The organism is Sphingobacterium sp. HSC-15S19 (assembly GCF_050433745.1).
Lineage (GTDB): Bacteria > Bacteroidota > Bacteroidia > Sphingobacteriales > Sphingobacteriaceae > Sphingobacterium > Sphingobacterium siyangense.
Genome location: NZ_JBNPWQ010000002.1, coordinates 230685 through 346027, shown reverse-complemented (window position 1 = coordinate 346027; position 115343 = coordinate 230685). Strand labels below are relative to the sequence as shown.

The 115343-nt window shown below is 39.2% G+C and carries 119 protein-coding genes (1 of these 119 only partly in view); 42 read left to right on the top strand and 77 right to left on the bottom strand.

Annotated features, from left to right (window positions below):
* Positions 1 to 478: 478 nt before the first annotated feature.
* On the bottom strand, positions 479 to 1651 hold the full coding sequence (locus L1283_RS03440; RefSeq protein ID WP_088160138.1) for an acyl-CoA dehydrogenase family protein: 1173 nt from the start codon (positions 1649 to 1651) through the stop codon (positions 479 to 481).
* A gap of 125 nt (positions 1652 to 1776) precedes the next feature.
* On the opposite strand from L1283_RS03440, the gene amaB reads away from it, so the two are divergent.
* Together amaB and lat are read left to right on the top strand one after the other, a co-directional pair.
* Entirely contained in the window at positions 1777 to 3306 is a 1530-nt protein-coding gene (gene amaB, locus L1283_RS03435) for an L-piperidine-6-carboxylate dehydrogenase (protein WP_075990941.1), read from the top strand.
* A gap of 19 nt (positions 3307 to 3325) precedes the next feature.
* Positions 3326 to 4615: an L-lysine 6-transaminase gene (gene lat / locus L1283_RS03430; RefSeq protein WP_088160136.1), complete on the top strand. Its 1290-nt coding sequence runs from the start codon at positions 3326 to 3328 to the stop codon at positions 4613 to 4615.
* 60 nt (positions 4616 to 4675) lie between these two features.
* On the opposite strand, the gene L1283_RS03425 is transcribed toward lat, so the two are convergent.
* From L1283_RS03425 to L1283_RS03415, 3 genes are all read right to left on the bottom strand, one after another.
* Complete coding sequence (locus L1283_RS03425) at positions 4676 to 5443, bottom strand: suppressor of fused domain protein (protein ID WP_198386028.1); 768 nt, start codon at positions 5441 to 5443, stop codon at positions 4676 to 4678.
* Positions 5444 to 5521: 78 nt separating this feature from the next.
* The gene (locus L1283_RS03420) at positions 5522 to 5926 is read right to left on the bottom strand and encodes an energy transducer TonB (protein ID WP_159731349.1); all 405 of its coding nucleotides are present in this window, start codon (positions 5924 to 5926) and stop codon (positions 5522 to 5524) included.
* 115 nt (positions 5927 to 6041) lie between these two features.
* Positions 6042 to 7025 carry a hypothetical protein gene (locus L1283_RS03415; protein ID WP_088160133.1) on the bottom strand — a complete coding sequence of 328 codons (984 nt, stop codon included), beginning with the start codon at positions 7023 to 7025 and terminating at the stop codon, positions 6042 to 6044.
* A 222-nt stretch (positions 7026 to 7247) separates the two neighbouring features.
* Between L1283_RS03415 and L1283_RS03410 the strand changes: the two genes are divergently transcribed.
* The 4 genes from L1283_RS03410 to L1283_RS03395 are packed head-to-tail and all read left to right on the top strand — an operon-like array spanning position 7248 to position 9424.
* Positions 7248 to 7754, top strand: coding sequence for a GbsR/MarR family transcriptional regulator (locus tag L1283_RS03410; protein WP_075990935.1), 507 nt, complete (start codon positions 7248 to 7250; stop codon positions 7752 to 7754).
* 4 nt (positions 7755 to 7758) lie between these two features.
* The gene (locus L1283_RS03405) at positions 7759 to 8121 is read left to right on the top strand and encodes a hypothetical protein (protein WP_088160132.1); all 363 of its coding nucleotides are present in this window, start codon (positions 7759 to 7761) and stop codon (positions 8119 to 8121) included.
* Between the two features lie 4 nt (positions 8122 to 8125).
* Positions 8126 to 8506 carry a hypothetical protein gene (locus L1283_RS03400; protein ID WP_075990933.1) on the top strand — a complete coding sequence of 127 codons (381 nt, stop codon included), beginning with the start codon at positions 8126 to 8128 and terminating at the stop codon, positions 8504 to 8506.
* Positions 8507 to 8533: 27 nt separating this feature from the next.
* Positions 8534 to 9424, top strand: a complete 891-nt coding sequence (locus L1283_RS03395; RefSeq protein WP_286851129.1) for a TIGR01777 family oxidoreductase — start codon at positions 8534 to 8536, stop codon at positions 9422 to 9424.
* A gap of 32 nt (positions 9425 to 9456) precedes the next feature.
* On the opposite strand, the gene L1283_RS03390 is transcribed toward L1283_RS03395, so the two are convergent.
* Both L1283_RS03390 and L1283_RS03385 read right to left on the bottom strand, forming a co-directional pair.
* On the bottom strand, positions 9457 to 11568 hold the full coding sequence (locus L1283_RS03390; RefSeq protein WP_088160130.1) for a type IA DNA topoisomerase: 2112 nt from the start codon (positions 11566 to 11568) through the stop codon (positions 9457 to 9459).
* 110 nt (positions 11569 to 11678) lie between these two features.
* Positions 11679 to 13037 (bottom strand): deoxyguanosinetriphosphate triphosphohydrolase, encoded by a 1359-nt coding sequence (locus L1283_RS03385; protein WP_075990930.1) that lies wholly within the window; start codon positions 13035 to 13037, stop codon positions 11679 to 11681.
* Positions 13038 to 13287: 250 nt separating this feature from the next.
* Between L1283_RS03385 and L1283_RS03380 the strand changes: the two genes are divergently transcribed.
* Complete coding sequence (locus tag L1283_RS03380; RefSeq protein WP_429625748.1) at positions 13288 to 14346, top strand: aldose epimerase family protein; 1059 nt, start codon at positions 13288 to 13290, stop codon at positions 14344 to 14346.
* A gap of 83 nt (positions 14347 to 14429) precedes the next feature.
* Here the strand turns inward: L1283_RS03380 and argH are convergent, their stop codons facing one another.
* Entirely contained in the window at positions 14430 to 15761 is a 1332-nt protein-coding gene (argH, locus tag L1283_RS03375) for an argininosuccinate lyase (RefSeq protein WP_312352309.1), read from the bottom strand.
* Between the two features lie 673 nt (positions 15762 to 16434).
* On the opposite strand from argH, the gene rbfA reads away from it, so the two are divergent.
* From rbfA to L1283_RS03355, 4 genes are read left to right on the top strand one after another with little or no spacing between them, the layout of a single operon-like run.
* Entirely contained in the window at positions 16435 to 16806 is a 372-nt protein-coding gene (rbfA, locus tag L1283_RS03370) for a 30S ribosome-binding factor RbfA (RefSeq protein ID WP_429625747.1), read from the top strand.
* A 29-nt stretch (positions 16807 to 16835) separates the two neighbouring features.
* Positions 16836 to 17483 (top strand): leucyl/phenylalanyl-tRNA--protein transferase, encoded by a 648-nt coding sequence (gene aat, locus L1283_RS03365; RefSeq protein WP_075990926.1) that lies wholly within the window; start codon positions 16836 to 16838, stop codon positions 17481 to 17483.
* A complete protein-coding gene (locus L1283_RS03360; RefSeq protein ID WP_429625746.1) occupies positions 17476 to 18564 on the top strand; it encodes an aminotransferase class V-fold PLP-dependent enzyme in 1089 nt (362 codons plus the stop codon). Before aat ends, L1283_RS03360 begins: the two co-directional genes overlap by 8 nt.
* 2 nt (positions 18565 to 18566) lie before the next feature.
* Positions 18567 to 19217 (top strand): hypothetical protein, encoded by a 651-nt coding sequence (locus L1283_RS03355; RefSeq protein ID WP_159731357.1) that lies wholly within the window; start codon positions 18567 to 18569, stop codon positions 19215 to 19217.
* A 136-nt stretch (positions 19218 to 19353) separates the two neighbouring features.
* Here L1283_RS03355 and L1283_RS03350 read toward each other — a convergent pair whose 3' ends face one another.
* Complete coding sequence (locus L1283_RS03350) at positions 19354 to 19752, bottom strand: hypothetical protein (RefSeq protein WP_201666518.1); 399 nt, start codon at positions 19750 to 19752, stop codon at positions 19354 to 19356.
* A 220-nt stretch (positions 19753 to 19972) separates the two neighbouring features.
* Here L1283_RS03350 and L1283_RS03345 point away from each other — a divergent pair, with 220 nt between their 5' ends.
* The 6 genes from L1283_RS03345 to hemL all read left to right on the top strand — a co-directional run bounded on the left by L1283_RS03345 (position 19973) and on the right by hemL (position 27212).
* A complete protein-coding gene (locus L1283_RS03345) occupies positions 19973 to 20812 on the top strand; it encodes a hypothetical protein (RefSeq protein WP_286850401.1) in 840 nt (279 codons plus the stop codon).
* 219 nt (positions 20813 to 21031) lie between these two features.
* On the top strand, positions 21032 to 22273 hold the full coding sequence (hemA, locus tag L1283_RS03340; RefSeq protein ID WP_286850399.1) for a glutamyl-tRNA reductase: 1242 nt from the start codon (positions 21032 to 21034) through the stop codon (positions 22271 to 22273).
* A gap of 360 nt (positions 22274 to 22633) precedes the next feature.
* Positions 22634 to 24220, top strand: coding sequence for a hydroxymethylbilane synthase (hemC, locus tag L1283_RS03335; RefSeq protein WP_312352307.1), 1587 nt, complete (start codon positions 22634 to 22636; stop codon positions 24218 to 24220).
* A 90-nt stretch (positions 24221 to 24310) separates the two neighbouring features.
* Entirely contained in the window at positions 24311 to 25279 is a 969-nt protein-coding gene (gene hemB / locus L1283_RS03330; protein WP_070561999.1) for a porphobilinogen synthase, read from the top strand.
* A gap of 142 nt (positions 25280 to 25421) precedes the next feature.
* On the top strand, positions 25422 to 25814 hold the full coding sequence (locus L1283_RS03325) for a hypothetical protein (protein WP_182981025.1): 393 nt from the start codon (positions 25422 to 25424) through the stop codon (positions 25812 to 25814).
* An 87-nt stretch (positions 25815 to 25901) separates the two neighbouring features.
* Positions 25902 to 27212, top strand: coding sequence for a glutamate-1-semialdehyde 2,1-aminomutase (gene hemL / locus L1283_RS03320; protein ID WP_286850389.1), 1311 nt, complete (start codon positions 25902 to 25904; stop codon positions 27210 to 27212).
* A gap of 94 nt (positions 27213 to 27306) precedes the next feature.
* Here the strand turns inward: hemL and L1283_RS03315 are convergent, their stop codons facing one another.
* From L1283_RS03315 to L1283_RS03300, 4 genes are read right to left on the bottom strand one after another with little or no spacing between them, the layout of a single operon-like run.
* On the bottom strand, positions 27307 to 27852 hold the full coding sequence (locus L1283_RS03315) for a DUF4252 domain-containing protein (protein WP_075990917.1): 546 nt from the start codon (positions 27850 to 27852) through the stop codon (positions 27307 to 27309).
* A gap of 6 nt (positions 27853 to 27858) precedes the next feature.
* On the bottom strand, positions 27859 to 28380 hold the full coding sequence (locus L1283_RS03310; protein ID WP_075990916.1) for a DUF4252 domain-containing protein: 522 nt from the start codon (positions 28378 to 28380) through the stop codon (positions 27859 to 27861).
* Between the two features lie 6 nt (positions 28381 to 28386).
* Positions 28387 to 29076, bottom strand: a complete 690-nt coding sequence (locus L1283_RS03305) for a hypothetical protein (RefSeq protein ID WP_075990915.1) — start codon at positions 29074 to 29076, stop codon at positions 28387 to 28389.
* A 41-nt stretch (positions 29077 to 29117) separates the two neighbouring features.
* The gene (locus L1283_RS03300) at positions 29118 to 29633 is read right to left on the bottom strand and encodes an RNA polymerase sigma factor (RefSeq protein ID WP_286850387.1); all 516 of its coding nucleotides are present in this window, start codon (positions 29631 to 29633) and stop codon (positions 29118 to 29120) included.
* Between the two features lie 273 nt (positions 29634 to 29906).
* On the opposite strand from L1283_RS03300, the gene L1283_RS03295 reads away from it, so the two are divergent.
* Entirely contained in the window at positions 29907 to 30743 is an 837-nt protein-coding gene (locus tag L1283_RS03295) for a hypothetical protein (RefSeq protein ID WP_075990913.1), read from the top strand.
* A 105-nt stretch (positions 30744 to 30848) separates the two neighbouring features.
* On the opposite strand, the gene L1283_RS03290 is transcribed toward L1283_RS03295, so the two are convergent.
* Positions 30849 to 32141 carry a DUF3472 domain-containing protein gene (locus L1283_RS03290; protein ID WP_075990912.1) on the bottom strand — a complete coding sequence of 431 codons (1293 nt, stop codon included), beginning with the start codon at positions 32139 to 32141 and terminating at the stop codon, positions 30849 to 30851.
* Between the two features lie 429 nt (positions 32142 to 32570).
* On the opposite strand from L1283_RS03290, the gene L1283_RS03285 reads away from it, so the two are divergent.
* The 4 genes from L1283_RS03285 to L1283_RS03270 all read left to right on the top strand — a co-directional run bounded on the left by L1283_RS03285 (position 32571) and on the right by L1283_RS03270 (position 35971).
* Positions 32571 to 33725 (top strand): sensor histidine kinase, encoded by a 1155-nt coding sequence (locus tag L1283_RS03285; RefSeq protein WP_075990911.1) that lies wholly within the window; start codon positions 32571 to 32573, stop codon positions 33723 to 33725.
* Positions 33726 to 33786: 61 nt separating this feature from the next.
* Positions 33787 to 34476, top strand: coding sequence for a LytR/AlgR family response regulator transcription factor (locus tag L1283_RS03280; RefSeq protein ID WP_075990910.1), 690 nt, complete (start codon positions 33787 to 33789; stop codon positions 34474 to 34476).
* 75 nt (positions 34477 to 34551) lie between these two features.
* Complete coding sequence (locus L1283_RS03275; protein ID WP_075990909.1) at positions 34552 to 35274, top strand: intradiol ring-cleavage dioxygenase; 723 nt, start codon at positions 34552 to 34554, stop codon at positions 35272 to 35274.
* Between the two features lie 10 nt (positions 35275 to 35284).
* Positions 35285 to 35971, top strand: coding sequence for a hypothetical protein (locus tag L1283_RS03270; RefSeq protein ID WP_157625882.1), 687 nt, complete (start codon positions 35285 to 35287; stop codon positions 35969 to 35971).
* A gap of 186 nt (positions 35972 to 36157) precedes the next feature.
* Here the strand turns inward: L1283_RS03270 and argC are convergent, their stop codons facing one another.
* The 3 genes from argC to L1283_RS03255 all read right to left on the bottom strand — a co-directional run bounded on the left by argC (position 36158) and on the right by L1283_RS03255 (position 39336).
* A complete protein-coding gene (gene argC, locus L1283_RS03265; RefSeq protein WP_145327158.1) occupies positions 36158 to 37171 on the bottom strand; it encodes an N-acetyl-gamma-glutamyl-phosphate reductase in 1014 nt (337 codons plus the stop codon).
* A gap of 102 nt (positions 37172 to 37273) precedes the next feature.
* Positions 37274 to 38458, bottom strand: coding sequence for an argininosuccinate synthase (gene argG, locus L1283_RS03260; RefSeq protein ID WP_182981023.1), 1185 nt, complete (start codon positions 38456 to 38458; stop codon positions 37274 to 37276).
* Positions 38459 to 38619: 161 nt separating this feature from the next.
* Entirely contained in the window at positions 38620 to 39336 is a 717-nt protein-coding gene (locus L1283_RS03255) for a GNAT family N-acetyltransferase (RefSeq protein WP_070561978.1), read from the bottom strand.
* 575 nt (positions 39337 to 39911) lie between these two features.
* Between L1283_RS03255 and L1283_RS03250 the strand changes: the two genes are divergently transcribed.
* Positions 39912 to 40175: a hypothetical protein gene (locus tag L1283_RS03250; RefSeq protein ID WP_075990905.1), complete on the top strand. Its 264-nt coding sequence runs from the start codon at positions 39912 to 39914 to the stop codon at positions 40173 to 40175.
* Positions 40176 to 40200: 25 nt separating this feature from the next.
* Here the strand turns inward: L1283_RS03250 and L1283_RS03245 are convergent, their stop codons facing one another.
* The gene (locus L1283_RS03245; protein WP_333886379.1) at positions 40201 to 42306 is read right to left on the bottom strand and encodes a S9 family peptidase; all 2106 of its coding nucleotides are present in this window, start codon (positions 42304 to 42306) and stop codon (positions 40201 to 40203) included.
* A 324-nt stretch (positions 42307 to 42630) separates the two neighbouring features.
* Between L1283_RS03245 and L1283_RS03240 the strand changes: the two genes are divergently transcribed.
* The 6 genes from L1283_RS03240 (at position 42631) to L1283_RS03215 (ending at position 48624) form a co-directional block, all read left to right on the top strand.
* Positions 42631 to 44256: a S8 family serine peptidase gene (locus L1283_RS03240; RefSeq protein WP_429625745.1), complete on the top strand. Its 1626-nt coding sequence runs from the start codon at positions 42631 to 42633 to the stop codon at positions 44254 to 44256.
* Between the two features lie 80 nt (positions 44257 to 44336).
* Positions 44337 to 44528, top strand: coding sequence for a hypothetical protein (locus L1283_RS03235; protein ID WP_153848161.1), 192 nt, complete (start codon positions 44337 to 44339; stop codon positions 44526 to 44528).
* Positions 44529 to 44693: 165 nt separating this feature from the next.
* Positions 44694 to 45371, top strand: a complete 678-nt coding sequence (gene nth, locus L1283_RS03230) for an endonuclease III (RefSeq protein WP_075994622.1) — start codon at positions 44694 to 44696, stop codon at positions 45369 to 45371.
* A 67-nt stretch (positions 45372 to 45438) separates the two neighbouring features.
* Positions 45439 to 46464, top strand: coding sequence for a recombinase RecA (recA, locus tag L1283_RS03225; protein WP_046674918.1), 1026 nt, complete (start codon positions 45439 to 45441; stop codon positions 46462 to 46464).
* A gap of 191 nt (positions 46465 to 46655) precedes the next feature.
* Positions 46656 to 47423: an endonuclease/exonuclease/phosphatase family protein gene (locus L1283_RS03220; RefSeq protein WP_429625744.1), complete on the top strand. Its 768-nt coding sequence runs from the start codon at positions 46656 to 46658 to the stop codon at positions 47421 to 47423.
* A gap of 19 nt (positions 47424 to 47442) precedes the next feature.
* Complete coding sequence (locus tag L1283_RS03215; RefSeq protein WP_083663473.1) at positions 47443 to 48624, top strand: metallophosphoesterase family protein; 1182 nt, start codon at positions 47443 to 47445, stop codon at positions 48622 to 48624.
* 63 nt (positions 48625 to 48687) lie between these two features.
* Here L1283_RS03215 and pruA read toward each other — a convergent pair whose 3' ends face one another.
* The 6 genes from pruA to L1283_RS03185 form a co-directional block, all read right to left on the bottom strand.
* Positions 48688 to 50325 (bottom strand): L-glutamate gamma-semialdehyde dehydrogenase, encoded by a 1638-nt coding sequence (pruA, locus tag L1283_RS03210; RefSeq protein ID WP_075990900.1) that lies wholly within the window; start codon positions 50323 to 50325, stop codon positions 48688 to 48690.
* 168 nt (positions 50326 to 50493) lie between these two features.
* Positions 50494 to 51153: a peptide-methionine (S)-S-oxide reductase MsrA gene (msrA, locus tag L1283_RS03205; protein ID WP_182981020.1), complete on the bottom strand. Its 660-nt coding sequence runs from the start codon at positions 51151 to 51153 to the stop codon at positions 50494 to 50496.
* A gap of 153 nt (positions 51154 to 51306) precedes the next feature.
* Entirely contained in the window at positions 51307 to 51915 is a 609-nt protein-coding gene (locus L1283_RS03200; protein WP_120333147.1) for a superoxide dismutase, read from the bottom strand.
* Positions 51916 to 52016: 101 nt separating this feature from the next.
* A complete protein-coding gene (locus L1283_RS03195; protein WP_088160107.1) occupies positions 52017 to 52484 on the bottom strand; it encodes a nucleoside deaminase in 468 nt (155 codons plus the stop codon).
* Between the two features lie 9 nt (positions 52485 to 52493).
* Positions 52494 to 52835: a tRNA-binding protein gene (locus L1283_RS03190; RefSeq protein ID WP_182981019.1), complete on the bottom strand. Its 342-nt coding sequence runs from the start codon at positions 52833 to 52835 to the stop codon at positions 52494 to 52496.
* On the bottom strand, positions 52832 to 53041 hold the full coding sequence (locus L1283_RS03185; RefSeq protein WP_070561956.1) for a hypothetical protein: 210 nt from the start codon (positions 53039 to 53041) through the stop codon (positions 52832 to 52834). The genes L1283_RS03190 and L1283_RS03185 overlap by 4 nt, the downstream gene beginning before the upstream one ends.
* A gap of 87 nt (positions 53042 to 53128) precedes the next feature.
* Here L1283_RS03185 and L1283_RS03180 point away from each other — a divergent pair, with 87 nt between their 5' ends.
* The 5 genes from L1283_RS03180 to L1283_RS03160 all read left to right on the top strand — a co-directional run bounded on the left by L1283_RS03180 (position 53129) and on the right by L1283_RS03160 (position 61363).
* Positions 53129 to 53725, top strand: coding sequence for a porin family protein (locus L1283_RS03180; RefSeq protein WP_286848198.1), 597 nt, complete (start codon positions 53129 to 53131; stop codon positions 53723 to 53725).
* Positions 53726 to 53896: 171 nt separating this feature from the next.
* The gene (locus L1283_RS03175; RefSeq protein ID WP_046674909.1) at positions 53897 to 54667 is read left to right on the top strand and encodes a succinate dehydrogenase cytochrome b subunit; all 771 of its coding nucleotides are present in this window, start codon (positions 53897 to 53899) and stop codon (positions 54665 to 54667) included.
* A gap of 57 nt (positions 54668 to 54724) precedes the next feature.
* On the top strand, positions 54725 to 56659 hold the full coding sequence (locus L1283_RS03170; RefSeq protein ID WP_286848197.1) for a fumarate reductase/succinate dehydrogenase flavoprotein subunit: 1935 nt from the start codon (positions 54725 to 54727) through the stop codon (positions 56657 to 56659).
* Positions 56660 to 56673: 14 nt separating this feature from the next.
* Entirely contained in the window at positions 56674 to 57447 is a 774-nt protein-coding gene (locus L1283_RS03165) for a succinate dehydrogenase/fumarate reductase iron-sulfur subunit (RefSeq protein ID WP_182330307.1), read from the top strand.
* Between the two features lie 169 nt (positions 57448 to 57616).
* Positions 57617 to 61363 (top strand): ATP-binding protein, encoded by a 3747-nt coding sequence (locus L1283_RS03160; RefSeq protein WP_429625743.1) that lies wholly within the window; start codon positions 57617 to 57619, stop codon positions 61361 to 61363.
* A 310-nt stretch (positions 61364 to 61673) separates the two neighbouring features.
* Here the strand turns inward: L1283_RS03160 and L1283_RS03155 are convergent, their stop codons facing one another.
* The 3 genes from L1283_RS03155 to L1283_RS03145 all read right to left on the bottom strand — a co-directional run bounded on the left by L1283_RS03155 (position 61674) and on the right by L1283_RS03145 (position 64654).
* Positions 61674 to 62600 (bottom strand): hypothetical protein, encoded by a 927-nt coding sequence (locus L1283_RS03155; RefSeq protein ID WP_088160102.1) that lies wholly within the window; start codon positions 62598 to 62600, stop codon positions 61674 to 61676.
* 99 nt (positions 62601 to 62699) lie between these two features.
* A complete protein-coding gene (gmd, locus tag L1283_RS03150) occupies positions 62700 to 63851 on the bottom strand; it encodes a GDP-mannose 4,6-dehydratase (protein ID WP_046674906.1) in 1152 nt (383 codons plus the stop codon).
* A gap of 248 nt (positions 63852 to 64099) precedes the next feature.
* A complete protein-coding gene (locus L1283_RS03145) occupies positions 64100 to 64654 on the bottom strand; it encodes a lipocalin family protein (RefSeq protein ID WP_075994619.1) in 555 nt (184 codons plus the stop codon).
* A gap of 54 nt (positions 64655 to 64708) precedes the next feature.
* On the opposite strand from L1283_RS03145, the gene L1283_RS03140 reads away from it, so the two are divergent.
* The 3 genes from L1283_RS03140 to L1283_RS03130 all read left to right on the top strand — a co-directional run bounded on the left by L1283_RS03140 (position 64709) and on the right by L1283_RS03130 (position 66753).
* Positions 64709 to 65041 (top strand): hypothetical protein, encoded by a 333-nt coding sequence (locus L1283_RS03140; RefSeq protein WP_046674904.1) that lies wholly within the window; start codon positions 64709 to 64711, stop codon positions 65039 to 65041.
* 87 nt (positions 65042 to 65128) lie between these two features.
* The gene (locus L1283_RS03135) at positions 65129 to 66043 is read left to right on the top strand and encodes a lysylphosphatidylglycerol synthase transmembrane domain-containing protein (protein WP_075990891.1); all 915 of its coding nucleotides are present in this window, start codon (positions 65129 to 65131) and stop codon (positions 66041 to 66043) included.
* Between the two features lie 2 nt (positions 66044 to 66045).
* Complete coding sequence (locus L1283_RS03130; RefSeq protein ID WP_075990890.1) at positions 66046 to 66753, top strand: SDR family NAD(P)-dependent oxidoreductase; 708 nt, start codon at positions 66046 to 66048, stop codon at positions 66751 to 66753.
* Between the two features lie 159 nt (positions 66754 to 66912).
* Here L1283_RS03130 and L1283_RS03125 read toward each other — a convergent pair whose 3' ends face one another.
* Genes L1283_RS03125 through L1283_RS03110 form a run of 4 tightly spaced genes read right to left on the bottom strand, consistent with a single transcriptional unit; the run spans position 66913 to position 69709 of the window.
* On the bottom strand, positions 66913 to 68286 hold the full coding sequence (locus L1283_RS03125; RefSeq protein ID WP_429625742.1) for an alpha/beta hydrolase family protein: 1374 nt from the start codon (positions 68284 to 68286) through the stop codon (positions 66913 to 66915).
* Positions 68287 to 68298: 12 nt separating this feature from the next.
* Positions 68299 to 68883 carry a hypothetical protein gene (locus tag L1283_RS03120; protein WP_088160100.1) on the bottom strand — a complete coding sequence of 195 codons (585 nt, stop codon included), beginning with the start codon at positions 68881 to 68883 and terminating at the stop codon, positions 68299 to 68301.
* Positions 68873 to 69364 carry a hypothetical protein gene (locus tag L1283_RS03115; protein ID WP_429625741.1) on the bottom strand — a complete coding sequence of 164 codons (492 nt, stop codon included), beginning with the start codon at positions 69362 to 69364 and terminating at the stop codon, positions 68873 to 68875. Before L1283_RS03115 ends, L1283_RS03120 begins: the two co-directional genes overlap by 11 nt.
* A gap of 45 nt (positions 69365 to 69409) precedes the next feature.
* Positions 69410 to 69709, bottom strand: a complete 300-nt coding sequence (locus tag L1283_RS03110; RefSeq protein ID WP_088160098.1) for a DUF2089 family protein — start codon at positions 69707 to 69709, stop codon at positions 69410 to 69412.
* Between the two features lie 123 nt (positions 69710 to 69832).
* Between L1283_RS03110 and L1283_RS03105 the strand changes: the two genes are divergently transcribed.
* On the top strand, positions 69833 to 70567 hold the full coding sequence (locus L1283_RS03105; protein ID WP_075990885.1) for a lysophospholipid acyltransferase family protein: 735 nt from the start codon (positions 69833 to 69835) through the stop codon (positions 70565 to 70567).
* 7 nt (positions 70568 to 70574) lie between these two features.
* Here the strand turns inward: L1283_RS03105 and L1283_RS03100 are convergent, their stop codons facing one another.
* Complete coding sequence (locus tag L1283_RS03100) at positions 70575 to 71705, bottom strand: glycosyltransferase (protein WP_429625740.1); 1131 nt, start codon at positions 71703 to 71705, stop codon at positions 70575 to 70577.
* The gene (locus tag L1283_RS03095) at positions 71689 to 72663 is read right to left on the bottom strand and encodes a lysylphosphatidylglycerol synthase domain-containing protein (RefSeq protein WP_075994618.1); all 975 of its coding nucleotides are present in this window, start codon (positions 72661 to 72663) and stop codon (positions 71689 to 71691) included. Before L1283_RS03095 ends, L1283_RS03100 begins: the two co-directional genes overlap by 17 nt.
* Before the next feature lie 100 nt (positions 72664 to 72763).
* Here L1283_RS03095 and ruvC point away from each other — a divergent pair, with 100 nt between their 5' ends.
* Positions 72764 to 73330 (top strand): crossover junction endodeoxyribonuclease RuvC, encoded by a 567-nt coding sequence (gene ruvC, locus L1283_RS03090; RefSeq protein WP_088160095.1) that lies wholly within the window; start codon positions 72764 to 72766, stop codon positions 73328 to 73330.
* Here ruvC and L1283_RS03085 read toward each other — a convergent pair whose 3' ends face one another.
* A complete protein-coding gene (locus tag L1283_RS03085; RefSeq protein ID WP_046674895.1) occupies positions 73331 to 74377 on the bottom strand; it encodes a hypothetical protein in 1047 nt (348 codons plus the stop codon).
* A 387-nt stretch (positions 74378 to 74764) separates the two neighbouring features.
* On the opposite strand from L1283_RS03085, the gene L1283_RS03080 reads away from it, so the two are divergent.
* Positions 74765 to 75238: an Lrp/AsnC ligand binding domain-containing protein gene (locus L1283_RS03080; protein WP_046674894.1), complete on the top strand. Its 474-nt coding sequence runs from the start codon at positions 74765 to 74767 to the stop codon at positions 75236 to 75238.
* 35 nt (positions 75239 to 75273) lie between these two features.
* Here the strand turns inward: L1283_RS03080 and L1283_RS03075 are convergent, their stop codons facing one another.
* The 34 genes from L1283_RS03075 to rplC all read right to left on the bottom strand — a co-directional run bounded on the left by L1283_RS03075 (position 75274) and on the right by rplC (position 95440).
* Positions 75274 to 76338, bottom strand: coding sequence for a M20 family metallo-hydrolase (locus L1283_RS03075; RefSeq protein ID WP_088160094.1), 1065 nt, complete (start codon positions 76336 to 76338; stop codon positions 75274 to 75276).
* On the bottom strand, positions 76328 to 77134 hold the full coding sequence (gene proC, locus L1283_RS03070; protein WP_075990881.1) for a pyrroline-5-carboxylate reductase: 807 nt from the start codon (positions 77132 to 77134) through the stop codon (positions 76328 to 76330). The genes L1283_RS03075 and proC overlap by 11 nt, the downstream gene beginning before the upstream one ends.
* A 27-nt stretch (positions 77135 to 77161) precedes the next feature.
* Entirely contained in the window at positions 77162 to 77959 is a 798-nt protein-coding gene (gene argB / locus L1283_RS03065; protein ID WP_075990880.1) for an acetylglutamate kinase, read from the bottom strand.
* A gap of 51 nt (positions 77960 to 78010) precedes the next feature.
* Positions 78011 to 78973 carry an acetylornithine carbamoyltransferase gene (locus L1283_RS03060; RefSeq protein WP_075990879.1) on the bottom strand — a complete coding sequence of 321 codons (963 nt, stop codon included), beginning with the start codon at positions 78971 to 78973 and terminating at the stop codon, positions 78011 to 78013.
* Positions 78974 to 79117: 144 nt separating this feature from the next.
* Positions 79118 to 80263 carry an aspartate aminotransferase family protein gene (locus L1283_RS03055; protein WP_088160093.1) on the bottom strand — a complete coding sequence of 382 codons (1146 nt, stop codon included), beginning with the start codon at positions 80261 to 80263 and terminating at the stop codon, positions 79118 to 79120.
* 157 nt (positions 80264 to 80420) lie between these two features.
* Positions 80421 to 80924, bottom strand: coding sequence for a 50S ribosomal protein L17 (gene rplQ, locus L1283_RS03050; protein WP_088160092.1), 504 nt, complete (start codon positions 80922 to 80924; stop codon positions 80421 to 80423).
* A gap of 108 nt (positions 80925 to 81032) precedes the next feature.
* Positions 81033 to 82025 (bottom strand): DNA-directed RNA polymerase subunit alpha, encoded by a 993-nt coding sequence (locus tag L1283_RS03045; protein ID WP_046674887.1) that lies wholly within the window; start codon positions 82023 to 82025, stop codon positions 81033 to 81035.
* A 96-nt stretch (positions 82026 to 82121) separates the two neighbouring features.
* Positions 82122 to 82730 carry a 30S ribosomal protein S4 gene (gene rpsD, locus L1283_RS03040; RefSeq protein ID WP_046674886.1) on the bottom strand — a complete coding sequence of 203 codons (609 nt, stop codon included), beginning with the start codon at positions 82728 to 82730 and terminating at the stop codon, positions 82122 to 82124.
* Positions 82731 to 82790: 60 nt separating this feature from the next.
* Positions 82791 to 83180, bottom strand: a complete 390-nt coding sequence (rpsK, locus tag L1283_RS03035) for a 30S ribosomal protein S11 (RefSeq protein ID WP_046674885.1) — start codon at positions 83178 to 83180, stop codon at positions 82791 to 82793.
* 10 nt (positions 83181 to 83190) lie between these two features.
* Positions 83191 to 83568 carry a 30S ribosomal protein S13 gene (gene rpsM, locus L1283_RS03030; protein WP_046674884.1) on the bottom strand — a complete coding sequence of 126 codons (378 nt, stop codon included), beginning with the start codon at positions 83566 to 83568 and terminating at the stop codon, positions 83191 to 83193.
* A gap of 30 nt (positions 83569 to 83598) precedes the next feature.
* The gene (gene ykgO / locus L1283_RS03025; RefSeq protein ID WP_013665024.1) at positions 83599 to 83715 is read right to left on the bottom strand and encodes a type B 50S ribosomal protein L36; all 117 of its coding nucleotides are present in this window, start codon (positions 83713 to 83715) and stop codon (positions 83599 to 83601) included.
* 45 nt (positions 83716 to 83760) lie between these two features.
* Positions 83761 to 83979: a translation initiation factor IF-1 gene (gene infA, locus L1283_RS03020; protein ID WP_002997456.1), complete on the bottom strand. Its 219-nt coding sequence runs from the start codon at positions 83977 to 83979 to the stop codon at positions 83761 to 83763.
* A gap of 74 nt (positions 83980 to 84053) precedes the next feature.
* On the bottom strand, positions 84054 to 84836 hold the full coding sequence (map, locus tag L1283_RS03015) for a type I methionyl aminopeptidase (RefSeq protein WP_046674883.1): 783 nt from the start codon (positions 84834 to 84836) through the stop codon (positions 84054 to 84056).
* A 9-nt stretch (positions 84837 to 84845) separates the two neighbouring features.
* Positions 84846 to 86183: a preprotein translocase subunit SecY gene (gene secY, locus L1283_RS03010; protein WP_429625739.1), complete on the bottom strand. Its 1338-nt coding sequence runs from the start codon at positions 86181 to 86183 to the stop codon at positions 84846 to 84848.
* A 3-nt stretch (positions 86184 to 86186) separates the two neighbouring features.
* A complete protein-coding gene (gene rplO / locus L1283_RS03005; protein WP_070570400.1) occupies positions 86187 to 86633 on the bottom strand; it encodes a 50S ribosomal protein L15 in 447 nt (148 codons plus the stop codon).
* Positions 86634 to 86752: 119 nt separating this feature from the next.
* Complete coding sequence (rpmD, locus tag L1283_RS03000) at positions 86753 to 86932, bottom strand: 50S ribosomal protein L30 (RefSeq protein ID WP_046674880.1); 180 nt, start codon at positions 86930 to 86932, stop codon at positions 86753 to 86755.
* A 5-nt stretch (positions 86933 to 86937) separates the two neighbouring features.
* Positions 86938 to 87456 carry a 30S ribosomal protein S5 gene (gene rpsE / locus L1283_RS02995; protein ID WP_075990876.1) on the bottom strand — a complete coding sequence of 173 codons (519 nt, stop codon included), beginning with the start codon at positions 87454 to 87456 and terminating at the stop codon, positions 86938 to 86940.
* Between the two features lie 12 nt (positions 87457 to 87468).
* Positions 87469 to 87822 carry a 50S ribosomal protein L18 gene (gene rplR, locus L1283_RS02990; RefSeq protein ID WP_088160091.1) on the bottom strand — a complete coding sequence of 118 codons (354 nt, stop codon included), beginning with the start codon at positions 87820 to 87822 and terminating at the stop codon, positions 87469 to 87471.
* 5 nt (positions 87823 to 87827) lie between these two features.
* On the bottom strand, positions 87828 to 88382 hold the full coding sequence (gene rplF, locus L1283_RS02985; RefSeq protein ID WP_088160090.1) for a 50S ribosomal protein L6: 555 nt from the start codon (positions 88380 to 88382) through the stop codon (positions 87828 to 87830).
* Positions 88383 to 88403: 21 nt separating this feature from the next.
* The gene (rpsH, locus tag L1283_RS02980) at positions 88404 to 88802 is read right to left on the bottom strand and encodes a 30S ribosomal protein S8 (RefSeq protein WP_046674876.1); all 399 of its coding nucleotides are present in this window, start codon (positions 88800 to 88802) and stop codon (positions 88404 to 88406) included.
* Between the two features lie 139 nt (positions 88803 to 88941).
* Positions 88942 to 89211, bottom strand: a complete 270-nt coding sequence (rpsN, locus tag L1283_RS02975) for a 30S ribosomal protein S14 (protein WP_028071569.1) — start codon at positions 89209 to 89211, stop codon at positions 88942 to 88944.
* Positions 89204 to 89773 carry a 50S ribosomal protein L5 gene (gene rplE, locus L1283_RS02970; RefSeq protein WP_046674875.1) on the bottom strand — a complete coding sequence of 190 codons (570 nt, stop codon included), beginning with the start codon at positions 89771 to 89773 and terminating at the stop codon, positions 89204 to 89206. The genes rpsN and rplE overlap by 8 nt, the downstream gene beginning before the upstream one ends.
* Positions 89773 to 90117, bottom strand: a complete 345-nt coding sequence (gene rplX, locus L1283_RS02965) for a 50S ribosomal protein L24 (protein WP_070570406.1) — start codon at positions 90115 to 90117, stop codon at positions 89773 to 89775. Before rplX ends, rplE begins: the two co-directional genes overlap by 1 nt.
* 2 nt (positions 90118 to 90119) lie before the next feature.
* Positions 90120 to 90488 carry a 50S ribosomal protein L14 gene (rplN, locus tag L1283_RS02960; protein WP_046674873.1) on the bottom strand — a complete coding sequence of 123 codons (369 nt, stop codon included), beginning with the start codon at positions 90486 to 90488 and terminating at the stop codon, positions 90120 to 90122.
* Between the two features lies 1 nt (position 90489).
* Positions 90490 to 90744 carry a 30S ribosomal protein S17 gene (gene rpsQ / locus L1283_RS02955; protein ID WP_046674872.1) on the bottom strand — a complete coding sequence of 85 codons (255 nt, stop codon included), beginning with the start codon at positions 90742 to 90744 and terminating at the stop codon, positions 90490 to 90492.
* A 14-nt stretch (positions 90745 to 90758) separates the two neighbouring features.
* On the bottom strand, positions 90759 to 90977 hold the full coding sequence (rpmC, locus tag L1283_RS02950) for a 50S ribosomal protein L29 (protein WP_046674871.1): 219 nt from the start codon (positions 90975 to 90977) through the stop codon (positions 90759 to 90761).
* 92 nt (positions 90978 to 91069) lie between these two features.
* Positions 91070 to 91492: a 50S ribosomal protein L16 gene (gene rplP, locus L1283_RS02945; protein ID WP_046674870.1), complete on the bottom strand. Its 423-nt coding sequence runs from the start codon at positions 91490 to 91492 to the stop codon at positions 91070 to 91072.
* A gap of 59 nt (positions 91493 to 91551) precedes the next feature.
* A complete protein-coding gene (gene rpsC, locus L1283_RS02940; RefSeq protein WP_075990875.1) occupies positions 91552 to 92343 on the bottom strand; it encodes a 30S ribosomal protein S3 in 792 nt (263 codons plus the stop codon).
* Positions 92344 to 92354: 11 nt separating this feature from the next.
* The gene (gene rplV, locus L1283_RS02935) at positions 92355 to 92789 is read right to left on the bottom strand and encodes a 50S ribosomal protein L22 (RefSeq protein WP_070570408.1); all 435 of its coding nucleotides are present in this window, start codon (positions 92787 to 92789) and stop codon (positions 92355 to 92357) included.
* A 6-nt stretch (positions 92790 to 92795) separates the two neighbouring features.
* A complete protein-coding gene (rpsS, locus tag L1283_RS02930) occupies positions 92796 to 93062 on the bottom strand; it encodes a 30S ribosomal protein S19 (RefSeq protein ID WP_002997495.1) in 267 nt (88 codons plus the stop codon).
* The gene (rplB, locus tag L1283_RS02925; protein ID WP_046674867.1) at positions 93062 to 93889 is read right to left on the bottom strand and encodes a 50S ribosomal protein L2; all 828 of its coding nucleotides are present in this window, start codon (positions 93887 to 93889) and stop codon (positions 93062 to 93064) included. The genes rpsS and rplB overlap by 1 nt, the downstream gene beginning before the upstream one ends.
* A gap of 6 nt (positions 93890 to 93895) precedes the next feature.
* Positions 93896 to 94186, bottom strand: a complete 291-nt coding sequence (rplW, locus tag L1283_RS02920) for a 50S ribosomal protein L23 (protein WP_075990874.1) — start codon at positions 94184 to 94186, stop codon at positions 93896 to 93898.
* Between the two features lies 1 nt (position 94187).
* On the bottom strand, positions 94188 to 94817 hold the full coding sequence (rplD, locus tag L1283_RS02915; protein ID WP_075990873.1) for a 50S ribosomal protein L4: 630 nt from the start codon (positions 94815 to 94817) through the stop codon (positions 94188 to 94190).
* Positions 94818 to 94822: 5 nt separating this feature from the next.
* Complete coding sequence (gene rplC, locus L1283_RS02910) at positions 94823 to 95440, bottom strand: 50S ribosomal protein L3 (protein WP_046674864.1); 618 nt, start codon at positions 95438 to 95440, stop codon at positions 94823 to 94825.
* A 339-nt stretch (positions 95441 to 95779) separates the two neighbouring features.
* Between rplC and L1283_RS02905 the strand changes: the two genes are divergently transcribed.
* Positions 95780 to 96250, top strand: a complete 471-nt coding sequence (locus L1283_RS02905) for a DinB family protein (RefSeq protein ID WP_088160089.1) — start codon at positions 95780 to 95782, stop codon at positions 96248 to 96250.
* A gap of 338 nt (positions 96251 to 96588) precedes the next feature.
* On the opposite strand, the gene L1283_RS02900 is transcribed toward L1283_RS02905, so the two are convergent.
* The 8 genes from L1283_RS02900 to L1283_RS02865 form a co-directional block, all read right to left on the bottom strand.
* A complete protein-coding gene (locus tag L1283_RS02900; RefSeq protein ID WP_075990871.1) occupies positions 96589 to 97542 on the bottom strand; it encodes a helix-turn-helix transcriptional regulator in 954 nt (317 codons plus the stop codon).
* 142 nt (positions 97543 to 97684) lie between these two features.
* Positions 97685 to 98038: a DUF7674 family protein gene (locus L1283_RS02895; protein WP_088160088.1), complete on the bottom strand. Its 354-nt coding sequence runs from the start codon at positions 98036 to 98038 to the stop codon at positions 97685 to 97687.
* Between the two features lie 158 nt (positions 98039 to 98196).
* Positions 98197 to 98832, bottom strand: coding sequence for a hypothetical protein (locus L1283_RS02890; RefSeq protein ID WP_088160087.1), 636 nt, complete (start codon positions 98830 to 98832; stop codon positions 98197 to 98199).
* Positions 98833 to 99356: 524 nt separating this feature from the next.
* Entirely contained in the window at positions 99357 to 101384 is a 2028-nt protein-coding gene (locus L1283_RS02885) for a DUF7594 domain-containing protein (RefSeq protein ID WP_088160086.1), read from the bottom strand.
* Between the two features lie 396 nt (positions 101385 to 101780).
* Positions 101781 to 103055: a glycoside hydrolase family 88 protein gene (locus L1283_RS02880; RefSeq protein WP_088160085.1), complete on the bottom strand. Its 1275-nt coding sequence runs from the start codon at positions 103053 to 103055 to the stop codon at positions 101781 to 101783.
* Positions 103056 to 103097: 42 nt separating this feature from the next.
* Entirely contained in the window at positions 103098 to 104366 is a 1269-nt protein-coding gene (locus L1283_RS02875) for a DUF2264 domain-containing protein (RefSeq protein WP_088163432.1), read from the bottom strand.
* 167 nt (positions 104367 to 104533) lie between these two features.
* A complete protein-coding gene (locus L1283_RS02870) occupies positions 104534 to 106294 on the bottom strand; it encodes a RagB/SusD family nutrient uptake outer membrane protein (protein ID WP_088160084.1) in 1761 nt (586 codons plus the stop codon).
* 13 nt (positions 106295 to 106307) lie between these two features.
* Positions 106308 to 109589, bottom strand: a complete 3282-nt coding sequence (locus L1283_RS02865; RefSeq protein WP_429625738.1) for a SusC/RagA family TonB-linked outer membrane protein — start codon at positions 109587 to 109589, stop codon at positions 106308 to 106310.
* Positions 109590 to 109725: 136 nt separating this feature from the next.
* Between L1283_RS02865 and L1283_RS02860 the strand changes: the two genes are divergently transcribed.
* Entirely contained in the window at positions 109726 to 113601 is a 3876-nt protein-coding gene (locus L1283_RS02860; RefSeq protein WP_429625737.1) for an ATP-binding protein, read from the top strand.
* A 194-nt stretch (positions 113602 to 113795) separates the two neighbouring features.
* Here the strand turns inward: L1283_RS02860 and L1283_RS02855 are convergent, their stop codons facing one another.
* Positions 113796 to 115043 carry a glycoside hydrolase family 88 protein gene (locus tag L1283_RS02855; RefSeq protein WP_145327171.1) on the bottom strand — a complete coding sequence of 416 codons (1248 nt, stop codon included), beginning with the start codon at positions 115041 to 115043 and terminating at the stop codon, positions 113796 to 113798.
* A gap of 165 nt (positions 115044 to 115208) precedes the next feature.
* Positions 115209 to 115343: the 3' end of a glycosyl hydrolase family 95 catalytic domain-containing protein gene (locus tag L1283_RS02850; protein WP_145327172.1), read on the bottom strand. It continues 2007 nt past the right edge of the window; the window shows 135 of its 2142 coding nt (coding positions 2008-2142); its start codon lies off the right edge, out of view; the stop codon is at positions 115209 to 115211.

Sequence of the window (115343 nt, the reverse complement as noted above, 5' to 3'; positions counted from 1 at the left end):
ACCTAACTTAATGCTAAGCTAAGTATAAACAAAAGCTAAACTAAAGAATAAGAAGTTCAGAATTATTTTTATCGAGAGGGTAACTAGGGGTCTGCTCGGAGGTAGGCCTCCGGCTGCCGCGCAGGATCTGGGGGAACCTCCTGTTCCGCTCTCCACAGGCTTCGTGCCATGTTCGGGGAAGATTTGCACTGACTCCGTGTTTTGTCCGTGTTGAGTCCGTGTTCCGTCCGACCCCGACATGGAGACAGAACCCGCTCACGATAGACACACCTTGCTCACAGGGCGAACCTAAGACCTATCTAAACCCTGTCCAGGCTCTTTCAGAGTCAAACATGAGTCGCACCGCAGCCGAAAACAAGTCGAACTGGATCCGACCCCCTGCCCTAGAAATAACAAAGAATAACCAAAAAACAACAAACACTCGGACTAGCATAGGATACATAAGCCTAAAAGCTCCGTTCCGCAACAAAAGTTTACATTACGAAAAAGCGTTCAGCCCCGTAATATCTTGTCCCGTGATTAATAAATGAATATCATGTGTCCCTTCATAGGTAACTACAGACTCTAGGTTCATCATATGCCGCATAATAGGAAAATCACCCACTATCCCCATTCCGCCAAGGATCTGCCTGGATTCACGCGCAATCTGCAGCGCCATATTCACATTGTTCCGCTTTGCCATGGAGATTTGCTGTGGAGTAGCACGTCCCTCATTTTTGAGCTGCCCTAAACGCCACGACAACAACTGCGCCTTGGTAATTTCCGTCAGAAATTCCGCTAGCTTCTTTTGCTGCAATTGAAAACCAGCAATTGGTTTATCAAACTGATGTCGCTCCAAAGCGTATTGAACCGCAGTTTCATAACAGTCTATTGCTGCTCCGATCACTCCCCATGAAATTCCATAGCGGGCCGAATTCAAACAGGAAAGCGGTCCACGCATTGAATTTACAGCAGGAAGCACATTTTCCGCAGGGATATAAACATCATGAAAAACCAATTCCCCTGTTTTGGAAGCGCGCAAAGACCATTTATGCAGGGTCTCTGGCGTTTCAAAACCAGCCATTCCACGTTCAACAATTACTCCCCGCACCTTTCCGGCCTCATCTCGTGCCCAAACGACAGCAATATCGCAGACAGGCGAATTTGTAATCCACATTTTGGCTCCATTCAATAAAAAACCATCTCCTTTTGCCGTCAATTTCGTTTCCATTCCCCCCGGATCAGATCCATGATTAGGCTCAGTAAGCCCAAAAGAACCGACCAACTCGCCCGATGCTAACCGCGGCAAATATTTACGACGCTGCTCCTCGCTACCATAGGTATAAATCGGAAACATCACCAAAGAGGATTGCACCGATGCCGCCGAACGAATTGCCGAATCACCGGCTTCCAATTCCTGCATAATCAAGCCATAGGAAATCTGATCCAATCCCGCCCCGCCATATTCAGCAGGAATATAAGGCCCTAAAGCTCCAATTGCTCCCAATTTAGGCATCAATCCCGCAATAGCACGGTGCTCCTGCGCCGCGTCTTCAATGAAAGGCTTAATCTCTGTGTTCACAAAATCACGGACAGACTGCCGTATCAGTTTATGTTCTTCGGACAATAAATCGTCCACCTGGTAATAATCGATATTAATTTGTTTGATCATGATATAGTCTACATTAGCTTATCTAAGATAACGATTATTTTCCACTGAACAATATTCAGCACAAACTTGTCATTAAAAAATTTATTTCATATATTTAAACTAATCCACGAATAAAATAAACCATTATGATAAAAGCAGCGCTTAAAACACTTGGAATATCTTCTCAGAATTTAGGATCATCAACTGGACAACAATGGTTTTCCGAGGGTAAAGAATTCGAATCCTTTTCACCTGTCGATGGAAAGCTCATCGCAAAAATAAAAGGCAGCAATCGTCAGGACTACGAAGCGGTCATTAAGCAAGCCGGAGATGCTTTTTTACAATGGCGCCTACTACCTGCCCCAAAAAGAGGAGATATCGTTCGCCAATTGGGTGACAAGCTCCGTGAACTTAAACCCATTCTCGGAAAATTAGTTTCCTATGAAATGGGTAAATCTTACCAAGAAGGCATGGGGGAAGTGCAAGAGATGATCGATATCTGCGACTTCGCGTTAGGCCTATCTCGCCAACTGTATGGTAACACCATCCATTCGGAACGCCCCGGGCACCGCATGTACGACCAATATCATCCTTTGGGCGTTGTAGGTATTATTACAGCATTTAACTTTCCGGTGGCGGTATGGGCATGGAACACCGCCCTCGCACTGGTCTGCGGCAACACTGTCGTCTGGAAACCCAGCGAAAAAACACCGCTATGTGCCATAGCTTGCCAAAAATTACTTGCAGAAATCCTACACAGCAACGGGCTGCCCGAGGGAATATCCAACCTCGTCATGGGCGACAGAGAAGTTGGCGAGTGGCTTTCGGCAGACAACCGCATCGCTTTGATTTCTGCAACAGGATCCACGCGCATGGGAAAAGAAGTCGCCGTCGCCGTAGCACAACGCCTCGGTAAAACACTTTTGGAACTCGGTGGAAACAATGCAATCATCGTTACTCCAGACGCAGACTTAAAAATGACCATCATCGGTGCTGTATTTGGTGCCGTAGGTACAGCCGGACAACGCTGTACAAGCACCCGAAGACTTATTATCCATGAGCACATTTATGACAATGTCAAAAAACAACTGACCAAAGCTTATGGTCAGTTAAAAATTGGTGACCCTTTGGACACGAAAAATCATGTAGGACCATTGATTGACAAAGCCGCCGTAAAATCATACTTAAACGCACTGGACAAAATTAAAACACAGGGGGGAAAAATGCTGATCAAGGGAAAGGTACTTGAAGGCAAGGGCTATGAAAGTGGCTGTTATGTACAGCCTGTTATTGCCGAAGTCGAAAATCATTATGAAATCGTACAGCATGAGACCTTTGCCCCTATTCTTTACTTAATCAAATACAAGGGAGATATCAGTGCGGCCATAGACCTACAAAACAGCGTCGCACAGGGATTGTCTTCTGCCGTCATGACGAACAACCTAAGGGAAGCCGAGCTATTTCTGAGTGCTGCTGGCTCTGATTGCGGTATCGCCAACGTCAATATCGGCACATCAGGAGCCGAAATCGGAGGTGCTTTTGGAGGCGAAAAGGAGACTGGCGGAGGTCGGGAATCTGGGTCAGATGCCTGGAAAGCCTATATGCGCCGTCAGACAAATACCATCAATTATACGACTGACCTACCTTTGGCACAAGGTATCAAATTTGATTTATAAACCATTTACACACAAAATTATGAGCAACGTACATGAAAGATTAAGCAAACATATATTGGCCGATGGATTTCCTTTGGTTATGGATATGGAAAAATCCCATGGTTCTTATGTCGTGGATGAAAATGGGGATGAATACCTCGATATGTTCAGTATGTTTGCTTCTATGGCCGTGGGTTACAATCATCCACATTTGGTCGAACAACGTGACTTCTTAGGCAAAATGGCCGTCAATAAGCCAGCCATGTCTGATATTTACCCAAAAGAGTTTGCTGATTTTGTCGACACTTTTGACCGCGTAGCCATACCGAAAGAACTCTCCTATGCCTTTTTCATATCAGGCGGAACACTCGCCGTGGAAAATGCTTTAAAAGCTGCCTTTGACTGGAAAACAAGGCTTAATTTTGCACAGGGAATACAAAAGGAAGCCAGCCAGGTCATTCACTTTAAACAGGCTTTTCATGGCAGATCCGGTTATACCCTGTCCTTAACAAATACACAAGACCCCAGAAAATACCTTTATTTTCCAAAGTTCAACTGGCCACGCATTACCAATCCGAAGTTGAGCTACCCCTTAACAAGCGAACATATTGAGCAGACCATTACTTTGGAGGAAAAGGCTGTCTCAGAAATACGCCAAGCCCTTGCCGCCAACCCCAACGATATCGCCTGTATCATTATTGAACCGATACAGGGCGAAGGTGGCGACAACCATTTTCGAAAGGAATTTTTCGTACAGCTTCGTCAAATCTGTGATGAAAATCAGATCCTATTGATTTTTGACGAAGTACAGACCGGATTGGGCATTACGGGGAAAATGTGGGCTTACCAACATTACAACGTAATTCCCGATATCATTGCCTTCGGCAAAAAAGCACAGGTATGTGGTATACTGGCGAGTAAGGAAAAATTTGATCAGGTGGAACATCATGTCTTTAAAGAGTCCAGTCGTATCAATTCAACATTTGGTGGTGATTTTATGGATATGCTCCGCTTTAAATTAATTCTTGAAGTCATAGAACAAGAAAATCTCGTTCAAAATGCAGCAGAAAAAGGGCACTATCTACAAGATAAGCTCCAGGAACTGCTAGTGAAAAAACCGCAGCTGTCCAATTTACGAGGAGAGGGTTTATTCGTTGCATTGGATTTCACATCGGAAGCTGCACGCAATGAATTTATCAAAAATGCCTATGCAAATAAACTGATTATGTTAGGCTGTGGAGAGAAAAGTATACGTTTTAGACCGCACCTTAATGTGAGTTATGAGGATATCAATAAAACGATAGCAATTATAGAAAAGAGTATTTCCTAAAAAATAAGCAATGCTAAAAAGCTTCAATGTAGCCTATAGTATTGCTTATTTTTTTATAAACTATCTATCTCTACATACATTGGGACGGTCAATATCGACCAGTTCTGAAATTCCATACTCATCAAACAGGTCTAAGAGTGCATCTGTACCCTCTTCAAGTTTGTAATCCATCTCTTCTTTATATACAGGGATCATTGCATAAAAATTGATCAGATTACCATCTTTGGTCTTTAACTCCAAAAATTCCTCATCAAAACTTAGCATAGGTGGAAGCAGCAACATACAACCGAAACCTGTATTTGCAATATCCTCGGCTTCCATCCCATTGGGAATGGTATGCCCATATCCCAACCAGGTTTTGTACTCATGTGGAAACCGCGCTAATCTTTTCAAAAAGTAGACCGGCCAATAATTGTTGTCATCCTGAAATTCCTCTTCTCCGATCTTCCAATCTGCGGGCAACACGACCATCAGCTCCGCCCGTTCATAAGACTCTTTGTTTTCCACTTCATCTGGAACATGCATAGCCAAATCACTCATGCCTGAAGTAACCAATATATGGAATGGATAGTTTGCACTTGGTTTAATCCAATGCACATCGATATGAACAAGTTCGGAGATAATTTCATGGAACACCATATCGGGTTCGGCAATATATTTGGTCAAATGCTCCTCGATTTCATCCAGATAAACACATTGTACCTCCGGAAATAGGTTTTTTGGATCCTTATCATCAGATTGATCTTCATAACGGTAGACCGTAGACCCTCCAGCAGTAATTTCTGTATCTTTTTTTTCGGACGGAGATTCTTCCTCTTCGCCGCTCATAATTTTTTTGACTTTATCCCAAAATGACATATTATCTTATAAATGGTGAAAATTTTAGCGATTATTTTCTATTCAAATTTATTCAATTACAGCTACTACAGGCTGTCTAAATCTTGTTTTAACTGGTTTTCCTTTGACCTGTCCCGGCATCCATTGTGGCGATCTGCGCATAGCAGACAACACAGCCTTTGCAAACTCGGGACTCACTTTATCGGGATTCTCGATTTCAATATTACAGATCGCTCCATCTTCACAAACAATAAATTTCAGAATTGCCGTCTGCCGAGATCCATATTTTGCATAGGCCACACTGTCCATTGCCCTGATTGTTCCCGACAAATCCAGGTTATTTTGCAAAAATCTGGACCAGGCCACCACCCCGCCCTTGAAATAGGGAAAATCATCAACGTTCTGTGCAATACTGTCTGCAGGAATATCCCGTTTAGCAATCACTTGTGCACTTGCAGAAGTACACAATACCATAAAAAGTAGAATTGAAAAAAAAGTCTTAAATCCAGTTAAATACATAATCTATCCTATCCATAATCGTACCATTTAACGCTTGTATAAGATAATTTATTGCTTTAAATCCTCCGGACTAATTGAGCGGCATAGCAACCTCTGCATTAAACGCCCCTGTTTCATCAACAAGAAAACTGATCGGATGCTCCGGATTTTTAATAATCTCGAATAAAGTCAATCCCCAAGGTTTCCAAAAATTTTCCAAAACTTGGCCATAAGTCTTATTTTGCCAATGATCAAAGATAGGTTTCATCGACATATCCGCTAATGGCATAGGTTCAACATAGACTTTTTGCGGGGTGTTTAGATAGGTATAATCTGGCAGACGATTAAATAAGTAGGCTGAATAAAAATAGCGTGCACACAATTCTTCAAACTGGATCGGGTGTAATGTTTTGCCCGCAATGACTTTGAGAATATCTTCGTGATAAATATTGTTTGTCGCATTATCTTGAAGACAGGCAACTACAGCAAAGTCCTTCATACGGATCGAGAAGATCAATGTATTGATTTCATCACGATACATAAATGTATCCGGTGCATTCTCAACAGGTACAACAACCAATGAAAATGGGAATGTATTTTCAAACTCCATCGGTACAACCAGAGACTGTAACATCGCATGTAGATTCGTAAAACGCTGTGCAAGCGCCTGAGAAAAGTTCATATCTTCACCAGAAGCTTTTTGCTGCTGAATTCCCGCAAGAATTTCATTAAAAACCACCCCATAGATGATTTTTGTCATCCATTGAAACAATAGTAATGGATCCAGCTGTTTGACGGCTTCATAGCCTTGTTCAAACGACTGTTCTACCGCACGCTCCATTTGCTCAATAGCTTCGGCTGCAGCCATGGAACACGGTAGTTTCAACGATTTGTAAGTAACCAGATTCTCATCCAGCATTTTAAAAGGTTTATCTTCCAATTGAAAAGATTTCATCATCCATACAGGAAACACCTGAATGGATTCTTCTTCCGACTGAAGCTTATTCCCTGTTAAAAAACAAATATCTGAATCAAACTGAAATTGTTTGAATGGATTATACAAAGTTGTCGCCATAATGCTGGCAAAGTTAAAACAAATCGAAAAGTCCGCAAGAAAAGCAAATTCTTATTACGATATGGTGACTTGCATTCTTAAACTTATTTTATTTTCAGAAATTATTGAAAATTCAAAAACTTTAAATACCTTTGATATAGGCAATCACAAAAAGGATGGGAAAGCCGATCGGTTCAATAGTCCGATAAAAATAAATTGAGGTATTGGCAAAATAAAAGCACGATGGAATTACAAGAAGCAAAACAACAGTTCATAGACACCTGGGGCGCATTAGGTTCTGAATGGGGGATCAACAAATCTGTTGCTCAGGTTCATGCCCTACTCCTTTCTGCAAGCAATCCCATGTCTACAGATGAGATTATGGAAAAGTTAGTGATCTCCCGCGGGAATGCCAATATGAGTATCCGGCAATTGATCGATTATGGTATTGTCTACAAAAAACATATTGCTGGTGATCGAAAGGAATATTTCGTCGCAGAGAAAGAGGTCTTAAAATGGGCGATGAAAATTGCAGTGATGCGTAAGCAGAAAGAGCTTGACCCCGTAATGGATATTCTAAAGGATATAAGCCAGAATACCGAAAAGGACCAGACTGCAGAAGGTAAGGAGTTCCATAAAACGGTAAAGGACATCCAAAATCTGACGGATCAACTCGAAACTATTGCCAACAAGATTTTCAATACAAGCGGTGGAGATTTATTAATCAAATTGATCAAACTAATGATGTAGCGTCATGAACTTCAATATCCTAGCGTACGCAATCTACGGCCTGCTCACCTGTTATATTATTCTTTGGGTCGGTCGGTTATTCCATAAAAATGGCCGGATTTTCATCCTATCGCTTTTCCGCCAGGAGGTCAACTTGGCCGATACGACAAATAATCTATTGCTGCTTGGATATTACCTACTCAACATCGGCTATGCAATCCTGCAGTTTAGTTATTGGCGACAAATTGAATCATTTGATGAAATGATCTGCAGCATTGCCTTTAAAACAGGACGATTACTTTTTGTCCTTGTTGGGTTACATTACTTCAATATGCTCAGTATTTACTTCTTCGCAAAAAAAAAGAATTCATTAACCATTAAACATTAATATCATGGGAAATTTAACAGTTATCGGGTACTTTATCTACTTACCCATTGCAATAGGATTAACCTATTATGTTGCCTACGTGCTTTTTAAAAATAGCATTGTTTACATGAATGATATCTTTGCCGGTAGGCCGGAGGTAGCCCATGCGACGAATAATTTATTTCGCATTGGATTCTACCTCATGAATTTGGGATTTGCACTCTACATACTTGAAATCAGCCTGTACAAGCCGAGCATTCAGGAACTTATTGAGCGCCTGAGTTATAAAATCGGTGGATTTAGCATATATCTTGGTGTAATGCTCTTTCTTAATATGTTTCTCTTCTTTAGAGGCAAACGGATTGCAAAACAACGAAGAAACATGGATACAACCTTCAATGCATAATTAAAACAGACTGTAAATACACTTGCCATGAATAAAATAGTCATCGCTGGAGGAACAGGTTTTGTTGGACAATATCTTTCCGAGAGATTTCGTACATTAGGCTATCAGGTGATCATCATTGGCCGTCGGCCGGGCAATATCCTTTGGACCGATCGATCCGCTATTTCCGATTCACTGGAAAATGCAGCGATGCTAATCAATCTAGCCGGAAAATCTGTCAACTGTCGGTATAACGAAAAAAATAAGGCCGAAATATTTTCCTCACGAACAGCAACGACTACGCTTCTCGGCGAGCTCACAGCAGGCTGTACCAATCCACCAAAGCTATGGCTAAACGCGAGTACCGCCACCATCTATCGTCACGCCGAAGATCGTCCAATGACAGAAAATTCGGGGGAGATCGGAACAGGTTTTTCCGTTGATGTTGCAACATTATGGGAAAAAACCTTTTTCGACTTCAAATCGGAAAAGACAAGACAGGTGGCGCTTCGGATGGCGATAGTTTTGGGCGCAGATGGAGGGGTCATCCTTCCTTTTAAAAACCTCGTTCGTACTGGCCTCGGTGGAATACAGGGAAATGGTCAGCAATATTTTAGCTGGATTCATATTGAAGATCTATTTCAAATCATTTTATTCTTACAGGGTCGTGATGACATCGCCGGTATCATAAATTGTGCGGCACCCAACCCGATTACGAATAAGACTTTTATGGCAACTTTTCGACAGGTAATGAACCGTAAAATTGGCCTACCATCTCCAAAATGGCTACTGGAAATAGGTGCGGCTTTAATTGGCACGGAGACAGAGCTGCTTTTAAAAAGCCGTTGGGTATTACCTGAAAGGTTGGAGAACAGTGGATTTACCTTCAAGTTTCCAACGATTTCAACTGCTTTGCAGGATATTTTGCAGCGGGGATAAAAACCGAAAAGATAAATACGTGGGGTAAACCATTATCCCACGTTAACCTTGAAATTTTCAAATACAAGCGGCGCAGTGACAATAGCGCCCTCGTTATTTTTTACGCCTTTAAACTCGGAGGTTTTTCCTTTCTCCAGCAGGTTCTTCATCTCTTTTTCGTCCAGAAAGATACCATTTAATGTCCGCCAGATCTTAAAATCACATCCACGGGCATAATGGTCGCACTGGGCCACTTTATCGTAGAGCAAAATCAATCCCTTCTCACATTTCGGACATTTTATCTTTCCTTTTTGTTGAGGTTTAACTTCCTCTTGTGCGAGAGAAATCCGCAGTGTCAACAATTCTTTTGTGATTTTGGCCGTATAGTCCTTAATATGTTTCATAAAAACATCATAAGACACCTTATTGGCCCGCATTTCCTCCAGCTTCTGCTCCCATTTACCGGTCAAAGTTACTTTGGCAATGGAACGATCTTTTACAAGATTGTATACCGCAAGCCCCTTTTCCGTTGGAATCAGTTTTTTCTTGTCGCGCTTAATATAATCACGTTGGAAAAGTGTTTCGATGGTTGCAGCACGCGTAGCAGGTGTACCAAGTCCACAGTCCTTCATAGCCTGTCGCATCTCATCGTCTTCAATTTCCTTTCCCGAGGTTTCCATGGCCTTCAATAACGAAGCTTCGGTATGTATGGGTCTTGCTTTGGTAAAACGTTCGGCAAGTTCGAGGGTCAGAATCTGCAATAATTCCTCGGCTAATAGCTTCGGTAATTGCGCATTTTCGTTATCCTGATCGTCATTGTTTTTATCTTCATCAGGCGCTTCGATCTGCTCCGCGGAAAGACGCCAGCCGTATTGCTTGATCACAGTACCTTTGGCGATAAGTTCAACTCCCTGCGCATCAATTGTCACGGTGGTAATATCTTTTATACAAACTTCCGAGAAACTTTCCACCATACGCTTGGCAATCATATTGTAAACGTTCTGTTGCTCTTTGAGCATGGGCCCCGGCTTTTCATCCGTCACCAACAAGGCATGGTGATCAGTTACCTTTTTGTCATCGACAGAACGTTTGTTCAATTTTGCGCCGATCAGATTTTTTGCAATAGACGCGATGGATTCATCTGCGGTATCTGCTAAATGTTGAAAAAGTGCGCCAATTTCTTCAAAAACATCCTCACCGATGTAACGGGAGCCCGTACGCGGATAAGTGATGACCTTCTTTTCGTAAAGTGTTTGCGCAATACTCAGTGTCTGATCTGCCGAATAACCATATTTTTTATTTGCATCCTGTTGCAGCGATGTCAAATCAAATAGCAAGGGTGGCTGTTCTTTTGTTTCTTTGGCTTCCACCTTTGCCACACGGGCATTGGAACCAACGGTCAATCGCGCAATGGTTTGCTCGGCAACATCCTTTTTATCGATCTTATTGGAGGTTGCCTTAAAACTGATATTGTCTTTTTCAAACCCGGCCTGGATTTTATAAAATGCCTGGGGTTTAAAATCTTTGTTTTCCAGATAGCGTGAACAAATCATGGCCAAAGTTGGCGTCTGTACACGGCCCAAAGAAAGTAATCCTTTATTTCCCGCCGCCAAGGTGATGGCCTGCGTCGCATTGATACCGATGAGCCAATCTGATTCCGAACGTGAGCGGGCAGACATATATAGGCTATCGTATTCCGCACCTGCTTTCAGATTGGCAAATCCTTCTTTAATGGCCTTATCTGTTTGACTCGATATCCAAAGACGTTTAAAAGGAACTTTAGAACCCAAAAAATAGTATATATTACGAAAGATCAACTCCCCTTCCCGTCCAGCATCGGTAGCCACAATGATTTCTTCGGCCTGTTCTAAAAGGGATTTTATGGTGTTGAGTTGCTTAACTGCTCCGCTATCATCCATCTGCTTGCCATCACGTTTCACCTTCTTCGACTCCAGCTTAAATGTTGGTGGAATGATCGGCAAGTTCGAGATTGTCCACGAATTGTATCCGTAAGCCTGTGGCGTACAGAGTTGAACCAAATGACCAAAAGCATACGTAAAAGCATAGCCATTGCCGGCGATATAACCGTCTTTGACTTCCTTCGCCCCCATCACTCGAGCTAGATCACGCGCCACGGAGGGCTTTTCAGCAATTACAACCTTCATTTTAGATATGAGATGTTAGATTTTCGATCCGAGACTAGCTGTAATGCCCGAGGGTATTACAGCTAGTCTCAATTTAATATTGATGTTTTAACCCTTTACCTTAAACGTCCCTATTCTATGGATGGTATCGTTATTCCTTTGATTTTACGATACAGCTCTATCGCATAAACATCAGTCATACCTGAAACAAAATCCAATACACAACGAATTTTCGAATACGAATCTTGTTTGTCCGTATAAAATTGTTCAGGAATTAACGCAACTAGCTTTTTATCGTAATTGTTCTTGTTCTTCTTCAGGTATGCCGGAACAAATTCTTTCAATAGGGCATCCATCACCCGGTAGCCAGCAATCTCAATCTGTACAACTGTGGGTGCATTATAGATTTTTGCAATGGAAATCTTCGAGATTTTGTTCATTTGTGTAACAATATCTTCATCTAGGGCATCCATCAACGCTGATGCGAAAGTTCCTGACAGAAACTTGTCCTGCTCACGTACAAAGACATCAACACATCCTTTAATCAAGGTATTGATCGCTTTGGCACGTAACAATGCTACGCGACTTGGGGTATCCAGCAATCCATCGAGTCTGTCACGAAGATTTTCTTTACCACATAGTGGCAATAGTAATTCTTCGACTTCCTGATAGGACAATATTTTAAGATGATGAGCATCTTCTAAGTCAATAATATTGTAACAGATATCATCTGCAGCCTCCACGAGATAAACCAGGGGATGTCTCAGATAGCCCTTTGGATTAGAGGGATCTTTTAATAGTCCCAATTCATTGGCAACCTTCTCAAACGCCTTTTGTTCTTCTGTAAAAAAGCCATATTTCTTGCGGTGATGGCTCTTCTTAAGGTGGCCATCAATTGCCAAACAGGGGTATTTTACAATGGAAGCCAGCGAAGTATAGGTCAATGCAAAACCTTTGGGATCCTTGCCCTGGAAGGCATGCGTCAAAATCCGCAGGGCATTTGCATTTCCTTCAAAGTGGGTCAGATCTGCCCATTCTTCGGCTGTGACCTGCTCTTGGTATTTACGTCCATCTCCATCTGTGAAATACGTAGATATGGCGGATTCACCCGAGTGGCCAAAGGCTGGGTTGCCCAAGTCATGTGAAAGACATGCCGCCGAGATAATATTTCCGACTTCTTGCAGAAAGGGGTAATCATTATCCAGGTTTGGATTTTCCTCTTTCAGCTGCGCATAAAACATACGCCCCAAAGAGCGTCCCACACTGGCAACTTCTAAACTATGTGTCAATCTATTGTGCACGAATACAGCACCAGGAAGTGGAAAAACCTGCGTCTTATTCTGTAATCTCCGAAATGGGGATGAAAAGATCAAACGATCATAATCCCGTTGAAATTCCGACCGGGCCACAAGGTAACTATCTACGCTCCGATCTTCGTAACCCCAGCGCTTTGCAGAGAGCAAATCTTTCCAATTCATTTTTTCAGACATAGCGCAAACTTAGATAAATTTGCCTTTAAATACAATTATAATCATAGGATACAGCTTCGGAAATTATCCGAATGACTGTCCGCATATCGCTATATTTTACTCCTGTTATTCACCTATTCAGGAGTCATTATTGCAACAGTATCCATGATTGCATTTCAAAATGACAAATTTTACAAACAGCTGTTATCAAAGTCATTTTTATACAGGTTATATTCTGTATCTTTAACCTAAATACCAATAGGGATCCATCATGACGAAATATCAAACACTTATTCCAAAACATTTTGAAGGTACAATCGAAGGCAAAAACACGCATTTGCTCTTATTAAAAAACGAAGGAGGGATGCAGGTACTCTTAACGGATTACGGTGCACGTATTGTCAGTATTTTGGTACCTGATAACAAGGGAAATTTAGTGGATGTAGCACTGGGCTTCGATTCAATTCAGGCCTACCTAGATTCTGATGAGAAATACCATGGATGCACAGCAGGGCGTTTCGCCAATCGCATTGCTGCGGGTAAATTTGAAATCGACGGAAAACACTATACGCTTCCGCAAAACAATGGCAATAATTGTCTTCATGGTGGTATTTCGGGCTTTCATGATAAGGTTTGGGACAGAAGGGTAACTTATCAATCGCACGTCGAATTTTATTATGTTTCCCCAGATGGTGAAGAGGGCTTCCCAGGAAACTTAAAAGTTATGGTTTCTTATACCCTGACCAGAAATAACGAGATCATTATCAAATATCATGCGCAATCGGATGCCGATACGCACGTCAACTTGACCAATCATACGTACTTCAATCTGGATGGGGAAGGCAGTGGCGACGTATTGCAGCAGATCCTTCAGATCAACTCAGATGAGGTCTTATTTGTTGACGACAACCAGATACCAAATGCAATAGTACCTGTGGAGGGCACCGCCTTCGACTTTCGCACCCCCAAACCAATTGTTCAAGATATTACTGCAAATAACGAACAATTGATCGCCGCCAAAGGCTATGACCATTGTTATGTCAACAACCAGCCTATTTCGCAGCCTTGTGCAACAGTTTATTCAAAAAACACGGGCATTCAGCTGGATGTTTTCACAACGGAACCGGGTGTACAACTCTATACAGCAAACTGGATGACGGGAAATGATTTTGGCAAAAGAGGTTATAAGTATCTGCCTTACGCCGGATTCTGCCTGGAAACACAACATTTTCCGGATACGCCCAATCAGGCGGAATTTCCTTCAACCCTGTTAAAAGCGGGCGAATCGTTCGACTCCGAGACACATTTTAAGTTCTCTATAAAAAAATAAGAAAAGAATACGGCCGGTAAGCATGTGCTTATCGGCCGTATTATATTGATGTGCTGTTTACTTTGTAAGGTCACAGCACATTTTTATTTTAAAAGATCATCCAATGCTGATTCGACTTTTTCAAAACCAAAAGTTGCTTTGACCTCTCCGAACATACGTTGAATCTGATCATTGCATAGATTTCCAATGCTTCCTTCGTGCGTATGGTTTACCTCTTTTGATGGCTTGAAACGGCCTTCATCGATATCAATGCCGATAGTCCTGTAGGCCTCCCGGAAAGGAACCCCTTTCAGAACCTCGTTGTTTACGACTTCAACAGAGAACAAATAATCGTATTTTGGATCGTTCAGGATATTCTCTTTAACAGAAATATTTTCCAACATGAAAGCTGCCATTTCAAGACATTCATTCAGCGATTTAAAAGCCGGGAATAAATTTTCCTTTAACAATTGAAGATCTCTATGATAACCAGACGGCAGGTTAGTAGTCATCAACGCAATTTCATTTGGCAATGCCTGTATCTTATTACAGCGTGAACGGATCAACTCAAAGACATCTGGATTCTTTTTATGCGGCATGATGCTCGACCCCGTGGTTAAATGTGCCGGAAAGGAGATAAAGCCAAAATTTTGATTAATATACAGACATACGTCCATTGCAAATTTGGCCAATGTCGCGGCGATGGAACTCATGCCCTGTGCCAAGATACGTTCGGTCTTACCTCTCCCCATCTGTGCATAAACCACATTGTAATTTAGGTCTTCAAATCCCAGCAATTGCGTCGTCATCGTTCTATTTAATGGAAAAGATGATCCATAGCCTGCAGCAGATCCTAAAGGATTCTTATTACAAACCTTCCAGGCGGCACGCATCATCTCCAGATCATCAACAAGGCTTTCTGCGTAAGCACCAAACCATAATCCAAAAGATGAAGGCATTGCAATCTGCAAGTGCGTGTATCCCGGAATCAGAATATGCTTATATCGCTCGCTGAGTTGGATCAATTCATTAAAAAGAGCTTCTGTATTCTGGATGATATGCTGAATCTCTGAGCGGAAGTATAATTTTAGATCGACCAAAACCTGGTCATTACGGGATCTGCCGGAGTGAATTTTCTTACCTGCCTCTCCAATACGCTGTGTAAGCAGCATTTCGACCTGTGAATGCACATCTTCTACCGAGTCCTCAATACGAAAGTCACCGGCTATAATTTCTTTATAGATATTTTTCAGTTCTTTTTGTACAAGCACTAGATCCTCATCGGTCATCAGATTTATGCTATTCAACATGCGTGTATGGGCCAATGAACCCAAAACATCCGCAGCAGCAAGTTGCAGGTCCATTACGCGGTCATTGCCCACCGTAAACGATTCTACAAAAGAATCGACATCTATATTTTTTTGCCAGATTTTCATTCGTATAATTTCTTTTTGATCCCGTTATTATCAAAAGCCTTTGGTCGGTTTAGCGTTGATTGAAGCTCCTGATAATTCTATCACATACAATTTTTACAAAAATACCAATTGCAAATGGTTATATCAATGCAAAGATTGCATACATTTTGCTCGGACAATTTGATGAAAAACAAAAAATCTCGTAAAAAAAAAGGGCCGTTACAAAAAAAATTAAATGTTAAAAGTTTGTTAAATCGCGATAAACACACATTATAAGTAACCACTCACTTTATTTTTAAAAGTTATTTTGTCAGTTTTTTAAGTATTCCTATGTTTGTAGTGTAAGGGAGATGAAAAAATAGAAGATGGTAAGGTTAGTAAATACTTACCGCTTTAAATACACCGAAATTTCAAACCAAATATGATAGACCCCAAAGTCTTAAAACTTGAAAGAAATTACCTAACCAATTGTGAATCGAAATTTAAAGGCACGTCAAACCAAGATGTGCCTTTTTTCTTGTGCTGCTTATTTTATTGTTTTCAAAGCTGTAATCCGTTCGCTACCAATCGATGGTTTATTGTATATTTTTTGTCAAGTAAGCGACAAGAGGTCGAGCCAAATTTCTCTTTTAATTGAAATTTTGGCTATTTTTGTTTGACATAATTGAGAATATTCAACATAGAAACGTATACGATGGGAACAGAAAGCAAGAGACAGCAACGTTTTGCTGGGGTGATTCAACAGGATTTAGCAACATTATTTCAACGCGAAGGTAATTCATGGGCTCCTGGAGCATTTATTACGGTTACACGGGTTCGTGTTACGCCGGATTTAGCGATTGCCCGCGTTTACGTGAGCTTTTTAAACACAAAAACGGCACAGGAGGATATTAAGGCCATTCGTTCCAAAACATCTGAAATACGCTACAAACTGGGTGCAAAAATTAAGAACCAGGTAAAGATTGTTCCTCAATTGGAGTTCTTCCTCGATGATACCAACGAATATGTTGAACACATGGATAAACTATTTGAAGAGATAGGCAAAGAACCGCGTCAACCAGAATAGTACCATCTATCGCAGCATGTTAAATAACCATGGTATTTGAACTGGATACGAAAAGACTGGAGTTTCCACACCCAAGCTATGCAGAAGAAGATGGTTTACTCGCCGTAGGAGGAGATCTTTCGGTAGATCGTTTGCTACTGGCCTATAGTAACGGAATTTTCCCCTGGTTCAGTGATGATAGCCCGATACTTTGGTATGCCCCAAATCCCCGATTTGTGATCGATCCGTCCAAGATCAAGATCAGCAAGAGCATGGCGAGTGTTCTCCGGAAAAAAACATTTTCCTTATCGATAGACCGCAGCTTTAAAGAAGTCATTCAGCTTTGCGCAACTATGAATAGAAAAGATCAGACTGGAACCTGGATAACACAGGACATGATCGAAGCATATAGTAAACTTGCGGAGCTGGGTTATGCACATTCGGTGGAAGTTTGGCAAGATAGTATACTGGTTGGGGGGCTTTATGGTGTGTTAATCAATGGTGTCTTTTGTGGCGAAAGCATGTTTTCAAAAGTCGCCAACGCTTCGAAAGCGGCTCTGATTTATCTCGCCCAAGAAATTGAACTTTGTTTAATTGATTGCCAATTTCACACAGATCATTTGGAAAGCATGGGCGGAGAATACCTCTCCTTGACAGATTATTTAGCAATACTAACAAAAGACCAAAGACATGAGTAGTCCCTATCGTAAACATTTTGACATCGCTTCAGCGGTAACTTACCTCACCACACCAGGATCCGGCTTACTTTCACGTGAAACAAAGGCCTGGCGCGCTAAAAGAGATCAAGATTTCTTCGACGCGAACAGCACCTTACGCGAACAGCAAGGCGCAACTTTAGATGCCTGTCGGGATACACTCGGTAAATTTTTCAATTGCCCTTCCCAAAATGTCTTCTTATCAAGTTGTTTTTCCTTTGCCTTCAATGCGCTATTGGCAGGTTTACCAAAACAAGCTAAGGTTTTATTACTGAATAATGATTATCCTTCCGTTAATTTTCCGACGATATTAAGTGGTTTTGAACACCAATTTGTCACGATGGACGAACAATTGGAAACGAATTTATTGGACACAATAGCAACATTCAAACCAGATGTTCTCATCCTTTCCATTGTTCAATATATTTCGGGGTTAAAAATAGATCTATCCTTCATACAGGAATTAAAGCATCAGCATCCCGAGTTGTTGATTGTAGGCGACGGCACCCAATATTTAGGGACGGATCTTTTTGATTTCGCACTTTCTGGCTTTGACGCCGTATTATCAAGTGGATACAAATGGCTTATGGCAGGTTTTGGTAATGGTTTTGTGCTCTTAAGCGAAAGACTCAAAGCGATGCTTTATGCGGATATCCAAAAAAATTACAGCTTCCTCAACAATCAATGGATGAATAAATCTGTGGTACAACTCTGTTTTGAACCAGGGCATTTAGACACCCTATCGCACGGAACGCTACAGCAGTCTCTTCTTCAATTGGAGGAATGGGGCTTTGCCGAAACAGTGGCCTATACCCAAAAATTGATCGAAGATGTCCGCACGGAACTTGCCGACAGAAAACTGTTATTGGACAGCATCATCAATAGACGTCCACAGAGTAATATTTTCAATATCCAGATCAACCCCGACAATTATCAAACACTCTTGGATGAGGGCATAAAATGCTTTCCCCGAGGTTCGGGAATCCGTGTCGGATTTCATTTATACAATGATCACGCGGATCTTGAAAAGCTACTATATATTATTGACACAAAAGTAAAGTAAACATGAAATTTAGAATAGGCGACTTAGTACGGTTTGTCGATGAACCCATTGAGGGGCATATCACATCCATGCAGCCCAACGATATTGTAGGCGTTACAGACGACACCGGTTTTGAGATTCCGGTGCCAATGGATAAAATCACCCTTGTCTTCGGTAATATGCGTCGCGCAGATGATGAACTTGACCAGCATGCGACACCACTGACACCACATCGATTTATCGAAAAAGGAATACTTTTGGCAATCTCGGGAGATCACAAAGATGGACTTGCCAAATTACACATCATCAATGAAACGAGCTTTGAACTCCTGGTATCTGTATCTGAAGCGACAGCGAATAAAGTGAAAGGTATTTTCAGTAATAAGATACCACCGCACGACTCTATGCAGTTTTATACAGGCAACTTTGCAAATGTTGGTAAATGGCCTACCTTCCGTTTTCAGATCATACGGCATAGCGGCAGTTTGCAGGAACTGACCTCACCAATCAACAGAGAACAACGTGTACGTCCTGTAGATCTTACTAATCCAAAAGTCCTTAACGAAATTTTGGATGAAAAAATATGGTCTTACGAACTGGATAAGATTGAAGAGGATTTAGGACTGGACAAGCTGAAAAGTCATTTCGTACCGCATCGTCCAAACAAAAAATAAGCTAGATGAATTTCATCTAGCTTATTTTTTTTCTGAAACTGCTTGATCTTATTGGCCAGAAAGATGCTCCAGTCCGCTTTCATTGCTGTTGGTGTCTGCGAAGTCATGAAAGTTTTATTTGATAAACGGCTTTATTTTATTCAGCTGTCGCAGAAACCTTCTTGGTACTCAACAATAACAGTAAAATTCCAATCAAATAGACAATCCAGCCCCAGCGCATGTGTAAGGATTTCGAAAGCAATTTATCGGCAAATCCCCAACCGAAATAGTTATTGATCTTGAACCAGACCGCTGTTATACTCAACAGGTACCAACAGGCGGCTAATCGAGTCATCCATTGATAAGCTCGAACTGCACGAACAAAAAATAAAAGGGCCGTCACCCCCAGAATAAGTAATGTAATGAAGAATAAATAGGCATCTACCTGATATAAATTCCAATTTCCTTTAATAGGCACTTTTAAGAACGGCGTCATGCTGGACAAAAAAGAAATGACTAGTCCAACGATGGCAACGTATTTTTTGATAATAATCATGATTCAAATTCCTTTAAAACTGCTACGAATATAAGTTGAATATTGACACATATATAACTTGTATTTCACTTTTTGAAAAATTATTCTATTTTTAAGCGCAATTAACGCTTAGAACAAATAAAAAACAAGGCTAATCAAAAGACCAACAATCATTTAGATCTTGTTTTCACTTGTTTAAAAGAGATGAGTATAATTTTTAGCATTAAGCCGAATAATAAACATGAAAAGAGAAGTTGAAGAAATCGCTGCAGAACAACCCGCACAGCCAAATAAAAAGAAAAGGATATATATCATTATTGGAATCGTCCTATTGGTTATCCTAGCGGGTGGCGGATATTACAATTATAGCCAGCGACAAGCTTTCGACGGCTTGCAAGTAGATAGTACCGCGACAGCTGTTGCCGGATTTGACAATGCCGATCCCAAAGACCTGGAAGATGCTGATGGATGGAGTTCATTAGAAGACTATCAACATTGGAATAATGCTATCTTCACTCTTCCGGAATACGACAACATTCCATTACGCTACAGAAGGGGGATTACAAAGATATTTATGGGCAATAGCTACCTAGAGCCCGTAGATGATAAACCTATATACAAGTTTACTCGGATAAAAGATCGGGCTAAATCTGTTTTCTGCTATGGGAACTTTACAGATCGCAACGATGCAGACAGTTGGAATAAAGAAATGGCTTTCCTAGTAGAAAAGAACGACTACCAGAGTAGTGCCATCTGGATCATATCGGCAAAAGGCGATATTTTATTCTGGAAGGAATATTCAAGCGAACTGCCACTCATCAACAGCTTCAAAAAGGGACAGAAAATTTTTATGGATGAGATGAAGTTAGTACCTGCTCCTGCCGATGGAATTATTGTCAAGAACAAAAACTCCAAGTACGCATTAATTTACAATAAAAGCAGCAAGACCTTCGACAGCTATTATCAATATAGTGATAGTGAAATTCAAGAAGCTACTACTTCTGAAGAAGAACCTTATGTGGAAGAATTGGAAGATGTTACCATCGACTCTGCAAGCACAAATACGGGTATTAAAGAATAGTTTATCGTATTCTATCGCTTAAAATTTTCGTCACGATCTATCGTGACGAAAATCATTTAGCACCAAGCCATAACATAAGTAATTATAAAACAGATTATTAAATAGAAAAAACAGCTATTTAAAATCTTTCTAAATTAATCCCTTTGACAGATTTTTGACACAAGCACAAAGCTTTTAAGCTACATTTGTACCGTTAAATATAAGCGAGGGATTAGAGCTTTGAAAAATCTTAAAGTATTAGCGTTTACTCATAAACATGTCGAACTAAAAGATCTAGGTAATCTAGTGATCTGCAATGAGGATTTAGAAAGTCGCCTCATCAATCTAAAGCATAGCCTAGACATTCCAGAGATCTTTTATATTGGTACTTGTAACCGAGTAGAGTTTGTATTTTATGGTGCTCACGAATTGACCCATGAATTCATTGCTGATTTTATGGGGAAATTAAACTTCTGTGTTCCTCAGGAAAGACTACAATGTTACTTGGGACAGGTCAACAAATACGAGGGTATGGATGCTTTAAATCACCTGCTTCGGATGTCATGTTCACTTGAAAGTCTTGTTGTTGGTGAAAAAGAAATTTTGGCACAGGTACGTCGGGCATATGATCGTTGTAGAGAAGCTGGTTTTACTGGAGATTTTCTACGTCTGATGATGGATCGTCTCGTAAAAACTGCTAAAGAAGTATACACCTATACTAAAATTTCCAGAAACCCAATTTCAGTTGTCTCTCTTGCCTATCGCAAATTACGCGAATTAAAACTGGTTGAAAACCCTAGAATCGTCATCATTGGTTCTGGAGAAACCAATCAGAATTTAGCAAAATATTTCCAGAAGAACCAAAAAGCTAAGTTCGTTATTTTCAACCGCACAGTGGAGAATGCAAAGGCCCTAGCCGAAGAATTAAATGCTGAAGCTTACCCCTTGGCCGATATTGATCAGTACAAAGGAGGTTTTGATATTCTGATTACCTGTACAGGTGCACCGACTTCCATTATTGACAACACACTTTATCAATCCTTATTAAATGGAGAGACTGATAAGAAAATTATCATTGACTTAGCCGTTCCGAATGATCTTGATGCTGAAGTTCTCCAAAATAATCCGATTCATTATATTGAAGTGAGCAGCTTACAAGCTATTGCGGAGAAAAACATCCAAGAGCGTTATAATGAATTGGAGAGTGCCGAAAAGATTATCCAGGACAATATCCAAGAATTTTTACCTTTAATCAAACAGCGACGCGTAGAAGTTGCTATGCGTGAGGTTCCTGAAAAGATTAAAGAAATTAAATCATTCGCTCTAAATGAGGTTTTTGCCCAAGAGGTTCAAGCCCTAACCCCCGAAGCGAGAGAGGTCTTGGAAAAAGTCATCAACTATATGGAAAAGAAATACATCAAGGTTCCAATGGTTATGGCGAAAGAAATTTTGGTTAAAACTCCAGAAACGGAAAAGAACTAACACTAAACCTGCTCTTGGAGCAGTGATTTCCTTCGACTTTTTATTATTATCACCTAGGTTTTGTACTGAGGTTATTCTACTCGCTGAATGTGCTCTGCTCACACCCCATGGAGCTACCATTTGACTGTTTCCCATAAATTTCGGTTTATCAATTATTTCCTGACATATAATGACAGTAACGTGTCAACATATTCCTTCTATTTATTTATTTTTGCTCTGATTAATGGTATTAAACACATTTTTCCGAAATTGTTCATTTTCCGGGGCTCAATTGAATTGAAACACATTCTGTGCTAGTTGAATACGTAGCTACCGGTGGAACATCTTTGTGATTGTTTTAATAGGTAAAGTAAAATTAACGTGAATAGAAAACTAATTATCGGTACCCGGGGAAGCGTTCTTGCCATGTGGCAGGCAAATTTTGTAAAAGATCGATTGGCAGAAATCGGAATTGAAGCAGAATTAAAAGTCATTAAAACACAAGGTGATATTATTCAACACCTTCGTTTGGATAAATTAGAAGGCAAAGGATTTTTCACTAAAGAGCTTGAGGAAGAGCTTTTAAGCGGGACCATTGATTTAGCTGTACACTCACACAAAGATTTACCTACGGTCAATCCTCCAGGATTGATCATTGCAGCGGTTTCTGAGCGCGAAGATCCAGCTGAATTATTAATTATCCACAAAGATTGTGTGGATATCAAAAAACGTCTCTCATTAAAGCACAATGCGACAGTTGGAACATCATCTAACCGTAGAAAAGCGCAGATCTCGGCACTACGTCCTGATCTAGAATTTGACGATCTCCGTGGTAATTTGCAGACAAGAATCCAAAAACTACGTGATGAGCAATATGATGCCATAGTACTTGCAAAAGCAGGTATTAGCCGTATTGAAATGGATATTACAGATTTTCATGTGGAGGAGATTCCTCCCGTTGAAATTATTCCGGCACCAGCGCAAGGGGTACTTGCTATTCAGATCCGTGAGGTTGACAGGGAACTTTTTGAAGCTTTACAGCCCTTGAACAATGAAGAAGTAGCACAAACAATCTCCGTAGAACGTTTGGTATTAAATAAATTTGATGCAGGATGTCATGCGCCACTTGGCTGTTATTGCCGCAAAAGCGGTGACGAATACGAAGCTTGGGCCTCTATTGCTGAAACAAGTGAAGATTTCCCTGATCGTGTTTACCTTAGAGATACCGATGCGACACGTTTAGCGGAGCGCATTTTCAATAAGTATGCAAAGGATAGAAAGCTGCCACAATCTGTATTTATCTCCCGGGAGGTAGACGAAAATTCCTATTTCGCAAGAGCAATGGCCAAGCACAATATTACTATTGAGGGCCGCTCTTTGATCAAAATATTCCCTATTATCAATAAACTGGATCCTTTTATCCTAAAACATGTTGACTGGATTATATTTTCAAGCAAAAATGGTATTGAGCACTTTTTCAATTTAGAGCCTCGTTTGAGCAAAAAGACCAAGATCGGTGTCATTGGCCGCGGCTCGGAAGAGATTTTGCGTAAATATGACCGCGTTGCTGATTTCTCTGGCGACAGTGAGGGCATCAATATGGAGGAAATTGCGAAGAAATTTGCTGAATTGGCCAATGGTGGTACCGTGCTTATTCCACGTGCGAAAGAATCTTTGGAAACAATCCAAAAAGCGTTAAGCGCGGAGACGAAAATCATCAATATACCGGTATACGAAACGGTCTTAGAAGAAAATGTAGATCCATCCAATGCGGAGGTATTGGTTTTTACCAGTCCAAGCAACGTGGAAGCTTATTTTGCGGACAATCTGTTGGAACCGGGCCAGAAAGTAATTTGTATTGGCCGCTCTACCGGTGCAAAGTTTGATGAGATGAATGTCCCTTATACACTTCCTTATTCTCCAGATGAAATAGGTCTTTCTGAAGCCGTTTTTGGATTGGAGTATTAGAATCATATAAAGTAGTTTGTATTTCAACGTCGGTAAACGATTCCACTGACGTTGAAATAAACAACATAGATCATAAATAATCTTAATATAATGTTACAACGTCCGAGAAGAAATCGTAAATCTGCCGTGATTCGCGACATGATTCAAGAGACACGTTTAGACGCGTCAAATTTGATTTTCCCACTTTTTATCGTCGATGGGCAAAATCAAAAAACTGAGGTTAAATCGATGCCTGGCATCTATCGCTATTCAATAGACAATCTATTGAAAGAAGTGGAAAGTTGCCTAAAGTTGGGCTTACGCTCATTTGATCTTTTCCCTAACATTGAAGAGTCCTTAAAAGACAAATATGCTACAGAAAGCTACCGTGATGGAAGTTTATACTTACGTGCGATTGCAGCTGTAAAGAAAAATTTTCCGGAAGCTTGTATCGTAACGGATGTTGCTATGGACCCTTACAGCAGTGATGGGCACGATGGAATTGTCGAAAACGGTGAGATCCTAAACGATGAGACATTAGAGGTATTGGGCAAGATGGCTTTGGCACATGCGCAATCAGGTGCAGATATCATTGCTCCATCAGATATGATGGATGGTCGCATCGGTTACATCCGTGAGCTATTGGACCATAATGGTTTTACAAACGTTTCTTTGATGTCCTATACGGCAAAATATGCTTCGGCCTATTATGGTCCTTTTAGAGATGCCTTAGGCTCGGCGCCCAAGCATGGCGATAAAAAGACCTACCAGATGAATCCTGCCAATGCAAAAGAAGCGCTGATCGAAGCACAGCTCGATGCACAGGAAGGAGCAGATTTTCTGATGGTAAAACCAGGACTTCCCTACTTAGATATCGTTAAACTTCTTGCAGACAACTTCGATCTGCCAATTGCGGTGTATAATGTCAGCGGAGAATATGCGATGTTAAAGGCGGCTATTCAAAACGGCTGGTTAGACGAACGTGTCATTCTAGAAACGTTATTGAGCTTCAGACGTGCTGGCGCTACAGCAATCTTATCCTACCACTCCAAAGAAGTATTGGAGAAAGGTTTTATTTAATAACTTCCAAATTATCTTCGATAATCGGAATATAACTAACAGAAGCTCGGGAATTCATTTCCGGGCTTCTGCTTTTTTTAAAATATTATTTAAACCTTTTTATTACATTGCGGTCAAACAGAAAATTATAATCCACCTTATTATGTTAAAAAGTATTATAATCAGCAGTTTCCTGTTATCGGCTCCTTCCGTACATGAACATACATTTTACTCCTTTTTAGAAGGCAATTGGATTGCGGCCAACGCTAAATTGAAATCAATCATATTTAATAAGAATGGCGACGCCTTTTTCACCTTTTCAAATTCAAACCATCAAAGTCCCCCAACTTCAGTTCATCAAAAAGTGGGCAATTTTGCAATATTAGATAGCAAAAAATTCAGTGGGTACTTTTTTAGTCCAAGCCTTTTTGGAAAATATAATGATAATAAGACGGCTTTTGAGATTGAAATTAAATCGGCCAATGAGATTATCCTGTTTGTCAATAAACAAGAAATACAATTGCTAAAAAAGGAAACTATTACTCAATTTAAATAGCTAATATCAGGCTATTATGGATTCCTTACGTTTCTATGAGACTTATCTTCTCAAAAAAAGATAACTTCGCATTCAAATACATAGACTATGCAAGCACCTGATATTTCAAGAGCAAAATCTGCTGAGCTATTTGAAAAAGCAAAACAATATTTCCCTGGAGGCGTAAACTCTCCTGTTAGGGCCTTCAAATCCGTATATGGTACCCCATTATTTATTGAACGTGGCGATAAGGCGCATCTTTGGGATGCGGACGGCAATGAATTCATCGATTTTTGTTGTTCATGGGGTCCCCTAATTTTAGGGCACAATAATGATCAAGTTCGTGAAGCAGTAGCGGCACAACTCGGGAAAGGCTTAAGTTTTGGCGCTCCTACTGCGTTGGAGAACCAACTAGCTGGGTTGATTATCGAAAACAATCGATTTATTGAGAAAATTCGCTTTGTCAGTTCTGGCACCGAGGCTGTAATGTCTGCTATCCGTTTGGCTAGAGGCTATACGAAACGTGATAAGATCATCAAATTTGATGGCTGTTATCATGGGCACTCCGATTCTCTTTTGGTGAAAGCTGGTTCTGGCCTGGTAACCTTTGGTGAAACATCTTCGGCCGGTGTACCTAAAGCATTTGCAGACGAAACCATTGTTATCGAATTAAACGATAAGCAAGCTTTAGAAGCTGCTTTTGCAGAGTTTAAAGATCAGATTGCGGCAGTTATCATTGAGGGTATACCTGCGAACAATGGCTTATTGTTGCAATCTAAGGAGTATGTTCACTTCTTACGTAATATCACCAAAGAACATGGTGCAATGTTGATTATGGATGAAGTGATCACAGGATTCCGTGTTGGTTTTGAAGGTGCTTCAGCTTACTATGATGTACAACCTGATATTATTACCTACGGTAAAATTATTGGTGGCGGAATGCCTGTCGGTGCTTATGGAGCCTCAAAAGAATTGATGGCCTGTATATCTCCTGATGGTGCCGTTTACCAAGCAGGAACTTTATCCGGAAATCCAGTTGCTATGGCTGCCGGCATTGCTGCATTGGGTATCTTGGCTCAAAAGGATTTCTACACAAATTTAAATGCCAAAACAGAAGCTTTTGTCAATGATATGCGTGCTTATATTGCTGAGAAAGGATATAAAGTTCAACTTTTCCATGTTGCTTCTATTTTTTGGTTTGCATTTACAGAACAGCAAGAAATTAAAAAAGCGAGTGAAATCGATCCTAAATCGATGGAATCTTATAAAATTATGCACCGCGAGTTGTTAAATCGCGGCGTTTATTTTGGCCCTTCAGGCTATGAAGTAGGTTTTGTTTCTGATGCACATACAGCAGCGGATCTTGACCTGGCAAAAAAACATATTTTTGATGCGTTGGACATTGTCTTTAGCGCATAAAAATCAAACTACTTTAAAAAAAGCCCTCTAGTATATTACTGGAGGGCTTTTTTTTATAGGTTAGTGGAAGTTTCGGTTTGAATCAACGTACTTATTAAAGTTTGTTTGCCAACTTCTTATCTTTGGATTTCATCTTATTTAATCCGGCGATAAGTTCATCCAACGAAAACTTACCTTTGATATCCATAAATACACTTTCATCTTCATCATCATGGACCAATAAAGAAACCCGCTGAATGACATTGTTCTTATCAATACGAGCATTTAGCGAAATTTCCTGGCCATCGGTGTTAATAACCAGAAGTTCCTCAAATTTATTTTTCTTTAAAAACTTATGGTAATCGTCCAAAATACGCGCATTCTTTATTTTATCATTATTTGACAGTGTCAGCATTCTGAACTTCTTCAATTTCTTTACAATTTCGGCCATTGCACGAGTATCTTCATCATTATCATCCTTTAAGGCTTTTTTCATAAAGGGTTTTGTTAACCACATCGGTAAATTAATCGCAACAATCTCAGCATCGTCAGATACATTAGACCGACTGACGAAGTCCATATTGGACGCTTTTTTTATCATGCATGATTGCATGGAGAAAAGAACGCCAACTAGGCACAACAAGGTTAGTAATCTTTTCATAATTTTCTACTTTTTGTTGTTATCTCCTTTGTTCTTATTCACTTTATTATTCCCGTCGTTTACCAAGCTAGTCACATCTTTCAACGGTATAGCCCCGTCCAGGATCATAAATAGGTTTTGCCCATCTCCATTGATTGTAAGTAACAGATTGTTTAGGATATCGGCATTTGCGGACATATTTTCTACCATGAATCGGATATCTTGCCCATCACTGTTGAGTGACATAAGCTCTTCATATTTTAAATTAGACACCGCCCCCCGAATAATACCTGTTAAAGCTTTATCTTCTCCATCCTCAACAATCAGCATCCGCAACGATTTAACATTCTTAAGCAGTGGTGTAATTGTCTGCATATCCTCATCGTCTATTTTCAAATTACCCAATAGTTTGAACATCGGCGCCCCAATCTTGAGTGTCGTTACACCTTTCTTTCCTTGATATTGTTCAAAAAGTTTATCCAATTTTGAAATTTGTGCATTTGCCATACTTGCTACAAGTAGAAGGCAAGCTATTAAAAAACCTTTCATTTTATTTTAGTTAATCGTTATTGACATTTGTTTTATATTCATTGCTTTATCTACACCATTTTCCAGATTATTTGCCAGTAAGCCCAAAGATTTTAGGGTCAGTTCAACAGCTTCCTGTTCATTCGCGACAGGCTTCCCATTCAAAACAACATAATCTGCCCGGTAGGACTCTTCTGTTGTCAATTCCGAACTTTCAGTCACGACTTCTTTCTTCACTATCCAATTTTTGGCCTGTTTTTTTACTTTTGGACGTTTAAAAGTTTCTGCTGTTCGCATCGCCTTTCCACTGTCCTCCGCACTTACCTCATCATTAAGTTTGGGAGCTGTTATTTCTATATTTTGATCGTCAAGCAGCTTCTTATCGGCAGGCTTCGACTCACTCATTTCTTTTTTGGCGAGCACAGGTCCTTGTATTGCTGATTCCTGATTTAGGAATAGTGCAATTCCAATAGCCATTACCAACATGGCTGCTGCTGCATATTTTATCCAGCTATTATTCCACCACACAATACGTTTCTTATCATCATTGATCTCACTTTGGAAGTCCTCAAAGGACCAGTCCATTGTCTTATTTTTTTCCTGATTTAATGATTGAAAAAAAGCATTATCCGAGTTTTTCAATACTCTTTCTTCCTCTAATGACGACTGGCCATTAAAGTACTTCTCTTCCAATTCTTTTAATTTCTTATCTTTCATCACTGTATATCTTATTTTCAAAGAAGATGAAACAATCGGGTTTATTTTTTACCTGAATAAATCCGCGTGGTTTCATAATCGAATAATTTTGTCAATTGTTCTTTTACCTTCTGTCTTGCACGCATCAGATTAACTCTGACTGCTGACTCCCCCATCTCCAATACTTCACCGATTTCATCGATATCATAATCCTCAACATCGCGCAGATGCATAACAAGCCTTTGTTTTTCGGGAAGAGAATTGATCATCTCCAGAATAATTTCTTTCGTATTCCCAACGGTATGTTCCGTCATCGCAACAACGTGATGCTGTTCAACAAAATCCGCCCGGACCTTATCTCTTTTTAAACGATTGAGTGCTTCATTTTTCACACTCTGCATGCAGAAAGCTTCCATATTTTTGTATTGAAGCAACTGATCTTTTAATTGCCACAACCGCATCATCACATTTTGTACCGCATCGAAAGCCTCGTCATCATCAATCAAGATCCGTTTCGCAAAGCGAAATAGCTTATCCTTATGGATGAAAACGGTATTTTTAAATTGCTCTTGATTCATGTTATCGTCAATATTGAGACTTACTCTATTTTAATTTTTAATCGGCTTATGCTCCATCTCAATATCACCCGTGCCTTTTATATAATCAAGACATTTCAGCAGATCGATTTATTACATCTAATATGACTATTTTTTTAAAAATATTTAATTCACTGTGTATTAAACTTCAATAAGTAGCCCAAACAGCCTATTTTTAACCTTATTACAAACAAAATAGGAACATAGACTGTTACTTAAGATGCTGAATGATTAAAAAATTAAACAAAAAAAATTATGAAGTATTACAGAATTACAGGTATTACTGCTGCAGTAGCACTCCTAGTAGGCGCTGTTGGGTGTAACAACTCTTCTACGAAAAGTACAGGTGGAGCTGACTCAAGCAGCAGTATCGACACAAATACTGCACAAAAAATGGACTCAATCACCGTCAGTCCTATTGCAGACTCGAAAGAATTTCCTGGAGCTGATCTGCAGATCGCCTCGATCACTGCAGAAAAGGTAGGAACAGACTCCGCAAAAGTAACTGTAAAATATGCGATCAAGAATTTCAAATTGACTGAGATGACCGATGATGCCCATGCTGCCCATATGGCAAATTCGCATGATGGACAACATATCCATTTTATTTTAGACAATAAACCTTACACGGCTCTTTACAAGCCCGAGAACTCCGTAACAGTACCGTTAAATTCGGAACATTACCTGCTCTCATTTTTATCAAGATCCTATCATGAATCCATAAAAACCACTGAAGCTTCTAAATTGGTAAAATTTAAGATTGATGCAACGGGTAAATTGACGACAGATGCAACACCAAAGGAACCATCACTTTTCTATTCTCGACCTAAAGGTGAGTATAAAGGAGATGAAACAAAAAATCTCCTGTTAGATTTTTACGTAGTCAATACCAAACTTGCTCCAGACGGCAACAAGATAATTGCAGATATCAATGGCCAGACATTTACATTGGACAAATGGGGGCCATATGAGATAAAAGGGCTGCCAATGGGCAACAATAAAGTAAAATTGACTCTAGTGGATAAGGATGGTAATGCTGTTACCGGAGATAATGTTTCGGTAGAACGTGATATCAAACTGTCTGAAAAATAAATTGAGGGCTGTCCTAAACACAAAAGAGTCGCATTAAAATGCGTCTCTTTTGTGTTTAGGACAAACTTTGAGCGACAAAAAGACATTGTCTTTATTCCTTTTTGATTAAGGCAGTTTGTCAAAATCAATTTTCGGTGCATTATTTTTATTCCGGAATTCAAACTTACTTCCTGGCTTAACAACGTCATTAAAGAAACCACCATTTCTAAGGAAGTATCCGTTTTTGGTAATGCCGCCGATTGCATCAATGCGTTGATTTGCACGATAGGTATTATCGACACTGAAAGAAGCCTCCTGTACAGCTTTCCATTGTCCATCATAGACCCATTGATTGCCAAACTCAACCTTTCTACCCAGGTAGCCTTGATTAGGACTAAAGTTCTCTAAGAAACTATGGAATCGTTTCAGGTAGGTGTTTGTCTGCGGACGTTTGAAGCTTGCGATCACATTCCATGCATGCTCTTCGGGTACAAAAAACCAAGCCGTATAATCAGTATTTCCTTTTCCATCGGGCACGCCTTTCAAGAGAAACTTATAGGTTACCCCTGCTTTCCAAAAGTACTTACGGTAACTCTGTCCGCCTGACCCTTCATTTCCAAACTCACCCGAATGCACATCCTTTCCTTTTTTTAGTAGATGGATTTTTTGCTCATCTGGAATACTTTTCGGATCATCTGTGTGGAATGGACTCCAGACGGAAAATAAGATACGTCGCTCGGTTTCTGAATTAACCTGTATACCAAAGTAGCCTTCGCCAAAACCATTCGCCATAAAATAGGAACCAACTTTATCTTCTCCTTGAGGGACGGTTACTTCGTTATAATAGTAACTAACGTTACCCTCCGTAGGAACAGTATAATTGAGATGACAAGAAGGGCCTCTTCTGGACCAATAGTAATACTCAGGATCATTGGAAAACAGAAGACCTCCCGAAGCCGCTTCGCCGCTCACAAGCAATTCGGTTACATTGGCAAAATTGCTTCCCGATTTACTTAAGCCTTTTAAATTAACCTGAACGTAACCGGGCGATTTTACATCAATGGACAGAGGCGCTGTTTCCGACAGCTCAGTACTTTCCACATTCACGATCGCCTTTTTTCCTAAAGCGTCTACTGCTATTTTGGATTTTCCAGCATCGTTTTTTGCCTTCAGTTTCAAAGTCAATTTCCCCGCCTTTTGAGCCCTAAAATAAACCGATACCACTTCCTGATCGCTTGACCATTTTACAAGGCCATTACGACCGGAAATTTCCGCTTCACCAACTTGTCCTGCGGTAATGAAAGCATTCCCGGCAAGTGGTACGGCATAAGTCTTCCCTACTGTTTGCGCTATACTGCTTATCGAAAGACAGGATAAAGCTCCCATAAAGAGATACTGGATAAAGTGTTTTCTTTTCATACTTTATTTTTTTTATCAATTTATATATCAAACCTAGGCTAGTTATACTACCTGCGGTTATTAATGCTTGCCATGAATTCGAGATGCTGCTAAACTCGAATACTTCACGAAACCAAACTCCTTTAGCTATTCTGAAACTCAGTTTATCAGCTATCTTTCTGTTGCACTTTACTATTGAATAAAGATGGTATCGGTTTGTGAAACTGGATTATTTGATGAAGATAAGGCTTAGATTTACAGAAAAAGAAAGGAAATGTATATCAATCGATTGTGTAAAAAAACAGCAATAATTGACCACCATTCCTTTCCATTTAAATGAACTATTATAAAATGAGATGTATATTTTAACATTTTAAAAATACGATCTAATCTTTTTGTGTATTTTTAGGATCAGAGTCCCCTTTTATAAAAGCTAAAATAGCAAGCTCCATGGACAAATCTGCTGATAGCACATCAAAACGTATCTTAGGACAAAAACAAATCTCCATATTGATCCATGGACTCGCCTGGCTTATTTTCTTATCCTTTCCAGTATTATTTTTTAACAACGGTCAATTGGAAATTAAGGAAATACTTTTTGCGCCGGCATTTTGGATTTTCACAGGCTGTTTTTTAATCCTATTCTATGTCAATGCTTACCTGCTAATTCCTTATGCGATAAGAAAACGAAAATTTATCAGTTACGGAATCTCCATTATTTTGACAGGCTTGTTATTAGCCTGTTATCTTCAGCCCTTCGATCGCTTGATGCATATTGGACGTCAGCAATTACCTACCCCTGGAGAAAGAGAATTTTCGTCTAGGCATCACCCTGATTTTCCACCGCCGCCATCTGCTAGGCATTCCCCAGACCGAGGTCCGGGGCAGACCTTGGGACAACGGCCACAACCCATCGATATTGCTTCCGTGTATATTTTCCTGTTAACCATTAGCCTTGCCGCACTCTATAGAATCGTAACCTACTGGATGGAAACTCAGCAAAAGATGCAATTGGTCGAACAAGACCGGATGAAGGCCGAACTTTCCTTCTTAAAAGCCCAGGTCCACCCCCACTTTTTGTTCAACACCTTAAATAATATTTATGCATTAGCATTGACCAACGATGATGCCGTCGCGAGTAGTATTCATCGTCTTTCACAATTAATGCGTTATTATATGGATGAACGGCATAGTGATACGATTGACATCAAGATTGAAATACAGGCTATACAAGATTTTATCAATCTCCAAAAGCTACGCACTGGCCCAAATTGTTCTATCAGTGAACACTATGCGGGGCTAGAACACCCTAAAACGATACACGCATTTGTGTTGCTTCCTTTTGTTGAAAATGCGTTCAAATATGGATTAAGCACAATAGAGCCCTCCCAATTAAGTTTTGAAGTCATTCTAACGCCAACATCCTGTGTATTAAATGTAAAGAATAGCATAGCTACACAGTCAACCGAACAACACCGAACAGGAACAGGTCTTAAAAATGTTAAACGTCTATTGGAACATTTTTATGCCAACAAACATCGCCTGACGATCCAGCAGGAGGATCATTCTTTTTTCGTTCAGCTTATCCTTTACATTTCTTCATAAATTGTTTCTATATTAGGCTATACGATTATATATACAAAAGCAGTTTATCTTAATTTAATCGATGTTAACTTGCATAGCTCTTGACGATGAACCCCTGGCTCTTCGTATTATTTCGACGTTCACAGCAAAGCATCCTGCTATACAGCTTGCTGCAACCTTCAGTAACCCCCATGAAGCGAAGCTATATCTCGCCAATAACAGTGTTGATTTGATTTTTTTGGATATTGATATGCTCGAGATCAATGGTATTGATTTTGCAAAGAACTTAAAACCAAGACCTTTATTGATTTTCACCACAGCACATAAGGAGTATGCGATAGATGGATTTGAACTTGATTCAGTAGACTATCTTCTCAAACCATTTGACTTCGTCCGTTTTGAACGGGCCATCGATAAAGCGATGACACGTTCAGCTACACAGAGCCATCGCCCCTTTTTAATCGTGAGTGTAGAATATCAACGAATCAAGATCTATCTTGACGAAATTGAGTGCTTGGAAAGCATGCAAGATTATATCAAAATACACCTTATACACGGAAAAACAATATTGACTCTATCGACAATGAAAGCCATGCTCGAGCGTTTGCCAAAAAATCAGTTTATCCGTATCCACCGCAGCTTTGTTATCGCAGTCAAACACATCATTACATTTTCACAGCGTAAAGTACAATTACCCAACTTCACATTGAAAGTCGGCGATGGTTACTATAATGAGGTTATCCAATGTCTACGTGATTCGTCGATGCAATAAGCCTCTTTATCGTTACTTAACATTATTTTACATCTCCGTCTATTACCTTGCTTCCATAAATAAAAAAGAAGAGATATGGAACGCAAAAATTTTATAAAAACCCTATCATTGCTCGCATTTTCAGGGCCAATGGTCTGGGCAGCTTGCAAGAAAGACGATACCACATCAATTACGGATGAGGGCACTGACGTAAATGTCGATTCAAGCTGCAGTGTAACACCTTCGGAAACCGAAGGGCCTTTTCCGACAAAAACACCTTCAAGTTATGTCCGATCAGATATACGCAAAGGTGATGGTATTGGGGCGAATATGCTCGGTTTAATTACCATTGTTAATACAAACAATAGCTGTGCGGCACTAGAAGGAGCTTTAGTGGATATTTGGCATTGTGATGTGGAAGGTAACTATTCCCAATATGGCGGAACACAGATGCAATCCAGCAACTACCAGTCTGTCAATTGGTACCGCGGTAGACAAGTTACGAATGCCAATGGACTTGTTTCTTTCCAAACCATCTTTCCGGGCTGGTATCAAGGTCGAGCAACACATATTCACGTTCATGTATATGATGCTACAGGTAAATCGCTATTAGTGACGCAAATCGCCTTTCAAGATAGTCTGTGTCTTGAAGTCAATAACACAGGTTCTTCTTATGGTTACAAAAAAGGTGTTTCAGGATATACCTATAATGCCAATGACAACGTATTCAGCGATGGTGTTACCAAAGAAATGTCTACGGTCACAGGATCCTTATCTGAAGGTTTCCAAATGAAAATGACGATTCATGTTAATGCTTAACAGCCTGATCATGCAGGATATTAGAATCTATATCGCGGAACAGCGAGGGGAAACATCAATCGGAACACATTTAGTCAGGAGCACACTCAATTATGGCTCCTTTGCTGCTCCTCACCGGGAGGCTATTGGCCGGTTGCAACAAGTCAATAGCTGGCAAGTCGCGCTTCAAGAGACTTTGGAACTCCCGACCAATCAGGATACAGTCTCATTTTTGATTCCTTTGGTTGGGGATCTACTCGTGACGATGGATGGCCAAACCTATACCGTTCCTGTCGGAACAATCTTAGTACACAATTTTGAAAATAATACGGCAATTCACATAAAGGCATCATCCGAAGTTGGGGAGCCTGCGATCTTTCAAGAATTTGTGCTTAATTCGGCAATAAACACTCCTACACTACCTCATATTGCGAATCTTCCACTTTCATCTTCGTTTGAGAAAAACAAGATGTATCCTGTAGGCACCGACTTAGCTACTGATTTTCAGTTCTACTTCGGTGCATTTGCCGGAAAACATGATTTTGAATTACAGATTGGCCAAGACCAAAAAAGCGCATTTGCATTTGCATTAGATGGTAATTTTGAAGTTGAAGAACGTATTCTTTATCCATCTGATGGTCTTTATCTACCAGATTCAAAAAATTTAGACATCGAATGCTTATCGGCAACTGGCCTTTTGGTGGTTTTGTGTTTCTAACGGAATAGATTTAAAAAACGATGATTTCCAAAATAACGACCACGATAAACATAAAAAAGTGAAGGGTCTACCCTTCACTTTTCCACACGATGTTAATAAAATGTTGAAAACCTCATTTCGCTTTTAAGGTGATCCCTCAAGTTACTCACAACTTGTTGATATTGCTGTTTAATATTTTAAAAATGGCTAAAAACCAACGCTTTTCAAGTTTAATCCTGTACGCTCGTCTAAACCGAACATTAAGTTCATATTTTGTACAGCTTGACCAGATGCTCCTTTCAGCAAATTATCGGTCGCATTTAAAATAAGGAGCTTATTTCCGTGCTTTTCGAGGTGGATAATACTTTTATTTGTATTAACGACCTGTTTGAGGTCAATATTTTTAGGACTGACATGTGTAAAAGGGTGAGCGGCATAATAGCTGTCATACAATGCGTAGGCCTGCTCTTCAGACAAATCGGTGTCTACATAAATTGCCGAAAAAATTCCGCGGGCAAAATCGCCACGTTGAGGAACAAAATTAATTTTTGCAGCAGCACGTTCCAACAATGATCCGTCTGACACCGGCAAAAATCCCGCTTGTAGCTGATCCAAGGACTCTGAAATTTCCTGCAAATGCTGGTGTTCAAAAGATTTGTAAGCAGAAAGGTTATTGTTACGCCAGGAGAAATGCGTTGTTGCACCTGGTTTTTGTCCTGCCCCTGTTGATCCAGTCGTTGCATTAACATGGATTTGATCAGGTAATAAGCCTTTACTCGCTAATGGCAATAAAGCCAATTGGATATTTGTTGCAAAGCATCCTGGATTAGCAATATACTGAGCCGTTTTGATTGCCTCTTTGTTTAGTTCCGGAAGCCCATACACGAATTGTTGACCTTGGAAAGCTGTATTCGCACGAAGACGATAATCTTGTGAGAGATCAATAATCTTCACGGATGCATCGATTGGATTTGCATCTAAAAATTTGCGTGCATCACCATGACCAACACATAAGAACAATACATCAATAGCTGAGTGAAAGTCCGAAGAGAAGGTCAATTCAGTATCACCAAATAGATCATTGTGAACTTCATATAACTTATTTCCTGCATTGGAAGCGCTATTAGCAAATACGATTTCCACCTCAGGATGATAAATCAATACACGTAATAATTCACCACCAGTATATCCTGCCGAACCAATTATTCCTACTCTTATCATTTTTTTGAATTTAGAATTTAGGTATGCGTTATCACCTATCATGCCATGTACTTTTTCTTATCAAGTTTACTTTAAGAAAAAATACATGGCATAAAACACGGCTTATTTTTTATTCACTTTGTGCCAAATGATGGTTTGATTTCCAAAAATTTTGGAGAAACCTTTCACATCGTCACCTGTATAGCCCTTATTCATTTCACCATAGCTGCCGAATTTATTGGACATCAAATCGTGTTCAGACTCGACACCAATGACGACAAAACGGTATGGGTGAAGTTCAACAATCACTCGGCCAGTCACTGTTTCTTGTGAGGATTGCAAGAATGCTTCGATATCACGCATAACGGGATCGTGCATTTGGCCTTCGTGCATATAATTTCCGTAGAAAGCAGCGATTTGATCTTTCCAGGACAATTGCCATTTAGTTAAGGTATGTTTTTCTAAGGCATGATGTGCCTTGATTAAAATGACAGAAGCAGCGGCTTCAAAACCCACACGGCCTTTGATACCAATGATTGTATCACCAACGTGGATATCACGGCCAATACCGTATGGTTGAGCTATTGTCTGTAATTCTTGAATCACTCTAACGGAAGCCATTTTCTCACCATTTAATGCAATAGGCTCTCCTTTTTCAAAATCGATTGTAATTTGTTGCGGCTCTGAAGAAGTCACTGGAGTTGGCCATGCCGACTCTGGTAAGTATTGGTTGGATGTCAATGTTTCTGCTCCACCAACAGAAGTACCCCAAAGACCTTTATTGATGGAGTATTTTGCTTTTTCAGCAGAATACTCTACACCATGCTTATTCAAATATTCTATTTCGGCTTCACGCGACAATTGTAGATCACGGATTGGGGTGATAATTTCCACTCCTGGAATCAGGGTCTGGAAAATCATATCGAAACGTACTTGGTCGTTTCCTGCACCTGTAGATCCATGAGCAACACATTCAGCGCCAATTTTCTTTGCGTAGTTTGCAATTGCGGTTGCTTGGCATACACGCTCAGCAGATACTGACAATGGATAAGTCGCATTTTTTAACACATTGCCAAAAATCAAAAATTTAATAGTTTCGCGGTAATAGTCTGCCGTTTCGTCTATAGCTGTATGTGATTTCACACCTAAAGCATAAGCACGTTCTTCAATATTTTTTAATTCTTCATCCGAAAAACCACCTGTATTTACAACTACGGAATGAACTTCTAAACCTAAATCTTGTGTAAGATAAATACAACAGAATGAAGTATCTAATCCGCCACTAAATGCTAAAACTACTTTTTTCATTAGAATGTTATTTTATGAGTGTTTGTTTTCAACGGCTGATTTAAGCTCGTTTCACTCGGTTTTTTATTATTATGTTGAGAGAACCTTGAACTGATCTTGTTATTACGAACATCTTCAGTTACCTGTTACATCTATTTTCAATATAATCGCTCAGCCTTAGCTTAATATCCTTTTGCGACTTTGTTATGCTTCGGAAAATTGACAGCAATAAATTTATTGGCCGATTTCCAAAACTTCGCCTGTATACGCTTTAGCAGAGACTGTTTTTGTGTAATTCTTTCCAAACGTTCTTTCGCTTCATGCTTGCGCTGGATCTTCTCCCGCAATTCACGTTCTTTCTCTTCGGGATCCCAAAGCATGGCGGTACACATACAGTTTTTACGGTCTTTACTCATCAGGATCTCATAATTCACGCAGCTTTGACAGCCTTTCCAGAATTCATCATCGGAAGTCAATTCGGAATAGGGAACCGGTTCATAGCCCAGTTCTGAATTGATTTTCATCACGGCGAATCCGGTTGTCAAACCAAAGATCTTCGCTTTAGGGTATTTCTCACGTGAAAGCTCAAAGACTCTTTTTTTGATTGCTTTTGCCAAACCGACTTTTCTGAATTCGGGATTGACAATCAAACCTGAGTTAGCGACATAATCACCATGCCCCCAAGTTTCTATATAACAAAAACCTGCCCATCGGCCATCTCTATGTAAAGCAATCACTGCTTTACCTTCATTCATCTTGTTGGCAACGTATTCTGGTTTACGACGCGCAATACCAGTACCACGAGCCTTTGCAGACTCGAACATTTCGTCGCAAATAACCTCTGCATAATGTGCATGCTCAGGTTTAGCCGGGATAATTAAAAAATCTGATATAGTCATTGACTTACGACCCTAATAATAAAACAACAACTACTGTCGTGTTTTGTTACTAAATAAATTAAAATAATGGATTCAAAACCATCGGACAATCATGGTCTTGCTTGGAAAGATTCACTACCTCAAATCAAGCCCGAGGTAGTATAGGTCGTCGGAGGCGTAAAACAGGTATTTCTACAAAAATGAAAGCACAAAAGACCTTCTTCATAAACTTCTCAAAAGTTTGAATATAAGAATAATCGTTCTTTTTGTTCTGTTTCATTTTTTTATGCTCTGTCAATTGTTTCTGACGATGCAAATGTATAAAAATATTTTTTTCTTTTCCACAATATTCTCATTGATTTTTTGCAAAAATTAAAAATTTACAATCCACCGTCAAAACCTTCCTGTAAGCTTCATTTTCAAGCAATTAATCCACAACAAGTCGGTAATAGAACGATCACATTAGCGATATTAATTTGACAATAAAACGGATAAAGGTTTAAGGCTTTATCAATTGAAATTGTTGTTTTTTCTATCGGTTCGTTATTTTTAGTCAAAAACGATACTTTTGTAGGGATCATTTAATGGAGAATAGTATGTCACCGAGTTTAATTTTCTATATTATTTTTGCCGTCCCTTACATTATCTTTATGTATTGGCTCGTCAAACAGGACAAACATAAATATGCCTGGGGAATAGCAATCATTACTATTGTTGCCCTATTAGCGATCTACGTATCGCAGAAAGCCAGTAAAGTGGCCATGGACAATTATCAACAGCATCAGATCGACTCTAGAGAGATCGAGCGGGAAGAGCGTTTACAAAAACAACAGGATAGCATTAATCATGCTCAACAATAAAAAAGCGGCATTAGCCGCTTTTTTATTATTCATTTGTATAAATTGGAATAATCCCTTCCAATTTAAAGAGAAAAGCATATTCCAATGCAATTTCCTTTAAATAGTCAAATCGACCAGATGCACCACCATGACCATAATCCATATCTGTTTTTAACAGTAAAACCGCATCTCCTATTTTAGTAGCTCTCAGTTTTGCTACCCATTTTGCTGGTTCAAAATACTGCACCTGACTATCGTGCAGCCCGGTTGTGACCAATAAATTAGGGTATTCTTTTGCTTCAATGTTTTCATATGGAGAATAGGCCTTCATATAATAATAGGCTTCCTTCTCATTGGGGTTACCCCATTCATCATACTCATTTGTAGTCAACGGTATTGTATCATCCAACATGGTATTCACCACATCTACAAATGGTACCTGAGCTATTATGCCATGATATTGCTCAGGCGCAATATTAGCGATTACACCCATCAGCAAACCTCCGGCACTTCCCCCTTGCGCATAGAGATGTTCGGGCATACAATAATGTTGATCAATCAGGTATTTACCACAATCCACAAAATCATAAAAGGTATTCATCTTGTGCATCATTTTTCCATCTTCATACCATTGGCGCCCCATTTCCTCACCGCCTCTGATATGTGCCAAGGCATAGATAAATCCACGATCCAACAGACTTAGTCGATTGCTCGAAAAAGTGGGATCCATCGACGCACCATAAGATCCGTAGGCATATTGCAATAATGGAGCTGAACCATCAAGTTTGGTTCCCTTTTTATAAACAATAGAGATGGGCACTTGAACACCATCTCTTGCTGTTGCAAAAACACGTTCGGTGATATACGCGGTTTGGTCATACCCTCCCAAAATCTCCTGTTGCTTTAATAATATTTTCTTCTGCTTAGCCATATCATATTCATAGACTGAGCTTGGTGTCACTAAAGAAGTATAGCCATATCGTAACTTATCACTGTTGTATTCAACATTAATACCCGGGTATACCGTATAGGCAACTTCTCCGAAATCCAAATAGTGCTGATGCTGACTCTTTAAATTATAAATTGCCAATTGGGTCAATCCATTTTTCCTTTCAGCAATCGCCAGAAAATCCTTAAACTCTTCAATATCGCTGACCAATACATCCGGTCGATGGTCTATGAATGGCTGCCAGTGGCTGCGATCTGTACGATCTAAGGGACATTGCATGATTCGGAAATTAATAGCTCCATCATTGGTAAGTATTAAGAACCGATCTTCCAATGCAACAACCGAATAGAGAACATCCTGTATCCTAGGCTGAAAAATACGAAATTCCGATTGCGGTGAGTCAGCATTTAATAACCAAATTTCTGAGGATAATGTCCCTTCAGAATTGATCATAACATATTTTCCATTTTTGGATTTACCAACTCCGATATAATTTGTGTTATCTTTTTCTTCATACACAAGCACATCTGCTGCCGGATCGCCCCCCAGTGTATGTCGCATAATCTTTTCACTAAGCAAGGTAACAGGATTCTTGGCCGTATAGAACAAGGTTCGATTATCATTTCCCCAAATAGCGGCTCCCTCTGTATTCTTTATCTGGTCGGGATAGATTTCTCCGGTCTCGATATTTTTGATAAATATGGTATATTCTCTCCGAGAGACAGTATCCACACTAAAGGCAAGCAAACGATTATCCGGACTAACAGAAAATCCTTTTGCCGTATAATATGCATGCCCTTCGGCAAGCTGATCTACATCCAACAGCACTTCCTCTTCGCCCTCCAGTGTCCCCTTTTTCCGACAGAATTTAAAATATTGTTTTCCCTCTTCCGTCCGGCTATAATAATAGTAGCCATTTTTGTAATAAGGCACAGACTCGTCCTTTTCCTTAATCCGGGATTTCAATTCATCAAAAAGATTTTCCTGTAAATCTTCGGTATCTTGAAGCATTAAATTGGTATAATTGTTTTCCTCTTCCAGATAGTCAATAACTTCTTGCGATTTTTCTCCTTTTTTAAAGTAATCAATCATCCAGTAATAATCATCTTGCACAGTATCATCATGTATCTTTCTGACATGAGGGTAAATTGCTGCCACTGGGGCCATCACATTAGGCCAAACTATTTTCTTATTTTGTTGCATTCGTTTTCTTATATGCTACTCAATATACATACTTTCTTATTCTGCTACCTGGATCAATCAACTAACACAGGAAACTCCTTGAAATGGTTTGAATTTAAGATATTTCGTCAACAATTTGCTAAGAGATATGGATTATAAATACTTTTAATAAAAATTAACAGTTCAGAAGAGGCATTAGCATTATCTTTGCTATTCTGCTATAGGCAGGAATATGCGAGCTTACACGCTCATGAAGAAAATTTAAATAAACAGGAGAGAATAATCAGGTGGAACGCGTTCTTTGATACAAATGAAAGCGGAACACCTATCAAGAATTTTGTACATATGAATTTAAGAAAATCACTATATCTACTTACTTTGGGCGCATTGCCCCTTATCTCTTTCGGACAATCCGATACCATTCCAGCAAATTGGTTCAATTTGGATTATAAAACAGATGGGGTCATGGGAATCAGTACCGAAAAAACATATAAAACGTTATTGAAAGGAAGAAAATCTACTCCAATCATTGTTGGGGTATTGGATGGAGGTGTTGATGTTTATCACGAGGATCTCAAAGATGTTGTGTGGATCAATACGAAAGATAGTCTCACGAATGGTATAGATAATGATGGTAATGGCTATATTAATGATAAATACGGCTGGAATTTTATTGGAAACGCCGATGGAAAGGACGTTCAGTTCGATAACCTGGAATTGACAAGACAGCTTAGGGTTCTGGACAAAAAGTTTGCAAACATCACAGCGGCAACAGAACTCAATGAAGCTGGTCGAAAATCTTTCGCTAGTTATCAAAAGATGCTTGCCAAATATAAAAACAAGCTAGAAGAAGCTAAGATGGGCCAATTTTCCTACGATGCGCTCAAACGTAACATAGACGCTGTGGTACGTGAAATAGGTAAAAAGCCCGAAGATATCACACAGGAGGATATAGACAATTTCAAAGCAACCACAAACACGCAACGTATCGCACTTGGCTATGCAAAGGATGAAATCAACAACGGCGGCTTCGCCAAATTTTTTGATGATATCACCGAAGGTGCAAAATATTTCAACAATCAAGTTGATTATCATTTAAACAAAGCATACGATTCTCGACCTATTGTTGGAGATAATTATGAAGATGCTTCAGAGCGATACTACGGAAATGCAGATGTAAAAGGACCGGACGCATTACATGGTAGCCATGTCGCTGGAATCATTGGTGCAAAACGTAATAATAATGTTGGTATCAACGGCGTAGCGGACAATGTTAAAATACTCACAGTTAGACTTGTCCCCGATGGTGATGAACGTGATAAAGACGTCGCAAATGCCATTCGCTATGCAGCAGACAATGGCGCTAAAGTACTTAACATGAGCTTTGGGAAAAGTTATGCCTATAATAAACAGGCCGTAGACGATGCCATCAAATATGCTGAATCCAAAGATGTCCTGATGGTACATGCCGCAGGGAATGACAGTGAAGATAACGATATAGAGCCTAATTTTCCGATGAAGTATTATACGGATGTAAAAGGTGATACAACCGGGGTTGCTAATGCTTGGATCACAGTGGGTGCAACCGGCCTTCATTTGGACAATGAACTATTAGCCGATTTTTCCAATTATGGTAAAAAAACTGTCGATGTTTTCGCGCCTGGCGTCCACATCAACTCAACGGTACCAGATTCCAAGTATAAAGAAGAACAGGGCACAAGTATGGCTGCTCCCGTTGTCGCTGGTCTGGCCGCCATGATTCGTTCTTATTACCCTAATTTGAGCGCTGTGGAAACGAAACAAATTATTATGGAATCGGTAGAAAAGCCGAATCAACTGGTACAGGTAAAAGTTGGTGAAGATGCCAGCAAAACGGTTCGATTAGCAGACATTTCGGTCACTGGAGGAATCGTTAATGCATATAACGCTATTATAAAAGCAGAGGAATATACTAACAGAAAGAAAAAATAAATATTTTCTCGTTTTTTATACCAAAACTATCTTTTGTCCGTTTAATTAATTAACTTACAGAGACAAAACAACAGATGCTTATGGTAGAAAACTTTACCCAATCAGAAAACGAAGTTCAAAATTTGCTAACCCAAAACGAAAAGGTAATGACAGACGAGGACATAGAAAATGAATTGAAACTTCAATTACCAAAAATGTTGCTTCATCCAAGCAAAAGATGTGTTGAGAATATCCTTGCATATTCTAAACAACTAGAAAAAAGAAAGGCCTAATCTAGAGATTAGGCCTTTCTTTTTCACCTTACGACATCCATGATCAGCTATAGTGTAAAACAGCTGTGACTCGCCTTACCTTCCACAAACTAAAATCAGATTATTCTCCTTTTACTAGGTTTCAAAATTTCTTTTTTGATGGAAATTTTGGCTAGTTTTGAACCGATGTTAAAACAAGAACGATACAAGGCTTTCGTAGATTATTTCTCCAAAAATAGTCCTGACGCACAGACAGAACTCAACTATAGTAATCCCTTTGAATTACTGGTTGCCGTTATTTTATCTGCACAGTGTACAGATAAAAGGATCAACCAAGTCACGCCCAAATTGTTTGCACGCTACCCAGATGCACACAGCTTGGCAGCTTCCAGCGTAGACGAGGTGTTTAGCTATATACGATCTGTAAGCTATCCGAATAACAAGGCCAAACACCTTGTGGGGATGGCTCAGCTACTGATTGAAAAGTTCGACAATATTGTACCCGAAAAAATTGAGGATCTTGTGAAACTTCCAGGTGTAGGTCGAAAAACTGCTAATGTCATTTCCTCTGTTGTTTATCATAATCCCGCTATGGCCGTAGATACCCATGTTTTTCGTGTTGCAAACCGTCTTGGGCTAACTTATCGTGCAACAACACCATTAGCTGTGGAAAAACAATTGGTAAAAAATCTACCTAAAGATACGATTGCCATTGCCCATCATTGGCTTATCTTACACGGGCGTTATATATGCCTGGCCCGAAAGCCACTGTGTGAGAAATGCCCGATCACTTATATGTGCAAATACTTTGAAAAAAATCACCATATAAAAAGTGTCTCAGCTATACCAGAGACAAAAAACTAATTTTTTTAGTGAAAATATTTGGTTTATGATTTTTAATTTTTAATTTTGAGAAATATATACTAAAAATATGAGCAACACAGATAAACTAAAAGCTTTACAGCTGACGTTAGATAAATTGGAAAAGAACTTTGGAAAAGGTTCAATTATGAAATTAGGTGATACTGCTGTTGAGCCGATCGAAGCTATTTCTACAGGATCTCTAGGCTTGGATATCGCCTTAGGAATTGGCGGTGTACCAAAAGGCCGTATCATTGAAATATATGGACCTGAATCTTCAGGTAAAACTACCTTAGCAACTCACATTGTTGCCGAAGCACAAAAAAAAGGCGGTATTGCAGCAATCATTGATGCTGAGCATGCTTTTGATAAATATTACGCTCAAAAATTAGGCGTAGATGTAGAAAATTTATTGATTTCTCAACCAGATAATGGTGAGCAAGGTTTAGAAATTGCTGATAACCTAATCCGTTCTGGTGCAATCGACGTTATTGTTATTGACTCCGTTGCCGCTTTGGTGCCAAAAGGTGAGATCGAAGGCGAAATGGGTGATTCTAAAATGGGGCTTCAAGCTCGTTTGATGTCACAAGCTTTACGTAAGTTGACAGGTACAATTTCAAAAACAAACTGTTGTTGTATTTTCATCAACCAATTGCGTGAAAAAATTGGTGTGATGTTTGGCAACCCAGAAACAACAACTGGTGGTAATGCATTAAAATTCTACGCTTCTGTACGTTTAGATATCCGTCGCACATCACAAATCAAAGATTCTGATGAAGTATCGGGTAACCGCGTAAAAGTGAAGATTGTAAAAAATAAAGTTGCACCTCCGTTCCGCATAGCGGAATTTGATATCATCTTTGGTGAAGGTATCTCTAAAGTAGGTGAAATCATTGATCTAGGTGTTGAATATGGTATTATTAAAAAAGCAGGCTCTTGGTTTAGCTATGGGGAGACCAAATTAGGACAAGGTCGAGATGCTGTTAAAGCCTTATTATTCGACAATCCAGATTTAATGGACGAACTTGAAGCTAAAATCCGTGCTGAAGTGACAGGAGAAGATCCAATGCTTAACATCGAGGAAAACGAAGACTAGTTGCTGTAAAAATTAGTATAATGTAGGTAGCCATCCTGTTTAGGATGGCTATTTTTTTTACGAAAATTCAAGTGCTTAGATGATTATTTTGTTACATGTCCAAAGTTTTCAATTTGTACTAATAGATTTTATTAATTTTAGCAGGTCGAGCCAAAAACGCCTGACATCCAATGCTAAACTTAATATAAACAATGAATCGTAAACTAATTCTATTTCTTTTAATACTGCTAGGCTCAGTATTTCATCTACATGCACAAACGATACGCATACTCTCCTTTAATATCCACCACGGAAACCCACCCACCGAAAAAGAATCAGTTGTCAACCTTGACACAATTGCCAAAATTATTAAAAATTCAAAAGCTGACCTCGTAGGTCTTCAGGAAATCGATGTCAATCTCGGTAGATCATACTTTGAAAATCAAGCCAAAAAATTAGCCGAATTAACAGGCATGCACTATATCTTTTCCAAAGGGATAGACCTGGATAAAGGTGAATATGGTACCGCCATCTTATCAAAAAATCCAATTGAACGTGTAGAGAAACACTTTCTACCTTCCCCTGTGGAAAGCGAAACACGTAGTTTATCTGTAATCGAAGTCACGATACACAAAAGGAAACTCTTATTTGCAAATACACACCTTGACCTGAAAGACAAAAACAAAATCGAACAGGCAAAATTCATCACCCAGCGTTTCAAAAACGAAAAGCTACCCACCATCCTTGTCGGTGATTTGAACTCCGAACCCAATGATCCAGCAATTACTGAACTTAGCAAAATATTCACAAAAAGCAGCATTGCTAACGGATTTACGTTTCCTCAAGATAAACCCACTACTGAAATCGACTATATCATGATCAATACACCATCTGCCGCAAAGTTCTCCAACCACCGTATTCTGAACGAACAATATGCGAGTGATCATCGGCCATTATATGTCGAGATAAACATTAAATAACTACTTGTGACCTTAAAATATGAATTTTAACAGAAGAAGATTCTTAGAATCCTTGGCTCTGGCCGGGATTACATTACCTAATATAAGCGTCGCGCAAGAAAAAGACGCAAATGAGGCAGAAAGCGAGTTCAGTTTTGTCGTACCTGCCTATCTACAAAATCAAACCGAAACAGGAATCAGTATTTTTACGATTTTGAGCAAAGATGCCTTTGCTTGGCTCGAGATACTGGACAATGGAGGGAATGTCCAAAAAAAGATCTACCAATCCGAAGATGGGATGATCAATGCCAATACTGATTTTTTTCATTTTACAATTGAAGACGCACCGCGTTCATTTCGTTATCGCATCAAAGCGAAGGAAGTGCAAAAATTCGATCCTTATAAAATCGTATACGGCCAAGAAATAGAAACCCCTATTTTCGAGGCCAAATTAGCCAAGAACAATCAAGAACAGATTCGCTGTCTTGTCTATAACGATGTACATGAGGAAAAAAGCAGTTATCGTGACCTTATTCCGCATCAGGATATTTCACCCTACGATTTTTTTGTACTGAATGGTGATTCCTTTCATTATGTCACCAATCAGCAAGATATTACGGAGAAACTACTAAAGCCAATTGAATTTTTTGCGACAGGAAAACCATTCATTATGAATCGGGGAAACCATGAGACAAGGGGATCCTTCGCACGTAATTTCAAAAGATATTTTGGTTATCCTGACAACAAGTATTACCAAGCCTTTAAAAGAGGTCCTATTTTTTGGATCATGCTGGACAGTGGCGAAGACAAGCCTGACAATCATGAGGTATACGCCGGAACAGTCGATTATGATAACTACAGAAAAGAACAGGCTCAATGGCTGGAAAAGGTTCTACAATCCAAGGAAAGAAAGAGTGCACAGCACACTGTTGTCATTAGCCATATACCGATTTTTCATTCGGATGACTGGCATGGTACCTTGAATAACAGAGCATGTTTCCATCCCTTGTTTCAGAAATATAAAATTGATGCCATGATCTCTGGTCATACACATCAATATGGCTACTACCCTGCAGATAAAGACCACAATTATCCTGTATTTATAGGGGGAGGTCCAAAAGTTGGGAAAAGAACTATCATCGATGTAGCCGGGAACAACAAGTCATTGAACATACGGATGACTAGAGACGATGGCACAGAACTGGGATTATTTAAGAAATAGAAAAGGGCGCTTAATAAGCGCCCTTTTCTATTTTGATTGAAGAAAGCTGCTATGCGAGCTTCCTTATTCTCCCTTTTCCAAGAAAGGGTATCTATAATCTGTATCTGGATTAAATGTTTCTTTGATTGTACGAGGAGACACCCAACGAAGCAAATTGATCATTGATCCCGCTTTGTCGTTTGTACCCGAGCCTCTAGCACCACCAAACGGTTGTTGACCTACGACAGCACCTGTACACTTATCATTCACGTAGAAGTTACCAGCGGCATGTCTTAATTTATCTGTTGCTAAATTAATGGCATAGCGATCTTGCGCAATGATTGATCCAGTCAAGGCATAAATAGATGTTGTATCAACAATATCTAAGGTTTCTTCAAACTTAGCATCCTCGTAAACATATACGGTCAGGACAGGTCCAAACAATTCCTCAACCATTGTCTCGTAATCTGGTTTTGAAGCCTCAATGATTGTTGGATGAATGAAATATCCTTTAGATTTATCGTATGTACCACCAACTACAATTTCTGCGTCATTAGATTCTTTAGCTCTGTCGATATACTTCGCTAATTTATCAAATGACTTCTCATCAATTACAGCATTGAAAAAGTTTGTAAAATCTTCTGTTCCACCGATTGTAAAAGATTTTACGTCAGTCGTCATAGATTCTTTCAATGCAGGCCACAAGGATTTAGGAATGTATGCACGCGATGCCGCAGAACATTTTTGACCTTGGTATTCGAAAGCACCACGAACCAAAGCTGTATTTGCAGCTTTTAAATCGGCCGAAGGGTGTACAACGATAAAATCCTTACCACCAGTCTCACCAACAATACGTGGATACGTCTTATAACGGTGGATATTGTTACCGATCGTCTTCCAGATATCCTGGAATACTCCTGTTGAACCAGTAAAGTGGATACCTGCGAAATCTGGGTGTTGGAAAATCACATCACCAGCGTCAGGACCTGAAACATACACCAAGTTGATAACACCATCCGGAAGACCAGCTTCACGGAAAATTTTCATCAATACATTTGCTGAATAGATTTGGGTATTGGATGGTTTCCATACCACAACATTCCCCATCATTGCGACACAGGAAGGTAGATTACCCGCAATCGCTGTAAAATTGAATGGAGTCAATGCAAATACAAAACCTTCAAGAGGACGTTGTTCTACACGGTTCCACACACCTTTACCTGATATAGGAGGTTGTTGTTTATAGATTTCGCTCATGTATTGTACATTGAAACGCAAGAAATCTACAATCTCACATGCCGAATCAATTTCTGCCTGATATGGGTTCTTCGATTGTCCCAACATTGTAGCAGCATTCAACTCATAACGGTATTTACCTGAAATCAATTCAGCAGCTTTTAAGAATATCGCAGCACGATCTTCCCAAGTAAGATTTTCCCAATCCTTTTTCGCCGCTAAAGCTGCATTGATTGCATCTGTTACATGAGATTTATCGCCTTGATTGTATTGACCTAAAATATGTTGGTGGTCATGTGGAGGAGCTAAGTTTACTTTTTTAGAAGTAGTGATTTCTTTACCACCAATATACATTGGGATATCGATTTGTTTCGAACGTGCCTCATCAATTGCTGCTTTCAACAATTTACGTTCTTTCGTTCCGACAGCGTATGTGTACACCGGTTCGTTGGTAGGAACAGGAACTGTAAAAAATCCTTTAGACATATTACAATTATTAATTATTCATCCAAAAAATACTATTTATGAATCATGAAGGGATCAAGTTTGTTCATTCCATTATTTTCATCAGAAACCATGGTTTCAACCTGTTAGCATGACACTAAATAGCGTTAATAGAAGTAAAATTACCTCAAATTTTATGAATACCCAAAGTTACTGTCCTTCTTTGAGCACCTTGGAAAAGATACGTTTAAATTTTTCCAATTTCGGTTTAATCACCAATTGGCAGTATGGTTCTTTTCCATTTAATCTATAATAATCTTGATGATAGTCCTCTGCTGGATAAAATACGGTTGCCGGAACTACTTCGGTTACAATAGGTTTATTGAAAACATGCTCCTTTTCTAACGTCGAAAGATAATATTGCGTCTTATCAAGCTGCTCTTTATTGTGCACAAAAATAGCCGAACGATATTGGGTGCCAACATCATTTCCCTGACGATTGAGCTCCGTTGGATCGTGTGCTACAAAAAAGGCCTCCAATAGTTTATCGTAGCTGATCACTTTTGGATCAAAAATAATATTGGTTGCTTCCGCGTGCCCTGTACTCCCGGTACAAACCTGCGCATAACTTGGGTTTGCTACCCATCCACCGGTATATCCCGAAACCACATGTACAACACCCTCTAACTCCTTAAACTGTGCCTCAGTACACCAAAAACATCCTGCAGCAAATGTCGCCGTATCCAAACTCGCCGTATTTTTTTCAGGTAATTTGGTGAAATCAGGTTTCTTTACCCGATGCCCCTGCTGCTGCCCCTGGCAGGAGTTCAATACAAAAAGTGCTGTTAAAAGTATCAGAATATTTCTCATAAATAATTACCCTTCTTCTTTCCTTTTATGTTCCCTGAATTATTGGAGCTAAATTCATGCCCTAAACAAATACCAACTAGGTTTTGTTTATAAAATAGAAAAGCGACAATAAGTTATTATTGTCGCTTTTCTATTGTTCTATCAAATGATCAACTATTTAGCTGCAGCATAGTTTTGTGCTACGGCATCCCAATTGATAACATTAAAGATTTCCTCTAAATACGCTGGACGCTTATTTTGGAATTTCAAATAATAAGCATGCTCCCAAACGTCGATACCTAAGATAGGCGTACCTTTTACCTCAGCAACATCCATCAATGGATTGTCTTGGTTTGGTGTAGAAGTTACTGCAAGTTTACCATCAGCACCAACAATTAACCAAGCCCATCCTGAGCCAAAACGAGTGGCACCAGCAGCTTGAAGTTGTTTTTTCAACTCATCAAATGAACCAAATGTAGCATTGATTGCTTCAGCTAATTCACCTGTTGGAGCTCCACCTGCATTTGGGCCTAAAACCTTCCAAAACAAAGAGTGGTTGTAGTGACCACCACCATTATTACGTACTGCTGCGCTGTATTTACTTACATTTTTAATAATATCCAATAGGGATAAGTTTTCTGCGTCTGTTCCTGCGATAGCTTTATTTAAGTTATCCACATATGCCTGATGGTGTCTGTCATGGTGGATTTCCATTGTAGTTTTGTCAATATGTGGTTCCAATGCGTCGGCTGCGTATGGTAACGCTTCTAATTCAAATGCCATATCTATTTTAATTTAAATGTTTATTACTTCGTTTATACATACAAATATAACACAATATACACGTTTATGTTTTTATGTGTTACAATAAATCCATTATTTCCCTACCGTTTTTGACGAAAAAATGATTTTACCAAATCAGCACATTCTTCCTGCAAAACGCCATGTGTAATGACAGTTTTGGGGTGTAATATTTTATCGTGAAAATGGGAATAGCCACGCTTTTCATCTTTGGCTCCATAGACTATTTTACCAATATGTGTCCAATAGGCCGCTCCGGCACACATAATACAAGGCTCAATGGTAACGTATAATGTACATTCATCCAGGTATTTGCCCCCAAGGTAATTTGCTGCTGCTGTAAAAGCCTGCATTTCAGCGTGAGCTGTCACATCATTTAATCGCTGCGTCAAATTATGACCTTTCCCTATAACACGTCCTCGATGAACAATAACTGCCCCAATAGGCACCTCTCCCTCTTGGTAAGCGACCTTAGCTTCATTCAATGCCATACGCATGAACGACTCGTCACTATCGATGAGTTGTGTTCCTTCAAAATCTATAAATGTCATGGTACAAACTTAACTAAGTTTAGATCCATTTGGTAATTTTTTGTCGACGGATGTCAAAATAATATCTCCATTTTCGTCCGAAAATCCGGTCACTAGACACTCAGAAAAGAAATTAGCAATCTGCTTTTTGGGAAAGTTGACAACTGCGACAACTTGCTTCCCAATCAACTCCTCTTTGTTGTAGTGTACTGTAATCTGGGCACTACTTTGTAATATGCCAATTTCATCTCCAAAATCAAGTTTCAACTGATATGCTGGCTTTTTAGCTCTCGGAAAGTCTTTTGCTTCTAAAATAGTTCCTACCCGTAAATCCACTTTCTCAAAGTCGGTCCAACTAATGGCGTCACTCATAATCGGTTGCTACTAATATCCTGAATCTCTTTACCTATCGTAAATAAAACATAGGAAGGCTTCCGTCCCAAACGTAAAGACAATCTATTGATCAGTTTATCTTCCTCTCCTGCTTGAAAAGCTAAATCTTCATCACTTAAGTGGTTGTACTTGCGACGGAGTTTTTCTTTGGCTACTTGCCACTGTTCTTCGTTAATTTTCAGCATAACTCAGATTTAGGTATAAAATTTGTATATCTTTACTGAACTGTAAAAGTTTGTTTAAAGATACAATATATACATAAATAAAAGATTATGAAAAAGATTTTACCAGCATTACTTTTGATTTGTGGTAGCGTAGCAACGGCACAGGCGCAGCTTTTGCCAGGGTTTGAGGTGGGTGTAAAAGGAGGCTTGAACTTCTCTAAACTTAAAAGCGATGGAAAATATTTCAATTCTGACACGAAAGCAGGCTACCAAGCAGGTCTTTATGGACGTGTTGGTGTATTGGGATTCCATATTCAGCCGGAGGTTTATTTAACAGGTAAAAACACCAAAGTAACAAATCCGGACGGCGAATCGACAGATGTAAAATTTACAACAGTCGATGTTCCAGTATTATTAGGCAAACGCTTTGGCTTAGGTCCGATTGGAGCAAGGATTCAAACTGGCCCAATATTTTCATTTAAAGTCGATGACAAGCAAGATCAAGTCATTGACCAATTGAACCCAAATAACTACAAAAAAAGTGGTACATCTTGGGCATTTGGTGTAGGTGCTGACATTTCAAGCTTACGTGTTGATGTAAGATATGAAATGGGCTTAAACAAAGTCAACAACGAGAGCCAGGCAAATCCCAAAATCAACATGTGGAGTATCGGTTTAGGCTATAGATTATTCAGTATCCTATAGTTCTTTAAACCTTGTTCATATACTGTTTAAAAGTCCGTTTTTATTCAAAACGGACTTTTTATTTCAATAAACTTTAGAACCGTTCTAAATTATTGCTTTTTCTTGTCAAAATGGTATCATATTTAATAGCAAATAGTAGATTTGCCTAATTCAAATTAAATTACAAGGATAATGAGTAAATCAAAGCCAGTTTTCAGTTCTTCGATTGGGAAGAAGCTAATCATGAGCTTAACAGGAATCTTCCTATGTTTATTCCTAGTTGTTCACTTGGTTGGTAACTTGCAATTATTTAAAGATGATGCGGGTCTAGCGTTCAACAAGTACGCCTATTTTATGACTCACTTTACACCAATCAAAGTTGTTTCTTACTTATTGTATGCTTCGGTAATTGTTCACGTCATCTACGCTATTACATTGTCGATGAAAAACAAGGCCGCTCGTCCTATTGGTTATGCCAAATATGATGGTCAAGCAAACAGCAAGTGGAATTCACGCAACATGGGTATCTTAGGTACTGTCATTTTAGTATTCTTAGCTACGCACATGTCTAATTTTTGGTGGAAGTTTCACAATGATGAAGTGCCGTACATCGAATACCGTACTGATTTGGCAACTGGACAAACCACAGCGAGAGAACTTCAAGCTTCTGAATTCCACGACTACCAAGAAACGGTAGAAAACAATGTTCAAATCTTAAAAGCGAGAGATTTGTACAAGCAAGTTGACTTTGCATTCAAAAATGTTGCATTGGTAGCTTTGTATGTTATTGCGATGGCAGCTTTGGCATTCCACTTAATTCATGGTTTCCAATCTGCATTCCAAACTTTAGGTTTTAACCACAGAAGATATATTGGAATCATCAGAGCAATCGGTGTTTGGGTATTTGGGGTATTAATTCCAATTGGCTTTGCAATAATGCCATTGTTTTTCTTCTTTAAATAATTCAGAATCTTTTAAGATAAAGCTCAGGCTTTATCGATCAATATAAAATTAAGAGATATGTTAGATTCAAAAGTACCAGCGGGCCCATTAGCCCAAAAGTGGTCAAATTATAAATTTAATCTTAAGTTGGTTAACCCTGCTAACAAACGTAAATTTACTGTTATTGTTGTTGGTACAGGTCTTGCTGGTGCATCTGCAGCGGCATCTTTAGCCGAATTAGGATATAATGTAATTACCTTCTGTTACCAAGATTCACCTCGTCGTGCGCACTCTATTGCGGCACAAGGTGGTATTAACGCAGCAAAAAGCTACCAAAACGACGGAGACTCTGTTTTCCGTTTATTCTACGATACAATCAAAGGTGGTGACTACCGCTCACGTGAGGCAAACGTTTACCGTTTGGCAGAAGTATCTGTCAACATCATTGACCAATGTGTTGCTCAAGGTGTTCCATTTGCACGTGAATACGGAGGTCTATTGGACAACCGTTCTTTCGGTGGTGCGCAAGTTAGCCGTACCTTCTATGCACGCGGTCAAACGGGACAACAATTGTTGTTGGGCGCTTATTCAGCGTTAAACCGTCAAATCAAAAAAGGAAAAGTAAAATCTTATACGCGTCATGAGATGTTAGACTTGGTTATGATCGATGGTCATGCTAAAGGTATCGTAACTCGTGACTTGGTTTCCGGTAAAATCGAAACTCATGCTGCACATGCAGTATTGATGTGTACTGGTGGTTACGGTAACGTATTCTTCTTGTCTACAAATGCAATGGGATGTAACGTTACAGCAGCTTGGAGAGCACACAAACGTGGTGCTTACTTTGCTAACCCTTGTTATACTCAAATTCACCCAACGTGTATTCCTGTAACTGGAGATCACCAGTCTAAATTGACGTTGATGTCAGAGTCTTTACGTAATGACGGCCGTGTATGGGTTCCTAAAACTCAAGAAATGGCAGAAAGATTACGTAAAGGTGAGATCAAAGCCAATGATATCAAAGAAGACGACAGAGACTATTTCTTGGAGCGTAAATACCCTTCATTCGGTAACTTGGTACCACGTGACGTAGCATCTCGTAATGCAAAAGAAGCTGTTGATGATGGTCGTGGTGTTGGTAAAACTGGTTTCGCCGTATTCTTGGATTTTAAAGAAGCGATCGGTCGTCTAGGCGAAGATGCAGTACGTGCTAAATACGGTAACTTATTTGACATGTACTACCAAATCACTGACGAAAACCCTTACAAACAACCAATGCGTATCTACCCTGCTGTTCACTATACAATGGGTGGCGTATGGGTTGACTACAACTTGATGACTACAATCCCTGGTTTGTATGCTTTAGGTGAGTGTAACTTCTCTGACCACGGTGCAAACCGCTTAGGTGCTTCGGCATTGATGCAAGGTCTTGCTGATGGTTATTTCGTGATCCCTTACACTGTGGGTGATTACTTAGCTAAACTAGGTTCTTTCGCACCAGTAGATCATAGCCATCCTGCTTTCGAATCTACGCGTAAAGAGGTTGAAGATAAAATCAACAAATTGTTGTCTTTAAACGGTACAGAAACTGTTGATGATATCCACAAAAAACTAGGTCTCATCATGTGGGAATATTGTGGTATGGCTCGTACGGCTGAAGGATTACAAAAGGCACAAGGTTTGATCCAAGAGTTGAAAAAAGAATTCTGGACAAACGTTAGAGTGCTTGGAGAAAACGAAGAATTAAATCTTTCTTTAGAAAAAGCTGGTCGCGTAGCTGACTTCTTAGAATTGGGTGAGTTAATGGTTGTTGATGCATTGCAACGCGCTGAGTCTTGTGGTGGTCACTTCCGTTTAGAAAGCCAAACTGAAGAAGGTGAAGCAAAACGTAACGATGATGAATTCGCCTATGTATCTGCTTGGGAATACAAAGGAGACAATGTACCTGAGGAATTACACAAGGAAGACTTGGTATTCGAGAACGTTCAGTTAACACAAAGAAGTTATAAATAAGAAGGAAAATTATCATGGCACAACATATGAATTTAACGCTGAAAGTTTGGCGTCAAAAAAATGATAAAGATAAAGGTCAATTTGTAACTTATCAGGCAAACGATATCGCTGATGATATGTCTTTCTTAGAGATGCTTGATATTGTCAATGAAGAATTGACTCGTAAAGGAGAAGATCCTGTATATTTCGATCACGACTGTCGTGAAGGTATCTGCGGGATGTGTTCATTAGTAATCAATGGTCGCCCTCACGGTCCTAAAGAAGGCACCACAACATGTCAATTGCACATGCGTAGCTTCCACGATGGACAAACTATCGTGATTGAACCTTGGAGAGCTGCTGCATTCCCGGTATTGAAAGACCTTGCAACAGACCGTACGGCTTTTGACCGCATTCAACAAGCGGGCGGATATGTAAATGTCAATACAGGTGGTGTTCCTGATGCCAATGTTATTCCGATCCCTAAACGTATTGCTGACGAAGCTTTCGAATCGGCAACATGTATCGGTTGTGGTGCTTGTGTTGCAGCCTGTAAAAATGCATCTGCAATGTTATTTGTGTCTGCAAAAGTCTCTCAATTTGCCTTATTACCTCAAGGCCAAACTGAGCGTTACGAACGTGCACAGGCAATGGTAGATCAAATGGATGCTGAAGGTTTCGGTAACTGTACCAACACGGGTGCTTGTGAAGCTGAATGTCCTGTAGGTATCAAGTTAACAAACATTGCGCGCTTAAACCGTGAATATTTAACTGCTAAAATCTTCCGTCAAGAAGAGCCACACGTTTAATTAGCATATTAAATCCTTCATGTTTTCGCTAGCATCAACAGCTACGAAAACCTAATGAAGATTCTTTCTGGCTCATGAAAATGGGTAATTCAGAAAAATAATATAAAAGTCCTTGCCCTAAGAAAGCAAGGACTTTTTTTTATATTTACAATAATGTAAATTGACGCACGTGAATTCTGGTATAAAAATTCGATTACTCCTACTTATCTTGACTTTATGCTTTATAGGAACAGCTATAACCATTAAAGAATCTGTTACCAATAAGGAAATACTAGACATTGATACAAAATCACTCAATGATTATATCGCTCAACAAGAGAAAAAAGTCGATCGAATTTTCAATGATTCACTCCTGCTCAAAACATTTAAAAACTACGATCAGTATCCTATTGCAGTATATCAGGCCTTCGAAAAGTTTAAAACCAACGAAAAGGTTTTTCTATTTCTTTTTAAGGACCATGAACCCAAGATGTGGAGCACGCATCTATTTGTGCCTATTACAGATCAGGGATTTCCAGAAAAATCCAATTTTATTCAGGATGATAACCGTTCTTACGTTGTTCGAAAAAAAACAATTGGCAATATCAGTATACTCGCCTATATTATTGTAAAAGGCTATACAAATAACAACAACCCGTATTTAAATAGCTCTTTGCGGAGAAACTTCTTCGACTCCAGAAATATTGACATCGCCTCCTATACAGACACGGTCACCATTAAAAATATCTATAGCAATGAGGGGTCTTATCTGTTCTCCGTTAAGCTAAAAGATGGAGAGCATGAAAATGCCTATACAATTTTGCAATTCTTCTGCTGGCTACTTGCCTGGATCGCGTTACTGATCTTCTTCAATAGCCTCTGCTTACATATGGCCAACACAGGAAGGGCCTGGTGGTCTGCGATACTGCTATTGTCGATATTTAGCCTTGTCAAATTTGCCGATCTTAAGTGGAACCTGCTGTCCGAAAATGCGACATTTTCAATTTTCGACTCACGGAATTACGCCTATAATCGCTTCTTCCCTAATATATGGTCCGTGATGTCCACCACCATATTGGTGCTATGGTTGGTTCTATTTATCTATTCAATTCGCAAAGAGCTCAACTTTGACAAAATAAAAAACATCCGGCTCTTTAGAATTCCTATCGCAATCGGATTTATTCTAAGTATATATCTATCGTTCGGTCTATTGTATGACATCGCTGGTACATTGATTACACACTCCAACAACATCTATTTTGATTTCACAAAACTTGTCGATTTACATTTTTTAAGTTGGGTAGATCTAGGCATTGTTGGCATGGGTATTTTGGCTTTAAGTATCTACATTGATCTTGTACTATTTTTTCTTAAAAAATTAGAATTAAAACCGACGCAGCTGCTCAATATTCAACTGGCATGTGTCATTTTTGTCATCCTGATCATTTCCTTTTATATAGAGAAAAATAGCCTGGTCAATTTGCTACTCGCGCTGATCATCCTTATTAAATCATTTGGCGAGAAGTATTTCGATAGACATATATTAACAAATTATATTGCTGTACTGATACTTTGGGCAATCATAAGTGCGATCACGCACGCACGTTTCTATCAGGAACGGAACTTAATCGACATGAAAATCTTGTTGAGTAATCTACAATCAGAAGATGATGTCAATGCTGTCTCATTATTCTCTGATATTGAAAGTAGCTTAGCAAACGATCAAGAATTAAAACACTTATTTAATATCAGCCTTCCCTATACCAATACCGAGGGGATCAACGATTTTATCAAGAAAAAATACTTTAGTGGCTATCTTTCCAAGTACGAGTTCAAAGCATATTATTATGATCAGAATAATATTCCGCTCAATCCAGCCAGTCAGAATAAGATCAATGAATATCGAGAAAAGGTAATCAACAAGTCGATAAAAGTCACGCAGAACTTCTACCGTGCCAGTGCGGAATTAGGTACGCATGAATACTTCTCCATTATTCCTGTCACCATTGACCAAAATAGGATTGTCAATGTCATCATCAATCTTTCCAATAAAGATTTTAGTTATACGGTTCCCTATCCCGAAATCCTCACCGATATGCGGATCAACAATTCGCAATATTATAATAAAGGGGATTATTCGATAGCCCTCTATAAAGGAGGTTCTTTAATAACACAGTTTGGGAAATATACCTACGAGAACAATTTAAGGGGGCTGAAAGGTGTTCCAGGAGAATATATTCAAGTACTGGACCGTGATGCATACCTACATATGGCTTATGTTGCCAATAAATTCTCAACATATGTTATCAGTAAACAAAAACCTTCTTTTTGGGATTACCTAGCGACTACTTCATTTTTGTTCCTGGTATTTTTTATGATTTTCATGTTTTTCCATTTTATAAAATCATTCTATATCTTTCTCAAGAATACCAAGCTAACTTTCCGTAATTTAAAATATCAGTTCTACAAAATAATAAATAAAATACAGTACTCTACACGTATTCAGACCTCCATTATCTCATCTGTAATACTGGCGATCCTTATATCGGCGGTAATTTCGTATATAAGTATCAACAAGCAGCTTTATAATAATAATAAAGCAAGTAAGGAACGTTTTATTATCGAATTGGGCAAACGGATGGAAAATATGTTGACCTACACGGATGAAACATCCACGGAGACGCAGCTTATTAGCATGCTCAAGACATTATCTGAAACTATTTCCAAAGACTTCAATCTTTATTCCAAATCAGGCAGGTTACTTTATAGCTCGCAGCGTAGAATCTACGATCTGGAGCTTTTCTCTACTTTCATTAATCCAGCCGCACTGAAGAATCTTTCTATCTTAAAAAAATCGGAGACGATTGAAGATGAGCGTATAGGTACTTTTCAATTTGAGACCAGTTATGCCACCATCAGGGACAAAAACTATAATACACTGGCTTATATAGGGATACCAAACTTCTCGCTTCAGAAGGAAGAAAACATCAATAAAAATCTTCTTTTAAATACGATAGTGAACATTTATTCGCTGATCATCATAGGCTTTGGTTTTTATGCGACATTTGTGGCCAACAGTGTCACCAATCCATTGAGCATCATCAGTAAGAAGATCTCACAACTACGCCTGGGACAACCCAACGAACCTCTGTTTTGGCAACGAAATGATGAAATAGGTACATTGATCAAAGAATATAATCTCATGATCATAAAACTTGAGGACTATGCCAATAAAATCAAAGATACTGAGCGAGAATCCACTTGGCGCGAGATGGCTCAACAAATAGCCCATGAAATCAAAAATCCGCTGACTCCAATGAAATTAGGCATTCAGCAACTCCGTAGATCGTACAAAGATGAAGACCCTAAATTTCCAGATCGCTTCAATAAATTCTCCACTTCATTTATCGAACAAATCGATGCATTGACGCATATTGCCTCAGAATTTTCGCACTTCGCAAAATTCCCAAATACGGTAATGGAAAACATCAATATTGTAGAAAAAGTAACAAAGTCCATTTCCTTGTACAACAATACACCAAATGTAAGTATTCGTCTCATTAACAATGCCGATCACAAAACCCTAATTGTTAAGGCTGATGGTAATGAATTATTGAGAACCTTCAATAACTTAATAAAAAATGCGATTGAAGGCGGTTATGGGCGAAAAAACATGAAGATCGAGATTTTCATTGAACGCTACTCAGACAAATTTGTCAAGATAGACATCAAAGACAATGGTTATGGAATTCCCAAAGAGATGCAGGATAGAATTTTCCAGATTAATTTCACGACAAAGAGTTCAGGAAATGGTTTAGGGCTAGTTCTTGTCAAAAAAACAATTGAAGCCAGTAATGGGCAAATTTATTTTGAGACTGTAGAAGGCGAAGGTACAACCTTCCATATACTGCTTCCTTTGCAACAGATAGAGTCTTAATATGTGTAGATAGCAATCAACAAAAATAAGACATCGAGGAAAGCTTATATGCGCTCTATCTCCAGTGTCTCTAAATAAGGACCTACCACTCCATTTGTGTAAAGAAGAAGCTGTCACACCAACTGATGTAGATAAAAATATAGCGTTCAATTAGGGTATAACTCAAACACTGATAGCTATAAAACTAACCAGTTAATGGATAGCCTTATTATTTTGCTTTAAGGATCAGTATAACAAGAACAGTATACTATAAACAAAAAAGCTCTTTGCGATTATGCAAAGAGCTTTTTTGTTTATAGTATATCTATTTTTAACGCAATACAACAGTAGATCGTCCCATGATTGCATTATCTTCATATAATAAAACCGTATAGGCCCCTTTAGAGAATCCTTCTTCTGCTGCCCAATAGACGATATAGTCTTCACCTTTGTTGGTAAATAAAATATTGTGTTTAAAAGTATATTGTAATTTCTCGCCATGTACATAGAAAATATTATCACCTTGCACGACCAGATTTCCCTGTGGATCGATAATTCTAACATATATATCACGTTCTCCACTTTTAGCCAACGGATTATCAGCAATGGTAAAGTTGATTTTTAACTTATCGATTTTTTTAGCACGTTCTTCTACAAATTCCTTTCCATTCTTTTTGACTTCAAGGCCATTTATACTGATGCTTGAAACCTTTAATGCTGAAGCAGTCGCAACCTTCTCTTTCAGATCCGAATTTGATGTAACTAATGAAGTAATCTGTTTTTCTTTTTCGACAACAGATTCGTTCAAGTTGGAGTTTTGTTTCGATAAAATCTGATTTTCCTGAATCAGCCGTTGCACATTGACACGATAAGTATCCACCTGCTTCTTAAGCTGATTGATCTTGTGCTGTGCTTCATCGATATCTTTCGCAGTAATACTCTTATTTTCAAGTTTTTTACGAAGCTCTGCGATCTCAGCTCTAGAATCATCCTTCTGCACGGACATCTCTGGAGTCAATTGAACATTTTCTACATCAATTTTATCCAATTCAGCTTCAATACGATCGATTTGTACCTGCAAATTTTCTTTTTCAACTGTAAGTGTATAGACCTTTTCACCATTGGTCTTAAACTTGACATAAAAATATATATTCGTTGCAAGTAATGCTGCTATCGCAATGATAAAGAAGTAAATCTTCGAAGAATCTTTCTTCTTCTCTTCTTCTTTCTTACTCGAAACAACTTCTGAATTTATCATAATATACTGTCATATTCATAGGTATAAATCTATAAATTTATACTATTGAATGTTTAAACAAAAATTATTCCAGTTTTATTTTTTATTACCAATTATGAATTATTCAAAATAATTCAAGGTCTCAAATCCGCCTTGTTTTAAGTATTCTTCCTTTCTCATCAGGTGAAGATCGGATTGTACCATATCTGTTACCAGCATCTGAAGATCATATTTTGGCGTCCATCCAAGTTTTGTATTTGCTTTAGTCGGATCACCAATTAGTAAATCGACTTCAGTTGGCCTATAATATGCGGGATCAACTTTGACAACAGTCTGACCGAATTTAATCAGCGACTTATCAATATTTAACTGGGCTAGGCGCTCCTCGTCAATATCGATAATTACCCCCTTCTCCTGCTCTCCCTTTCCACTGAACTCAATCTCAATTCCCAATTCTGCAAAAGCCATGCGAACAAAGTCCCTTACAGTTGTTGTCACACCTGTAGCAATCACAAAATCTTCTGCGGTTTCTTGTTGTAGAATCAACCACATTGCTTCTACATAATCTTTGGCATGCCCCCAGTCGCGTTGTGCCGACAAATTACCAAGATATAATTTATCCTGCAGCCCTAGCGCAATTTTTGCTACAGCCCTGGTGATTTTACGTGTCACAAAAGTCTCTCCCCTTACAGGGCTCTCATGATTGAATAAAATTCCATTACAAGCATACATCTTATAGGCTTCACGATAATTGACAGTAATCCAATAACCGTACATTTTTGCTACAGCATAAGGACTTCGCGGATAAAAAGGTGTTGTTTCACTTTGTGGAACCGCTTGCACCAATCCATACAGCTCGGAAGTAGAAGCCTGATAGATACGGGTTTTCTCAATCATTCCCAATAATCTGACTGCTTCAAGAATCCGCAATGTACCGATACCATCGGCATTTGCAGTATATTCCGGCGTATCAAAACTAACTTTTACGTGAGATTGCGCCGCAAGGTTGTAAATCTCGTCAGGCTGTGTTTCCTGTATAATACGGATTAAGTTGGTTGAATCCGTCAAATCACCAAAATGCAATGTGAAATTTCTATTGTCAAGATGGGGATCTTGATAAAGATGATCAATACGATCTGTATTGAATAAAGAACTGCGACGCTTTAAACCGTGTACTTTGTAACCTTTCTTCAATAGGAATTCTGCTAGATAGGCACCATCTTGTCCTGTTATACCTGTTATTAAAGCAGTTTTCGTGTTTTGTTCAGCCATGTTTCTCTCTAGATTAAGCAATACCTGACGAAATCGTTAGGTATATATCCCATTTTCATACTTAAAATAAGCTTATCCGCCCACAAGATTATCATGCATAGTTGGCTTTTTCACTGTATCGGTAAATTCCGCAGCCTATGACACAAATAAATCATAATGAATTGGGAGTGTAAAAGTATTAAATTTTAAACAAAAAAAGCCATAGGAATTCCTATAGCTTTCTGTTATTCTTCTTTTATCGTTTACGTTTAGTTCGAACGCGTAAAATTAAACACCAAATAGGCTTCTCCGTTAGCAACAGTCAATGGCATACGCATAACTAATTTATTCCCATCCGAATAAGATAAATCCAAACGGTAACCTGTTGTTACGTTCTTCGCTTTATCGCCTGCATAAATCTTTTTAAATTGAAACTGAGGTTCTCCTAAGCCTTTTCCAGGATTATAGATAGACCAAAAGATCTCACGTGATGCACCCGGAGCACATAAAGTTCCTTGCGCATTAAAAGTAATAGATCCTTTACCATTTCCAATAAAATTCCATGTACTACCTACGAAACATTCTGCAGGAGCTTCTTCAAATACACTTTTAATCGTGAATGAAGAAGGTAAATTCTCTCTATCGATTGTATTCAACGTCCATGTACCTTTTACAGCGGATTTCCAATCCGAAGCGCTTGGACCAGAAGCTGCACTCGTGTTGGAAGAAGGATTTCCAGTTGATGTACCTTGCTTTTGTGCTCCACAAGAAAATAAGGTCACCGTAGCAAAAATAGTTGCTAATGATAAAACGAATCGATTCATATCTATAAATTTTAATTTCAAATTGTATTTTTGGGGTAAATTAATCCACAAAACATGAAAATTACAGCCAAAAATCATACCATAAGCAAAATAATCGCAAAAACGCTGTTAAGGTTATTTATCATTTTATTGGCCTTTGCTTCTTATCCGCTTTTTTTAGGACAGGAAGCAAAAAGCAAATTGAATCAAATCAGCCTTGCTTTTACGAACAAGATAGCTCTCATCGCTCCTATCTTGTTATTTTGCTTCATCATTGGATTAATGATCGCTGTGCTCAAGCACAAATATAACAGAATTGACCTAAATTGGCTATTTTCTCTTGCTACTATCTTTGGTATTTTATATTTGATATTATTGTATTCAAGAATTTACCCAACGATTGCTTAAGTGTAATTGCACAATTCGCCAAAGTTTCTAACTTTGGATTCTCCAAAAAGCTAATTACAGCCGAACAAGATTGGATGTATAATTTATATGGATAAAAAAAAAGGGCTAAAAATAGCCAAAAATATAGCAAAGATTGTCGTTACTGTGGGCGCCTTATACTGGGTATTCAGCAAGGTATCTCTAAAGGATCTGAAAGAAGCGGTAATCAACTCCAATCCGCTCTATCTATTCTTTGCTCTAGTTGCTTATAGTATCTCTATTTTTATTTCCTCTTCGCGCTTATTGACCTTTTTAAAGGCAATCGGTCTGGATGTTACGGAAAAATATAATTTAAAACTATACCAACTTGGCTTATTTTACAACCTCATTTTACCAGGTGGCGTTGGGGGAGATGGTTATAAGATATTCTTCCTCAGGAAACGATTCAATATTAAAGGACGAAAATTATTTACAGCCTTATTTTTAGATAGATTAAGCGGACTATGGGCACTATGCCTAATCATTGCAGCGCTGGTTACCTATATGCCACAGCTAGGGATTCCAAACTATCTGACCATCATATTATTTATTATAGGGAGCGTTCTCTATTACTTTATCGTAACCAAGTTCTTTAAGGAATACAAGGCAACATTTCTAAGAGCACATTTAAAGGCTATTGGTGTACAATCAATGCAGGTTCTCGCAGCAATTCTCATTCTTTATGCCTTAGGTTTTAGCGGTAAGTTCTCTCCGTACCTATTTTTATTCCTTGCATCTTCTTTGGTTTCAATCATTCCGTTTTCTGTTGGGGGATTGGGCATGCGTGAACTTGTGATTATGTGGGGAGCTGGCATATTCCAGGTAGACTCTCACAATGCGGTTTTGATCACCTTATTATTTTATATTATTTCCGCTCTCGTTGCTCTTTCGGGAATTTATTTTATCTTTCATCCGCAGGCAATTGGAGAGGACAAATTACCTTCCGCAGAAGAAGTTGAACAAAGTCAAAAACTAGAAGAATAAACATGGCAAATATTATTATTACAGGCGCAAGCAGTGGTGTTGGATTTGAAGCGGTACTGGATTTGACCTCTAAAAAGGACAATAAAGTAATTGCATTGGCTAGATCAGCGGACAAACTGAGAAAACTTCATGAAATTGCCGGTCAGCTAAATTATGATGGTGGCACTTTATATCCGGCCCAATTTGATATTGTCTACGATGACTATGCTACTCTTGTTCCCTTCATCCAATCAAAATTTGATAAGGTTGATATCTTGATTAACAATGCTGGAGCACTCATCAATAAGCCATTTATGGAAACTGATGGAAAGGATTTTGCTGAAATGCTACAAACCAATGTGATGGGACACGTCAATATGATCCAACACGTTGTTCCCATGATGCAATCAGGCTCACATATTGTCAATATTAGCAGTATGGGCGGATTTCAGGGATCCATGAAGTTTCCCGGACTTTCGGCATATTCAACCAGCAAAGCTGCATTAGCAGTGCTTACAGAATGCTTAGCAGAGGAATTTAAGGAAAAGGGAATTAAAGTGAACTGTCTAGCCTTAGGATCTGCACAGACTGAAATGTTCGAAGCTGCTTTTCCAGGCGTTGAAGCGGGTACCTTAGCCTTTGAAATGGGACGCTATATTGCAGATTTCGCTCAAAATGGGCATCACTATTTCAATGGGAAAATACTTCCTGTCGCCAATACAACACCCTAACTGGAATAGCGCACTTCAAAGAGATATCCCTTGTTCTAATACAGTCAGGTTGATCTAATATAGTCAGGACCATTTAATGTACGATTAAATGGTCCCGATTTCTTTAAGCTTATTTGATCCGGAAAAAATATTAAGATTCGCGGCATTCAGTTGATTAAATCAATTTGTCTTCAGTTTAAGCCATTTCGTAAGGTCATCCATCAATTGTTCATTAAAGCTCTCTGAGTTTTCAAAATATTCTTCAATTTTTCCTGTTTGCGCATTTTGAAAAAGGTGATTCAAATTAGGATAATCCTTAATGATGACGTCGGTGGTGTTTAAATGCAGGTGTTGCAGACAATAGATGTTTTCATTCGCCGGGACTTGAACATCCTTTCCGCCGAAGGAAGCGAAAATCGGTACTTTCACCTGCTTCAGATAATAAGCTGGATCGATGCGAAGAAACGTTCTAAACCAGGGGCTCATCATTGGACTAAGTTTAATCTTCATATCAGGAGACAGTGGATTCCCGTTATTTTGCTGAATAAGTTCTTTTTCCAACGATTCGGCCAACGCCTTTGGTGGCTCGTCTTTCAATAGAATAGTATACAATTTTCGATTATTTGCTTTATTGGTCTGCAATGCAGCTTCAGATAATCCGCCCGCTTTTCCTAAAGCATAGCTTTGTAAAATCAGCAAAGAATCTCCTTTGATCACAGGTCCAGACAGGAGTGCAATATAGTTTACTTTACTATTCTCGGATGCCACGATTTCGGCAATTAGCGCTCCCTCACTATGGCCAATCATCCCGATTTTATCCACATCAACTACAGCTTTTTTGCTTAGAAAATCAACTGCAGCGTTAGCATCAGAAGCGAAGTCAATCGTTGTCGCTAAATTAACTTCTCCTTTGGAGCCACCTACTCCCCTGTCATCGTAACGTAATACGGCAAAACCGTTTTTCGTAAGATGATCAGCAAGCACCTTAAATGGCCTGTGACCAAACACCTCAGAATCTCTATTTTGTTGACCACTACCATTGACTAATACCACCGCAGGAAATGGCCCTCCATTTTTAGGATAAGTCAGAGAGCCCGTCAGAAATGCATTGCCTGCACTATTTCTAAACGAAACTTCCTCTTCCATATAGCTATAAGGGGGGAAAACATCCTGCTTACGAGAAAGCCCACTCTGTTCGTTCTCGCTTCGTACCAAAATCATAGCAGATTCAAAAGGACCTTGTTTCATCACTCCTTTCATAACATCTTTATCCCGGTCTAAAAAGCCAGCATACAGAAGACCTATATTCCTAACGTCCATCCAAATGGAATCGTGCTCTATACGTATTTGAGTGATTGCAAATTTCTGCGCTGTTTGCATCGGACTCTCAAAGGTTCCATTCCACTTCCCTGTGCTATCTTTTTGAATGTTCAACACCAGCAGCAGCTTCTGCCCCGAAACCTTAACCTCGCCCTTCCATGAGCCATCAAATGTCTGCGCGTGGGTACATGAAAAATGAAAACAAATGATAAATAGATATAAAAATTTTCTCATTGTCGTTTTTTACTAGAAATTAAACTGTATGCATAAATCCAATATAAAATATAATGCCACAAATACTATACTGATTTCAATCTTCTTATTATTAACGGCTACATTCATACCCTTAACCAATAAATAGAATTGGTAGAATAGCAATAACAAACTGATTATTCCAAACATACCAAATAAAAATAGCTCAGTTTTATCAACTCCGGCCAATGTATGATCGCCGTTTTGCACTGCTTTTAATACTTGATCCGTGAATTTATCCTGGTTTAACAATTTCCCTAAAAATAAGGCAAGATAGAGCGGAAATGGTATAATCAAAACGACATTCATGACATCAATGATTCTGGTCTTTCTGTTTAATAACAACCCTGCACCGTAAAGAAATGTAAAAGGAGCCAAAACCATACAGGCATGAACGCCCAAGACAGCCCATATCGAAACCCCTATATCTGGTTGATAGAAATGCATAAATCCATTAAACTGCTGGCCCGATAAATAAATAATATAGCTTGATAACAAAAATCCGATAACACCAGCAAAGAATAGTTTCCACTCCGGCAATTCCGCAAATGGATTCTGAAAAATCTGTTTAACTTTCATTTTTTAAGAATTGAGATAAGCGCAGCTGTTCGATTTCTACTGGATTTTTGGTTCCAATAAGTAATATCTTACCAGTTTCCAAGGTAAGTTGTAAGCCCATATTACCACGAGCTGAAAAAGCCAGCCCTTTCTGCCCTCTCCGAAAACCCCATCCACCAAACTCACCAATCGGGTTATATTTTCGTACTTCAACAGCACGAATATCTGTCCAACGTGCTCTTTTACGATAGAAATTAAATGGAAAAAAATAGACTTCAATTCCATCTTCACGAATAGTAGTTCTTAATCGTAGAACGCCAAACAATCCCCATAATACCAAATTGATCCAAAACCCCGGTAATTGAAATAATGGAGCAAAATTCAACCGCAAGAGCTCATGCCAGTGCACAGAAAAACTGGCCACGCTGACAGATAAAAGGATCAGACAGAGCCACCAGCTAAAAAAAGATTGGCTTTCGGTATAAAGCGTATTATTTTTCATCTTGATATAATTCTTTGTTTATCAATCATTCGATTGCCCAGACTGCTAAATACTTCTATTTCTGCCATTATTGTTTGTATGATCAAGCGATTTCAATTTGCGAATCAGATCATCGAGAATATTACGGACCGTCGGATAGGATTTGCCCATCTGATTTGCCATTTCTTTTAAACTCCCTGAGTGCATCAAAAAATTCAAAACAAATTCTTGCTCCTCTACAGTAAGCTGCATCAACACAGGTAAAGAAAACTTACCTACAACTTCGGTTTCACAGGAGTCACACACCAATTTAGCGACTTTTAACTTCGCTTCACAACAAGGGCAATCAACCGGTATTTTTTTCATTAAATAATAACATCATTAACATTATTAAAGATAATATTAATAATGTTAAAACAAAAGATTATAAAATCAATATTTTTCAAAAATCATTGCTTAATGATATATTTGTATCATTAAATAACGTTTATGAAGAAGTTTTTAGGCTATTTCCTATCTATTATATTTTGGTTTTGTTTTGGTTTATCCCTAATTATTTTCCACCCCATACAGTGGTTATGTTTAAAGCTGGGTGGATACAATGCACATAAAAAGAGTGTAGATATATTAAATGCCTGCCTCGTTGCCTGCTATTACACGCTATTTAATCGGGTGACATTTATCGACAATAAAAATATTCCAACAGGACAACCCATTGTCTTTGTAGCAAATCATCAAAGTACTTTTGATATTCCTCCAATGATCTATTTCTTGCGTAGATTTCATGGGAAATTTATTTCTAAAATAGAACTTGCCAGTGGCATACCTAGCATCTCCTTCAACTTAAAACATGGTGGTGCCGCAAATATAGATCGCAATGACCCCAAACAATCTATTGCTGAAATATTGAAACTTGCCAATAATATGAAAACCAAAAACTGGTCCGCGTTTATTTTTCCAGAGGGAACAAGATCGAAAACCGGAAAAATGAAGGCCTTTCATGTTGGTGGAATTGCCACTTTACTAAAGAAAAATCCGAATGCACTCGTTGTTCCTATTGCCATTAGAGGATCATATGAAATGGTACAATATGGCATGTATCCATTAACCCCATTTCTTCATATGACCTGGGAAGTGCTAGATCCTTTGGATACGGAGGGTAAGAATATTGAGGAGATCGTTAAATTAGCTGAGGAAGCAATAAAATTAAAGGTCGAAAAATAGGAATAAGCTACTTGACCTGCCTTCCTTTCCAGTCGTACTTCCCTACATTACCCAATATGCCTATATAAGCCAGATAAAGGATATGAGCCAAGCTCAATAAAGGAAGATACCATAAGAGTTCCTTTCTGCTTGCAAACCTTGTCAAAGGTTCAATAAAAATAAATTCGACGACCATCTTTAATAGCAATGCAAAAAGCACAACCCAAGCAACGAATTTCACACCGAAAAGAGCAAGAACCGAAGCTAACAAAATCAATAAATTAAAGAACCAAATGGAAATCCCTAATGCGATGACACCTTTATTTTTATATTTGGTACTTTTTGAAGCCCAGCGTCTACGCTGACTAATGAATGACTTCAAATCCGGTTTGGCATCCGTATAAACAACAGCATCTTTTGATTTACAAAACGTTATTCGCTCGGGATATTGTTCTGCCACCTTATGTAAAAAAAGTTCATCATCACCGGATGCAAGCTCGTCGATCCCTTTAAATCCGCCCATTTGTTTAAAAATATCCTTTCGATAGGCCAAATTAGCACCATTACAGGTCGTTGGTTTTTTGTTACCAATACCTGCAGCGCCCAGACCTATCAAATACAAAAATTCCAGGGTCTGCAGTCGTTCAAAAAAACTCTTTTCTTCTGAATACACCACTGGAGAAGATTGTAGATAAGCACCTTCTTTCTCAAATGTGCTGATAACCGTTGCTAACCAGTTCGACCCCATGCGGCAATCTGCATCAGTGGTAATAATAATTTCACCTTGACAGCATTCTATCGCCCTTGAAATTGCTAGTTTCTTATACGAATTCAAACGCCCGTTTTCATTCAATTGAATAAGCTTAACACCTTTCTCTTCATATTCTTTCACAATCAAAGACGTATTGTCGTCTGAATGGTCATCGATAATAATGAGCTCCAGGAGCTCATTAGGAAAATTCTGCCCCAGTATGGATTCAATGGTGCGTCTAATATTTAACTCCTCATTCCGCGCAGCGATAATCACAGATACGGCCATTGTTGGCCTAATAGAATGGCTAGGTTCTGAAATCAAGGACCAGCCTCTGCGCATCCATAAAACTAGAATTGCATATACGCAGGCAAAAATGATCAATAAATAGTTAAGAATTTGTATCACCGAAAAAATTAATCTTAAAAACAAAAATAGAACCAAATATAGCTGGAAGAATCAAATTAACGAACCAAATACAGGAAACAATAGCCATTACAGCAATCTCTTGTGTGGTAATATAGCTATATAGATTGCTAGCAACAAAACTTCTCACACTGAAATCAAAAATATCCAATGTAGGCAGAGCTGCCTGAACAAAAAACAGAATAAAAATCATCAGAATCATGGATAAAAGTGGTAGCTCAGGCAAAGTTAGCTTCATCAAGATGATATACTGCGAAGTAAAAATAACAAATCGCGCCAAAGAATTTAAAAGAACAATACTGAGCTCACGCATTGAATAGTGCTCCAATACTTCAAAGAAGGGCTTAATTCGCGTCAAAAACTTAATTTTCCCGACCAATAAATCGATCCATTTTACATTGAAATATAAGATGACAAATCCTCCAGCATAGATAATAGCAAGTAGCCATACCCCAAATTGTACTGTTAAAGGAGTAGAAAGAAATTTACAGATAAACCAGGCGATACTTAGTGATCCCGCAACGCTTGTGAGCACCAATTGCGCAAATAATCCAACGCCCATCGCTACGGCTCCTTTTGCTCGATGTTGGGGCTGTAGAAAAAGTACCCGCCCGCCATATTCGCCAATCCTATTGGGTGTAAAAATAGCCCAGGTAAGCCCGCAGAAAACGGATTGGAAAGCCTTCCAAAATGAAATATGCTCCAGTTTAGATGCAAGATACCGCCATTTCACAACTTCAAGCAACCAGTTGACAAGCATTAAAACCACAATTAAAATAAGGGTCCAAACAACCGAATGCTGCTCCAAACCGGCAATTAGGGTTTTGAACTTCTCAATATTGCTTCTATCGGATACCTTCACAACGATATACCAGGTCGCTAGGGCGAAAACCAGTATCTTCAATAAAAGACTGATGTATTTTTTTTGTCTTCCAGTCAACTTTTGATAATTAGAGAGCAATGTTACTAAATTTTAGCCAAATGATTACGTTTTGTCGAACGCAATCCGCGAATAAAACGCAAAATTTGTATTATTGTATATGCAGAAGGAAAAGGCGAAAGAAAGAATAATTTTAGGTATAGACCCCGGAACAGTAATACTTGGGTATGGTATCATCAAAGAAGTCGGCAATAACATATCCTTGGTCTCAATGGGGGTCATCAAAATGGGACATTTAGATGACCATGCCCTAAAACTACAACGTATATTCAAAAAAACTTCTGCTCTAATGCAGGAATACAATCCCGACTGCGTAGCTCTTGAATCACCATTTTATGGAAAAAACATACAGGTCATGCTCAAATTAGGGCGAGCGCAAGGTGTTGCCATGGCGGCGGCGCTGGCGCAAGATATCCCAATCTTTGAATATTCTCCAAGAAAGATAAAACAATCCGTTACAGGAAATGGAAATGCTACAAAGGAGCAGGTTTCCGCTATGCTAAAAAATCTATTAAAATTTGAGGAAACACCACAATTTTTAGATGCCACCGACGGATTGGCAATCGCTGTCTGCCACTCCTTTCAGAAAAATGCAGTATCAGGCAGCAGCAAGTCGTACACTGGATGGTCCGCCTTTATCAAAGACAACAAAGATCGGATCAAGTAATTACATTTGTACCTGACGAATCACATTCTTCACATTCAACTCAACAATATCCGTCATCGTCTTACACTTGAGGTAAGAGTTATTTTGATAAAATTCAGCGTAGCCCTCACGTAACTGTTTGATATTCTCCTGCGTAGAAAGGACCTGCGTTTGCGAAGCATCCCTTAGATCAGCGATCCGATGTCTTTCACTCCGGACTCTATGCACAATGGAAGAACGCTCCTCCTGTTGGTATTGCAGCACAGTTTTTTCATTTAGATGCTCCATTGCTAATTTGACGTAGGGAAGATTCTCCTTAAAAAATTGAGGCATATATACTTTCGGATTTCCTTCATAAAACTGCTGGTCAAAATCTATTGCCCGAATTCGAAACTGGAAATCATCAAAATCTGGTGTAATCTGCATCACAAAATTGTAGGCCCTCATATCCCCCAACAAGGTAATAATACATCGTTCATTAAACTTGACAAATTCTTTGGAAATCCGGGTCAGATTATAATCAGGCGAGAACATACGTGTTTTCGAAAAAGTGTCCCCGGGGATTCCAACAATATGTTCTTCAACCAAAGTATCATGGTCTACCATATAATTCACCTGATTTGGCGACAATATTTCTTCTAACTCCAATCCATATATTCGCGACGCATCGGCTTGCTTGATGTAAAAATAATCGTACACATCATTTAAACGGTTTACGATACGAATACGAAATGGTTTAGTATTGCCAAAGCCACAGTACTCTACACGATCAATATACTTATGCTGGACGATTCGCGTATTACCTGATGCTTTCAGTTTAGCATAAATCACCTTCAATCCGTCATACAATTGATCGATAAGATATTGCGGATACAGTGGAGTCTCCCAAAAAGTATCGTTGCCAAATTTATCCATGACAGGTACTGTCTCCGTAAAATTCAGTAGATCTTTATATCCTATCGGCAACTTTTCGTCTCGCTGATACAGCTTAAGGTATTTATGAAGTCCTTCCCCTACTTCAAAAATTGGTTTCTTTTTCGAAATCTTTACATCTTGAACTTCTTCCATCTCTATTCCGTATTTTATTTTTCGTTTACTCAAACATCACACAGTCTGCTACATTTTGCCCCATCATATGCTAAATTCGAACTGATTAGATTTTCAATATGCCAACTGTTTTTCCTACTTCTAAAAAAGGCAATACTAAATTAATTTATCATAATCTTGATATTAAACATGAAAACAATCACTTAACCTATAATAAGATCATCATGAAACAATTATAATCACTTTCAATCAAAAACATATAACATTATCAATATGAATAAGTATTTTTTATTAAATTTACATCTATAAACCGAAAATTCTTAGTAATTTTGAAATAAATTTAATTATTTTAGCTATTGGTCAGATCTTGATGCAACGACCAATTAATGAACACAAAAACCATTGTTAATGGAAAATCAATATGCAAACTATGATTTAGACAATTTGGATATCCAAATCTTGTCTATTCTAATGAACGATGCCTCTATTCCTTATACAGAAATAGCAAAAAAGCTAATTGTATCAGGTGGTACAATTCACGTTAGAATGAAGAAGATGGAAGAACTAGGTATCATTAGAGGGTCAAATCTAATTATCAATCCTCAAAAAGTCGGATTTGATATCACGGCCTTTTTGGGTATCTATCTTGAAAAAGGTTCACAATATGCAGATGCGGTAGATAAATTGAAAGAAATCAAAGAAGTGGTCGAATTACACTATTGTACTGGCCAATACAGTATTTTTGCAAAAATTATCTGTAGAGATACAGTTCACCTGAGAAAAGTATTGAATGAAGATATTCAATCCGTACCAGGGATTCAACGTACCGAGACGATCATCTCTCTTGAGGAGAGTATCAAACGTCAAATCAGCTTAGTCTAGTATAAAAAAAGCTTCCATAAAAATGGAAGCTTTTTTTATACTATCTTTTCTAACATTGCGATATAGAGATCGATCCCTGCTCTAATTTCATCGATATAGATAAACTCATCTGCCATATGCGACCGCGCGCTATTGCCAGGTCCCAGCTTCAGAGAAGGGACAGGAATAAGAGCCTGATCGCTCATCGTCGGTGAACCATATACTTTACGTCCCAGTAGAATGCCTGCTTTGACGATTGGATGCGTTTCAGGAATAGAAGAAGACTTCAGGCGCGTCGATCTCGCTGTGACCTCTGATTTTACATGAGACTTGATAATATCCAACGTCTCTTCATTCGAATAAGCATCTGTGGTTCTGACATCGACAACAAAGTTACAAGTAGCCGGTACCACATTGTGCTGTGATCCCGCCTGAATCACGGTTACCGACATCTTAATTGGGCCTAAAGTTGAAGAAGTCCTTTCAAATGTATAATTTTGAAACCATTCAATATCCTTGATCGCTTTATAGATCGCATTATCGCCCTCATTACGTGCGGCATGTCCAGCAGTTCCTAAAGCGGTACAATCCAACACCATCAGCCCCTTTTCTGCAATTGCCAAATCCAATAAGGTAGGTTCACCCACAATTGCAAAATCAATTGGACCGATATCATCCAAAACAGATTCTACACCGTTCTTACCTGAGATCTCTTCTTCAGCACTGGCGACCAGACAGAAGTTATACTTCAACTCCGTCTGCTGGTAAAAATACAAAAATGTAGCTATCAATGATACCAAACAGCCCCCAGCATCATTGCTTCCCAATCCGAACAATTTACCTTCCTCTACAGTTGCTGCCAAAGGATCTCTCGTATAACCCGTATTTGGTTTAACTGTATCGTGATGCGAATTAAGCAATATCGTAGGTTTAGTGATATCATAATGGGCGTTATATACCCAGACATTATTGCCTTTCCGATGTGTTTTTATATCGCGCTCCTGAAAGAAGCGATCAATTAAATCTGCCGTGAACTCTTCCTCTTTACTTAAAGACGACAGTCCAATTAATTGTTTTAAAAGGGCCAGCGCATCTTCAAATAGACGCTGTTTATCCTTCATGGTATAGTCCTCCTGCTTTATCCGCAGACAGTTTAATTCCCTTTATAAAAGCAGAACTAAAACCGTTATGTTCCATTTCGTTCAATCCCGCTATTGTACATCCCTTTGGTGACGTCACCTTATCAATCTCTCCTTCTGGATGAGCATTGGTATGCAATAGCAAATCAGCAGCGCCTTTTGCAGTTTGAACTGCCATTTTTAATGCGTCATGCGCATGAAATCCGATTTCAACTCCACCTTGTGAAGCCGCGCGAATAGCACGCAGGAAGAACGCAATACCGCAGGCACACAATGCCGTTGCCGATGTCATCAGGTCTTCATTAATGACAACCACTGAACCAACAGTTTCAAACATCTTCTCAACCTCCTTCAAACTATCGTCCGAAGCATTGTCGCTGGCGATACAAGTCATTGATTGAGCTATTGCTATTGCTGTGTTGGGCATTGCCCGTATAACTGTGGCATCTGCACCCAACTCTGCTTTCAAATCAGCACAAGAGACTCCTGACACAATAGAGACAAAAATCTGATTTGTCTTGTCAATGACTGGAGCGACTTCCACCAATACCTTTTTTAGTTGTTGAGGTAGTATTGCGAAAACAACAATATCAGCCCCCTTTACAGCGAGCCTATTATCATTACTTACTGAGAAGCCCTGGCTCGCTTCTTCGGCCAGTGCATTCAAATTTCTCCTCGTCAATGTAATATCGGCAGCATTGGCAAATTCACTTTTTACAAGTCCTTTTGCCAAAGAAAGACCGATATTACCGCTTCCGATAATGGTGACCTTTTTCATAGCGATCGTTGGGTTTAGGTTAGATTTTTATTTTAATGTCAAGCAAGTGCCAAATTGTCCTTGTTGAAACAAATGCAAATTATTAGCATTTCCAATATAGACCTCTTGAACACCTTTATTTATAGCATTGAATGCATTTTGCAACTTAGGAATCATCCCGTCATTCACCACGCCGGATTCCTTAAGATGTTCAAACTCTTCTGACTTAATCGTTGGGATTACTGAATTCTCATCTGTTACATCGCGCAAAACGCCGTTCTTCTCAAAACAATAAACCAGAGAAGTTTCATATAATGAAGCCAAAGACACCGCCAATGAAGAAGCTATAGTATCCGCGTTGGTATTGAGCAATTGTCCAAGGCCATTGTGTGTAATAGCTGAAAACACAGGAACAAACCCTGCTTCCAAAAACTTCTTGATGGCCAGGGTATTTACAGAGTCATGCAACAAATCACCTACAAAGCCATAATCGATATCTTTTACAGGACGCTTTATAGCTTTTATGACATCCCCATCAGCTCCGGTTAATCCGACGGCATCGCATTTCAAATTTTGCAACTTAGCAACGATTGTCTTGTTTGTCAATCCAGCGTATACCATTGTTACAATGCGTAACATTTCCTCATTTGTCACACGACGCCCTTCTATCATTTGGGCTTCAATTCCAAGTTCACTAGCCAGGCGAGTCGCTATTTTACCACCGCCATGTACAAGAATCTTTTTCCCTGACAATGCAGAGAACTTTTCCAAAAAAGAATCCAATTGGCGTTCATCATCAATAATATTCCCGCCAATTTTAATTATATTTAATACACTATTAGCCATTACGCAACTTTTCCCAATAAAAATAGTTTTTCAATAATCTATAGGATTGGACTATGCCAAATCCTCTAACATACGTTTCAAAACAACCTGAGCAGCCCATACACGGTTGCTAGCCTCTTTAATCACGAGTGAATTTGGTCCATCTAAAATCTCAGAAGACAATTCAAGATCTCTTCTTACTGGCAAACAATGCATTACTTTGGCATCATTCGTCAAATTGAGCTTCTTGTTATCCATCATCCAATCTTCATCAACACCATATACCTCGCCATATTCTTGATAAGAAGACCAGTTTTTCACATAGACAAAATCAGCATTCTTTAAACTTTCTTCAAGATTATTAGATATGGTTGCTCCAGCGGTAAATTCTTCACTTAACTCATAGCCCATAGGTTGAGCTATCGTAAAATCGACCAATCCCTCTTCTTGTGCTTTGCACATCCATTCTGCGAAAGAATTAGGTACCGCTTGAGGTAATGCCTTAACATGCGGAGCCCAAGCCAATACCACTTTCGGCTTTTCAGTCTTCTTGTACTCAGTGATGGTAATCATATCTGTCAAACTCTGCAGTGGATGGCGTGTTGCACTCTCTAAGGAAACAACAGGAACACCACAGTACTTAATGAATTTGTTGAACAGGTCTTCACTATAATCCTCTTCACGATCTTTCAATTTTGGAAAGGAACGAAGTCCCAAAATATCACAATACTCACCCATAACAGCAGCGGCCTCGCGAATATGTTCAACAGTTGTCCCGTTCATCACAACACCATCCTGTGTTTCAAGCGCCCAACCATCTTTATCCATATTCATGACCATCACATTCATGCCCAAATTCATTGCCGCTTTTTGTGTGCTCAGACGCGTACGCAAACTCGGATTCAAAAATACAAGTCCCAACGTTTTATGTTGACCAAGGTCCTGATTGTCATATGGTGCCGCTTTCAAAGCTAACGCTTCTTGAACAACGTCCGCTACACTAGACACATCCTTAACAGAGAAAAACTTTTTCATCTATATTTATTTATTCGAGTGCATTTTCAACGAGCAATCAATAGGCCCGTCACACTCAGTATATATTCTAACTACTACAGCGCAATCAAATTTACATGAGCCAATGTGTGGCTATTGGATAATTTGATCGACAGCTTTAAGGTTCTATGCAACCGTTACTGCTTTGATATGTGCTTTCAATGCCGATAAAAACTGATCAGCATGATCTTTCGTAATATTCAAAGCAGGCAACAAGCGAATCACAAAAGGCTTAGCCTCCCCTGTAAAGATACGGTTCTTTACCAAGAGATCTTTCTTCACATGGGCCAAAGATTCAGGTAGTTCTATACCGATCATTAATCCTCGGCCTCTCACTTCGACAATTTCCTCGATTTGCTTAAGCTCATCAATAAGATATTGTCCGACTTGAGCCGCATTCTCCATCAGTTTATCTTGTTGGATAATCTCCAATACAGCCAGTGCGGCAGCACATGCGAGATGATTGCCACCAAATGTCGTCCCCAAACTCCCGTAAGTCGCTTTAAATTTGGGCGATATACTGATTGCACCAATTGGAAAACCATTGCCCATACCTTTTGCCATCGTGTAAATATCGGCTTCAACGCCTGAATAGTCCTGCGCATAGAATAAGCCTGTTCTTCCATACCCACATTGCACTTCGTCCGCAATAAACACAGCATTATATTGATCACAAAGAGAGCGAATCAACTGAAGAAACGATACTGACGCTTCTCTGATTCCACCTACGCCCTGGATACTTTCTACGATAACAGATGAAATTTCATTACCATATGATGCGAAAGCCTCAGTCAAAGCCGCTTCATCATTGAAAGGAAGAAATACAATATTATCGGTCTCGTTGACGGGAGCCACGATACTCGGGTTATCTGTTGCCGCTACGGCCAATGAGGTTCTTCCATGAAACGCTTTTGAAAACGCTATGACTTTTTTTCGCTTATTGTAAAAAGATGCCAGCTTCAATGCGTTTTCATTTGCTTCCGCGCCAGAATTGCAAAGAAATAAATCATAATCAACCTTTCCCGAAACTTCCCCTAACAATCGGGCAAGTTCACGCTGAATTGGAATCTCGACAGAGTTGGAATAGAACCCAATACGGTTCAATTGTTCTGTGATGCGTTGTACATAATGTGGGTGCGTGTGTCCGATCGATATCACAGCATGGCCACCATACAAGTCCAAGTAAGCATTTCCTTCGGCATCCCACACCGTTGATCCATTAGCCTTTACTATGTTAATGGGATTAATGGGATAAACATCAAATGGTTTCATCTTAATGAATTATAGATTGATAAACGAAATAGCTAGTAATAGAAAAAGCTATCAGATTTTAGCAATACAAATATATTAGTTATAACGGTAGGAATGGTCATAAAATAAAAAAAGTCCCCTTAAAAAGAGGACTTTTTTATGCTAGATCAGAAGAAGACTATTCTCCGTCTACTTTTTCTTCACCTTCTACTTCAGCTTTAACTTCTGCAGGAGCTTCAGTTTCAGCAGTAGTAGCTTTTTTAGCACCACCACGACGACGAGTAGCTTTTTTCTCAGCAGCAGCAGCTTTTTTACCGTAGATTTCGTTGTAATCAACTAGTTCGATGAAAGCCATTTCCGCGTTATCACCTAAACGGTTTTCCATTTTAATGATACGAGTGTAACCACCTGGACGGTTAGCTACTTTTTCAGAAATTTCGCGGAATAAGATAGAAACAGCGTCTTTATCTTTCAAATAAGCGAATACTGTACGACGAGAGTGTGTTGTGTCGTTTTTAGATTTAGTAATCAAAGGCTCAACATACGTACGTAAAGCTTTAGCTTTAGCCAAAGTAGTTGTAATACGTTTGTGTAGGATTAATGATGTTGCCATGTTAGCCAACATTGCTTTTCTATGGCTATCCGTACGGCCTAAGTGATTTACTTTTTTTCCGTGTCTCATTTTGATTTTATTATACTAATCGTACCGTTTTTGTATATGTCATTTATGTGAACATCACATATCCAGACAGCCAAAAGGAATTACGACTAGTGGTCGCTTAATAAATTATTATTCTTCGTCTAATTTGTATTTTGCCAAGTTCATTCCGAATGATAAACCTTTCGATTTAACCAATTCTTGGATTTCACTTAACGATTTTTTACCGAAGTTTCTGAATTTCAACATATCAGCTACGTCATAAGTTACTAACTCAGCCAATGTGCGAATATCCGCAGCTTTCAAACAGTTCAATGCGCGAACTGAAAGATCAAGATCTACTAATTCTGTTTTCAAGATCTTACGCATATGTAAGATTTCTTCATCAACAACTTTAGTTTCTTCTTTCGTTTGAGACTCAAGAAGCATATTCTCATCAGAGAATAAAATAAAGTGTTGAATTAAGATCTTAGCAGCTTCTTTCAAAGCTTCTTCGGGGTGAATTGAGCCATCAGTAGAGATATCCAACAACAATTTCTCGTAGTCAGTCTTTTGCTCTACACGGTAATTCTCAATGGTATATTTAACATTCTTGATCGGAGTAAAGATCGAATCGATTGCGATAACACCTACTGGAGCATCAACAACTTTATTCTCATCAGCATTTACGTATCCACGACCTTTGGCAATACTCAATTCCAATTCAATTGTCACTGAATTATCCATGTTACAGATTACCATGTCTGGGTTTAAGACCGTAAAGTTATTAGAGAATTTTGTGATATCACCAGCTAAGAATTGCTCTTGACCATTGATTACTACAAATACCTTTTCGTTGTCACCAATCTCACCTGTTTTTTTGAAACGAATTTGTTTCAAGTTCAAGATAATTTCAGTTACGTCTTCAACAACACCTTTGATCGTTGAAAATTCGTGCGAAACGCCAGAAAACCTTATCGACGTAATTGCATATCCTTCTAAAGAGGACAATAGAATACGGCGCAAAGCATTACCAATGGTTACACCAAAACCAGGCTCCAATGGACGAAATTCAAACGTACCATCAAAATCCGTAGATTTTTGCATGATAACTTTATCCGGTCTTTGAAATGCTAAAATTGCCATTTATTTTCTTTTAATGTTTTATTTGTAATAATAATTGTAATACAATAGAAGATGCATACCCCAAAAATTGGACTATGCATTCTTCTATTTTATTTATTATTTAGAGTATAACTCAACGATTAAGTTCTCTTTGATGTTTTCAGGAATGTCAGCTCTTTCTGGATAGCTTAAGAAAGTACCTGTCAATTCTTTCGCATTCCACTCTAACCAAGAAAATTTGTTTACAGTACGACCTGCAACTGAATTTGTGATGGCTTCAAGTGTTTGAGAACGTTCACGAACTGCTACAACGTCACCTGGACGCAAGCTATATGATGGAATGTTAACAACTTCGCCGTTAACAGTAACGTGTTTATGGGATACCAACTGACGAGCAGCGGCACGAGAAGTAGCGATACCTAAACGGTAAACTACGTTATCCAAGCGAGCTTCTAACAATTTCAAGAAGATCTCACCTGTAATACCTTGTTTAGAGGCAGCTTTAACAAATAAGTTTGAGAACTGACGCTCCAATACACCGTAAGTGTATTTTGCTTTTTGTTTTTCTAACAACTGAATAGCATATTCAGATTGTTTACCTCTGCGTTTAGAAGCTCCATGTTGTCCAGGAGGGTAATTTTTCTTTTCTAACGCTTTATCTGGGCCGAAGATCGGCTCTCTAAATTTACGGGCAATTTTGGACTTAGGTCCTGTATATCTAGCCATTTTCTTTTACAATTAAAGTATCTATCAGCCTATAGCCGATGAATCTTATCTTTAAATTAATTAAACTCTTCTGCGTTTTGGAGGACGACAACCGTTGTGAGGAAGTGGAGTGATATCTTTGATAGTAGTCACATCGATTCCTACTGTTTGCAATGTTCTGATTGCCGATTCACGACCAGCACCAGGTCCTTTAACAAACACTTCAACTTTACGTAAACCCAAGTCGTGAGCAACTTTTCCACAGTCTTGTGCAGCTTGACCAGCAGCGTATGGAGTGTTCTTTTTAGAACCACGGAAACCCATTTTACCAGCACTAGACCAAGAAATAGTTTGACCTTGATTATTTGTCAAAGTTACAATGATATTGTTAAACGTTGCGTTAATGTGAGCCTGACCTACAGGTTCGATAACAACGATACGCTTTTTTGCAGCTTTTTTAGTTTTAGCCATTTCTTATTTATTATTTAGTAGCTTTTTTCTTGTTTGCAACTGTCTTACGTTTACCTTTACGAGTACGTGAGTTGTTTTTAGTACGTTGACCACGAACTGGTAAGTGTTTACGGTGACGCAATCCACGGTAACAACCGATATCCATTAAACGTTTGATGTTTAATTGAATTTCAGAACGCAATGCACCTTCCACTTTCAATTCGTCGTTAATGATGGTACGAATTGCTGCCAATTGCTCATCATTCCACTCTTGTACCTTCACATCTTCGCTGATACCAGCTTTTTCCAAGATATATTCAGCTCTTGTACGACCGATACCAAAAATATAGGTAAGGCCGATCACACCTCTTTTGTTTTTAGGTAAATCAATACCTGCTATCCTTGCCATATAATATTAAGCTATTATTTTTTTAATGAATTAACCCTGACGTTGTTTAAACTTTGGGTTCTTTTTGTTGATTACAAAAACTTTACCTTTACGACGGATGATCTTACAGTCCGCGCTACGTTTTTTTATTGATGCTCTTACTTTCATGATATTTATTTTTTCAAAAGCTTGCGCTAATACAAGGGCTTACAGCTATTTATAGCGATAAGTAATCCTTCCTTTAGTCAAATCATACGGAGACATTTCCAATTTAACTTTATCACCAGGTAAAATTTTGATATAGTGCATGCGCATTTTACCAGAAATATGGGCAATGATTTCATGTCCATTTTCCAACTCTACCCTAAACATAGCATTAGAAAGTGCCTCTCTAATTATACCGTCTTGTTCTATTGAGGCTTGTTTAGCCATATATTCTCGATTAAATTTAATTTAAAAGCCTGCGAACAGGAGTGCAAAGATAAATAAAAATAATTGAAAACCAACTACTTTTTGTTCAAAACTTTCTCTACATGTTCGAATGTCAGCAACACATCTGGTTCTCCTTTTCGGATTGCAACCATCTGTTCGAAGTGCGCCGATAATTTCCCATCCACTGTACTTACTGTCCAACCATCATCCCAAAAACGAACACCCGCACGCCCCGCATTGATCATCGGTTCGATACAAATAACCAAACCTTCTTCCAATTTAGGACCAGCACCTCGTTTTCCATAATTAGGAACCTCAGGTTTTTCATGTAAGTGATAACCAACTCCGTGTCCAACCAGCTCGCGAACAATTCCGAATCCGAATTTGCTCACATACTCCTGAACAGCTGAAGAAATATCCCCAACACGTTTACCAGCCACCGCCTGTTCAACACCTTTGTACAATGATTCCTTTGTTACATCCAATAACAACTGTGCTTCCTCAGATATTTCACCTACACCAAAGGTGTATGCGGAATCACTGATAAAGCCGTTCAGATTGACACCACCATCGACCGAAACAAGATCTCCATCTTTAATTTCATAATCACTTGGAAAGCCGTGTACAATTTGATCGTTGACAGATATACACAAAGAATATGGAAATCCCTGATAATTTAAGAACGCAGGCGTCCCGCCGTTATCATGAATATACTCATAAGCTAATTTATCAAGAGATATAGTCTTTACCCCAGGTTTAATCACTTTTGCGATTTCACCAAGCAATTGCGAAAGCACATCTGCTGACTTCCGCAATTGCTCTATATCTTCTGCTGACTTATAAAATACTTTAGACATCTAAAGAAATTAAATTGCCGAATCATCCATTCCCTCAACAGACGCGGCCGAACGACCTTTAATACGACCTGTTTTCATTAATCCATCGTAATGACGCATCAATAAATGAGATTCGATCTGTTGCAAAGTATCCAACACCACACCTACTAAAATCAATAATGACGTACCACCGTAGAAGTGCGCAAATTGATTATTAATACCAAACAAACTTGCAATAGCAGGTAGAATAGCAATGATCGCTAAGAAAATTGCACCTGGAAATGTAATATTCGATATTACGCGGTCTATAAAATTACTAGTTTCCAATCCCGGTTTAATACCCGGTACAAAACCTCCGTTCTTCTTCATGTCGTCCGACATCTGTTGTGGGTTCACCATAATCGCTGTATAGAAAAACGTAAATGCGATAATTAACACCGCAAATGTCACGTTATATGCTACAGACGTATAGTTACTCAACGAAGTCAAAAATTCCGACTGAAGATTTGGGAAGAACTGTCCTAAACTCATTGGCACAAACATGATTGCCTGCGCAAAAATGATAGGCATTACACCTGCAGCATTTACCTTTAACGGTATATACTGACGTACTCCACCGACTTGCTTGTTTCCAACGATTTTCTTCGCGTATTGTACAGGGATCTTACGAACACCTTGTACGATCAAGATCGTAAAGATCACAACAAAGAACAAAGCTACAAATTCAAGCAACAATGGAATTGGACCACCACCACCTTTCGCCATTCTAGAAACCCATTCCGCAGTGATACCACTTGGCAATTGAGCGATAATACCAGTCATGATGATCAAAGAAATACCATTACCGATACCTTTATCAGTAATTTTTTCCCCTAACCACATCACAAATAAAGTACCGCCTGTCAAAACTATAGCAGTTAGAATAGTGAATAATGGGTCAGCTATTGTCTTAGCACTTGGCTCGATTTGAGTACGTACATAAGCAAAAGCCTGAAGCAAAGTAATCCCTAAAGTTAAATAGCGAGTAATTTGATTCATTTTTTGACGACCACTTTCCCCTTCCTTCTGCATCTTTTGGAAGTAAGGAACCGCGATGCCCAGCAATTGAACAACAATGGATGCCGAGATATATGGCATTACCCCTAAAGCAAAGATAGCCGAACGAGAGAAAGATCCCCCCGCAAACATATCCAGTAAGCCCAATAAACCCTCTTTTTGACCAGAGGCCAAAGCATGAGGATTTACACCTGGTAATACCACGTGACATCCAATACGGTAAATCAAAAGAAAAAGTAAGGTATTTAGAATACGCGTACGTAAATCATCGATTTTCCAAATATTGGTTAAGGTTGTGATTAGTTTCTTCATTTATTAAATTTTAACGATAGAACCGCCTGCAGCTTCAATAGCTTTTTGAGCAGAAGCAGTAAACGCGTGCGCTGTTACTTCAACTTTAGCTTTCAATTCACCGCGACCCAAGATTTTAACTTTGTCATTTTTAGACACTAAACCATGAGCTTTCAATGCGTCGAAATCTACAGCTGTTAAATTGTGTTTCTCGATCAACGCTTGTAAAGTATCTAGGTTTACACCATTGTACTCAACACGGTTGATGTTTTTGAAACCAAATTTAGGCACACGACGTTGCAAAGGCATTTGACCACCTTCGAAACCGATTTTCGTAGAGTGACCTGAACGAGAACCAGCACCTTTGTGACCACGCGTTGAAGTACCACCACGACCAGAACCAGTACCACGGCCAATACGTTTGCTACTTTTTACTGCACCTTTTGCAGGTTTTAAATTACTTAAGTTCATTTTTAAACTAAATTGTGCTAGCCCTTCGCTCTCACTAAACAGGTACTAGCGATTAAAAAATAATGATTATTAATAACAAGTAATGGAAGAAGCCCAAAGACCTCTTCCATATGCTAATATTAAATAGTTTCGATAGCTACTAAATGGTTTACTTTACGTACCATTCCAATAATTGATGGAGTAGCTTCAACTTCTACTGAGTGGTTGATTCTTTTCAAACCCAATGCCTCAATAGTTTTCTTTTGGCGCTCGCTTCTGTCGATAACGCTCTTTATCTGGGTGATTTTGATTTTTGCCATGATAATTAACCGTTAAATACTTTATTCAAATCGACACCGCGGTGTTGTGCTACTGTATACGCATCACGCATTTCTGCTAAAGCAGTTACAGTTGCTTTTACCACGTTGTGTGGGTTAGAAGAACCTAATGATTTAGCCAATACATCTTTGATACCAGCAGACTCCAATACTGCACGCATTGCACCACCTGCTAAAACTCCCGTACCACCTACAGCTGGTTTAATCAAAACTGAACCACCAGAATATTTACCATATTGCGCGTGAGGAACAGTACCTTTGATAATAGGAACTTTTACCAAATTTTTCTTTGCGTCATCGATACCTTTCGTGATTGCTTCAGTTACCTCTTTAGCTTTACCTAAACCGTAACCTACGATACCGTTTTCATCACCTACTACAACAATTGCAGAGAAGCTGAAAGTACGACCACCTTTAGTAACTTTAGCTACACGTTGGATACTTACTAAGCGATCTTTTAATTCAATTTCGCTTGATTTTACTCTTTTTATATTGCTTAATGCCATTTCTTTCTATGATTAAAAGTCTAAACCGCCTTCGCGAGCACCTTCAGCCAAAGATTTGATACGGCCATGGTATAAGTACCCATTACGGTCAAAAACTACTTTATTAATACCTGCTGCTACTGCTTTTTCAGCCACCAATTTACCTACAGCTTTAGATTGATCAACCTTGTTACCAGATGCAACAAACTCTTTTGACAAGCTAGATGCAGCAACTAATGTTTTACCTGCATTGTCATCAATGATTTGCGCATAGATACCTTTGTTACTTCTAAAAACCGATAAACGTGGACGTTCAGACGTTCCAGCAAGGTTTTTTCTGATTCCTTTTTTGATTCTCTCTCTACGAGATGCTTTTTGTCCTGCCATGATTATTATTTTTTAGCTGATTTACCTGCTTTTCTTCTCAATACTTCACCTGCAAACTTAACACCTTTTCCTTTGTAAGGTTCTGGTTTACGGAAGCCACGGATTTTAGCCGCTACCTGACCGATCAATTGTTTGTCAGCACACTCTAAAGTGATTGTAGGGTTTTTACCTTTGTCAGCAGTAGTTGATACTTTAACCTCGTTTGGCAATACAAAAACAATCTGGTGAGAGAAACCTAAAGTTAACTCTAATACATTACCAGTACTTGAAGCACGGTAACCTACACCGACTAACTCTTGCGTAGTTTTGTAACCTTCAGTCACACCGTGAACCATGTTAGCCAACAGGGAGCGGTATAGACCGTGTAATGCTTTGTGTTTCTTTTGATCAGTTGGACGTGTTACAACGATATTACCCTCTTCTTGAGCAATCGTGATGTCACGGTCAACTTGTTGTGTTAATTCGCCTTTAGGACCTTTTACTGAAACTAAGTTTTTGTCCGAAATAGTAACAGTTACCCCAGCAGGGATAGCGATAGGCGCTTTTCCAATTCTTGACATTTCTTTGTGCTTTTACCTAGATTAATAAACGTAACATAAAACTTCACCACCAACATTTTGAAGTCTAGCTTCTTTATCTGTCATTACACCTTTCGATGTTGACAAGATAGCAATACCTAAACCGTTCAAAACACGAGGCATAGTATCAACGCTTGCATACTTTCTTAAACCAGGTTTACTCACACGTGTCAACGTACGAATAGCCGGAATTTTGCTAATTGGATTATATTTCAATGCGATTTTGATCGTACCCTGTACGCCATTCTCATCGAATTTGTAATTAGCAATGTAACCTTTATCAAAAAGAACTTTAGTGATCTCTTTTTTTAGGTTCGATGCAGGAATTTCAACAACCCTGTGGTTGGCCTTGATGGCATTCCTTACTCGTGTAAGGTAATCCGCAATTGGATCTGTAGTCATTATATATGAAAATTTGTGACAGCGGTTTCCCTCCCAACCATTGGTATGGGACCTTCTATCTGTTAAACAATTTTAAAATGCAAAAACCCCGGCAATCCTCAGTTGAATTGCCCGGGCAAAATTAAGTATTTTTTTTTAATTACCAAGAAGCTTTTTTCACCCCTGGGATTTTGCCATCTAAAGCCATCTCACGGAAAGTTACACGAGAGATACCGAATTGACGCATATATCCTTTAGGACGGCCAGTCAATTTACAACGATTGTGTAAACGTACTGGAGAAGCATTTTTAGGTAATTTATCTAATGCAACGTAATCGCCAGCAGCTTTTAATTCTGCACGTTTTGCCGCATATTTAGCTACCAATTTAGCGCGTTTTACTTCGCGTGCTTTTAATCCTTCTTTAGCCATTGTTATTAGTATTTTGATTTTTAAATGGTAAACCGAATTGTTTCAACAATTCTAAAGCCTCAACATCATTTTGAGCGGAAGTCACGAAAGTGATATCCATACCTTGGATCTTGTTGATTTTATCAATGTTGATCTCAGGGAAAATGATTTGCTCAGTGATACCTAAGTTATAGTTACCACGTCCGTCGAAACCTTTATCGTTGATACCGCGGAAGTCACGAATACGTGGAAGCGATACTGCTACCAAACGATCCAAGAATTCAAACATATTGTTGTCACGTAAAGTAACACGTGCCCCTACAGGCATACCTTTACGTAATTTAAAGTTTGAAATATCTTTTTTCGATTTTGTAGCAACGGCTTGTTGACCTGTGATTAAAGTCAACTCAGCGATAGCGTTATCGATTAATTTTTTGTCAGCTGTTGCAGCTCCTACGCCTTGTGAAACAACGATTTTCTCAAGTTTAGGAACCTGCATAATACTTTTATACTGAAATTTTTCTTGAAGTGCTTTACGGATTTCTTCCGCATATTTCACTTTTAATCTTGGTACGTAAGTCATTATTTAATTTCCTCCCCTGATTTTTTAGCGTAACGAACTAATTTACCATCTGCATTTAACTTACGACCTACACGTGTAGTTGCACCTGTTTTAGGATCGATAACAGCTAAATTAGAGATGTGAATACCAGCTTCTTTCTCAATGATACCACCATTAGGATTAGCTGCACTTGGTTTAGTGTGTTTTTTTACGATGTTAGCGCCCTCAACGATAGCTCTATTTTTATCCACTAAAACAGTTAATACTTTTCCTTGAACACCTTTAGAGTTACCAGCGATAACTTTCACTAAATCACCTTTTTTAATTTTGATTTTGTGCGTAGTTGTTTTTGTTTTCTGTGCCATAATTATAAAACCTCCGGTGCTAATGATACAATTTTCATGAACTGTTTCTCACGCAACTCTCTGGCAACAGGGCCAAAGATACGTGTACCACGTGGTTCATCATTATTATTTAATAATACAGCGGCGTTGTCATCGAAACGGATATATGAACCATCTTTACGACGGATTTCCTTTTTCGTTCTAACCACTACTGCTTTAGAAACGGAACCTTTTTTCACGTTTCCTGAAGGCATAGCGCTTTTCACCGATACAACAATCTTATCTCCGATTGATGCATAACGCTTGCGCGTACCGCCCAATACACGGATTACTAAAACTTGTTTAGCACCGCTATTGTCAGCTACATTAAGTCTTGATTCTTGTTGTACCATGTTATTTAGCTCTTTCTATAATTTCTACTAATCTCCAGTTTTTTGTTTTACTCAGCGGACGAGTTTCCATGATTAATACCGTATCGCCGATACCGCAGGTATTAGTTTCGTCATGAGCTTTAAATTTAGTAGTTTTTTTAACGAACTTACCATAGATCGGGTGTTTCACTTTACGTTCCACTGATACCACGATAGATTTGTCCATCTTGTTGCTAACTACTAAGCCGATTCTTGTTTTTCTTAAATTTCTTTCCATTTCGACTTTAAATTTTACGCCTCAGAGGCTGTTTCATTTTTAGCTGCAGCTTTGCGTGCACTGATCTCTGTACTGATACGAGCGATAGTTTTGCGTGCTGCTTTGATCACGTTAGGGTTCTCAATAGCTGAAACAGCATGTGCAAATTTCAATTTTGTAAGGGCTGTTTTCTCTTCTACAAGACGAGCTTTTAAGTCCTCATTAGATAATTCTAAAATTTCTGAATTTTTCATGTTTTTTCAGTTGTTATTTGGGTTATCATCGCTTTATATATAGCGTTAGGGGTAACGGCCCTAACGCTTAAATGATGACATTACCAAGATTTTTATGCTTCAACGTAGTCTCTACGAATCACAAACTTAGTTTGAACCGGAAGTTTTTGCGCTGCAAGGCGTAAAGCTTCTTTGGCAATTTCCAAAGGCACACCTTCTGCTTCAAATAACATACGGCCTGGGCGTACTACTGCTACCCAGTATTCTGGAGCACCCTTACCTTTACCCATACGTACCTCTGCAGGTTTTTTCGTAACAGGTTTGTCAGGGAAAATACGAATCCAAACTTGACCTTCACGTTTCATATAACGTGTAACCGCAATACGAGCTGCCTCGATTTGACGACTAGTGATCCATGCTTGCTCCATTGTTTTGATACCGAAAGAACCGAAAGCTAACTCCGCTCCACGAGAAGCGTTACCTTTCATGCGGCCTTTCTGCATCTTTCTGAACTTCGTTCTTTTTGGCTGTAACATGTTCGTATACTTTTTAAATCTGCTTTTTCAGCAGGTTTTTGTTGTAATCTAAATAACTATTAATCTTTTTTCGGACCACGGTTGTTTCCACCACGGTTTCCACCACGGTTGTTTCCACCGCGACCACCTTTGTTGTTACGGTTGTCACGACGCTCGCCACCACCTTCGTGGTTGCCACGTGATTTTACACCAGATGCTTGACCAATGTTTGGAGATAAGTCACGTTTACCGTAAACCTCACCTTTACAGATCCAAACTTTGATACCGATTTTACCGTATGTAGTCAATGCTTCAGCTAAAGCGTAGTCGATATCAGCACGCAATGTGTGTAAAGGAGTTCTTCCTTCTTTGTATTGTTCAGTACGCGCCATTTCAGCACCACCTAAACGACCAGAACACATGATTTTGATACCTTCTGCACCCATACGCATGGTAGAAGCGATTGAAGTTTTCATTGCACGACGGAATGAAATACGTGCCTCTAATTGTTTAGCGACACCTTCAGCTACTAACTTAGCATCTAACTCAGGGCGTTTGATCTCGAAAATGTTGATTTGAACATCCTTTTTAGTCAGTTTTTTCAACTCTTCTTTGATCTTGTCAACTTCTTGACCACCTTTACCGATAACGATACCTGGACGAGCAGTGTGAATTGTAACAGTGATACGTTTTAAAGTTCTTTCGATAACAACTTTAGCTACACCACCTTTTGCAATACGAACAGAAAGATATTTTCTGATTTTTTCGTCTTCAACTAATTTATCGGAATAGTTTTTACCTCCGAACCAGTTAGAATCCCAACCTTTGATGATTCCTAATCTGCTACCTATTGGATTTGCTTTTTGTCCCATTTCTCAATAAATTAGTTTTGTTCAACGTTTAATTTGCTATCAACTACCAACGTAACGTGATTTGAACGTTTACGAACTCTGTATCCGCGACCTTGAGGAGCTGGACGCAATCTTTTCAATTGACGACCGCCACCTACTGATACTTCTTTTACAATTAGTTCGCTTTCTTCCACTGATTTACCTTCGTTTTTGGCTTCCCAGTTTTTGATTGCAGATAATAATAATTTTTCTACACGAGCAGCAGCTTCTTTACTTGAGTGTTTCAAAATGTATAATGCATTTTCAACACGTTGACCGCGAATTAAGTCTACCACTAAACGCATCTTACGAGGCGAAGTAGGGCAGTTCAATAATTTGGCATCCGAAGCTCCTCCTTTTTGAGCTTTCTCTTGCTCTTTGCGTTGTCTAATTAAGACAGACTTTTTAAGTTTTTTTGTTGCTTCCATTACCTATTATTTTTTCTTTTCTGCGTGGCCTCTGAATGTACGCGTAGGCGCGAATTCACCAAGCTTGTGACCTACCATATTCTCTGTTACATAAACAGGGATAAATTTATTCCCGTTGTGCACTGCGAAGGTATGGCCAACAAAATCAGGTGAAATCATTGATCTACGAGACCATGTTTTGATAACTGACTTTTTGTTAGTTTCATTCATAGAAAGAACTTTTCTTTCTAAGTTGTGATCGATATAAGGACCTTTTTTAATTGAACGAGCCATTATTTTTTCCTTCTCTCAATGATGTAACGATTCGATGTTTTCTTCTTGTAACGTGTTTTGAAGCCTTTAGCTAATACACCTGTACGTGAGCGTGGGTGACCTCCTGAAGTACGGCCTTCACCACCACCCATAGGGTGATCTACTGGGTTCATCGCAACACCACGAACTCTTGGACGACGACCTAACCAACGTTTGCGACCTGCTTTACCTAACACTTGGTTAGATCTTTCATGGTTCGATACTGAACCAATTGTAGCAACACAAGTCAATAAGATCATACGTGTTTCGCTCGAAGGCAATTTGATGATGGCATATTTACCATCACGAGCAGACAATTGAGCATAAGTACCAGCCGAACGAGCAATTGAACCACCTTGACCAGGATTTAATTCAATGTTGTGGATGATAGAACCCAATGGAATGTTTGCTAATGGTAATGTATTACCAACTTCTGGGGCAACTTTATCACCTGCGATTACAGTTTGACCAACTACTAAACCAGCTGGAGCAAGGATGTAACGTTTTTCACCATCAGCGTAATGCAACAAGGCAATACGAGCAGTACGGTTTGGATCGTACTCGATAGTAGCTACTTTTGCAGGGATATCTTTTTTATCGCGTTTGAAATCAATTAATCGGTATACTTTTTTATGTCCCCCACCGAGATAACGCATAGTCATTTTACCGGAGTTATTACGACCGCCTGATTTCTTGTTGATTTTTACTACTAACGATTTTTCAGGAACGTTTGTAGTAACATCAGAGTAGTCAGCGCCTACTCTAAAACGAGTACCAGGGGTTACCGGTTTGAATCTTTTAACTGCCATTTTTTATTATATAGTACTGTAAAAGTCAATAGTTTCGCCGTCTTTAATAGTAATGACAGCCTTTTTATACTTAGGAGCTCTACCAGATACGAAACCTGCTTTTGTGTAACGGCTTTTTGCTTTACCAGCTACTACTGCAGTGTTTACAGCAAGAACTGTAACACCAAACATAGCCTCAACAGCTGCTTTAATCTGGATTTTGTTTGCTCTGTGATCTACTTTGAAAGCGTAACGGTTTAATTTCTCCGTTAACATAGAAGCTTTCTCAGTCAAGATAGGTTTTTTAATAATTTCCATATTACTTAGCTAATGCTTCCTCCAAAGATTTAACAGAATCTGTAGTCAACAATAATTTTGTTGCGTTCAATACATCATATGTATTTAAATCAGATGCAACAATAACTTTTGCTTTTTTCAAGTTTCTGCTTGATTTATAAACAATTTCATCGTAAGCTGGCAATACCAACAATGTTTTCTCATCAGCTACATTCAACGCATTGATTAAAGCAACATAGTTTTTAGTTTTGATAGCATCGAATTTTACTTCATCCAATACCACAATGTTATTATCTTTTGCTTTGTAAGACAATGCTGATTTACGTGCTACTTGTTTCAATTTTTTGTTCAATTTGAACGAGTAGTCACGAGGTTGAGGACCGAATACACGACCACCACCATTAAACAATGGAGATTTGATAGAACCCGCACGAGCACCACCAGTACCTTTTTGTTTGTGTAATTTACGAGTAGAACCCGCGATTTCGTTACGTTGTTTAGATTTGTGAGTTCCTTGGCGTTGGTTCGCTAAGTATTGTTTCACATCCAAATAGATCGCATGATCGTTAGGCTCTAACCCAAATACCGACTCAGGAAGTTGCACCTTGGCACCTGTTTCTTTACCTGATAAATTTAAAACTTTAACTTCCATCTCTACTATTTGTCTACGATTACATAAGAACCTTTAGCTCCTGGAATGGAACCACTAACAACGATAAGGTTTTGCTCAGCGTAAACTTTCAACACCTGTAAGTTTTGAACTTTAACTCTGTCACCACCTGTACGACCAGCCATGCGCATACCTTTGAATACGCGTGAAGGCCATGATGAAGCACCTAATGAACCTGGAGCACGTAATCTGTTGTGCTGACCGTGAGTCGCACCACCTACACCACCAAATCCATGACGTTTCATTACACCTTGGAAACCTTTACCTTTTGAAGTACCGACTACATCTACGTACTCACCTTCTTCAAAAAGAGTAACGTCAACTACGTCACCAAGTTGTTTTGCATCTGGGAAAGTTTTAAACTCTACCAACTTACGCTTAGGCGTTGTGTTTGCTTTCGCAAAGTGCCCTTTCAAAGGAGCTGTCGTGTTTTTCTCCTTAGCTTCGTCGAAACCAAGTTGAATTGCCGAGTAGCCATCCTTTTCTTCCGTACGTATCTGCGTAACCACGCACGGCCCGGCCTGAATCACTGTACAAGGAATATTTTTCCCATCAGCGTTAAACAGGCTCGTCATTCCTACTTTTTTTCCAATAATACCTGACATGTTGTAAATTAATTAATTAAAAGTCCTTCGAAGCAGTAGGGCTTCGCTCAAGACATACTATTCCCATTAAGGGACTGCAAAGTTACAAACATTTTTATAACTGTCAAATAATTAGTGAATTATTTTTTTTATTTTCTAGATCTTTTCTTTATCCGCGTCAAATTTCCGAATAATACCTATCCAGCTCTCCGCTCCGATTAAATCACCTCCAGAAAAATAAAATTACTTGCATTTATTTCTGCTGCCATACAGTTGTCACAGATCACCCTAATTTTGAACTATCGTACAACGCAGAAGGCGATGTATTGCTTACTATAAAAACTTTAAAATACGAGAATCATGAAAACAGAAATCATTTCCAAAAGCGAGCTACTTCAGCATTGGTTAGGCCACAGAAACCTGACAAGACAGACTATTGAAAAATTTCCAGAAGAAGGATTGTTCAATTACAAAGTAGAAGGCATGCGCACTTTTGCAGATATGATTAAGGAGCTATTAGGTATTGCTGCGCCAGGTCTCCAAGAAATTGTCACCAACAAGAGCGGCGAACTCAATGAGAATCTCAGTTATTCGACCAAAGCACAATTGCTTCAGGCCTGGGATGAAGCTACTCCTCAGATCAGTGAATTGTTCAATCAAATTCCAGAAGAACGCTTTGCCGAAGAATTCAACCTATTCGGCCAGTACAAATCGCCAGTCATTCACAGCATCCTTTATTTTATCGATAATGAAATCCACCACCGTGGCCAAGGATTTGTTTATCTAAGATTACTTGGTATAGAACCTCCATTTTTTTGGGAAAGAGGGTAGTTAGTCACCTCCTCAAAAACTCATACTCGCACCGATTATCCATTGCGCCGATCTTGAGTCCGTGTTATTCCCACTATTTGAGCATCCTTCGATTTCTATTCGCCCCTCTTTCTGGTCTGATTCGTGCCCTATCGCACATAAATGCGGGGTGAGAAAGAAGTACAACCGTGGTGACTCCGAGTTTAACTCGGAGTCACCACGGACTCATGTCAGACTCACCACGGATACAAGCTGACTCTGACACGAAGCAGGCTCGAACAGATACCGAAGGCATATCGAATCTCTGCATCCGCAGTTGCTCAAAAAACTACTGTAAATTAGGTTATGGATAGTATCTTTTAGATTTGTTCCAAAGCCGATGAAAGCAGACGCTTTACGACCTCTTTTAACGATTCGGGTTCAATAATTGTTCCTTTATCAGCAAACATCAGATACCAGCGCGCAAAGCCGTTCTCCATATTAATGCATTCGAAATGCATCTCTACATAATTATCGGTGACAGTTTCCTTTTGGAAACCAAAATAGTGACGATCCCATTCCATATAGCGGGCCATATCCTTATCTACTTGCACAACGACTTTTGTCGTGGGAACGTCATGACGTTTATTCAGAAAGAAAGATAACTCGGGATGCTCTTTTCCAAAATCTTCGGCAAGTATTCTAATATTGTTTATTCTGTCCAAACGGAATTGCCTGTAATCTTGTCGTAATCTACAAAAAGCGAGGACATACCAAAACTTGCTCTCCACAAAAATACCCACAGCTTCGATTTCACGCCTTTCTGGAGTTTTATCCGAAGGTTTGGAATAATAGATTTCCACACATTTTTTAGCAGCGATGCTTTCGATCAGTATATTGGTGCCATGGGTTAGCTTCTCATTGAATTGATGACGCCCACCGCGCACCAGAAAGTTATCCCCAACTAAGGCTACCTGTTCTTTTTCGTTACCCCGTAATATGGCTTTCATTTTTAGCAATGCTGTTGTAAAATGATGCGCAAGATTCCGATCTGTATACTTTTCCACCAGTTTCTCCGCTGCCACAAAACTCAATGCCTCCTCTCGGGTAAATTGCAGAGGTGGCATTTTATATCCCTCCACCAAAGAATAACCGCTTCCCGCTTCACCGTAAATCGGAATCCCTGCTTGCATCAGGGATCTGATATCACGATAAATCGTACGCGGACTTACTTCATAGCGTTCTGCCAAAGCAGCAGCAGTGACCACAGGTTTAGCCTGTAGATGCATATAAATAGCAAGTATGCGGTCGAATCTCTTTTGAATATCGGTCATTGGGATAAAAGTACAACAAAAAATACACCGATTTAAGCTTTAAAGTGCAAAGTTAGCTCTCAAACATAATGATAATTCGCTATTCGAAAACTACAATTACAACTATCATATTCTAAATTCATATCCATAGTCCAATCTTAATTTAACCAGGTATTTTTTTCCGATCGTGTAACTTCCAGTAACCATGAGCTCTTCTTAAGGTTCCAACTAGCTTCTGTTTAAATTTGGGTGTACCTGAGAAGTCTAATTTCTCTAAAAAGCTAATAAAAATTGTATTCTGTACCTTCTTATCAACCAAAGGCAAATTTTCGTTAAGAAAAGCTACCACAGCATCAAATAGATCTGAGTTGTCATCATCTATAGCTTTCTGAATATACCGTTTAAGACTTCCCATTTGTAAAGTAATAGAAAAACTATAATCTTCATCCAGAATTTCTTCTTCTAAATTTGGAAATATCCTAATCAAATCGGCGATAAATAAATCTTTATTTTTCATAGCACAATATCAAAACATATTATTCATATCTCTTCTAGCTCTATTTAAGTTGAATAATCTCAAAAATGGCAAAGCTTTAAATTATAAAGCCTTGCCACTAATCTTATCTTTGCACATAACATCTTTCTAAGCCAGCTTATGGATTCCGTCGAAAACAACTATATAACCCCACAATAGATGGAATTCGAGAAGTCTCCCTCCAGTGTATCCCACACACCAACATAAACATGGAGATCACCTGTTTTTCTGCTTATCTCCTCAAATTGCAACGAGCAGGTGCCCTGATTGACATTGGCAATAGAGGTTCTTAGATGCGACTCGGCATCTAAGCTTATCAATCCCAGATTGATTTTATATATGCTACTTTTATACTGATCATCTACAGTCCAGCTAAGATCAATCTGGTCGCCATCCAAGCTTACTTGACAGTTGGCTAATGGGGTAAGCGGACCCGAAAACAGCAATAGCTTTTCAAGGTTAACAAAAGGCTTATTCTCTTCATCTAATTCAAGAGTTTCTTTAAAAATGTGGCGCTGTGCCAATTGGAAAGCACCTACACGACTTCCCTTTTTCGCTAGAGACTGATAGCCAAACTCAAGAATTCTTTTATTCCATGCGGCAAACTTACCTGCAATTTTCTGTTTTTCTCTATTTAATAGCTCGGCCTCGCTAGGCGGAGACGTTCGTTTTCTTTTACCGCCGCGTATGATATTTTGGCCATTCAATAGGTAAGCATTCACCGAACCAAATTTCCCAACAATAGGGCCGTTCGGACCATTTTGTAAAATTGCCATAAAGTTTCTCTCCTTTTGTTTATAATTAATTGGTATATAAATTATTACCAAGATAACACCAAATTCCCTATTAAAAGAGGAGTAACACTATTTTTACTAGGGGTTAGCAGGGGGTTAACAGGGGTATTACCCCTGTTAACCCCCTGCTAACCCCCTGTTATACCCCTATAAAAGCCCTGTTAATATAGAAATTGATATAAGCTAGATATTGTTATGTGCACTAGATGAAAGAGCCTGTATTTGACAGAGAATAGGATCAAATACGACATGAAGAAACATGTCGTAAGATAGAGCGGGTTCAATCCTATAAAACAAAAAAAGTGAAGTACCTTACATACTTCACTTTTCCACATCGTGTTAATAACTTTGTTGAAAACTCAAAAAAAATAGCTCTTATTGCTTGATTACCTTTTCTCCAAGGGGCAACCGGTCATATCGCACCAATGTTTCTACATAGAAGAAATGGACATAGGTCAAGCACACACTATAATTACAAAAAACACCTTTTCATTTAGATAAATTGACTAAAGATATTCAATCAACAGCGAAGATGTCTTATCGTTAAAGTTTAAGATTGACAAATCAATGGTATGTCCAGTTAATAGCGCAGAATCTCCTGTAAAATCTCCATTTTCATAGAGTGTAACCTTAAAACCTTTTGGAATACTAATACTGCTCAGTTGGTCGTTCGTAACACCCAGTCCTTGCAAATCAGTAAGACTGTAACTTCCAATGCCAAGCTGTTTATACCAGCCACGGAAAGGAGTATCACCATACAATGTCACATTGGTCATAGGCGAAGTACTTAAAGATGGCCCATAAGAGTTAATATAGTAACGCAAATCAGTATATCTGTTGAAACTAGGATTTAACTTTTTCAGGAAACCGAACATCTCGCCTTTCATAATGGATGCCATCTGGACAAAAGCATAGCTGGATCCTGCCGCATTAAACGGTTTATTATAATCAGCTCTAGTTTTGTCAGGAGCCCATTCGGTGTTGACAAATTCAAGATGAATATTATTGTCAGGATCCAAGACATAAGGGGCCATAAAAGAGACCGCATCCCTAATAGATCCACCCAAGACTGGCGTATCATTGGGATTAATTCTTAAATTAACCCATTTTGTAGCACGGTGATTTACCAAACTATCAAGCATATGCCGGCCTCGTTTGATATAAAAAGTGCGACCAATCTGTCCGATAAACTCTAGATCATACACATGATAGGCAAAGGCATCCCTGCCAAGAAAATCTACGCTAGCCCCATCCGCACGATAATTTTTATTATGATGAGTACTAAAATCTGACGTCGCTTGGTTGATAAGCGCTCCATCATTCAGTATATAAGCGATATCAATCATCAACAGATTACGGATAGTTTCCCAATTATTGGTTCTGACCGATTGAGTTTTGTAAAAGTTATATCTTGTCCGTAACCAATTGTCGATCGTCATCCTGCTGTTAGCATCAATTTTTGCACGAATAAGTGAATATCCTGTAAGAAATGGAAGATATATACTTTCATCGGGAGTTTGGCTTGTTGCTGCGTTAACGGCTGCCCAAGAAAGAAGAAATTCCTTCGCCTTATCAACATATTGCCCTGCATTTGCCTGCTCCTGAAACAAAAAATATTGTAGCGCCAACGAATACACCTTAGCTGCATCAGTCTGCACTTTATTCTTGCCATCGGGATCTGAAATTTTTGCAACCGGAACAGGAACTGTATTCAATGCATCATTTGCTTTAACAGTAACTTGATTGTTTATTAGCGTTTGGGCGGCGGATAATGTTGCTAGATCAAGCTGAATGGAGTCAAAGGTTACTTTATCCATGACTAGGTTGCTATAAAAGTTTGGCCCCGATGCTGTATAATCAATTTTCAATTTTGGTCGAAGTCCCACATCCTGTGCTTCTTTAGACTGAAAGTCGGAATAAAATGAAGTAGAACCGGAGGTTTTTCGCTGTGCGACAATCTTAATAGACAATTTTCTGTCCGAATCCAAAGCTTCTTGAATCACTGAGGAGGGAATATCGAGATAGACAATTCCATTTGTAACTTTTAGTTTTCCATTGACTTCTCCAAGCTTTGTCCCTGTCGCTGGCGCATTATTCCAATTGATCGTTTTCTCACCCCAATCTTTTTCAAGCGTTGTGTAGTACAGCCACTTGGCATTTGCTGTATCCGCAGCACTGGAAACCCCACCAGCCAATTCAACACGTGCTGACTGTACACTAGCAACATTGCTGGGCAATGCGGTCAGATCAAAACGCAGATAGATATCCCTTCGATAACCTGGAGCATCATCTTTGGCAATCAGCCAACTATTATCACCATAATTGGTACTGGCGTTAGTCCCATCCTGAACATACGCATCTGCGACGGGCAAAAGGCTGACCTCATTTGCGGAATCAAAAGTAGCTGCTTTTTTTTGCAGCTGAGCAATAGAGCTTTCGGGCTTTAGCATATCCTTATGACAGGCCATCATTGCCGAAAGTGTGCTCATCAGTGCGACTGCAATGAATCTGAGTTTACTGTTTGTTGTTCTCATTCTTTGTTAGATTTATGATATTGGTAGTTTATAATTGGAACAATATGCCTCTAATACATCCGGGAGATGTAGATCATATTGTTTATCTATTGCTACTAATGGAACAGCCCTGAACAAGAGATCCTCCCAATGAAAATTTCTCTTGGCTATTTACCTCTTTTTAGCTCGCTCTGAAATGGATAGTTCTTTCCACGGCTACGTCCTTTAAAAACGATAAGAACTGAACCATCTTTCCATATCAAAGGAGCAGGATTTGATATATGTTTATGGTTCATGATCTATTGTGACCTAATAAAAAATTCGCTCTAAAAATTGTAGTATTCAATAGAATTATTATCATGTCTTTGAAACAATAAATCAAACATTGTTTCAAAGACTAGGCACTTATGATAGTTTCTATGGCTTGATTACCTTTTCTCCTTGGAGCAACCGATCATACCGAACCAATGCCTCTACATAATAGTAATCAGCATAGGTTAAAGGAACATCAACCTCTGTTTTATGTGGAATCGAACCAACACTATGTTTTAAAATATAGCCACCGGCTTCTTTATAATCTGCTTTGTAGGGTTTAGATGATAAAGACCGCAACATCTGCTCAGCCTTTGAGATATACAGCTGGCTTTCACCACCTGTTGTGTATTGCGCCAGTTCCAGCAAAGCCGAAGCGGTCACCGAAGCGGTCGACACATCACGAAGATCTTTCTGGCTATAATATTTACTATCCGGAGTAAGCTTGTTCTGGTCCATATCCCAATAAGGTATCAGATCTTTTGGAAGATTGGGATGATTCAGATAAAACTGTGCAATATGTCGAGCTTGCTCCAAATATTTCTTGTCGCCGGTCTCGCGGTACATCATCGTATAACCATACAGTCCCCAAGACTGTCCCCTAGCCCATGCAGACTCATCAAACGCACCTTGAGCAGTCTTTCTCGAAATAATGCTTCCATCCTTTGGATTGTAATCCACGACATGGTAGGAACTGTAATCTTTTCGGTAGTGATTGACCATCGTTGTATTGGCATGTTGCACCGCAATATCACGATAACGCTTATCACCTGTCATTTTGGAAACTTCCGTCAGAAACTCCAGGTTCATCATGTTGTCAATAATCACTGGGTAAGTCCAAGGCTGGCCATCCCAGTTTTTGCCCCCATCCCATGAACGGATAGTTTTGGGTGCTTCGTGGAAACGGGTCGCCAATGAGGCTGCTCCGGTACTTAAAATTTCCTTATAAGCAGCCGAATCTCCCGTCAAGCGTAATGCATTACCAAAGCTGCAGTACAACATAAAACCCAAATCATGTGTCCCCTTGTTGTTCTTTTCCTTCTCGAGTTCCTTCAACTTACTTTTGGCTTCCGTTAATAGCTTCTCATCTTTGGTATATTCATAGAGATAGAGCACTGTACCGGGATAAAATCCAGAACACCACCAGCTTGAACCCCAATTCACATATTTACCATCTTTATAGGTTGTAGGCATATCCGATTCATCGATCGATGCTGCGAGGTAGGCGATCTGCTTGTGTGCATTTTCTAAATTGGTACGGACAAATTCTTTGTCAAGCCCCAATTTCACTGTCCCTAAGTTTCGCTGACTAGAACAGGAAATTCCCTGCATTCCTAGTCCGATCATTAAAGCCCCCGTAATATAGTGTTGTATCTTCATTTTATCCAGTCCTTAATCTTTGCTTTTTTATTCTTTTTTCGTTTAATAACTTACATAATAGTCCTTGGGAAATTGCTCAGCATTCCAGCATTTTTGGGAAGTCCAGGGTTGTGGAGCACAGGTCCAGAACTCATCGTCTGCCGGTAACCCCAATGGCAAGAATGACAGAGAGGCCACATACATCGAGCCTGCGTTTGTATAGTAATCTGCGAGATTGGATTGTTTATCACCCACTACGCCCATACGCAGCCATCCTGAGGGTGCAAAGGTTTTGTCAATATAAATATGGCGGAGTATCGTGGTCAATGCGGCTCTGACCTGACCCTTCGAAATATCTTCGGGCAGCTTATTTTCTAGAGCAACAGTCGCTAGAGGCTGGAATGCGGCATTTTTATAAGTTGAGGAGCGTCCAACAACGACATAATGCCCTTCCGGAGAGATCATGCGTTCCAGGTGATGCGCATAACGCTGCATTCGTTTATAGGCTCGCTCATACATTTCCTTGTATTTTCCTCCCGCTGAAATGTTATGACGCAGTGACTCCACCTGCATACAATGGATCACATAACCATTGTAGTGATCAAAACTAAAATGGGCACCATCACTATACCAGCCATCCCCCACATACCATTCCTGATCAAATTTATTGACTGCATAATCGATCTTTTCCCGTGCACATTCCTCTCCTATGCTGTAAAGAAATGTTTCTGTCATTGCCGCAAACAGCAGCCAATTGCTCTCATTCGGCTTAATTTTGCGCAATAGTTTGAATTCTTCAACGACTCTTTTCTTAGTGCCTTGGTCCAAAGGATGCCATAAAGCCTGTGGGGCCCTCAAAAAAGCCAGTGCAAGATGCGCCGCATCTACGAGTGTTTGGGATGAAGGGCCTCGCCAGGTAAAATAATCCGGCGATTTAGGATCTACACCATACTTTATCCCCAGTAGCGCCTGGTCGCGTAATTGCTTGCGTAATTTACCTTCCTCGGTTGCGTCATCCGCTAATGCCAGCCAAGGAGCCATTCCAGCCAACAAACGACCGAAAGCTTCCAGGTATCCGACTCCAGGGTCTCTACTATCGAAAGTAGGACTCACTTCCATCGGCATATTTTTACGCCATTGTTGCTTACTGATATTGCTCAATATGGGAGCTGCCATCTTATGTAAAATAGACACCCAATAGGCACGATCGTTCTCGCCGTAATTATTTCTTTCCGATGCGGCAACATTGGCTTTCGCTTCACCAGCAAAAGATGTCGCCAGGGCTCCCATTCCGGCACCGCCCAATAGTTTTAATAAGAGTCTTCTTTTCATTGACATTGGTTTATAACGAACACAATCGAAGTGTTACACAAAACATTAAAAATCTTTATTTTAACTAAAAAAAACAAACAAAAAGAAATCAATCGCTCGAGCAAACGATTGCATGAGCGATTGATAACAACTTCTTTACAGGAGACAGAAAAATCTTCTCCTATTTCTTAATCGTCCCAGCCACTATTTTGTGTCAAGGCTGTGTTCCGTTCCCGCTCCACTTGTGGGATTGGCCATGTATAGAGTTGATCACCTCTCCAGTCATACGGAGAAACGACTCCTCCCCATGCTTGTTTAATACCATTTCCTGTATAAAAAGAAGTCTCTTTCAATGTTTTCCAACGCAACTCGTCAAAATAAATAACACCTTCACACATCAACTCACGACGGCGTTCTTCACGAATTTCTTTTCGGAGATCCTGCTCACCAATTCCTAAGGGTAATTCTCCAACTCCTGCACGCTTTCTTACCTCATTTACCTTTAATACTGCCTCGCTAGGCTTTGTTGACTCATTCAATGCCTCCGCCCATAGCAAAAGGATATCTGCATAACGCATGACGATATAATCATATGCTCCAGCTTCTCTATTTGGTATACCTGGATTAGCACCTTCGTAAACAAACTTACGTGGGTAGTAGTAAAAATTAGGGACGATATCCGTTCTCAAATCAAATACGCCACCAAACTCCTGTCTATATGGCCATCTTGACGTAAAGGTTTGATCTGTTGCACCATTGGCTCCCACAAATGTAGAGTAAGGTAAAATCATATTACTTGCTAGTCTAGGATCACGATCTTCATAGGCTTTCTTCAGGCGTTCTTCATTACCGGTAGGCAAATACAAAGACATATCAAGCTTGTTTGTAGTCCGTTTGTCAATATTCGATATTTCAGTAGCGGTCAAATTATTCCGCAAGAAAAACACCTCCCTTTGGCCCGGTGCCATCTGATTATAGCCTGGCAAGTAATCGTCCCAATTAAACTTAGATCCATCTTTGCGTTGATAGCGGTCTGCAGCATCAGGGTGTACTAAATAAGTATTCCAATTGGACCCAAATGCTGAACGTGATCCGAATCTAAATTGGTAATCGGAGCCATATCCTGCCAAAGCCATATTTTGGATGCTAAATATAATTTCGGGACTTTGTTCATTATCTCCTTTAAATAGAGATGCATAATCGCTAAATAAACTGTGTCCCAAGCTTTTGACTTGTTCGAAATCAGCGATTGCTTTTGCCCACTCTTTTGTATACATATAAACCTTGCCACGGAGCGCATAAGCGGCAGATTTTGTCACCCTACCAAAGTTTGCATTTCCTTTATCATAGCGATTCGGTAACTGAGCTTCGTTGATACAATCCGTGAGATCTTTAATGATAAAGCTCCAAACTTCCTGTTCAGTATTCCTTGGTTTATCAACTTTGTCCCATTCTATTGGATCGGTATAAATAGGCACTCCTTTATACAACTGATTCAATCGATAATAGTAATAGGCGCGTAAGAATTTTACTTCTGCAGTTAATTTAGCCTTTTTCTCTGCTCCCACTGGTGACACATTGGCTATCCCATAGATCGCATTATTGCTCCGATGGACACCTTCATATAAATTTTGCCAAGTGGATGAAAAAATTCCGGATGAACTTGTGGCAGTTGCATTCATCAAAGTTGAATTATCCCGGCCTTGGAGAGTAACATAGGAATCATATACATAAAGCATCTGACCGAGGCGCAAACCTTGATATACACCATTTACACCTTGGTCCGTAAGGTTTTCAGTTAGCCACATATTATTGGTCAATACCTGTGTTTTAGGTACTGTATCCAATAAATCCTTCTGACAAGCAGAAAACAATGTTGCTGAACCGAGAGTCACGCTAAGCAATATTTTTTTACTCCACAAATTATATTTTTTTATATTATTTTTCATAATCTTTCTCTTTTTAGAATCCAATATTCAAACCAAAAGCAAACTGTTTCATTGTTGGATATTCTGCTCCTGCACCAACTTCTGGATCTAACCCCGGAAAATCAGTAAACATCAATAGGTTCTCTCCAGAGAAAAATACCCTTAGACTACGTACTTTAACTTTTTCAGTTAGTTTCTTATCAAACGTATAACCTATTTGCAAATTTCTAAGCTTTAAAAAATTTGCATTATACAACCAATAATCGCTTGCCTGATTATTGATATTTTCTGCAGAAGTTCCGTATTTCAATCTAGGGAAATATCCATTTTGATTGGTACGTGGATCATTTGGTGCCGCCGGGTTATAGAAATAATGGTCATCTGCAATACGAGTGGTTACCTGGTTACCAAGGATCAACACATTGTTATTATAACCAGCATCTGTCCAATAATACTGTCCTCCAGCCTCTCCTGCCCAAATCATAGACATATCAAGACCTTTATAAGAGAATCCGAGATTAAATCCATAGATATATTTAGGACTTGTCGACGTTCCGGTAAAGTACTGGTCGGCATTATTTCCATAAATACCATCTCCGTTCAGATCGGCATAGATCAAGTCTCCATAATACATCCGTGCATTCGAACCATAGCTATCCGCAATGGCTTGAGATGAGGTTACAAAAGAATAACCAGCAGCTTTCATCGCTTTTGCCCACTCGTAATCCTGATCCGTACGGATCATCCCTGTAGTAGGTCCACCGTTAACATTGACGGATCCGTCGGAATTAAAATAACTACCATTTCCTCTATATACTTGACGTAAATAGAATTCATCCAACTGGTATCCCTCAAGTCTTCGGTTTACACCACCTGTAGATACATCACCTAAATTAGTCTGCCATACCATTTTTCCCGTTCCGTCATCAACCATACCTTGAACCAGCTTACCCTCGTATTCCGTAACTTTATTTTTATTATACGAGAAATTACCACCAATGTTATAACTGAAATCCCCGATCTTATCCCGCCAGTTCAGGTTAAGCTCAATTCCTTTATTACGCATAGCGGCTTGGTTATAAAAGGGAGCACTAGCAGTACCCGCAGTAATTGGCATTTGTGCTGTACGAATAATATTTGAAGTTTTACGATCGTATAAACTTAGTTCCACGGATGCACGTCGGTTTAATGTTGCAAATTCCAATCCAAGCTCCTTATTTTCGGAATCTTCCCATTGCAACAAGTTATTGCCAAAACGTGACAATCTAAGACCATTAGCTTGCGCGCCGTTGAAAGAATAACCTACCTGGCCATACACACCATGCCATCCATAAACGTTCAGATCGTCTCCGCCATCATTCCCTAATTTACCCCACGATCCACGAATTTTAATATCTTGCAAATAAGGATCTACCGCCTTCATAAATGATTCCTTAGACAATATATATCCTAACGAAACAGAAGGGAAAGTACCATATTTCTTGCCAAGACCAAATTTTGATGAACCATCTCGACGTAAACTAAATTCGGCTAAATATTTCCCATCATAATCGTAGCTAAAGCGACCGAAAAAAGAACGCATGGAGTTATCAGATTCTGCGCCGGAGATGCTATTCATCTCGGTTCCTGTACCGATATTAGTAATGGTAGCATCTATCAATCCTTTTGTAGAAGCACTAAATCCAGAATCGTTGTAATAAAATTCATTATGACCAACTAATGCACCAATCGTATGTTTACCAATCATCGTGTTATAACGCAATACGTTATCAAAAGATTTTCTGTAAATTTTATTATAGGACTGTCCAGTCGTCGAGGTCGCAAGGTTAACAGGAGTCGATGTAATCGTCATGGTTGAAAAGTCATACCGTGGTGACGGATCAGACCAGGTTTTCACTTCATCAAATCGGCTCTGGTAATTAAATTTCGTTTCAAATGTCAACCCCTTCCAAAGTTTAACATTCGCAAATAAGGTTGCGTTGAGCCGTGTACGTTCATTACTTCCTTTATTATCGTAAAGGTAGGTCAATAAATTGTTCAGCTGAGATGATTCTCCGGAGCTGAGCACAGCGCTTCCAAACTTACTGTCATACATTGGGTAAATACCTGGTGTAGTTTGCCGCAAAAAATTATACAGATTGGCATCTGAAGCCATAGAACGTTCTTCTTTAACAACAAATGTCTGTGTACCCACGGTCAGGAAGTTGGTAACATCTGTCTCCAGATTCACCCGCCCTTCATAGCGTTTCATCCCTGTATTGTGCATAATGCCAGGGTTATCCTGTATTCTTCCAGATAGATTGTAGCGGATATTTTCACTCCCCCCCAAAACACTGACATTATGACTTTTTAACCAGGCATTCTCATAAATCCAATCGCCCCAGTTTGTATTGGGATATGCGACATAATTTGGTATGCCCTGAGCAGTCAAACCATTTGGATCAGCATTTGCCGCCGTCCAAGTATCAATAGCACTTTGCGTATATGGGCCTTTCTCGCCGATATTTTCTGCGGCCTCTTGAAACAAGCTCATATGTCTCAAATAATCGCTTACAAATTCAGGCTTTGCGCTTGGCGTTGTTCTCGAAAACAAACCTGAATATTTTATTTGCGGCGCTTGTCCGCCTTTTCCTTTCTTTGTTGTAATGACAATAACTCCATTCGCGGCCCGCGCACCATAGATAGCTGCCGAAGACGCGTCTTTTAATACTGATATTGTTTCAATATCTTCCGGATTTACTGCATCCATTACCCCCTGAATACCGTCAATAATGACAAGAGCATCATTATTGTTCATGGTACCTGTACCGCGTACGCGAATGGTTGCTCCATCACTACCAGGCTTACCATTACCGACTTTGACTTGGACACCGGCTGCAAGCCCCGAAAGTGCCGAAGATACGTTCGTTACCGCTCTACTTTCAAGCTTCTTGCCATCAATCGTCGCAACCGACCCTAACAATTTCGCCTTCTTCTGTTGTCCGTACCCCACGACTACAACTTCATCAATGGCAGCACTTGCACCGTCCATAGTTACATTGACGACATTGCGACCATTGACAACAACCTCTTGATTTTGATAACCGATATAGGAAACTAAGATGGTTGCATTGGAGCCAACTGACAATGAATAGGTACCGTTTGCATTTGTAGAAGTAGAAACACTTCCACCCTTTTCTCGAATCGTTACACCCGATAAAGGTGCTCCTTGACTGTCTGTAATCCGCCCCGTAATTGAAATTTTCTGTTGTGCCATACTCGCACCCACAGTAAACATCATCATAGCAGACAGTCCAACTTTGTAAAACTTTGCCATACTTTAGGAAATTAGTTTTATAATAAAAATTGGTTGTTTAATAGGCCAAAGATGGGTTTATGAGCAAATTAAGAGGGGTAAAATTCATAAATATTTGGGGGTAAAATCTTAAATTTGACACAAATACCCCATAACCATGAGCATACTACCTATTTTATCGCGACAATTTCTGCTGTTGATATCCATCATTTCCCTTTGTCATGCACAGAATTTAAAATTTGAGACACTAAGCCAGGAGAACGTATTGGATAAACAGGCGGTATTAACAATTGCTCAAGATAAACAAGGTAAACTTTGGTTCGGCGGCGGAGCCAACCTTTTTGTATACGACTCCCAGAATATCACTAATATTCTCGTACAGGATACCGTATTTAAAAAGGTAGATTACATTAACAAGATTGCCATCAACGCAAATAATGACCTTTTCATTGCTACAGCAACGCAGTTATTTATTTTCGATATCGACAAACGCAAAGCGGTATTTAAACAAGGAAAACCTTTTCAAGAAAAAATTACTGTCGCCGACATACAGCTCCTTTCAGACAAAATATTTCTGTGCACCGACAAAGGTCTCTATCAGGCTATCCCCACAGCAGGTACCTACAATCTCAAAAAACTCATTAACCAATCCCGAGTACAATCGATTATTCAGACAGGACCAGAAACCTATATCATGGCGAGCATGAATGGCATAACGTCTTTTTCTTTGAAAAATAATCAAATTTCTACGAACCAGAATCTTATAGCATCTCCCCTGCCGTTAAAAGAGCAGATTTTCAGCACAATGTATCTTCATAAAAACATCCTGTGGGTTGGTACAAAATTGCATGGAATATTCCAATACAACTTCGTTGATAAAAAATGGAATAACCTAACAGAAACAAATAGCAATCTGCTCAGCAATAACATCCGGAAAATTGTCCCAACTAAACAAGGAGAACTACTGATTGGAACACTAAAAGGACTCTCCATCTTTAACGGGACACCACATTTCTTAAACTATAAACATAATACCTCCGTCAAAAACTCATTGAGTCAAAACTCTATCTATGATATCTTTATTGATCGACAACAGATCACCTGGATAGGAACTTATTTTGGAGGAATCAATGCCATCTACCCCGATCTGATCCCCATACAGCATTATTCAACACGTTCGCGTCCAGGTCTCAGCCTCAATAGCGATATCACCGGCAGTTTCGCAGAGTCAGAAAATGCGTTTTGGATTGGAACAGAAGAAGAAGGAATCAACAAAATTGACAAAAGAACAGAAACCACCTCTCCTTTGTCTAAATTAACCCAGTCAAACCTGATCAAGGATCTATACGTTAGAGATAACAAAATTTATGCAGCACAGTACGGCGGCGGTTATTCCATTATCGATGCACAATCTGGAAACACACAACACTTTTACCTGGAAAAAGATCTCCTAAACCTCAAAAACAATATTTATAGCATTTACGTCGATCCCGTACATCGCATTTACCTCGGAACCAATAAAGGGCTTTACATCGTCGATCCTGGAAAACCTGCAGCGTATAACGCTGCATTAAAAACAGGTACAATTGATGATATCCAAGCGGACAATAAACAGCATACTTATTTGCTCAGAGGAGGTACACTTTTTCGCAAAAAACCGAATGAATCAAACATAAAACCAATAAAACAGCTAGATACATTGACGCTAGGCGGATTTTATGTTCATCCGAACGGGGACATCTGGCTGACATCCAAAGAATACTTATATCATTTTGATCAGCATGATCACTTAACCAAGGTATCTCGCTTTCCGAACAATTCGCTAGGCTGGCCCATCTTTGTGAACAATCAGGTATGGCTTACCAGTAAAAATGGATTAATATGCTATAATCCCAAAACAAAACATAGCTACCTCCTGAATCAATATGACGGTTTACCGGTCAAAAATCTACTTGGAGCCAAAGTCTTTGCCAGCAAAACAGGAACACTATTCGTCACAACACTCAATGGTGTAGTTGCCCTGGATACCCGAACAATAACTTTCAATCAGACTATCCCCGAGGTACTCTTCCGAAATATCTTTCTCGAAGAGACACCCTTGAACTACGGACGGCTTCAGAAAACGACCGATCACAACAGCTATCAGCTCAAACTCCGACATGATGAAAACTTTGTTACGATTAATTTCTCAGGTTCTAATTTCATCAAACCACAAAAGAATAGATACCGATATAAGCTTGATGGCTTTGACAAGGATTGGGTTGAAACAAGTACTCCGTCAATACGATATACCAATATTCCAGTCGGAATGCATACTTTGACCATATTCGCCAGTAACAACGATGGCATTTGGAGCAGTATACCCCTACGGATCAATATCGATATTAAACCTCCCTTTTGGAGAACCTGGTGGGCCTATCTGTTGTATGCCGGCTTATTTACCTTGGGTGTACATTTTGTCATCAAGTTTGTTGTCGAACGTGAGATGTTGATCAATTCAGAACGGGAACAGGAAAAGAAAATAAAATTCTTTACACAGATATCGCACGAAATTCGCACACCGTTGACTTTGATTACAGCTCCATTAGACGAAATTATTTCCGAAACGGCCAATCTGACTTCTACACAAAACAAAGTAAAACGGATAAAAAAGAATGCCAGTAAGCTCCTTGGTGTTATCAACGAGCTGCTGGACTTTAAAAAATTCGATGACAAACACTTTGTACTGAAGAAAACCGACATCTCTTTTAGAGAATACATAGAAGATACGTTCTACTTACTGAATGACCTTGCCAAAACAAAACATCTCAACTATTATATACGTCAGTTGGATGCAATAGGATTACAATCCATTGATACCCTGCAGTTTGACAAAGTGATGTTTAATCTACTATCCAATGCCATCAAATATACACCCGAATATGGTACCGTTTACCTTGAGCTGATCGAAAGCGATGACTCATTTTCCATAAACATAGTTGATAGTGGCATTGGTATTGCCACAGACAATCAGTTCAAAATATTTGAAGAATACTATCGTGAAGAACAAGCTAATGATGCAATCGGCACAGGCATTGGATTGGCACTTACCAAACAAATTGTGCAGCAACACAAGGGAGAGATTCGTTGTTTTTCGAAGGAGGATGAAAAAGGAAAATGGACGGTATTTACGGTAACCTTACTGAAACAAGCTGGCGAGAAAGTAGAGCCGCAAGCAATAGGCCTCCTTGCAAAGGAAACAGAGGACGTTAGCATACTGGTACCAAGCACGCTTGATACTTCCTTGCAACAAACTATTTTAATTGTAGAAGACAACAAAGAATTATTAGCAACGGTAGTCAGTCTGTTTCAGGACACCTACACAATCATTACGGCTGATCATGGCGAAGAAGCTCTTTCCAAAGCATTGGAATATATCCCTGACCTGATTATTTCAGACTTGATGATGCCTTATATGGATGGAGCCCAACTGTGTCAGGCCGTTAAAACAAATATGGTGACAAGCCATATTCCGTTCATTTTGTTGACAGCCGTAACAGACAGCCATTCACAAACCTTAGCCCTGGAGCAGGGTGCAAATATCTATTTAACAAAGCCCTTCGACAATAAACAACTATTTCTCTCCGCTCAGAATCTCATGGCTATCAGCCACAAAAAGAGTAAAGAATTTCAGGTCAAAACAGCTTCATTCGACAATGAACTTGATGCGCAATTCATCTCATCCCTAAATGAGTTGATCGAAGAAAATATCCAGTCAGATGGCTTTGATGTTAATTTTATATCACGTAAAATGGGAATGAGCGCTCCAATTCTCTATCGTAAACTGAAGGCAATATCCAATTTATCGCTCAATAATTATGTTAAAACGTATAGGCTAAACAAAGCGAAAGAACTACTGAATTCTGACATGAACATCAGTGAGATCGCCTATGCTGTGGGGTTTTCGGACAGGAAGTACTTTAGTAAGGAATTTAAAAAACAGTTTGGATACAATCCGTCGGAACAAACCGCTACGACCAACCAGAATAGCTAAACCCTGTTATATCGAACGTGGTCCCCGTAATGCTCAATAAACGCTGTAATTCCCAATAAAAAGACAGAGGTGGCTATGCCACCTCTGTCTTTTAGCTTTAACTACGTTTTTAATCAAGTTTGAGCCTTACTTAAAACAAATCATTTTTTAAACGATCCGATCCCACTAAAATAAGCTTTTAACTGTTGACAACCTTATTTAGCGATCTCTTTGATCATAGGTTCTCCGGACAATAGGCGCTGATAACGAACCAAGGCCTCCACATAATAGTAATCGGCATAGGTCAACGGCACATCGATTTCCGAATTTAATGGCAGCGCTCCAACACTGTGTTGTAAGATATACCCACCATTTTGACCATAAGGTGCCAGATAAGGTGCCTTCGACAGGTTCTTAAGAATCGTTTCTGCTTTATCAAAATAATTCAAAGCTTCACTTCCCTTTGTGTATTGTGAGAGCTCTAACAAAGCAGATGCATATAATGCCGCCGCAGATACATCCCGCAGATCCTTATTCGGATACATTTTATCTGACTGCGCAATTTTATCTTTATCAAAATCCCAGTAAGGAACCAGATCAGCAGGCAAATTCGGATTGCTTAGGATATACTTTGCGATTTGCTGGGCTTGCTTCAAAAATTCTTTCTTCTTTGTCTCGCGGTACATCATGGTATAACCATACAGCGCCCATCCTTGTCCTCTTGACCATGCCGATTCATCAAATGCGCCCTGATGGGTCTTTTTACCAATCGCCTTACCTGTGTTTTTATCATAATCGATCACATGGTATGAGCTATAATCTTTTCTGAAGTGATTTTTCAAGGTTGTTTCAGCATGAGATACCGCAATATCATAGAATTTTTTATCTCCAGTCATTTTAGACACCTGTGTCAAAAACTCCAGGTTCATCATATTATCGATTATAACCGGATACTGCCATGATCCGTGATCCCAAGAACGAATCGTTTTGGTAGTTGGACTATAGCGCGATGCTAAGGAATTGGCGCCGGTGCTGAGTACTGGTCCATACTTTTGGTTATCACCCGTGAGACGCAGTGCGTTTCCAAAACTACAGAATAACATAAACCCTAAATCATGTGTACCCTTGTTGTTCTTTTCTTTTTCTAGATAGGTCAATTTCTCGGTTGCTTTCTTTAATAACCCTTCATCTTTGGTGCCTTCATATAAATACAACAATGTCCCTGGATAAAACCCCGAACACCACCAGCTCGACGAAGAAAATACCTCTTTGCCATTTTCGAAAGTTTTTGGAAACTTTTCTGTCGGAGTTTCGTTCGCCAGGACTTTTATTTGCTTCGCTGCAGCATCTAGCTGCTGCTGAATAAACGCTTTGGATAGATTCGGTTTTGCCGTTTGCGCCTGAACGACAGTCGAAGTACCCAAAATGGCCAATAATAACACGGAAAGTTGTTTTAATTTCATTATTTTCTATTCTTTTATTTTTATTTGGTCAGCGCATTAGCGCTTTAATGCTATACCTAAATAATCCGCTCTTTTTCTTTATTTCAATTGATCGAGGAATATTAAGCAATTGGCTCAAGGAGCTTGAATATTCAGTTTCAACGTAATTTCTTTAACTTACTTTTATCAATGTACATTAATCAAAGCGATCGCTCCCTTATCAAGCTTCAGATCAATTGTTCCATCTCTCCTTATATCAAACGTACCTTTTCCCTGTATCTTTACCTCTGGTATTCCGATATCGGATTTTAAACGTAGACG

Coding starts and splice junctions, on each gene's coding strand:
- L1283_RS03440 (WP_088160138.1), bottom strand. CDS start 1,651: ATGATCAAACAAATTAATATCGATTATTACCAGGTGGACGATTTATTG.
- amaB (WP_075990941.1), top strand. CDS start 1,777: ATGATAAAAGCAGCGCTTAAAACACTTGGAATATCTTCTCAGAATTTA.
- lat (WP_088160136.1), top strand. CDS start 3,326: ATGAGCAACGTACATGAAAGATTAAGCAAACATATATTGGCCGATGGA.
- L1283_RS03425 (WP_198386028.1), bottom strand. CDS start 5,443: ATGAGCGGCGAAGAGGAAGAATCTCCGTCCGAAAAAAAAGATACAGAA.
- L1283_RS03420 (WP_159731349.1), bottom strand. CDS start 5,926: ATGGTATTGTGTACTTCTGCAAGTGCACAAGTGATTGCTAAACGGGAT.
- L1283_RS03415 (WP_088160133.1), bottom strand. CDS start 7,025: ATGGCGACAACTTTGTATAATCCATTCAAACAATTTCAGTTTGATTCA.
- L1283_RS03410 (WP_075990935.1), top strand. CDS start 7,248: ATGGAATTACAAGAAGCAAAACAACAGTTCATAGACACCTGGGGCGCA.
- L1283_RS03405 (WP_088160132.1), top strand. CDS start 7,759: ATGAACTTCAATATCCTAGCGTACGCAATCTACGGCCTGCTCACCTGT.
- L1283_RS03400 (WP_075990933.1), top strand. CDS start 8,126: ATGGGAAATTTAACAGTTATCGGGTACTTTATCTACTTACCCATTGCA.
- L1283_RS03395 (WP_286851129.1), top strand. CDS start 8,534: ATGAATAAAATAGTCATCGCTGGAGGAACAGGTTTTGTTGGACAATAT.
- L1283_RS03390 (WP_088160130.1), bottom strand. CDS start 11,568: ATGAAGGTTGTAATTGCTGAAAAGCCCTCCGTGGCGCGTGATCTAGCT.
- L1283_RS03385 (WP_075990930.1), bottom strand. CDS start 13,037: ATGTCTGAAAAAATGAATTGGAAAGATTTGCTCTCTGCAAAGCGCTGG.
- L1283_RS03380 (WP_429625748.1), top strand. CDS start 13,288: ATGACGAAATATCAAACACTTATTCCAAAACATTTTGAAGGTACAATC.
- argH (WP_312352309.1), bottom strand. CDS start 15,761: ATGAAAATCTGGCAAAAAAATATAGATGTCGATTCTTTTGTAGAATCG.
- rbfA (WP_429625747.1), top strand. CDS start 16,435: ATGGGAACAGAAAGCAAGAGACAGCAACGTTTTGCTGGGGTGATTCAA.
- aat (WP_075990926.1), top strand. CDS start 16,836: ATGGTATTTGAACTGGATACGAAAAGACTGGAGTTTCCACACCCAAGC.
- L1283_RS03360 (WP_429625746.1), top strand. CDS start 17,476: ATGAGTAGTCCCTATCGTAAACATTTTGACATCGCTTCAGCGGTAACT.
- L1283_RS03355 (WP_159731357.1), top strand. CDS start 18,567: ATGAAATTTAGAATAGGCGACTTAGTACGGTTTGTCGATGAACCCATT.
- L1283_RS03350 (WP_201666518.1), bottom strand. CDS start 19,752: ATGATTATTATCAAAAAATACGTTGCCATCGTTGGACTAGTCATTTCT.
- L1283_RS03345 (WP_286850401.1), top strand. CDS start 19,973: ATGAAAAGAGAAGTTGAAGAAATCGCTGCAGAACAACCCGCACAGCCA.
- hemB (WP_070561999.1), top strand. CDS start 24,311: ATGTTACAACGTCCGAGAAGAAATCGTAAATCTGCCGTGATTCGCGAC.
- L1283_RS03325 (WP_182981025.1), top strand. CDS start 25,422: ATGTTAAAAAGTATTATAATCAGCAGTTTCCTGTTATCGGCTCCTTCC.
- hemL (WP_286850389.1), top strand. CDS start 25,902: ATGCAAGCACCTGATATTTCAAGAGCAAAATCTGCTGAGCTATTTGAA.
- L1283_RS03315 (WP_075990917.1), bottom strand. CDS start 27,852: ATGAAAAGATTACTAACCTTGTTGTGCCTAGTTGGCGTTCTTTTCTCC.
- L1283_RS03310 (WP_075990916.1), bottom strand. CDS start 28,380: ATGAAAGGTTTTTTAATAGCTTGCCTTCTACTTGTAGCAAGTATGGCA.
- L1283_RS03305 (WP_075990915.1), bottom strand. CDS start 29,076: ATGAAAGATAAGAAATTAAAAGAATTGGAAGAGAAGTACTTTAATGGC.
- L1283_RS03300 (WP_286850387.1), bottom strand. CDS start 29,633: ATGAATCAAGAGCAATTTAAAAATACCGTTTTCATCCATAAGGATAAG.
- L1283_RS03295 (WP_075990913.1), top strand. CDS start 29,907: ATGAAGTATTACAGAATTACAGGTATTACTGCTGCAGTAGCACTCCTA.
- L1283_RS03290 (WP_075990912.1), bottom strand. CDS start 32,141: ATGAAAAGAAAACACTTTATCCAGTATCTCTTTATGGGAGCTTTATCC.
- L1283_RS03285 (WP_075990911.1), top strand. CDS start 32,571: ATGGACAAATCTGCTGATAGCACATCAAAACGTATCTTAGGACAAAAA.
- L1283_RS03280 (WP_075990910.1), top strand. CDS start 33,787: ATGTTAACTTGCATAGCTCTTGACGATGAACCCCTGGCTCTTCGTATT.
- L1283_RS03275 (WP_075990909.1), top strand. CDS start 34,552: ATGGAACGCAAAAATTTTATAAAAACCCTATCATTGCTCGCATTTTCA.
- L1283_RS03270 (WP_157625882.1), top strand. CDS start 35,285: ATGCAGGATATTAGAATCTATATCGCGGAACAGCGAGGGGAAACATCA.
- argC (WP_145327158.1), bottom strand. CDS start 37,171: ATGATAAGAGTAGGAATAATTGGTTCGGCAGGATATACTGGTGGTGAA.
- argG (WP_182981023.1), bottom strand. CDS start 38,458: ATGAAAAAAGTAGTTTTAGCATTTAGTGGCGGATTAGATACTTCATTC.
- L1283_RS03255 (WP_070561978.1), bottom strand. CDS start 39,336: ATGACTATATCAGATTTTTTAATTATCCCGGCTAAACCTGAGCATGCA.
- L1283_RS03250 (WP_075990905.1), top strand. CDS start 39,912: ATGTCACCGAGTTTAATTTTCTATATTATTTTTGCCGTCCCTTACATT.
- L1283_RS03245 (WP_333886379.1), bottom strand. CDS start 42,306: ATGCAACAAAATAAGAAAATAGTTTGGCCTAATGTGATGGCCCCAGTG.
- L1283_RS03240 (WP_429625745.1), top strand. CDS start 42,631: ATGAATTTAAGAAAATCACTATATCTACTTACTTTGGGCGCATTGCCC.
- L1283_RS03235 (WP_153848161.1), top strand. CDS start 44,337: ATGGTAGAAAACTTTACCCAATCAGAAAACGAAGTTCAAAATTTGCTA.
- nth (WP_075994622.1), top strand. CDS start 44,694: ATGTTAAAACAAGAACGATACAAGGCTTTCGTAGATTATTTCTCCAAA.
- recA (WP_046674918.1), top strand. CDS start 45,439: ATGAGCAACACAGATAAACTAAAAGCTTTACAGCTGACGTTAGATAAA.
- L1283_RS03220 (WP_429625744.1), top strand. CDS start 46,656: ATGAATCGTAAACTAATTCTATTTCTTTTAATACTGCTAGGCTCAGTA.
- L1283_RS03215 (WP_083663473.1), top strand. CDS start 47,443: ATGAATTTTAACAGAAGAAGATTCTTAGAATCCTTGGCTCTGGCCGGG.
- pruA (WP_075990900.1), bottom strand. CDS start 50,325: ATGTCTAAAGGATTTTTTACAGTTCCTGTTCCTACCAACGAACCGGTG.
- msrA (WP_182981020.1), bottom strand. CDS start 51,153: ATGAGAAATATTCTGATACTTTTAACAGCACTTTTTGTATTGAACTCC.
- L1283_RS03200 (WP_120333147.1), bottom strand. CDS start 51,915: ATGGCATTTGAATTAGAAGCGTTACCATACGCAGCCGACGCATTGGAA.
- L1283_RS03195 (WP_088160107.1), bottom strand. CDS start 52,484: ATGACATTTATAGATTTTGAAGGAACACAACTCATCGATAGTGACGAG.
- L1283_RS03190 (WP_182981019.1), bottom strand. CDS start 52,835: ATGAGTGACGCCATTAGTTGGACCGACTTTGAGAAAGTGGATTTACGG.
- L1283_RS03185 (WP_070561956.1), bottom strand. CDS start 53,041: ATGCTGAAAATTAACGAAGAACAGTGGCAAGTAGCCAAAGAAAAACTC.
- L1283_RS03180 (WP_286848198.1), top strand. CDS start 53,129: ATGAAAAAGATTTTACCAGCATTACTTTTGATTTGTGGTAGCGTAGCA.
- L1283_RS03175 (WP_046674909.1), top strand. CDS start 53,897: ATGAGTAAATCAAAGCCAGTTTTCAGTTCTTCGATTGGGAAGAAGCTA.
- L1283_RS03170 (WP_286848197.1), top strand. CDS start 54,725: ATGTTAGATTCAAAAGTACCAGCGGGCCCATTAGCCCAAAAGTGGTCA.
- L1283_RS03165 (WP_182330307.1), top strand. CDS start 56,674: ATGGCACAACATATGAATTTAACGCTGAAAGTTTGGCGTCAAAAAAAT.
- L1283_RS03155 (WP_088160102.1), bottom strand. CDS start 62,600: ATGATAAATTCAGAAGTTGTTTCGAGTAAGAAAGAAGAAGAGAAGAAG.
- gmd (WP_046674906.1), bottom strand. CDS start 63,851: ATGGCTGAACAAAACACGAAAACTGCTTTAATAACAGGTATAACAGGA.
- L1283_RS03145 (WP_075994619.1), bottom strand. CDS start 64,654: ATGAATCGATTCGTTTTATCATTAGCAACTATTTTTGCTACGGTGACC.
- L1283_RS03140 (WP_046674904.1), top strand. CDS start 64,709: ATGAAAATTACAGCCAAAAATCATACCATAAGCAAAATAATCGCAAAA.
- L1283_RS03135 (WP_075990891.1), top strand. CDS start 65,129: ATGGATAAAAAAAAAGGGCTAAAAATAGCCAAAAATATAGCAAAGATT.
- L1283_RS03130 (WP_075990890.1), top strand. CDS start 66,046: ATGGCAAATATTATTATTACAGGCGCAAGCAGTGGTGTTGGATTTGAA.
- L1283_RS03125 (WP_429625742.1), bottom strand. CDS start 68,286: ATGAGAAAATTTTTATATCTATTTATCATTTGTTTTCATTTTTCATGT.
- L1283_RS03120 (WP_088160100.1), bottom strand. CDS start 68,883: ATGAAAGTTAAACAGATTTTTCAGAATCCATTTGCGGAATTGCCGGAG.
- L1283_RS03115 (WP_429625741.1), bottom strand. CDS start 69,364: ATGAAAAATAATACGCTTTATACCGAAAGCCAATCTTTTTTTAGCTGG.
- L1283_RS03110 (WP_088160098.1), bottom strand. CDS start 69,709: ATGAAAAAAATACCGGTTGATTGCCCTTGTTGTGAAGCGAAGTTAAAA.
- L1283_RS03105 (WP_075990885.1), top strand. CDS start 69,833: ATGAAGAAGTTTTTAGGCTATTTCCTATCTATTATATTTTGGTTTTGT.
- ruvC (WP_088160095.1), top strand. CDS start 72,764: ATGCAGAAGGAAAAGGCGAAAGAAAGAATAATTTTAGGTATAGACCCC.
- L1283_RS03085 (WP_046674895.1), bottom strand. CDS start 74,377: ATGGAAGAAGTTCAAGATGTAAAGATTTCGAAAAAGAAACCAATTTTT.
- L1283_RS03080 (WP_046674894.1), top strand. CDS start 74,765: ATGGAAAATCAATATGCAAACTATGATTTAGACAATTTGGATATCCAA.
- L1283_RS03075 (WP_088160094.1), bottom strand. CDS start 76,338: ATGAAGGATAAACAGCGTCTATTTGAAGATGCGCTGGCCCTTTTAAAA.
- proC (WP_075990881.1), bottom strand. CDS start 77,134: ATGAAAAAGGTCACCATTATCGGAAGCGGTAATATCGGTCTTTCTTTG.
- argB (WP_075990880.1), bottom strand. CDS start 77,959: ATGGCTAATAGTGTATTAAATATAATTAAAATTGGCGGGAATATTATT.
- L1283_RS03060 (WP_075990879.1), bottom strand. CDS start 78,973: ATGAAAAAGTTTTTCTCTGTTAAGGATGTGTCTAGTGTAGCGGACGTT.
- L1283_RS03055 (WP_088160093.1), bottom strand. CDS start 80,263: ATGAAACCATTTGATGTTTATCCCATTAATCCCATTAACATAGTAAAG.
- rplQ (WP_088160092.1), bottom strand. CDS start 80,924: ATGAGACACGGAAAAAAAGTAAATCACTTAGGCCGTACGGATAGCCAT.
- L1283_RS03045 (WP_046674887.1), bottom strand. CDS start 82,025: ATGGCAATTTTAGCATTTCAAAGACCGGATAAAGTTATCATGCAAAAA.
- rpsD (WP_046674886.1), bottom strand. CDS start 82,730: ATGGCTAGATATACAGGACCTAAGTCCAAAATTGCCCGTAAATTTAGA.
- rpsK (WP_046674885.1), bottom strand. CDS start 83,180: ATGGCTAAAACTAAAAAAGCTGCAAAAAAGCGTATCGTTGTTATCGAA.
- rpsM (WP_046674884.1), bottom strand. CDS start 83,568: ATGGCAAGGATAGCAGGTATTGATTTACCTAAAAACAAAAGAGGTGTG.
- ykgO (WP_013665024.1), bottom strand. CDS start 83,715: ATGAAAGTAAGAGCATCAATAAAAAAACGTAGCGCGGACTGTAAGATC.
- infA (WP_002997456.1), bottom strand. CDS start 83,979: ATGGCTAAACAAGCCTCAATAGAACAAGACGGTATAATTAGAGAGGCA.
- map (WP_046674883.1), bottom strand. CDS start 84,836: ATGTCTAAAGTATTTTATAAGTCAGCAGAAGATATAGAGCAATTGCGG.
- secY (WP_429625739.1), bottom strand. CDS start 86,183: ATGAAGAAACTAATCACAACCTTAACCAATATTTGGAAAATCGATGAT.
- rplO (WP_070570400.1), bottom strand. CDS start 86,633: ATGAACTTAAGTAATTTAAAACCTGCAAAAGGTGCAGTAAAAAGTAGC.
- rpmD (WP_046674880.1), bottom strand. CDS start 86,932: ATGGCAAAAATCAAAATCACCCAGATAAAGAGCGTTATCGACAGAAGC.
- rpsE (WP_075990876.1), bottom strand. CDS start 87,456: ATGGCATTAAGCAATATAAAAAGAGTAAAATCAAGCGAAATTGAATTA.
- rplR (WP_088160091.1), bottom strand. CDS start 87,822: ATGGCAGGACAAAAAGCATCTCGTAGAGAGAGAATCAAAAAAGGAATC.
- rplF (WP_088160090.1), bottom strand. CDS start 88,382: ATGTCAAGAATTGGAAAAGCGCCTATCGCTATCCCTGCTGGGGTAACT.
- rpsH (WP_046674876.1), bottom strand. CDS start 88,802: ATGACTACAGATCCAATTGCGGATTACCTTACACGAGTAAGGAATGCC.
- rpsN (WP_028071569.1), bottom strand. CDS start 89,211: ATGGCTAAAGAAGGATTAAAAGCACGCGAAGTAAAACGCGCTAAATTG.
- rplE (WP_046674875.1), bottom strand. CDS start 89,773: ATGACTTACGTACCAAGATTAAAAGTGAAATATGCGGAAGAAATCCGT.
- rplX (WP_070570406.1), bottom strand. CDS start 90,117: ATGGCACAGAAAACAAAAACAACTACGCACAAAATCAAAATTAAAAAA.
- rplN (WP_046674873.1), bottom strand. CDS start 90,488: ATGGTACAACAAGAATCAAGACTTAATGTAGCTGACAATAGCGGTGCT.
- rpsQ (WP_046674872.1), bottom strand. CDS start 90,744: ATGGAAAGAAATTTAAGAAAAACAAGAATCGGCTTAGTAGTTAGCAAC.
- rpmC (WP_046674871.1), bottom strand. CDS start 90,977: ATGAAAAATTCAGAAATTTTAGAATTATCTAATGAGGACTTAAAAGCT.
- rplP (WP_046674870.1), bottom strand. CDS start 91,492: ATGTTACAGCCAAAAAGAACGAAGTTCAGAAAGATGCAGAAAGGCCGC.
- rpsC (WP_075990875.1), bottom strand. CDS start 92,343: ATGGGACAAAAAGCAAATCCAATAGGTAGCAGATTAGGAATCATCAAA.
- rplV (WP_070570408.1), bottom strand. CDS start 92,789: ATGGAAGCAACAAAAAAACTTAAAAAGTCTGTCTTAATTAGACAACGC.
- rpsS (WP_002997495.1), bottom strand. CDS start 93,062: ATGGCTCGTTCAATTAAAAAAGGTCCTTATATCGATCACAACTTAGAA.
- rplB (WP_046674867.1), bottom strand. CDS start 93,889: ATGGCAGTTAAAAGATTCAAACCGGTAACCCCTGGTACTCGTTTTAGA.
- rplW (WP_075990874.1), bottom strand. CDS start 94,186: ATGGAAATTATTAAAAAACCTATCTTGACTGAGAAAGCTTCTATGTTA.
- rplD (WP_075990873.1), bottom strand. CDS start 94,817: ATGGAAGTTAAAGTTTTAAATTTATCAGGTAAAGAAACAGGTGCCAAG.
- rplC (WP_046674864.1), bottom strand. CDS start 95,440: ATGTCAGGTATTATTGGAAAAAAAGTAGGAATGACGAGCCTGTTTAAC.
- L1283_RS02905 (WP_088160089.1), top strand. CDS start 95,780: ATGAAAACAGAAATCATTTCCAAAAGCGAGCTACTTCAGCATTGGTTA.
- L1283_RS02900 (WP_075990871.1), bottom strand. CDS start 97,542: ATGACCGATATTCAAAAGAGATTCGACCGCATACTTGCTATTTATATG.
- L1283_RS02895 (WP_088160088.1), bottom strand. CDS start 98,038: ATGAAAAATAAAGATTTATTTATCGCCGATTTGATTAGGATATTTCCA.
- L1283_RS02890 (WP_088160087.1), bottom strand. CDS start 98,832: ATGGCAATTTTACAAAATGGTCCGAACGGCCCTATTGTTGGGAAATTT.
- L1283_RS02885 (WP_088160086.1), bottom strand. CDS start 101,384: ATGAGAACAACAAACAGTAAACTCAGATTCATTGCAGTCGCACTGATG.
- L1283_RS02880 (WP_088160085.1), bottom strand. CDS start 103,055: ATGAAGATACAACACTATATTACGGGGGCTTTAATGATCGGACTAGGA.
- L1283_RS02875 (WP_088163432.1), bottom strand. CDS start 104,366: ATGAAAAGAAGACTCTTATTAAAACTATTGGGCGGTGCCGGAATGGGA.
- L1283_RS02870 (WP_088160084.1), bottom strand. CDS start 106,294: ATGAAAAATAATATAAAAAAATATAATTTGTGGAGTAAAAAAATATTG.
- L1283_RS02865 (WP_429625738.1), bottom strand. CDS start 109,589: ATGGCAAAGTTTTACAAAGTTGGACTGTCTGCTATGATGATGTTTACT.
- L1283_RS02860 (WP_429625737.1), top strand. CDS start 109,726: ATGAGCATACTACCTATTTTATCGCGACAATTTCTGCTGTTGATATCC.
- L1283_RS02855 (WP_145327171.1), bottom strand. CDS start 115,043: ATGAAATTAAAACAACTTTCCGTGTTATTATTGGCCATTTTGGGTACT.